The following is a 115,343-nucleotide window of genomic DNA, read 5'->3' on the forward strand; positions in this document are numbered from 1 at the left end:
GGCCATAGAGTACAAGCCCAGTTGTAATCCCTGCACCGGCGCTTAACCAATCAATATGCGTTATTAGCTGAGTAAACATAAAATAAACTTATAAAATTTAGAGACATGCCATCATAACGAATAAAACTTGTGGGGGGTAGAGGCTAATTTAAGACAGAAAAAAACCAGCTTAAAAGGAGCTGGCTCAATCATTACTAAAATTAGTAATTAAACGGGAAATCAACATGAAGCTTGTGATAACTGCAATTAATCAACAAGCAAAATAGTAGACGCCGTGTTTTAAATTTAGTTCAAACAATTTATAAAAAATGCAATTTAGGAGGCTAATGCGGGTATAAAAAAAGCCAGCTTAAAAGGAGCTGGCTCAATCATTACTAAAATTAGTAATTAAACGGGGTAAATCAACATGAAGCTTGTGTTAACTGCAATTAATCAACAAGCATAATAGTAGACGTCGCACATGAAATTAAGTTCACATAAAAATATAAATAATTTAAAAATTAAAATATGGGCATAAAAAAGCCAGCTTAAAAGAAGCTGGCTCAATCATTACTAAAATTAGTAACCAATCAGGGAAATCAACATGAAGCTTGTAATAACTGCAATTATTCAACAAGCACAATAGTAGACGCGTGTTTTTAAATTTAGTTCAAACAATTTATAAAAAAATACAATTTAAGGTCATATTTACAGGCATAAAAAAAGCCAGCTAAAAGGGCTGGCTTAATCATTACTAAAATTAGTAACCAAACAGGGAAATCAACATGAAGCTTGTAATAACTGCAATTATTAAACAAGCACTATAATAGACGCCGTTTAGTTAAATTAGTTCACATGCTAAGTGAAAAAATTAGCTTTTAATAAGTGATAACATTTGCTGCTCATCAAACGATGTGAAGCTCATTGATTTATCGGTAAATAATGCATCAACAAGCGCCTGCTTATCTTGCTGCATTTTAAATACCTTTTGCTCAATTGAATTACTCATAATTAATTTATATACAAATACTGGATTTGTTTGGCCAATACGATAAGCGCGATCGGTGGCCTGTTTTTCAACAGCAGGGTTCCACCATGGATCAAAGTGAATAACAGTATCGGCCTGGGTTAAGTTAAGCCCAGTACCGCCTGCTTTTAAACTGATTAAAAATACCGAGGTTTTGCCACTAGTAAACTCGTCAATTACTTTGTCGCGATGACGCGTTTGCCCAGTTAGCATACTAAAATTAATATGTATGTCGTTTAAACGCTCTGCAATTAAATCGAGCGCAGAGGTAAATTGGCTAAAAATAATTACTTTACGACCAAGTCTAAGCATTAACGGCAAATGCGTAGTTAGCCATTCTAATTTTGCTGAACCTGCTTGTGTTTCTGGCTCTATTAATTTTGGATGACAACAAATTTGCCTAAGCTTTAATAGCGCTTCTAAAAATGCGAGCTTACTTTTTTGTGCGCCTTGCTCAGCAAATAAGTCTATAAGCTTTTCTTCTAATGCGCGCGTAATACCTTGGTACATATCTTTTTGTTTGGGCTCAAACTCAAACTCTTTTAGCAGCTCTGTTTTTTGTGGGAGCTCTTGCGCTACCTGCGCTTTTGTACGGCGCAATATAAACGGCATAATAAGCGACTTTAGTTGCTCAGCGCGTTCTGAGTCGGCTTCGCGCTCAATAGGTGTTTGAAAGTGCTGTTTAAAGTGTGCCTGCGAGCCAAGTAATGAAGGCATGGCAAAGTCGAGTAACGATTTAAGCTCAAATAAATTATTTTCAATTGGCGTACCGCTTAAACACAACTTAAAGTCGGCATTTAAACGCTTAACTAAGCGCGAGACTTGTGCAGTATCGTTTTTAATATATTGCGCTTCATCTAAAATAATATTTTCAAAATAAAGTGGCGAGTAATAAGCAATATCACGTTTTAGTAATGGGTAAGTCGTTAAAATACATTGCGCTTGCGCTAAATGTTGTAAAGGCTCATTACGTTGCGAGCCAAAAATAGTGGTTACTTTAAGGCTTTTGGCAAATTTGGTTATTTCGTTTTGCCAATTACTTACCAAGCTAGTAGGGCACACTATAAGGGTCGGCCCCGCTTGCGGGCGATTAAAACTGCTGGCTAAAAAGGCAATAACTTGTAGCGTTTTACCAAGTCCCATGTCATCAGCAAGTATGCCGCCCAATTGGTGGCGTTTTAAAAAGCTAAGCCAATCAACACCTTGTTGCTGGTATTCACGTAGTGTTACTGAATCATTTAAACCGTGTAAGGGCACCACTGGCATTGCTTGCTCGGTGTTATTTAACTCATCAAGATAACGCTCAAGAGAGTCATCATGAAGGTCTATAGTGACTGCGGTATGCTTTACCAGCTCAGGCAAATAAGAAAGCGGGATATTAAATTCTTCGCGTGTTTTTACAAACTCAAAGCGTTGTTTAAATTCTGTTAGTAAATTAATCGCATCTTTACTAATAACACCAAATTGACGCCCAACAGGGTAGTAATAAAAGAGCTCACTTTGACGATTTAATGATTGATAAGTGGCATCATCAGTATTAAAAAGTGCACCGGCTTTGGCATCGCTTAATTGCACTTTACAGTGCATTTGGTGCCCTGCAGCACGGTTTACATCGAGTGTAACGTGTCCTTGAGGGTCGGCTACATTTACTTTGGTTTGAGTTACTTGCCAACCACGCTTTTTGAAGCCAGGAAATACTTCGTAAACAAGCCAATGTAAATGTATAAGTGATTGTTTATTAAATATAAACTCACTTTGTAAACCCCCTTTACAAAACTCAAAGCCTAAATTTACTAACTCATTTGTTACTGTGTTTTCAAATGCACTATTTATTAAACTCGATGGCGCTGTTCCCGCTGGATAATTTTTGTTTTTATATTTAAACAGTAGCGAGACTTTAAGGGCTTGCTCATCCATAGTGGCTTTTAAAACAGCATTACCAAGTTGCTTAACATTGACTTGTTCGTTATTCGGATGCGGTATAACACCGGCTCCAAAATTGTCTGCAAGTTGTTTATAAATACGATCAAAATTTGCATCATGTAGTGCAGGAATTGATTGTAAATGTGCTATTTCATCAGCACTAAGCTGCGTTCTGATCCGGCCAACTTTAAAGTGATCAAGATCTAAATAAGCAGGCGGCGTGGTTTTGATCAGTGCCCAATTTTTACTGTGTTCAAGCTCAGTAATTAATTGCGATAACTCGTTTTTTTGCTGCCATTTAAAGTTCAGCGACTGGCCTGTTTGGGCTTTAATAGCCACACGCGAACGCTGTAAAAACAATCGCTCAGTTGCAATTAATTGTTGTAAAGCGCTAAAGCCCCATTGTCCTTTTAGCTCTAAATTACCCACTGCATTTTGTGAGCGAATCCAACTAAATAGTCTGAAGTCACTTTCGAGCAAATCGTTAGGCGTTACAAAACTATTTAATTGTTGCTCCGTAAGATTACGGCCCAGCGTGTAATTATTATTTTTGTTGTAAGTAGCAATTTTTGGCGTTAAAAAAACTTTATTATTTTCAATGTCTAATACAAATAGAAGAACTTGCGAAGGATGTTTAGTATTTAAACTTTTAAGTGCTGACAGCTCACTAAACCAATCATTAATAAAGTAGTCTTCTCCGTATTCACCTGAGTGCTCTATTTTGAGTTTAAATAATACGGCAGCTAAGTGCCTACATTTGGTTTTAGCATTACAAGAGCAATGCGTATCTACAGAGTAACCAGTCGGTACTTTACTAATTTCAATACGTTGGTTAAATGCTGATCCGGTAGCGCTTTGTACAGTTGAGTCAATAACAGCAAAATCACTACTGAATTCTAGCCAACTAATTTGGCCGTTTTTATAATACTCTTTGCCTTTATCAAGCACGTTAGGCCTAAATAGCTTTTTTATAAAGCGCTCAGAAAGAGGAAACAAGGTTGCCTGCTCATTTTTTATTTCTTCAAAAATAGCCAGTAAATCATTTTTTGATAAGTTAGCAGACATGTCACTCTAAGTATTAAATTTTTAAAATAATTCTGCCAGTATATTCTTTAACTGCGCACAGCAAAAGCAATATTAACGTTATATAAACTGGTTGGAGCTGCTAGGTTAGTAAAAAATCGGTTTATACGTAGTTTGTAGTAATTTATCTGCCAAAATAAGAATAGGCAAACAGTAAGATCACAAGTTACAAACAACTTATTAACAACGCAGGGGCTTTACAGATCAGTTTTTTACTAACAAACTAAAATCCAGCATCAAATAGTCGCAAAAACTAAATTCAGTTGGTAAAAATGTGATCTTAAGAGCAGAAATGAGGGATTGATGGGTTATAAATAGCAAAAAAGATCAGGATTTTACTAAGTAAAAGGCCCGTTAGATCAGAATTTAACTAACCTAACAGGCTTTAAAGATCACTATTTTACTAAGTAGTAAGGTACTAATTAAACGCGCTTAAAAGCTTAGTAAGCTGTTCTAAGCGTTTGTCAGTTAACACTTTATTATCTATTTTAATAGATACGTCACCACTTTTTAAATTGCGCTGTACGTTTATAAAGTTGTTTTCAAACACAGCCTCACGTTTAGCAACCGCGCTAGGCTCGGTCGTTAAACGTTTAGTAATAGCCATTGCGCGTTTGTCGTCGCTTGTAATGGCCTTAATCTCATCATCGTTGTGCAATTCACTAACTAACGCGTTAAATGCCTGCTCATCTCGCTCCTTTGCACTAACAAGCTTTTTAGCTACTTCTCTACCTACATGGTTAGCCGTTGGGTAAAGTGAAATTACATCAGCCGGTATTTGCTCGTACGCTTTAATGGCATCTGCAATTGCGGTGTGCGATACACCTTCAATGGCAGCAATTTCACGATAAGAGCCTTTTTTACCTTGCTCAATAAGATCGTTTTTAGTTTGCTGGTAAGCTTGTCCGAGCTCCCATAGGCTCGGAGCTATGTACTGATCTGAAGATACAGCTAAAATTTTAGCGTCTTGCTCAGTAAAATCTGGAGAGCTTAATACTAAGTAGTCGGCATTACCCAAAATACAAGCTTTACGACGACGAGAACCTGCAAGTACTAAGTTAGTATTTCCCTGATCCCAAAGTAAAGCAGGGTGCTGATTTCGGCCATCTTCAGTAATAGCGGGTAAAATGTCAGAAACCGATTTTTCGTTTAAAAGTGCTTGAACACGGCGGTTTTTACCGTAAACCGTGGTGCTAGATTCTATATCTGCATGGGCTATAATTTTACACACTAAAGTAATTTCGCGTGTAGGGTCACTAGGCGCAGGCATTCTAATTACATCGCCAGCGTTTGCTTGCTCAAGTAATGCGTCGAGACTGCTATTGCCTACAGCAGTTGCAAATGGATCTAAGCGGGTGTCGTTTTTACGTTTTTTAGCCATTTTTATTTAACATCCTTACTTAGTGTTGTTAAGTGATGATTGGGTTGACTCCCAATTAGAACGAATAAGCATTTCTAATTCGTCTACAACATCTTTAATATTTTCTTGCGCGCGTAATAAAGACTCGCGACTTGCTAAACTATCCGATGCTTTTTGATCAAATATGGTATTAAAAGATGATGAACTAGCCGTAATTGCAGAGCTGTGGTTAATAGGGTAGCTCATTACTTGGCGGCCAAACGCACTGCGTACATCTTTAACAATATCGCGCTGTGAATGATTACCCTTAACGTAGTTGGTTACTAAAAACTGCATAAAGTCCCAACCTTCATGACCTAAAGCTGCAACAGTGTGGTAAATCTCGCCTAAACGCTTTAAGTATTTGTTGTTAGCATCAAAATCTACAGCTTCTGGATGAACAGGAATAAGCATTGCTGTAGAGGCCATTAAGGCGTTATAAAACATAAAGTTAAGAGTAGGAGCAGTATCAATTAAAATAATATCGAATTCATCTTTAACCGGCTCAATAACTTTCTCTAACAGTTTATGATAATGACGAGTTTGTTCGTAATTAGAGGTATCTTTTAAAAGCGTAGCGGTTTCATGCTCAAAGTAAAAGTCATCCATACCTGAGGGTAAAACACGGATATTTGGGATATGCGTAGTCACAAAAGCACTCGAGACAAACTCTGGCCATGTTTCGCCTTCATCTAAATCAATGCAATCACGCATTAAATCGCCTACCGTAACGGGGTCATGATCGTTTGATGGGAAAAAGCTTGAAGATGACCCTTGAGGATCTAAATCAATAATACCAATTCGGTAACGTTTAATATTAGTGGTAGCTAACGCTGCAGCAATATTAACCATACTCGTTGTTTTACCGCAGCCACCTTTGAGTGAATTAATAACAATAACTTGAAGCTTATCGTTAGCAGTACGGTGATCTGGCTGAATATCCATGATATCAGCCATAGCAAAAATATTAACTAAGGTGTACGCATAGTGGCCATTTGCACCACGCTTGATATTTAAATCATCAAAGTCACCATTATCATGACGACGTTTTAAGGTACGGTTATTACACCCTAGTAAATCAGCTGCTGCTTTTTGGGTATATGTTCTTAATTCTTTTTCTTCTGATTTAAGGTGAGCGCGATAATGTTGTATGCGTCCTTTTAGAGATTTTTCAGCAACTTCGGCTGTTGCTTTTAAAAGCCGGTAAGTACTTAGCGCATTATTATTGATAGACATACTTTCTTCCTCAAAGTTAGGCAGTTAGTATAATGTCCATTCAAATAGCTGTAAACAACTATTTATGACGACATGCATTTTAATAAGAAGACATCTAAAAATATTTTTACACCTTTAAGATTGCTTAGTATAAATAAAGAAGTTTAAAGGTGGTTAAATATATAAGGTAATAAAGGTTAAGGGTGTATAATAGTGGTGTAACTATATGATATTAATAAATAATGTAAAAAAAAGCAGATCACCTTTATACTTGGTTAAGATCAGATCTATATCTACATACAGATCAGCTTTTTACTAAGCCTGATTTAAATATTAAAGTTATACACAACTTACTCAAAAAGTTATGTACAAAATGACTGTGTGAGATCAAGTTTTTACTAAGTAAATTATAAAGTTATACACTTAATCTTGCGAAGAACGGCTCATCTAATTGGTATAGATCTGATCTGTAGTAAGTACAGATCAGATCTATGCTAACTCGAGTTGCTGTTATCCACAGCAGATATATGTTTTACGAATATTTGTCGTGTGAAAAGTTTAAAATTAGCGCTTTCAGTGGACAAAAATATAATTGAGTTAGTAAAACTTTAACTTGTGAAGCAAAGCTTAGTAAAATTGTGATCCAAATTTAAGGTTATCACTCGTAACTTAGTATAATAATGATCCAATACGTTTATTTAGTGATGGATCAATTTTATACTAACTTAAACATTTAACTTTTGTTGCTTAATGTGTTGTTATTAGCTGTCGCAATAAAAAATGGAAATCAGAACAATGAGCCGAAAGGTCAACATCTCGGTAGATAACTTGCCCGATACACTTAGGGGCCAAATACACGGGGTGGAAAGTGCTATAGATAATGAAAGCTTAGCACTATTTACAGATAACAAAGATGTGCGAATTTCTATCGAAAATGCCGCTCATGGGTTACGTGCTTATTCAAACACGTTTAACCACTATGATTTATGGGGGCGTTTTGTACGTTCTGGGCATAAAAAACTGCCATTAGAAGAAGCACCTAAAAAAACAATTGTTACGCGTAAAATATCCGAAAAAGTGGATGGTATTTTATATGACGGCGAAATAAAAATTACACCGGCTGTTGTAAGTACCCGTAAAGATGGTGAAGACGTAGAATATTTAGTATGGCCGTCAGATAGAGAAGAAAAAGTTGAACGTGCGTTAATTCGCTTGGCATCGAAAGGTAAAATTGTAAAAATCAATTTTAAGTCCGGTATTCAATATGCCGTGGTTTTTTCGATGAACGAATTAGCCCAAGAACTTAAAGCGGTTGGGCAATCAATGCCATATCCACAAATCAAAGAATCACTTGAAGCTCTTCAAGGTTCTAAGCTTTCATTTAAATACTCGGCTACTGATACTAAAAATACAGACATTGATGATTCTTTTTACGAGTCGAATATGAACTTTTTATCATCTCTTCATTTTAGTGGTAAAAAAGGCCAAGGCGGCAATGTTAAATGTGTTGCATGTTTAAATGCATTTGTTCATAACATGATTGACAACCTTGAATACAAAGGATATTACTTTAACAGTGCACAAGAACTAAAACGTGGTTTATCACGTTGGATGATGTTGCGTTTATACCACCTTTGGCGTTATGCCGCGCCTGGTAAAACGTATCACTTCAGATTGTTATCTATTATGGAAAAATACGGCTCAATTTATTCAACCGACGATATAACAGAAAACAAACTAAAAGCTTTACGCCGCGATATGACCACAACAATGAAAGACTTAATTGAAAAAGGGGCTATTTCGGAATACAGCATTACTAATGTAAAAGATGATAAAACCGGAAATATTATTGATTACACCTACGAAATGCATCCGTCTGATCAGTTTTGTGATGAGATACTCACGCTTAACAAGCAAAATAAGCGTATCGAGATTCAAGGCGGCAAACGAATTGTCGAAAACGCAGTTTTAATTGACGAAGATAAAATAGAAGAAATAGTCGAGAAATAACTTCAGTTAAAATAATAAGCTACTTACCAAAAAGGCCACACTATGTGGCCTTTTTAACATAATTATTTATCTACTTGTTCTAAGTAAAGTCTATCAACTAAAAAGTCATACTCTTTTTTTCTCGGATGAGATTCAGGTTTTTGATAATCTGGTAAGGTACCTAACTTAACGTCAGCCTGTGGATTAATTAAAATAAACGGCAATGCAGCACTTACATGATACCTATTTTCTGCGGTATACCTAACATTAACTTGGGGGCTTACTCGGGTAGGGCGGCGAATTCTTAACTTTTCTTTATCACCTAAACTCGCTACTCGCAATTGCTCTTGCGCAACAAGGGCTTGCCATTTTTGTTGGTCGATCATTCTTGGGTTTCTATAACCAGCAGATTTATCGAGCATTTCAAGCGCCATTTTTTTAGTTAGAGTTTTAGTTGCATGCTTATGCATCCACGTAAATCTCACTGAAAAAGGGGATTCACTTTGAAAATGAATTTTTCGATAGGCTGCAAGAGTGATTAAATTTGGCACCGCGTTATGAACGGCTTCAAATCGCGCATCATTATTATCGATGGCCAAAACACATTCTTTAAAAGCAGCCTTAGCTTTATTAACTTGTTTTATGCGGTTTGTTAATCCCATGACATCTGCATTTTTTAGAACCAAAAGACCAGGGTGGCGCTTTAATACTCTACTACTTAAACTTTCTTTTTTATAAATATCAGTAAACGAATTTAAAATTGCCCTATGAGCAATTTCACCGGTTAATTTTTTTACAAGAATTGACTCGGGAATAATATTTTCATCAACACTTGTTATATCTGGGAGCTGATAATATTCAGCCTTTGAATATTCACAGACACGTAATTCATCAATCAACAACGACGTTAACTCATTCATTAAATCAAACTGACTTCTTATTTGTACTTTAGAAACCATAATCACCTTAAGAACACATCTTACCTATCTATTTATTAAGTTTAACCTTTTCCTTTGGTAATTGATAGTTTATTTATAACGCTGTAGCTAAGTATGTATTTGTATTAATTAAAGTATGATGTGTTCTTCTGATGTTTCATTACGCTAATGAGATCCAAAATATAAGGAATTAGTGAACCCATGTTTGATCAATGTACTTGTTAATATTTAGCTAGATGAAGAAATTTGATTTAGCGCAGTTAATTGTCAGGGGGATATATGCTTATATATTATCAACCTTTGTGAAATGCTTTTAGCTTAAGGCCTGAAGTCAATTTTGATTGGGCAAGCAGTTACTGTATAGTAATTATGAGTGGTACTTTTAATAAAATACCAAGCTCCTGTTATGGGGAAGGCAGCTTTATGAAAATAAACTCTACTACAATTTAATATTAAAAATAGTCGATGTCTGTACAGATTATCTTTAGTAGCCTTAATTACAGTACTTACATTGTCTAGCAATCTGCTCCCAGCTGTTTAGCCGCATATAAAAAGTGGATTCATAGCTATTTACTTTTAACAGCCCGTCTCGCTATACCATATCTTAGGGTGAGTATCTATACGTCTGTTTGATTTAATTAAAAGGGCACTGTAAAGCTAAGATTACAATCAACTCGATTTAAGTATGATGTGTTCTTGCTAAAACTGTTAACTTTAAGGCTTTTAATTCAATTTGGTTTGAGATGGTTAAAAAAACACCTCCATATGTTTAACTTATTGTATTTAAATAAAAATAACCAAATTAAACAACGCTTAGGTCAAAGCCTTTACAGCTATAAAATCACAAAAAGCCTTATAAATACTTAACTCATAACAAATTAGTTGGTAAATACTGAATATAGTCCTTGAACTTAGGGCTATGCATACGTTAATTTCTTTATATCAGGTAAAGTAGGAATGAGGAAAGAACATGCAATCGTGGAACCCAAATAGCTGGAGAGAACTGCCAATACTGCAGCAGCCACAGTACCCAGATCAAGAAGAACTGAAAACAGTAGAAAGCCAGTTAAAGAGTGCTCCGCCACTTGTTTTTGCAGAAGAAACAAGAAGCCTCTTTAAACAATTAGAAGATGTATGTGAAGGTCGTGCATTTTTACTTCAAGGCGGTGACTGTGCCGAATCATTTAGCGACTTCAATGCGGCTAATATTCGCGATACATTTAAAACCCTTTTACAAATGGCTGTTGTTTTAACATACGGCGGTAAATGCCCAGTTGTTAAAATTGCACGTATGGCAGGCCAATACGCTAAACCACGCTCTGCTGATTTAGAAACTATTGACGGTGTATCTTTGCCATCTTACCGTGGTGATATTGTAAATAGCTTTGAATTTACAGAAGAAGCACGTATTCCCGATCCACAACGTTTAATGAAGGCATACCACAACAGTGCCGCTACATTAAACTTACTTCGTGCATTTGCACAGGGTGGCTTAGCAGACTTACACCAAGTGAATCGCTGGAACATGGGTTTTGTAGCCGCTAATCCGCAAAAAGAACGATTCCAACAGCTCGCTGACAAAATTCAAGACGCGCTTGAATTTATGGAAGTATGTGGCATCAATTCAACTATTGCGCCAAGCCTAAAAGAAACCGATTTGTACACGTCTCACGAAGCGTTACTACTAGGCTATGAAGAAGCGCTTACGCGTCGCGATCACCTATCAGGTGACTGGTACGACTGTTCTGCGCACTTTGTATGGATTGGTGAGCGTACACGCCAGTTAGACCATGCACACATTGAATTTTTCAAAGGTATTAAAAACCCAATTGGTGTTAAAGTTGGCCCAGGAATGGACCCAGACGATCTAATTCGTTTAATTGATGCAGTTAACCCAGATAACATTCCGGGTCGCTTAACGCTAATCACGCGTATGGGCGCAGACGTACTGCCAGAGAAACTACCAGCACTTGTAAGACGCGTTCAACAAGAAGGCCGTAAAGTAATTTGGAGCTCAGATCCAATGCACGGCAACACTGAAAAAGCGACATCTGGCTACAAAACACGTAGCTTTGATAACATCATGCGCGAAATTAGCCAATTCTTTGCAGTACACAAAGCTGAAGGCTCATACGCAGGTGGTATCCACTTAGAAATGACAGGGCAGCACGTAACAGAGTGTACAGGTGGTGCTTACGGTTTATCAGACGATGACCTAGCTCAACGTTACAAAACACAATGTGACCCACGTCTAAATGCAGACCAGGTATTAGAAGTTGGTTTCTTAGTAGCTGATTTATTAAAAGACGCTCGTAAGTAATAAGTAAAAAATTAAAGCCGCATATTGCGGCTTTTTTTAGCAAAATAGTAAATTAGTTTGTTAGTACTTACGTCGCTCAAGGTTGCTGTCTATTAATATTTTTGCAGATATTTCTTCTACAGAATGGTGAGTAGAATTAAAGTATGCAATTTTATGTCGCTTATAAAGCATTTCAACTTCACGCACTTCAATTCGGCATTGTCTTATTGATGCGTATTTAGAATTTGCCATACGACGATGCCTAATTGCAGCTAAACGCTCAGGGTCAATCGTTAATCCAAATAACTTATGTTTGTAAGGGAGCAAACATTTAGGTAATCCTTCGCTCTCTAAGTCGTCTTCAGTTATTGGGTAATTTGCAGCTTTAATTCCGTACTGTAACGCTAAGTACAAGCTAGTAGGTGTTTTACCGCTTCTGCTTACGCCTACTAAAATAATATCAGCCTCAGAAAAGTTTTTAATATTGCCGCCATCATCATTCATAAGAGCATAGTTAACCGCATCTATTCTAAAGTCATAGCTTTTTTCATGAATAGAGTGGGTACGATGCATTTTTGGCACTGGCGCAACATTAAGCTCTTTTTCTATTTTTTCACTGTAAGTAGACAAGAAATCATACGCGATTGCATCGGCCGATTTAATAATTTCACTTAAGTTATGATTTACAAAGGTAAAGAATACAAATGGCTTCTCACCTTCTTTTGCGGCAGTTGCGTTTATTAACGCTTTAATTTCATTTGCTTTTTCTTCTGTTTCTACAAAAGGAATAGTTTTGTGGTTAAATTCAACCGGAAACAACGACAGAGTCGCGTGACCAAACACCTCTGAGGTGATTGCAGTGCCGTCTGATATATAAAAAGCAGTTCTCATAGTTTACCTTTTTATTACGTTTAATCCCTAAAATGGCTTACTCACGGTTTACGTGAGGTCTAATGCCAGTGTAGAATGAAGGTGACCTTTATAAAAGGTTTTCTTTCTTAACTCTCACAGTTACAACTACAATTTGTTTTTTTGGAGAAAGACCCGTGCAAGAATACGTTCTCTGGTATCAAGAGCTTGGTATGCAAGATGTTCCACGTGTTGGCGGCAAAAATGCCTCACTCGGTGAAATGATTTCAAACCTCGCTAACGCAGGTGTACAGGTTCCGGGTGGTTTTGCCACTACAGCCGACGCTTTCAATGAGTTTTTAGAGCAATCTGGACTCAATGCAAAAATTCACGACATTTTAGATACACTCGATGTTGATGATGTAAATACACTCGCTAAAGTCGGTGCCGATATCCGCCAATGGATTATCGATACCCCATTCCAACCTAACCTAGACCAAGCCATCCGCGACGCATATAGCCAACTACATGGCGATACATCAGCCGATGTTTCATTTGCAGTACGCTCATCAGCTACCGCTGAAGATATGCCAGATGCATCATTCGCAGGCCAACAAGAAACATTCCTAAACGTACGTGGTATCGACTCAGTCATGGTCGCCATTAAACACGTATTTGCTTCTTTATTTAACGACCGCGCCATATCGTACCGTGTTCACCAAGGTTATGATCATCGTGGTGTAGCGCTTTCTGCTGGTATTCAACGCATGGTTCGTTCAGATAAATCAGCGTCAGGGGTTATGTTTAGTATTGATACAGAGTCTGGTTTTGAAGACGTTGTATTTGTAACTTCAAGCTACGGTTTAGGTGAAATGGTTGTACAGGGTGCAGTAAACCCTGATGAATTTTATGTTCATAAACCAACATTACAAAAAGGGTTGCCATCGGTAGTACGTCGTAACATTGGCTCTAAAGCCATTCAAATGATCTACTCTGCAGATGAGGCACACGGTAAACAAGTAGAAATTGTTGACGTAGAGCCAAGCCTTTCAAACAAATTTTCAATTACAGATGAAGAAGTGCAAGAACTTGCAAAACAAGCTGTAATTATCGAAAAGCACTACGGTCGTCCTATGGATATCGAATGGGCAAAAGACGGAAACGATGGCAAATTGTACATAGTACAAGCGCGCCCAGAAACCGTTCGCTCAAACGAAGATACCAATATTATGGAGCGTTTTCAGTTAAATGGCACAAGCAATGTCATTGTTGAAGGCCGTGCAATTGGTCATAAAATTGGTAGTGGTGTTGTTCGTGTTCTTGATTCAATTCAAGAAATGGATCAAGTACAAGAAGGCGATATTTTAGTTACCGACATGACCGACCCAGATTGGGAACCTATCATGAAGCGCGCCGCAGCCATTGTTACAAATCGTGGTGGGCGTACGTGTCACGCAGCAATTATTGCCCGTGAACTTGGTATTCCTGCGGTAGTTGGCTGTGGTAACGCAACCGATTTAATTAAAGCAGGGCAAGAAGTAACCGTATCATGTGCTGAAGGCGATACAGGTTATATATACGAAGGTATTTTAGATTTTGAAATACTTACGTCGCGCGTTGATAAAATGCCAGAGCTACCAATGAAAGTAATGATGAACGTGGGTAATCCAGACCGTGCGTTTGACTTTGCACGTTTACCCCATGCAGGTGTTGGCCTTGCACGTGTTGAATTTGTAATTAACCGCATGATTGGTGTTCACCCTAAAGCGCTATTAAATTTTGACGACCAGTCACCTGCACTGCAAGCTGAAATTACCGACATTATCGCCGGTTACGAATCGCCAGTTGAATTTTATATCTCTAAATTAGTAGAAGGTATTTCAACGCTAGGCTGTGCATTTGCTCCAGAGCGTGTCATTGTGCGTATGTCTGATTTTAAATCAAACGAATATGCCAACTTAGTAGGTGGTGAGCAATACGAGCCTGAAGAAGAAAACCCAATGATTGGTTTTCGTGGTGCTGCGCGTTATATCTCAGAAGACTTCCGTGATTGTTTTGCCCTTGAGTGTGAAGCAATTAAACGCGTAAGAAACACTATGGGTATGACAAACATTGAAATCATGATCCCATTCGTGCGTACCCTTGAAGAGGGTAAACGCGTTATCGAATTACTAGAAGAACATGGCCTTAAACGTGGTGAGAATGGTCTAAAAGTAATCATGATGTGTGAGCTTCCTTCAAATGCATTACTTGCCGATGAATTTTTAGAGATGTTCGATGGTTTTTCTATCGGCTCTAACGATTTAACTCAGCTAACACTTGGTCTTGACCGTGACTCAGGCCTAATCGCACATTTATTTGATGAGCGTAATCCTGCGATTAAAAAGCTACTTTCTATGGCAATTAAAACAGCTAAAGAAAAAGGTAAATACGTAGGAATTTGTGGTCAAGGTCCTTCAGATCATGAAGACTTTGCAGCATGGTTAGTAGAGCAGGGCATTGATTCTGTTTCACTAAATCCAGATACAGTACTAGAAACATGGTTATACCTAGCAGACAAACTTGCTAAATAATCATCAGTACCCGTAACAAATAAAAATGCCAGCAATTATGCTGGCATTTTTGTGTGTGGGCTAAATTACCGAGCTAATTTTTTATCTAAATAATTACACGATTTAGTTAATGCTTTTTGGCAAAGCTTTAAATAATGCCTGGCTTTTGGGTAATAAAAAGAAAAGCACAGTAACCCCCCCATAAAAAATATCAGGGAGGGGCCTGGCACCAGAGAGAAAAACAACCCAAGCAAAATAAACAACACACCTATGATCTGTAATAGACATTTTTTCATATAAACCTCAATACAATGGTTTAACTTGATTATAAACACAGCAGCTTAAATTACGATAAAAAGAGTGTTACAAACTGTAAAATCTTCAATTTCTATTAGCCATCACCATGATATAATTACACAAATGCCTTAAATTATCGCCGTCATGATAGCAACAATTACACAGCAAGATGCAGCGACCGAGCTTGTCGCAAACTACTTAAGTACACTTAATAATCAGGGGTTTAGTGGAGACACCGATGCAAGCTATGCAACACGTTTAACCGCCTCTACCGATAACAGTATTTATCAGCAAATTCCACAAGGTGTTATTTTTCCTAAAACCGAAAAAGACATTCAACTGGCATTGCAAACAGCATCTCGCGACCCATTTTTGTCGCTTACTTTTGGCCCACGTGGTGGTGGTACAGGTACTAATGGGCAATCACTCACACCAGGAATTGTGGTTGATTTGTCTCGCTACATGCGCGAAATCCTCGAAATTAACGTTGAAGAAGGTTGGGTTAGAGTACAAACAGGTGTAATTAAAGATCAATTAAACGACTTTTTAAGACCGTACGGCTTTTTCTTCTCACCTGACTTATCAACCAGTAATCGAGCAACTATTGGCGGGATGATCAGTACTGATGCATCGGGCCAGGGTTCATTAGTGTACGGTAAAACAAGCGACCATGTTTTAGGACTTACTACCTATTTAGTCGATGGTAGCCCAATGGTGACATCACCCATAGACATTGAAAAAGCTAAAGTAATAGCCGAGCAAGAATCATTAATCGGTAGCCTTTACAAAACAGTATTGGAAATATCTTTAAATGAGCGCCAAGCAATTTTAGAAAAATTTCCACGCTTAAATCGCTTTTTAACCGGCTACGACCTAGAACATGTGCTAAGTGATGACTTACAAACTTTTGATATGAGCAGGCTAATTACCGGATCAGAAGGCTCCCTGGGTATAGTGACTGAAGCTAAATTAAACCTAACGCCCATAGCTGAATTTAAAACACTAATAAATATTAAATACGACAGTTTTGATTCGGCACTTCGCCATTCTCCCTTTTTAGTTGATGCACGTGCAACATCGGTAGAAACAGTCGATAGCAAAGTATTAAACCTAGCTCGTGAAGATATTATTTGGCATTCAGTATCGGACTTAATAACCGATGTGCCAACTAAAGATATGCAAGGACTCAATATGGTTGAGTTTAATGCAGTATCACCTGAAGATATAAAAGACAAAGTAAACACACTTTGCACCTTACTCGATGAATGCGTAGCAAATCAAACCAATGGAGTTATTGGCTACCAATTAACAAGCAATAAAAGTGACATTTTAAAAATTTACGCCATGCGTAAAAAATCTGTTGGCTTACTCGGTAATGTTAAAGGCAGCCAAAAGCCATTGGCCTTTGCTGAAGATACCGCTGTACCGCCAGAAAACCTTGCCGACTATATTGTAGAATTTAGAGCATTACTCGATAGCCATAATTTACAATACGGTATGTTCGGCCATGTTGATGCGGGGGTTTTACATGTACGCCCGGCGCTAGATATGTGCGACTCAGAACAAGAAAAACTGCTTCGTAAAATTTCGGACGAAGTTGTAAAACTCACCGCTAAATATGGCGGTTTAATGTGGGGTGAGCATGGTAAAGGTTACCGCAGTGAATATGGCCCTGAATTTTTTGGTGAGCATTTATTTAAACAACTTCGTAAAATAAAAACCGCGTTCGACCCAAATAATAGAATAAACCCTGGCAAAATATGTACTCCCATAGAAAGTGAAGACTCACTAGTTAGTGTAGATGGGCAAAAGCGTTCGTACTTCGATAAGCAAATTTCTATCGATGTAAAAACAAGTTTTAACAATGCAATGACCTGTAATGGTAATGGTATTTGTTTTAACTACGACGAAAATTCTCCTATGTGTCCTTCATATAAAGTAACCGGCGATCGCAGACATTCGCCAAAAGGCCGCGCAACATTAATGCGCGAATGGTTACGACTTCAAGAGTCTAAAAATGTAGACTTGCTCGAAGTAGAAAAAGAACTTAACAAAGGCGAAGTCATTACCTGGTGGGAGCGCTTTGTTCATAGCCGTGACAAAAACAAAGGCGTTTACGATTTTTCTCACGAAGTAAAAGAGTCAATGGATGAATGTTTAGCGTGTAAAGCGTGTACAACATCTTGCCCAATTAAAGTCGATGTACCTACTTTTAGAGCACGCTTTTTAAATTATTATCACAGTTATTACGCGCGCCCACTTAAAGATTATTTAGTCGCTAACATTGAAAGTTCGGCGCCTGTAATGTCTAAATTTGCACGCGTAATAAACCCAATTGTTAAAACAAACTTAGTAAGTAGTTTAATTAAAAAAACAGTAGGGTATGTCGATACCCCCCAATTAAGTGTGCCTTCACTTGAAAAACGCGTAGCAAAAGCACATAAATTTGATTTTGAATTATTAAATTCACTTTCAAGCGAAGAACAAAATAACTATGTGCTAATAGTGCAAGACCCGTTTACCAGCTTTTACGAAGCCGAGTTAGTGCAAAGCTTTATAACACTAATCACTGCGCTGGGTAAAAAGCCGATGCTACTACCATTTAAGCCAAATGGTAAAGCTCAACACGTAAAAGGGTTTTTGCATGAGTTTAAAGTAACCGCAAAAAATGCCGCAGAATTTTTAAATAAACTCACAGATATAAATTCACCTTTGGTTGGTTTAGATGCATCGTTAGTTATGTGTTATCGCGATGAATACAATACCATTTTAGAAAATAATCGCGGTGAATTTCATGTGCAACTTGCCCATGAATGGTTACAAACTCAATCGTTTAAATCACTATCGGCTACACACAAAACCGATACTGAATTTACACTATTGAGTCACTGCACAGAAACAACAGCCATGCCAAAAGCAGCAAGTGTGTGGAAAACTATTTTTACCGATATTGGTTTAACCCTAAATACAACCAATACCGGATGTTGTGGTATGGCTGGTACTTATGGCCATGAAGTACAAAACCAAGAAAATTCCCGTGCACTGTACGAAATGAGTTGGAAACCAATAGTAGATAAAAATAAACCCGAGCAACTTTTATCAACGGGGTTTTCGTGCCGCAGCCAAGTAAAACGCTTTGAGCAATTTAAACCTAAACACCCTATAGAGTTACTTGCACAGGTACTTAGCTAATAAAAGTTAACAATAAAAAAGCGTAACTTAAAAATAAGTTACGCTTTTTTTTATTACCCTGATAAATTCAACAACTAGGTTCACACAATAAATAAAAATTAAAAGTACCGCTTTAAATTTAAATAGTTATAAATACTACTAAGGCTTTTTAGCAAAACTATTAGCGATTGGCTTTGTGCTTATACCATGGATAAACACGCTAAATAAAATAGTGGTCATTGCAATAGTGGCAATATCGTATTTATTTTCTATTTGCGTGTCTATTACCATTAAAGTAAAAACAATAGATGCTAAACCTCGCGGACCAAACCACGCAAAAGTAAAACGTTCTTTCCAATTAAGTGCTGTAAATTGTAACGATAACATAACTGGTATTATTCTAATTAATGTAGTGCTTAGTAGGGCATACACAATTATGTTTGTATTTAATTTTGGTATTACTAAATACGCACAAACAAATCCAAATAAACACCAAATCATTAATGAAGTAAAATCAGCAATGTGCTCAGAATCTTCTATTAGCTCAGCGCGAATATCGGTTTTAGAAAATTTATCAAATAACAAACCCGCTACAAATACAGCTATAAATCCGCTGCCATGAAAATATTGTGTAATAGAAAACACCGCCATCGCAAACCCTAGCAATAAAAATGGGCTGGTGTTTTTAGCGAAGTAATGTCGTTTCATTGCAAAATTTAGTGCCGGTATAAATACCGCAATAGAAAAACTAGCAATCAACAATGCTAAGCCAAGCTCTCTTGAAAACACACCTAAGGTATGTGAAGCAGTAATAGCTGAGTCAGGATTTTTCGCGAGTAAAATAAAAATTAAAAATACAGGTACACATAAACCATCGTTTAATCCGCTTTCTGTATTGATACCTTCCCTGATTTTTTCGGGCACTTGTGTACTTTGTAATAACCCTTTACTTAAAGCAGCATCGGTTGGCGTAAGTATAATTGCCAGCAGTGCCGATTGAATTAACGACAACTCTGCAAATAAAAATAAGCTAACACCAATTCCACATAATAAAGTTAAGGGTAGGGCAACGAATAATAATAGGCTAGGGTATTGAAAACTATGCCTTAATACACCTAACTTAGATTTAGCCGCATCAGAAAATAAAAATATACTTAGCGTTAGCTCTATCAGTGGTAATATATAATCTATTCCTGTTTTTAATTTTTCGCCTTCATTAGGAAGTAAATACGCCAAAAACATGCCGCCAATAACAAAAAACATAGGCCCTGTTATTTCTGTGCGCTCTAGTTGTCTAATTGAAATTGAATAAACTAAAAATAAAAAACCAATAAATGCTATTACTAAGTATTCCATTAAATTTTCCTTTTAACGCCAGATTTTGCTCGCTCTTTAATATTTGTTTGAATGTAAATTTGATCGGTTGTGGCAATTTTTGAATGGCCTAAATCTTCCGATAAATGTTTTAGCGGTCGCGTTTGCGCATCATGTGTTGCGCCCGTGTGACGAAGCCAATGGGCAGTGGCTGCTTCAAGTTGTTCTGCATCATCTTTAAACCCATCATCAAGTAAAGATTGCTGTGCTAAATCAAAACTTTGCTGTACTAAACGCCTAATTTGTCTAACGGTCATCCCACCTTGTCCACGAATTTTATGCACCAATGGTTCTGATTCATCAACGCGTGGTAGGGCGGGTAACCCTCTGTATAATCTATAACGCTTTAAATACTCAACAAAATCATCACTTAACGTAACATCTCGTAGCTTATTACCTTTGCCCATAATTCGTAAAAACCAAAAACCGTCATTATCTTGCCAAAAGTGTGACATAACCGGCGACCACTGCGGGCGCTCTGATAATTCTGATATACGTAAATATAGCCCTTTTAAGCACGCAAGCGTAAATAGGTTACGTTCAAGCTCTGGTTTTTTTTCACATAAATCGCGTGTTACGCCAAATACATATTCCCATTGTATATCACTTAAAGTGTCTGGGATCTGAATTTGAGATTGAACAACCAAATAGGGACTATTTTTTTTCACTACAGGAATAAAGTTCGCAAATGTTTTTTCTTCTAATATAGAAAACTTATAAAATACATTTAGCGCAGTAAACATAGCCGCTAATGTTTGCTGACTCGCAATTGACTCTTTTAATATAAAAGGGCGCCAATTTTGGTTTAATCGACGAATACCTTGTTCGTCTTTGTAACGCCATTGCACCGAAGTTGAAGCCCATTTTTTATCTGGCTCAGCCATAAAATCAACATACGCTTCAATGTCTTCGCGTTTTAAATCAAACACTGATTTTTGGGCAATTAGCCAAGACCACAAATAAAATCGTTCAAGCTCATTACGAAAACGATTAAAAGTCGCCTCAGATTTTCGGCCGTATACATATAAAAATTGGTATAAAAATTTTAGATCGTCCTTTGATTCAGTTACAGTCAAGCCAACTTGCTGTATAAAGGATGCAAGTTCTGGGTATTCTGAATTTAGAGTACCATCGTCAAGATGAGCAATTTGATATCTTAATTGTTTTAACGTATCAACTAAAGCAACAAGCATAATGTATAAATATTCAATAAAATAATAGACTTACAGCTTAACGTTAAAGTCCGATACTGTCTAGTATTGGACATAGTGAAAGTGGATTTATTTAAACATTGTTGTGGATTGGTATGAATCGTATTAAGGAAAGTTTTATGAAAAAATTTATCGTGTTAGGCCTACTTACAATAAGTGTATTACTAACAGGTTGTGCTACGACCGGTAGTGCTTCACCTAGCGAAAAACGCGCTTTAGTACAAAGCATGAAAAACAATACCCTCGACAAATTATACGCACAAAAGCCCGATGTTAAAAAACAAATCGCCAATTCTGCTGGTTACGCCGTATTTGATAACGCAAACGTCAATGTTGTTTTAGCTAGTTTTGGTGGCGGGTACGGTGTAGTAAAAAATAACTTAACGGGTAAATCTACCTACATGAATATGGGCGAAGCCGGTTTAGGGCTTGGTTTAGGTGTTAAAGACTTTAATGTGGTTATGGTTTTTCATAACCAAGCGGCAGTAAATAGATTTATTGAACACGGTTGGGCCTTTGGCGGAAACGCAGATGCAGCAGCAAAATACGAAGATAAGGGTGGAGCACTGGTTGCAGAAGCCATTGCCGACCAAGTTACCGTATATTCTTTAACCGAAAATGGCCTTGCACTACAAGCTGTACTAAAAGGCACTAAATTTTGGGTAGATTCTGAGCTAAATTAACACCTAATTACTCTCCTAAAAGCGGGCTGGTTTGTATAATCACGCTCGCTTTCTTATTTCTTGTTTAATTTAACATAACGTAATTTATGGGTTGTTCTGTATTGTGCTATAATCTAATCTGCTATGTAAGTTTTTCATATTTCAATTCAAATAGATTACTATCAAGTTCACAACTATACACATCCATAAACTTTTGTTTAAAGCTATCATAAAATCTCCCTCTATTTCCAGAGGCTAACTTAGTTCCCTCTATTATTGCTTCTTTCATTATCTTTACATTTGAATTTACTCCTAAGTAAATTTTAGATATTTTGCTTGGATCAATTTTAATTAAGAACATCACCTGGTAAGCTTCGTAATTTCTCCAAACTGAGTTCCATCTTTCAAGCTCATCTTCACAAAATCCTGCAAGATAAAATAGACCAGTTAGATCATTAATTTTTTCTTCTAAATCACCTTTATATCCCAGTGAACTCAGTTTATTTTTAATTATTTTTGAATTACCAAGTGTTATGACTTTATTGCAGTTTGTAAATGGTAGTGCAAATCTATATTCTTCTTCATGCTTCCAAGATTCATGTTTACTAAAGAAATAATGTTTCGAGAAATTATTAATCTCTTCATCTGATAAATTATTTATAGTTTTGCCATAGCTTCTCTCTCTATTATAAATGACGTTGTCACTCAGGTAAGCTTCAATATCATTAGTTTTATCTATATTAAAAATAGAGAATGGCTCTTCTTCATCAACTTCAAACTCGACTAGTATACCTTTACTGTTAGTTGCATAATTCCCCCACATTGGCATACTTTCTTTATTTTTGCTTAAAGATACATAGCCATATAAATCTAAGTATGGATTAATATCTCTATGTGACTTAAATTCTTTCCCATAAATTTTAATGGTCTTTTGACTTATATCTATTATTTTATCTATATCTATTTTTGTTGGTAAGACTTCAAATGGATCATTTTGGCTATTGTTCTGACTTAGTCTAAGTGCAGGCTCTTTTAAAAATGCTATAGCGGCATCAGTGGATAAATATTTGTATAGTTTCATAAAATTTCCTTTTTTGATGTCCTTAAGTAACAATCATCTAAATAAACCATAAACCCCATTATATTTATGAGAATAAATTATTTATTTTCTAATTTCTTATCGAACGCTTCTGCCAATTTTTCGGTTTCACTAAAAACAGTATTCCAATATTTAATGCGTGTGTCTGCATCAAGATCAGTAAAGTCGTTCCTGTCTGGAATTTTTCCGTAAGGTAAGCCGGCTATAAATTCTTTTGAAGGAGTAATCATCACAACGTTATCGTAATTTTGTGGTGCTACTTTACGTTTTAAATTTTTATCGAACCACCCTGCTTTTGGCTCACTATTAAAATGCGGGTATAAAATTAAGCCTGGGTTGTTAATTTTTAAATCAAAGTGGTAGTCAATTATTCCGCCATCGCGATACGTACCTTTTGGCGAACCGGCAATATTTTTTATGCCTTGCATTACCAGTGGTATTGAGCCCGATGCGAGTAAAGCATCTTTTAAATTTGTTTGGCTAAGTGCTATGTTTTGGGTTTTAAAATTATAACTGTCGGTTATTGATAAGTTACTGTTTGGCGCACCAAAAATAAAACGCTCGTACTGCGAGCCTAATAATTTTCGGTTTACACGGTTGAGCATGTAACTTTTTGATAAACCTAAAAGCTGAATTAATTTGTTTTCGCTGGCAATAAACCCATTCGACTTAGCCACGATAAAATGCGCTTTAAAAATAGGGTTATTTAAAATTTCGGTTACGCCGTGCTCCCCAAATACATCATCTAATAATGAGCGGGCTTTTAGTGTAATTTCAGCGGGTGTTGGTTTATTACTAGAATAGCGTGTTTGCGAATAGGACTTTGCTAAACGCTCAATGGCAGCAACGGGGTCGTTTTGTGCAAAACAGGCAGATCGAAATGCCCCAGCAGATGAACCAATTAAGTTAAGTGGTTGAGTGCGGTTTTTAAAAAATTCACCAAAAATATATTTGTCTAACCCGAATAACGTAAACCATTTTGGCCCGCCACTTGCCCCTAAAAAAGAGGTAAATAATTCCGGTTTAAAGCCCTGCTCGTTAATAATTTTTGCTGCTGTTTTCCCTGCATAAATGTCGATCATTAAATCAGTTTACCTTATTGTTTTTATATTTTTGTGTTATTTACAAAACCTAATTTTGAATAATTATGCAAAATTAAAAAGCGGTTTTATGTTGCCATAAAACCGCTTTTTATCGTTAAAATTGCTTAAAATACGGGAATCAATCCCAAATGCCGCTTTCGCATTTTCCCTGTACTTTTACATCTTTTACTTTAAATTCGGGCTCTATGCCTTTTTCTCTTTGTGTGTTGTAATCGCGATTAACAGCCACAATCGTTGGCGTGAGTAATATAATAGCGATTACGTTAACTACTGTCATTAACCCTAATGCTATATCGGCTAAATCCCAGACTTCTTTTAGAGACGCCGATGCGCCCCACAGCATCATTGATAAATAAAGTAATGTATAAATTGTGCGCCCTACTTTGTTATCGAGCTTAAATAAATGCAGGTTACTTTCGGCGTAAGCGTAGTTGGCCACCACCGAAGTAAAGGCAAATAAGGTAATGGCTGCCGCAACAAAATATACGCCGCCTTGTGCTAAGTGTGCGGTCATGGCGCTTTGCGTTAAACGTATGCCTTCCATTTCGCCGCTTATATCTACATCGGCAAGTAAAATCACAACGGCGGTACAGCTACAAAGTACAATGGTGTCAAAAAACACGCCAAGCATTTGTATATAGCCTTGTGTTACTGGGTGATTAGGAATAGGGCTTGCGCTTGCTGCTGCATGGGGCACACTACCCGCACCGGCTTCGTTAGAGTATAAACCGCGTTGTATACCATTTTTAATGGCTGCACCCATTGCACCTGCACCAGCTTCTTGCAAGCCAAAGGCTGATAAAAATACATCTTTAAGCATGGCTGGTACTTGCGGTAAATTTATAAGCGTTATAATTACGGCAGCTGCTACAAATAATATGCCCATTAATGGCACTACACGTTCAGCAAAACGGGCTATTGCTTTAAAGCCGCCAAGTATAATTGAGCCTGCTAATACGGTAATTACTAATCCTGAATAAAAGGTGGGTACTTGAAAAGCATAGTTAAGGGCGTCGGTTATGGTATTGGTTTGCATGGCACTAAAGGTAAAGCCGTAACCTAAAAATAAACACGCGGCAAACACAATAGCAAAGGCACGGCTGCCTAAACCTTGTTGAATATAATATGCGGGGCCGCCTCTAAACTCGCCACTACTATCGCGTACTTTATACACCTGCCCTAAAACACTTTCGGCAAAGCCGGTTGCCATGCCAAGTATGGCAATAACCCACATCCAAAATATGGCGCCGCTTCCGCCAAGTGAAATGGCAACGGCTACCCCAGCTAAATTACCTGTACCTACACGAGCACACAGGCCAGTACACAATGCCTGAAATGATGAGATATCGTCTTTTTTACACTTGCTACTGCCTTTTAAAAGGCTAAACATGTGTTTAAATTTTACTATTTGAATTGCTTTTAAACGCACCGAAAACCAAATACCTGCAAACAGTAGTATGTAGATCAGTATTTGGCCCTCTCCCCATAATAGGCCATTTACACTTTTTACTACGGTATCGAACATGGGCTAATCCTTTTGTATTTATTATGTTTTACTCAGCAAGTGGTTGAGTAAATGGCATTTAATTATGCATATTAGCCATAGATTTAGGCAGCTAAGCTGCCTTAGTATGTTGACTTAGTGGTAGGTTATTTACTTTGCAGATGAATGCCTGCAATCATGCATCTAACCGAACCTCCCGCCGACTCTATGGTTGGTATAGGTAACGGAACAAGTTTAGCTGTTTTTTGTATTGCTGCTTTTTGTTCGGTTGTAAGTGCATTAAACGCCGTTTGTGAGAGTGCTAAAATACGGCCACTTATACCTTGTAGCTCTATTGCGTTGCCGCAAAAGCTACTTATTTGCTCATTAGTTAAGTTTATTACTTCTAAATGGCTTTGTATAAAATGGCTAGTTATTTGTTTGTGCTGACTATTTGGCACCATATCTAAGCTGATCATGGCAAACTCTGTGGCTACACACATTAATACATTAGTATGATAAACCGCAGTACCTTGCTTATCATAGGCATTAAATACAACAGGTTTTAGCTTTAATTGCTCGCATACTGTATTAACCACGGTTTTAGTAGTGCGCTTAGATTCTACTGCATAAGCAAGCTTATGTGGGTGGTCAATAACAAGCGATCCGGTGCCTTCTAAGAATGCATTTTCTTTCGCTAAAAATGAATAATCAGTCACAGACAACACTTTATAGTGATTAGTCAAAAAATCAATAATATCTTTTCGATATTCTAATCTTCTGTTTTCTGCGTACATTGGGTACATAACTAGCTCGCCACTTTGATGGGTAGAAAACCAATTATTTGGAAACACAGAATCGGGTGTGTGTGTATGTTCGTCTTCAAAAAGATGAACCGTTACGCCCTCGTTTTGCAATAATTTAACCGCATTGGTTACTTCATCAAAGGCATGCTGACTCTGATTTTGTGAGTTGCAAGTACTTTGAAACGTGTTGTCTAACATAGTTTGTGGGTTAGATGTAAAGTGATGCGGTCGTACCATCACCACAGCGCTGGGTGCTTGCTTTATATAACTCATGCCACTTGCTCTTGCTTAGGAGTTTTTGCTGTTTGTGTACTATTAAGTACCGAAAATAAATTACGCGGATCGGCTTGTTGTGTAATTAAATCAAGCAGTTCAAACTCACCTGCAGCCACCAGCGCGTCTTTAATATAAACCAATGCGGTAAAGTCTTCGCTTGCAAAACCTACCCCATCAAAAATAGTAAGCTCGTTGTTACTTGTACGCCCAGGTACTTGTTTATTAATTACTTTATGAAACTCTGTTACGCCAAAGGTTTCGCTCATTTGCTGAATTTCGCCTTCTATTCTGGTTTGCGGCTCGTACTCTACAAACACAGTGGCACGCTCTAGTAACTGTGAATCAAGCTCTGTTTTACCAGGGCAATCGCCACCAATGGCATTTAAATGCACACCCTGTGGGATCATATCGCTGGTTAAAATAGTGGCATTTTTTTTATCGGCTGTGCAGGTTGTAATAATGTGCGCGCCTTGAACGGCTTCTTCTGCGCTATTGCATAGAGTGACATTTAAGCCGTAGCCACTTAAGTTGTTGTAGGCTTTTTGTGAGGCGTTTTTATCAATGTCGTATAAACGAATGTGAGTAATGCCTAACACAGCTTTAAAAGCCAGTGCCTGAAACTCAGACTGTGCACCATTACCAATTAATGTCAGCGTTGTTGAGTTTTCAGGCGCTAAATACTTTGCCACAAGCGCTGATGTAGCCGCTGTTCGCAGGGCCGTTAGTAGACACATTTCACTGATCATAACTGGGTAGCCGCTATCAACATCTGACAAAATACCAAATGCGGCCACTGTTTGAAGCGCTTTAAATGTGTTTTTTGGATGGCCATTTACATATTTGCAGCTAAACATTTTGCCATCGCTTACGGGCATAAGCTCTATTACACCATCTGGAGAGTGCGCTGCATAACGTGGCGATTTATCAAATTCGTGCCAGCGAGCAAAATCTTGCTCTAACCTTTTAGTAAGCTCTAGCAACACGTTTTCTATGCCCATTTTATTTATAAGTTTGGCCATTGCCTGTACGCTCACAAATGGAACACCTTGTTTAGGCTGTGCGATAAAATGACTCATAAATACCTCTTTAATGACTAAATAAATTATTTGAAATAAGTTTATAGGCCAGAGACGCCACTTAAAATGCCAAAATTTTATACAAATAATAGTATTTTTTAGCAAATTGCTATGCATTAAAGTACAAATTTAGTAATTTGTACTAAACACATAATCCAAGGCGTTTTATGACCCCTTATATTTACGACTCGTTAGATAACGCGTTAATAGCCGAATTAAGAAAAGATGGCCGCGCTTCTATTTCAGCCCTAGCCGATGTTTTAAAGGTGTCTCGCGGGACAGTCCAAAACCGTTTAGACCGACTCGTTTCATCGGGTGCTATATTGGGCTTTACGGTGCGTGTACACGAACACATAGAAACCGAAGCTGTAAGAGCCATTATGATGGTTGAAGTGGTGGGTAAATCGACCTCGCAGGTAATTAAAACCTTGCGTGGTATACCCGAACTTACTAAGTTACATACTACCAATGGCGCTTGGGACTTAGTGGCTGAAATACAAGCAGCAAATTTAGGTGAGTTTGATGGCGTACTCAGGCAAGTACGCGAAATAGAAGGCATTTTAAATAGCGAAACCAGTATATTATTGTCATCCACTTAGGTTTATTAACGCGATGTTTTACTAAACGTATTTTAGGCAATACTCGGTTTATGTATTAGCTAATGGAGTATAGATTGAATAAGCTTTCGATTCGGTATTATTCGCAAGATATAAAGTGCCACCAGCACAATTACCATCAACTCGTGTTACCTCTACACGGGGAAATTTTTATATCGTTAAATAATGACTTTAAAACAACCGTGAGTACGGGCAGTTGTATCGTTATAGAGAAAAACGTAGTGCATGCCTTTACGGCCGATGAAGCCGCGCGTTTTATTGTGGCAGATTTAGATGCCCTGCCTGATAACCTTATAAACCTTTTATGCCCTAAAATCTCTATAGATAGCCGTTTATTAAGTTACTTACAATTTATAGAGCAGCAACTGCTTGTTGTTAATGATGAAAAGCTGACTAGCTCAACCTTTGATTTATTTTATTTACTACTTTGTGAGCAAAGCAGCCACAGTAATATTGATAAGCGTATAGATAATGTCATAACCACGGTAAAGCAAAATTTAGCGTATCCCTACACGTTAAAAGAGCTGGCCAATATTGCCTGTTTAAGCGTTACGCAATTTAAAACTGTGTTTAAAAGAAACACCAACATGAGTGCGCTGCAATATATCACTATGTTACGAATGCAGCATGCGCGCGCCTTATTAACCCATTCAGACCTACCAATCGCTTTAGTAGGTGATCGCATTGGTTATAACGATGCCTCAGCGTTTAGCCGTCGGTTTAATTTATACTTTGGGCAGCCACCTAAGGCGTTTAAAAAGCAGTAAATTGCGCCTAAGCAAACAACAACACCGTCTTTTTAGCATATTTAACCTTCAGCCTATTGGTACACTCAGTAAATAGTATTTACGGAGGGTAATTAATGGCAACACACATAGGGTTTTTAGCAATATTTTCGTGGGGGCTTTTAGCATTACTCGGTAATTTAACTAAAGCACTGCCTGCTTTTGAGTTACTTTTTATATGCTTTTCAATCTCTTTTATTATTTTATTAGTTAAACGCGTCGCTACAAAACAACCATTATTAACCCCGCCTAAGCTTTCTAAAAAGCAAATTATAATAGGTGTTACTGGTTTGTTTGGTTTTCACTTTTGTTATTTTATGGCTTTAAAATACGGTCCTTTAATCGAGGTAAGCCTAATTGTGTACCTTTGGCCATTATTGCTAGGTGTATTTGTGGCTACTCCAGGGGCTAAATTTAAATCAATATTGGGCGGATTACTGGGTTTTTTAGGCACGCTTAGTTTAATTACCGATGGCAGTGGGTTATCTATCAATAGTGAGTATTACTTAGGGTATTTTTTTGCAGGATGCTGCGCAGTATTATGGTCGAGTTATTCTTATTTAATGTCGCAATTTAATAGCCATGTAGATGACATAGGCTGGCTTTCACTTATTGTGGCTGTGCTTGCCCTTTTTGCACATTTTTATTTTGAAACAACCGTAATAAATTTATCTATTTCACAATGGCTAGGCGCTATTTTATTGGGGTTAGGCCCTGTAGGCGGTGCATTTTATTTATGGGATTATGGTTTAAAATTTGGTAACCGAACGCTATTAGCTTCGTTCAGTTTTTTAACGCCGGTGCTCTCTACCTTTATTTTAATACTTGCCTCGCAGGCTCCCTTTAGTTGGTCAGTATTTATTGCTTTGGCGCTTATTTTATTAGGTGCAGCTATTAGCAATAAAAAACCTTCAATAAGTTTAAAAAAAGCATAGCTTTAATTTTGTTTAGGCACTTTACCAACGTTTAAACTTAAGTAGAGTTTAAGCGTTGGTACCCAATTACATGGCGTAGCTATGTGCGTAATCTACTATACGTGCATTTTGGCTTTTTAAATAAGCGCGGCCTGCTTTTACACCTAGCTTATGATCAAAGCGTAAATCATCGTTTGAGCTGCCTAATAATTTACTGTGCAGCTTTTCATCTGCAAAAATTTGTATAATTTCTACATCACTAGGCGGATTAGCAATAAACGTCAGCTCGTCTAGGTATGCTTGTTCGTGCTGAACCAAGTAATCGAGTGTTTTTGGGCAGTAACCTGATGCACATGCAAATGTTCTAAGCTTTTGAACCCATGCAGTTTGCGCTTGAAAATGCTCATCAACGGTTCTTATTACTACAATTTTTCGTGCACCACGGTTATAAGCTTCGCGTACAGGCAGTGGTGCCGCTAAGCCACCATCTACATAAAAATCTTCACTCGATTGCTCTTGAGTTAAATGTGCTTCGTTTGCGGCTTTTGTATCTAACCAAGGCGTTAGTTTAACCCCCTGTTTATACAAAAAAGGGAGTGCGCTCGATGCCTTTAGTAAATCTCGCCATTGCCTACCTTCACCTGTTGGCGATAGGTAATAAGCTTTTCTGTCACGAGTGTTTGTAGCGGTTATGAGCAACTCTCGCTCACCTAAACTGTTTTTAGCTGTTTTAAAGTCAAGAGCTCTGTTTACTTCGGTGGTTTTTTCAAAGTACCAATCTAAATCAACAATGTGTTTACCCATTAAACCACGGCCTAATTGAAAAAAACGCTTGTTACGCGAAAGCCCTCTAATTAAACGTTTTGCATAGCCTTTTTGGCGTGCTAAATAGCTAGTTAAATTTTGCGAGCCGGCGGAAGTGCCAATAAATAAATCAAATGGGTCGTAGTTTTGCTCTAACCACGCATCAAGTACACCGGCTGTGAATATTCCTCGTTGCCCGCCGCCTTCAGCTATCAGTGCAACTTTTGGCTGCGCTGTATGAGTAACTGAATTAGTCGTTGCGGTTGTTAGAGCGTTCACGGTGTACCTTCCTTTAATTTAATGATGTTTGGTTAATAACTACATTATAAAAAACTAAAGCAATGTCTTAAAATTGATTGTTTAAATCAGTTTGATTGATAAAACAGAACGATACATAATTTTAAACGGGCCTTGTCCTTGGCACTCATAGTATATTTAATTGTCGATATCGTTTGTTCAGACATCACTTAAAGCTAATAAGTTTGTATTCACTTTTAATGATGTCTATATACTAGCAAGGCCTGTGTGTACGCTTGCTTAACTAAACACCTCCTTTTTAAATTAGTGCTTTATTTCCATTAAAATTTCTAGGGCTCGGTGGCGTTTTTCGCTGTCGTATACGTCGTTTGTAAATATAAACTCATCCACTTCTAGCTCTTTGGCTATCATTTGTAATTTATGCTTTATACTCACATGCCCGCCAATAACGCTTAAGCTTAAAAAGTTTTCCACATGAGCGCGCTCTTGCTCACTCCATAAACCTTCCATACTCTCTACCGGTGGTTTTAACCACAGCTCTTTACCACGTATTAGTTCAAGTACCCGTTGCTTTGAGGTGGTAGATAGGTATTGCGCTTCTTCGTCAGTTTCTGCTGCCACCAGCGGTATAGCAAGCATTACATAGGGTTTATGGAGTACATTTGAGGCTTTAAATTCTCGTTTATATAGTGCGATTGCATCGTGTACAAAGCGCGGTGCAAAGTGCCCTGCAAATACATAAGGTAGCCCTTTTTTAGCGGCCAGTTGCGCGCTAAATAAACTCGAGCCTAATAACCAAAGCGGTACGTTTGTGTCCTCCCCCGGTATAGCACGTATAGGGTGAGTACCGTTATATGGGCCTAGTAATGTTTGCAGCTCTGTTACCTCCTCTGGGAAGTTTTCAGCGCGGCTCATATCATTATTCAGTGCACGGCTGGTTACCGGGTCACTACCTGGAGCGCGTCCAAGGCCTAAATCTATTCGTCCAGGGTATAAACTCTCTAATGTGCCAAATTGCTCAGCCACAACTAATGGCGAATGATTCGGCAGCATTATTCCGCCGGAGCCAACACGTATACGCTGAGTTTTACCTGCAATATGGCCTACTAATATTGAAGTAGCAGCACAAATTATACCGGGCATATTGTGATGCTCAGCCAGCCAAAAGCGATTAAACCCTAATTGGTCAGCGCGCTGAGCGTATTTAGTGGTTTTATTGAGCGTATGAGAAACACTGTCCCCTTTGATCATGGGGGCAAGCTCTAATAACGAAAAGGGAATGGAAGATAACAAAATAGCAGCTCCTTAAAATGCACGCTAACAATGGGCTTCATCATCAGCATAAAACACTTAAATGGGTCTGCTATTTATTCAATTCAAGTTAGCTAACAGATAAAAGAAAAAATAGCGTTTAACTGTTTTACTTTAAGGTATTCACGCAAGTTCAGGGCTTTGCTGGCGCTCTTTTTTATAACTCTCTGAGTTCAGGCCTTTTTTCCAATAACCAGAAGAAACTATATTACAGCGCGGTATATCACACTCCTGCGTAAGAAAAGTTTTGGTTTTACGTACCAATCCTGCCTCTAATGCCATAAATACGATAGGAGGCTCACTTGTGCTGGTTAAATTGTTAAGCGCGCTGAGCATATCGGCCTCGGGGGTATTTGTAATTAACCAAGTAACATCGCGCTGCGTGTGTAGATTAATTATGTCTTGCGCTGTAGGGGCATGCACAAAGGCGTCAATTTTTGCGCTGGCTGGTAACTGCTGCATGTAGCCCTTTATTGCATTAACTGAGGTTAAATCGCCTAACAATACATAATGCGGATGCTGGTAATTATCAAGCTTTTTAGGGCCAGGGCCCGCTATGCCTACGTTGTCACCAACTTTTGCAGTTACAGCCCATTGCGTAGCTGGGCCTTGGTGCATATTTATTACAAAGTCGAGCGTTATTGCACCGCTTGCCTCTTCAATGTCTCTTATTGTGTAAGAGCGCATACACGCGGTTTTTAAATTAAAATCAACTTTGCCATTTTGGGGGATAAGCACTTTTACATAACAACCAATATGCGCTTGTGTTAAATCCGAAAACTCATCAGAGCCTACAACAATGCGCTGTAAATGCGGTGTTATTTGTTCAGTACTTAGTACCGTAGCTTTGCGAACTTGTTTACCCATTTAAAATCACCTCGTTTAACAAAATAGTTAACTGCTTTTTAAAGCAAGCATTGCACAACGCCCAACTGGTTGATAAAATCAACCATAACAAACTAATTGATATTGTCAACCATTAGAGAGCTTATGAACACGCTTTTATCAAATACCCTATTTGAGCTGATGCAAAATTACCGCGTAACAATACGCGAGGCCATTAACGCAGGCGACCTTGGTATTAATGCTATGCACGTGCGTTGTATACACATTATTGCCAGTACATCTAACTGTACCGCTAACGACATTGTGACTAAAACACAGCGCGACAAAGCACAAATTGCCCGATTAATTAAAGATCTTATTGCCTTAAACCTTATTAATAAGCAAGCCAGTGAGCACGACAAACGATGCTTTATTTTGTCGCTCACTGAACAAGGCAACACACTGTTTGATAAGTTATTAGCCTCTGAGCAGCAAATAAATGAGCAAATGTGTAAAAACTTAAACCCGCAGCAAATCAAAGACTTTTTAGATACCGCGCAACAAATGATCAAAAACATGGCGTGATCTGTCTTTCATTTCTTGGCATAACTTACATAAAACGCATATACTGTACACTTATACAGTATATGCGTTTTAGGTTGTGTTATGTTTGTTATTCCCGTTTATATAGAAGCCGGTGTGTGTGGGTTTGAATCGCCCGCGGCGCAATACGCCGAGCTTGGTGTTTCGCTTGATGAGCTATTAATAAAGCACCCCGACGCCACCTTTATTGGTATTGCATCGGGTAACTCCATGCAAGAAGTGGGGATTTTTGAGGGCGACTTGCTTGTAGTAGACCGTGCTGAGCAAGCCGATAACGGCGATGTTATTGTTGCCAACTTAAATGGTTTATTTGTGTGTAAGTTACTTGATAAAACCAATGCGCGGTTACTTTCAGCATCGCCTTTACATAAGCCGGTACAACTAACCCCAGCTGATGAGTTTCAGTTAGAGGGCGTGGTTACACTATCAATTAGAATGCACCGCCCAAGCCCTGAGTTATTAAAATGTACGCCTTAGTCGATGCCGTTGCTTTTTATGCCAGTGCCGAAAAAGTGTTCGACCCTGCTATTCGCTCTAAACCTGTGGTGGTTTTAACTAATAACGATGGCTGCGTATGTGCGGTATGCCCTATTGCTCGGCACTTAAACATTCCTAAATTTGGCCCTTATTTTAAAGTTAAGCACCTGCTTGAGCAACACAAGGTGGTTGTACGTTCGAGTAACTATGAGCTGTACGCCGATTTAAGCGCCAAAATGATGAACATAATTGGCCGCTTTTGCGACACACAGTATATATACAGTATTGATGAGTCGTTTTTACACTTTAATGGCTACACACCCCTTATACAAAACTGGCATGAGTACGGGCATACAATAAGGCGTACCGTTTGGCGCGAAACTAAACTCCCTGTGGGTGTTGGTTTTGGCCCAACACCTACGCTTGCTAAAGCCGCTAACCATGCAGCTAAAAAGCTAAGCGGGTTTGATGGGGTGGCCGTTATAAATAACGAGCAAAGCCGCCAAGCAGTTTTACAAAGAATGAGCTGCGCCGATGTATGGGGCATAGGAAAGCGCCTAGCTAAAAAGCTTAACACAATGAACATACATACAGCATGGGATCTGGCACAGCAAAACCCTAAAACTATGCGCCGCGCGTTTAGTGTGGTGGTAGAGCGTACCGTAAGTGAGCTAAATGGTATAGCGTGTTTAACATGGGACGATGTACGCCAAGATAAGCGAGAAATATATTCTACTCGCAGCTTTGGTGAGCGGATCAGTGAGCCAACAGCTCTTAAAACTGCCCTTATTAACCACGTAACTACGGTTGCCAGTAAACTACGAGGGCAGCGCTCACTAGCAAAACAACTGTATATATTTGCCGCCACGGGCAAACATGAAGACCGCTATTGTAAAAAGTCGTTTATATATAAATTTGCCACCCCCACTAACGATACCTGCGTAATGGCCAATGCTGTATCAGAAGTATTTACTCATATTTACCAGCCAGGTGTACGGTTTTATAAATGTGGTGTAGGTGCTTTAGAGCTTACCTCGGTGCAGTACCAGCAAAACGATTTATTTAGCCAAAGTGCCGATAACCCTAAATTAATGCAGTGTCTTGATACAATAAACAACCGCTACGGAAAAGGCATACTCACTCTAGCCAGCAGCAAATTAAACCAAGGCTGGCATATGAACAGAGATTACTTATCGCCCCAATACACAACGCGCTGGCACGATATACCGCAAATTCAGTGCAAGTAAATTAATCAACTTGTCTTGTAAATGTACACTCTACTGCCGGGGTACTCTGCGTATATTTGAGCGTTGTAACACTGGTAAACTTAATGCTTTGTCTGATGGTTTTTTCGTTATTAGGGTCAATACAGCGGCTCATTTTTAAGCTGTTATCAACACCATCACTTTTGTACTTATAAGAGCTAGTTACAAAGCAAAAATTTGGCTTTTTAGTTGTACGGGTGCCGTTGTGTAGGCTTTCAAACGCAATATGCTCGCCTAATTTAAAACCCGCATCTGGGTAAACGGGGTTAATTAAACTCAACTGACTATCCACACATAAGGGGGAGTTAGCAGTTACCACCTGGTAATCGCCAAGCATTGTTTTTAATAACGGTATAAAACGGCTTTTATTACTCGGCGTAACAGTTTTAGCAAAAAGTACATTACTTAGAAATAAACAGCTCATACATAATAAAATTTTACGATAACTCATTAAAATTCCAACTCATTACTAATAAAAATAGCATAACACACTCAACTCTATACTTACTTAAAATACATTTGGTTCATAAAAGAAAAAGCCCCTTGAATACACCAAGGGGCTTTTATCACTATAAAAATATATTTATTAGTAAGTGTTACTTAAAGCTCTGCGCTCTTGTGTACACAACAGAAAATGCTAAAAGCAGCAACATGAAGGCTAATGAACCACCGCCACTACCCTTTTCACTACTTGTGCTAGCATTAGTGACGGTCACTGCTAAACTTTGCTCAGTCTCACCTTCACCATCAGATACAATAAGCTTGAAGCCCAGCTCTGTAGTTTGCGACACACTCGGCGCTGTAAACTTAAGTGTGCTGGAATCAACATCGTTAAGCGCCACTTCTACGCCCATTGTTTGAACCCACTTAAAAGAAAGCTCTGAGGATTCTTTATCAGTTGCAGACGCTGTCACTGAAACTTCCTGACCTTCTTTAACCGACACCGCAGATGTACTTAATTCTACACTTGGAAGCTGATTAACATGTAAAAAGCTAACGGTGTATACTTGCGTAAATTGCTCATAGCCATCTGATATCACTAACGTAATATCCGCATCAACTGTTTGCTCAAGCTCACCCACGGTAAGTACAGCTTTACCTTGAGTATCCTCAGCTGTAATGGATAACTGAGGGTGCTCAACACGCCATTCGTAAGATAACGTATCGCCATCAGGGTCAGTAGAGCCAGAAGCATCAAGCTCAATAGTAGCAAGTTCTTCTATTGTGGCTGGTATATCTACATTTAATACAGGCGCCTGATTTAGACTCTCTTGAGCTAGTTTTGCCACAACTTCAATAGCGCCGTTAACCTCTCCATCAAGGTCGAATGCGCTACCATCTTCGATTGCAAAGCTAAAGCAACGTGAACACACCTGCTCATATACATTACCTGATAATACAGTGGCTGACTGCCAACCAGCCGCGGTTAGTACTCTTACTTGCATGTCTGAGCTTAAAATTGCATTTACGTACTCAGGTAGTGCAATTTCTGCGGTACTTGATGAATTAGATAACGTAACACGAAGGTTAATTACATCACTTTTAGCTTGGAAGTGAGGTTCTATTATATCTAAATCTGAGAAATAAGTGCTGAGCGCTTGTTCAGAAATAGACATATCAGCAATATAACCCGCTGCTAGAGCCTCTTTGATGCTACCTACAGCTAAGTGATTAAACTCATCAATACTGTAAGCACTATCACCTGAAGCTAAGATAGCTGTATTAGTAGTAGAAGTGCTATCTAGGTAATCAGCAATACCATCTTTATCGCTATCACCTACTCCTTCCTCAATATCAGGTATACCGTCGCCATCAGTATCTAGTTCAGGGTCATCAAATATAACGCTATCAACAAGACGTAAACTAGTTTGCTTAGTTGCTAGTAGTTCATCATCTTGTTTTACACGTAAAGTTAAATCTATATTATTGGTTTGCTCAGAAAGATTTGCACTAAATGAAACATCCCACTGTGAATCACCTGTTTTATAAATGTAAGAATCAACACCTGCGGGGCCAATAAGCTCAAGGGATACATCACTACCTGTACTAGGTAAATTTACTAACTTAATGGTGGCATTAAAGTCAGGTATAGAACGCTGAATAGTTTTATTAACTGCTTTACCATTTTGATAAAAATCAGTAATAAACTGCGCCTGTGCCGCTTCACTTAAGTACACTAGCTGGCTGTTATCATTTTTGTCTATAAACGCATTACCATTAGATAGGACACTAATACTTGCTGCGCTGCCTACAAATTCTCGCTCTAACTCAAGCTTAATAGGTCCATACTGATTAGTAGTAAAATACTGGGTGCTATTATTAGCTTGTAAATGAAAGCTAGAGTAACCATATGGGTTAGCGCCGCTAATAAAAACATCTACAAGCACATTACCATTTTGATACACATACGTAGTAGGCTGAATACTAATTTCAGGGAAAATCATAGCCCTTACGTCGCCTGATACATGATTTCCAGCTTCATCAACAGCAGATACAGGAATAGATACATCGCCCGTTCTAAATACAAAGCTATCATCAATTTCCAGAAGCGTTATAGCTGAAACACTATCGTAAATAACACGATTATCTAAAAGTGCATTTTTTATAGCCGTGATCGTGCTGCCATAAACACTAAAAGTATACGGTTGGATAATCGGGGCAGTTGTATCAACAAGTGTGACTGTTTGAATAGCTGATGTTTCGTTACCAACATTATCTCGTGCAATCCATGTAATCTGGTGCTCGCCTAGGGGCAAGTAAGACCCTGAGCTTGCGTATACTTGAGGCTCTAAATGACCGTTATCTCTAGCCTCTGGAGTATATAGACGGGTAATATTAGTATTTTGAGAGGTCGCCTCTAGCGTAATAGGCTCAAGACTCGATATAAACTCAGGCGGACTATTTTCACCGCGGCTTGCATCATCTGGGTGGCTATCTTCACTGTCTTGAACACCATCACCATCTGAATCTGAGCTAAGCGGATTACCCGAAAGTTGATACTCTTGTAAATTAGTCAAACCATCATAGTCGTCGTCATAATTAGCGTCGTAGGGTTCTAAAGCATTTAGCCCATATTCAAATTCCCAAAAATCAGGAATACCGTCCAAATCATAGTCGCTGGTAATGTCAATTTCAGCACTCCAAGTTATATTATCAACGGATAACGGTTGCTGCTGAAGGTATGCGTCCTCATATTTAACTTTAATAATGTTATAACCATCATCTACCGGTAACAATAAACGAGACTGGCTACCACGATTTACATCTATAGGACTACCATTTAAGCTTATTTGCAACGCTGAAGAGTTATAAACCAAATAGTCTAAATTAATAAAACCGGCTTCAAATAACCCCGCAATGGCAAAACCACCCACCTTGCTAGTAGGCGTTAATGCTAAGCTAAGGCTTGCATCGTCCAAAGTTGACCAACTTGTATTAGCTTGCCAACCCCAAGAGTTAACAGCAAGTTCGGTAAACTTAGCCGGAAGAAGTCCATCTTCAAAGCTTTCATTTAATTGCGTGAAAGATTGCACTAATGATGAAGCATCATTAGCTAGACTCTGAGAGTAAAACTCCTGAATATTGGTATAGCCATCTTCATCGTAATCTAAATTAGCATCTGCAGCGTCTAAAGGTAAAAGGTCGTTACTTACCTCATACCCATCACTTAGCTCATCATTATCTGTATCACCTGAGGTTGGATTAGTTCCAAGGTTAAATTCTTCTAAGGCTGAAAGACCGTCAGTATCGTCATCAGATAGAGCATCACTTGCGTCGAGACGATTTAACCCATGAACTAACTCCCAGTAATCTGGCAATTGATCATTATCAGTATCTGTTAAATCAGTTTCTGAAAATAAAGCAAAATTATCAAGCCATACAGCATCTGCTCCATTTGAAACGGAGCTATCTTTAAAGTATTTAAATTCAATGTTATGCAGCCCTTCATTTAAATTAAGCAAAACAGACGTTGCCTCTAAGGTACTGGAATTATTTTGGTCACTACGCCCAAAAACTTCTTGCCCATCAACAATAATACTTAAGAAGTCACAGCAAAATTCAGACTCAATTTTGTAATCGAATGCCAGTACACTCTCTTCAAATAAACCTATTATGGTAAAGCTACTATATTGTGAGTCACTAATAACGCCTGAGCGAATGCTTTGTAGACCGTCGGTTGCAAAATCATTTGTTATAAACCAAGGTGCACTAGAGCCTTCAGCTTCAACCATCCAAGTAGGTAGCGAAGAACCTTCAAATGACGTAGTAATATTTAAAGCAACAGGGAAAGAAGTATCTGACTGTGGGTCAGTATTTGCTAAATACTCAGTTAAATTTGAAAACCCATCATTATCTGCATCTTCTGCTGAATCTGACGAACTGGTTAGATCTAAACTATTATTGTACTCCCAACCATCAGGAATAGTATCGCCATCTGTATCAGGGTTATTTGGTAAACCCGCATTTAGAAATTCTAATAGATTAGATAAGCCGTCCGCATCAGCATCTAATGATGCATCTTCACTGTTATTTATATCAAGACCATGCAGTAATTCCCAAGAATCAGACATACCGTCATTATCTGCATCAGGAAAGTTAGGCCCTATGTATAAATTATCTATATATACAGCATCTTCAGGAGTAGAAACGGATACATCTTTAGAATAGGTAAATTTAACAGTATTTAGTCCAGCAGGAACTTGGAAAGACGCGTCCTTCCACTCGCTTATTCCTGACTCATCTAAAACAATTGAACCATTTATGTGAACACTAAAGTAGTCATAACCACCTTCTGTGTCTAATGCATAGCTAAAGTTTACATAGCGTTGCTCACCACTTAAAAAGCTAAACTCAACACTGGTAGATTGGTTGTCTGTAATGTCGTTATTAGTCATCACAAAGCCAGAGCGGCCATCAAACTCAGTTGTTAACCAAGGTGTCTGCACATTCGACGAAATAAACAAACTGGGTACTTGAGCATCATCAAAATTGAAGGTTGTTTCTGGAAAAAAAGTTGGCTCAGAGCTCGCATCTGAAGGATCGCTGTTGCCAAAAAACTCAATTACATTACTCCATGTGTCTGAGTCTAAATCAAGCTGGGCATCATCTGCATTTAGCGGGTTAAGTGAAAACGAAACTTCCCAGCCATCAGGCATGCGGTCAAAGTCAGAGTCTGCATTGTTAGGTTTAGTAAGGTATACATTAACTTCATCATAATCTGATAGATTATCTGAGTCGGTATCCATTGCATTTGGGAAAGTATTGGCTAAGTATTCTTCTAGGTTTGTTAAACCATCTTGGTCTAAATCAAGTCCAGCGTCATCAGCAGTACTTGGATCTAACCCGTAAAATAACTCCCAGTTATCATCCATTAAGTCTGCATCGGCATCTATAAACTGAATATTATCGCAAGTAACACCTACTTCATTAAATGCTGCAATAACATCGTTAGCTTCATATCTTAAGTCAATGGCAGAGTTTATAGCGCCACAGGCACCATCAATAAAATCACTAGAATTAACCCAATAATTTTGATTTGCAAAAAGCATTATTTCGAACGCTTTTTTAGGGTCCCACCCCTGAGTATTCGAAAGAAGAAAAAAAGCACGATTAAACACACCACTGCTAAAGTGAACATCCATACCTGAGTAGTAATCACTTGCGTGATCAATCGAAACGCCATCTAGAGATGGCGTTTCAAAATAACGTAGTGCCGGGCTTGTTTTTGAAATATCAGCACCAGATAACCAATCAGTCTCTGAGCGCAAAAAATACTCTGCTGTTTCACCTGCCATATCAGAGAAAGATTCGTTTATCCCCCCCGATTGTTCTGCATAAATTAAATTAGAGTTTTGACTAGTAAAACCATGGCTTACCTCATGAGAGACGATATCAAGTGAAACTAACGGGTAAAACCTATCAGCGCCATCGCCAAAGGTCATAGCCTGACCATTCCAAGTTGCATTTTCCCAGTTGTTACCACTGTGAACACGCATTAACAATTGAAAAGTAAGCGGTGCTGTGTTGTACCATTGTTGATACATATCAAATACTGCAGTACCGAAGGCGTGAGCATCATTTAATGGGGAATAAGCGCCATTAACTTCTTTGTAAGTATTCCTATCACAGGCAAACGAGTATGCTTCACTTGGCTCAAAGCCAGACTCCATGGTGACAGTTTTAACTTTATCATTTTCTAAGAAACACAGCTCACCACGTTGCGTAATATCCAGTGCTTCAACATCAGTGCCGTATTCATATTGCCCTGTTTTTTCATTTCCTCCAGGGCCTGTACCGTGGGCATTTTTAATATTATCCCACTGTTTAAATACACTGTAACCAGATTCGCTTACTAAAGCTATAGGCTTTTTTTCAATGCCATTTTCAAACACGTTTAATTCAATTAAGCGAACAAAATGTGCGACTCCGTTATCAATATAAATATACCGTTGGTTGTTCGTTATTTGATAAGCCGTCGATTCATCAAGCTTGGCTTTTATTAAAATAGATTTAACCGCAGTAGTTTCATCAAATTGACTATTAGCCGTTTTATTTAAAGATACAGCATCAATGTTTTTCGCAAAAAAACCACTTATGTGGTGATTGCTAGGCTGCACTCGTATTTGCTGCCCCCAAATTGGCACGCCTGCAAAAAACTGCTGCATCTTTTTAGCTGATGACCGAGTTTGTTTTAAATTGAAGGCTTGAGGAGTATCTAACTCAATAAAATAAGCGTGGTTAGAAGAGCTATTAGTTAAACCTACGCTTTGATTTAAAAGTAAGTTAACTTCTGATAAAGATGATTTGTTTACTCGTTGCGAAACCGCCGCGTGTGCACTTAGCGAATTTAAAAAGCAAAACGCTATCAATCCTGATGAGAGTGTTTTATACATAACATTCCTATGTCGTATATTGTTATTATTCAGTGTTTGTTCATTTTAAAACACACTAATGTAACATAACAATTAACATAGAGTCATTTAAAAAATGTATAAATAGGTACGATTGTGAACAACTGTGAAAGGAAAATTCAAGATGATGACACTAAATGTAACCATCTTGAATGTTAGTAGCGTTGAGTATTACTGCCAGTATTTTGCAAATAATTGCGGATAGCTTTGTTTTAAAAACTTGGGTTTGTCTTTAAAGCGCTTACCTGTAGGTTGCTCCCCTGAGGGTACAAAAGGTAATTCGTCATCGTTACGCTCTTCATAGAGTAAACCCGCAATTAAATCATACTCATCAATATAAGGGTAAGGTTGCTCATTTAAATAATACACTGGGGTGCACTGTGCAAGTGAGTCGGCGTTATCTAAAGCATTGTTAAATACTGTTTTTCCGCGGGAGATGAGCCAACACCTAAATTCGCTAAAGCCGTATTCATCGTTACAACCGGCCATAACAAATGCAGCGCCAAATAAATCCCAGGTAAAACATTTGCGCATGTGAATACCAAAAAACTTATCAAAAGCAATAAGCTGCTCATCAGTTAGCTCGCTCAATTTAGCTTTTAAGTTTTCGCTTACACTTTGTGGGTCGAGCCCAAGGTCGGGAGTAGTTACTAAGTCCCAAAATTCCTGCTCAGTTAACGCTGTCATTCTAAAATCTCTTTCACTCGACCAACTTGACCATCTTCTAGGCGTACTTTAATACCATGCGGGTGATTAGGTGATCTAGTCAATAAACGCTCGACTACACCTTGTGTTAATGTGCCGCTGCGTTGATCTTCTTTTAATACAATATTTACGGTTGTACCTGGTGTGATTTGCGAACGCGATGGAACAGCCATGCCTTACATCCTAAAAATAATTTTGGTAATTATACCGCCCATAGCTTGGCAAACCAATGTTAATCAACTAAAAACGCTATTTGCTTAGCCGCTACTGGTAAGCTAATTTTGCTAAGTTCAGCGTTAATAATATCGACTAGCTGAGAAAAATGCGCCTCGGCATCGTGATAGGCTATATCATCTTCAAAATAGCAGCTTATTTTTAGTGACTTAGCTTCATTTTTTAAATCAATGGTGTGAGTTAAATAGGCAAAACCATAATGAGTCGCTTTTATTTGCTCACAGGCGTGAGTGAGAGCTTGACGTATTTGTTTGTCGCGCAATTTTTGTGTTTTAGTCATAGATTATTGTGTTTGTTCGTTTTGCTGTTTTTTATATTCTTCGAAATTTTTATCTTGTTGTTCAAGGCACTCATAATACTCTTTATCAGCTTTATAATTACATTCATCAAGACGTGCCGATTGTATTTCGTGAAAGCGGGCATCAGAGCTACACCCTGCAAGTACCGATAATCCCACAAGCAGCAATGCACTTTTAGTTATTTGACTGATTATCATTAAATTTCCTTACATTTTTAGTGATAAAAATGGGTTAAATCACAACAATATTATTGTATATTAGCGCCATAAAACCTTACTTTGCATAGGATTCATAATTATGATGTCGCAGTTACAAAAGTTGTTTCAGCGTATAGACAAAAGCAAGATATTTCAATCATTTGTTATTGCTGTTATTGTTGTTTCTGCTCTTACGGTAGGTGCTCACACTTACTCACTTCACCCGACTGTAGAATTTGCCCTTAATTGGATGGATGTTGGGATCACTGCCTTCTTTTTAATTGAGTTAATTATTCGCTTTATTGCAAGTAAAGGTATAAAAGACTTCTTTTCAAAGGGCTGGAATATATTCGATACCATTATTGTACTTGGTAGCCTCTACCCTGCTGCAGGTTCAACCATGTTACTTGCCCGACTGCTGCGTATATTTAGGGTACTGCGTTTAGTGTCTATGATCCCTGAGCTGCGTTTATTAGTTAATTCCTTGCTAAAAGCCATTCCGCAAATGGGCTATATAGCGCTGCTAATGTTTGTTATTTTTTATATTTACGCAGCCATGGGCAGTATGATGTTTGCCGATATTAACCCAGTGCTTTGGCAAGATGTATCCATTTCAATGCTTACGCTATTTAGAATAGCCACCTTTGAAGATTGGACCGACATTATGTACGAAACTATGGCGGTGTACGAGCTGAGCTGGATTTACTACCTCACGTTTATCTTTTTAACTGCGTTTGTGTTTTTAAACATGATGGTAGGTGCTATTTTAGAAGTAATGAGCGAAGAACATCGCAGTGCCCGTGAGCTAAAAGCAGATAACAACTCACTGCCTGCAACGCAGGGACAAGTGCTAGAGCTACAAGCGCAAATAGCTGAGCTAAAAACCTTATTAAGTAAAACATCAGAAAATAAAAATACACCTAGCTAAAAGCTCAAAAAGCCCTTTGTACTGAGTTAATACAAAGGGCTGTATGGAATACCAATTTGCAATAATACTTGCTCATTTTGCGGGGTTAAACGTGTCGCAACCTGAGTTAAAACTCACTCAATTAGAACAACTAATAACGAATTTTTTTACCTGCTACCTAAACGTTTTCCCTCTTAAAATAAAGAGCTTAATTAAGTGAATTTGTGTTACTCGTCTTGTTGCTCTTGTGTGCTTTCAAATGAAATCACATTGTCAACCTTCATTTTAAATGCTTCAAAAAACGCGTTTTTTAATACCGAGATCACGGCTTCAAAAGTAGATACATCAGCGTTGTCTAGCTGTCCATCTATGGGCACCCGAGCAGCCACCAGCTCTGACTCGTCGTTTTCTAATAGCGCACCGAGTAAATCAATACTGCCTTCAAAAATAACGGTAAATAGGCCGTCATCATCTTTTTCTATATCTTCACGCCACGAAAAAACACTTAAGTCATGAACACCGGCTTTTACATATCCATTTAAGTTATTATTGTTAGCGGCCAACTCCATTGCGCCATCTATGCCGCCGGCTTCAATATCAAATGGGGTATACACTTTAAAAACAGTTTCAAGGTTTTTAACCGCAAAACGCTGCACTTCAACATTAAAATCAAAGTTAGCCTTATCGGTAAAGGGGTCTAATTTACCATTTAAAGACAACTTAGCTTCACCCATTAGTTGCCCCTCTACTTTTAAACTCGTAACTAAGGTTTTAGAGAGGTTTTGTGCATTGGTAATGTTGTTAATATTAGCGTTTATATTTGATATATAGGTAGGCTGCTCTCCTTCGCTGGTGGCATTAACTAGAGTTACTTTACCTTTCTCTATACGAAGCATATCGATTGAAAACGGTACCAGATCATTGGCAAGGCCTATCCACGTTGTTTCGTCTTTAACTTGTTGGTTTTGTTCAGCAGTAGCAGGGTCCTTATCGTAAATAACAATTTCTGGGCGGGTAAAAGCCATGTTGGTGACAAAATTACCGTTCAATAAAGCAGACCACGCGAGCGAAAAATCGAGCGTATCTATAGAGAGTAGCGGCTTAGGAACCTGCGTGGCATCTACCGCGTAAATTTCTACATCGTCAACAGCGTAAGCGCCTCTGTATAAATATAAATCTACATCACCAACATGCCCTGTTATGCCTTGGGTTTGCTCAAGTTGCTGATTTACATAATATTGCACGGCATAAGGGGCTATTGCTCTGAGTAAGATTAGCAGCAAGGCAGTAACCAGCAAGGCATAAAACCATTTTGCGCGTGAATTTTTAAAAGTTGAAGCCATTATCTTTCCTTATGTGAAGGCTCATACCAATCGCTATAAAGACTCAATCAATTTGCTGAGCGATAGATGTTGCTACAAGCGTTAACATTTTAATTAGAAAAAATTAAATAACGCGTTTTTGCATCGCCGAGAACATGTGCTCACTCTCAAAGAGATAAGTTGATTAAAGCAATTGGTATAAATAACTCGGTTTAAGTAAAAAATACCTGCAAAAGTGAATTAAATACTCACAAAAAGCTGAAACCGAACGAATAAAGGTATATCACAATACTGTGAGCAAAAGGCATACCACGAGGCACAATACATAAGTATTAGCTAAATTCACTCAATACATAAACATTTACAAAAGCGACGGCTAAAAACACCTAACCCACTCGAATAAACTTATAAGCTCAACTACAGTAAAAGATAACTTACACAAGAACATAGACTCTATGAGCCCAATATTTTTTATTTTAATTACTCTTTTGCTAACCAGCATTATTTGGTCTGTTATATTTTTAATGGCGTGGTTTACACTAGGTAAAAAGTCGTATGCTTTATTTTGGGCTGGCGCGTTTATACTTTCTGCATGCCAATGGGGGACTATTTTATTGCGGTCTCACTTCGACTCAGACACCCTCTATTGGATGACAGGGGTCAGTTTATCTATGGGGTCTGTAATTTTGGGAACTTGGGGACACGCTATTCGAGCTCGAAGTCCTATTAATTTAAGGTATTTATTAGCATTAGCTGTAATTACCTTGGCCTCAGTTTATTATTATAAAGCCGTAGATGTTCATATAGGCTTATCCATGTCGTTGTATATTTATTACGATATTTTACTGCTACTGATCAATGCCGTCATCATCATAAAACATAAAGCTAAATCGCTACCTGCCGAAATTGGAGCTGCCATTACTTACACTGTGTGTGGAGTGTGTTTATTTATTGCTGCGACGATTGCACTTATGCAAGGCAGCCAAGTAAACCAAGCTTATTTAGATTTATACACACTCATTAATTTTATCACAGTCCCGACTGCGCATGTCGGTATGGCGGTGTTTATTATTTTTATAATGGCTTCAGACTTAGCCCAAGAAATGCAAAAACTGGCCATGACTGATGTACTCACACAGTGTATTAACAGACGTGGCTTTTACGACATTGGCCAACAAAAAATTGAATCTCAACTTGGCTGTAAACAGCATGTATCCCTTATATATTGGGATATAGACTCATTTAAAAATATAAATGATGACTATGGACACGCCGCAGGAGACGAAGTGCTAGTCCAAGCAACTCAGCGTATAAAAATGTGTTTACAAAAAGACGATATTTTTGCTCGACTAGGCGGAGAAGAATTTGTCATTCTCATAGCTAGAGACTCAGAACTAAAAGCAAAGCAGTTTGCTGATAAACTGCGAGAAACTCTTGCGAGTAAGCCTATTGAATACGAAAAGCAATGCATAAATGTTACGGCAAGCTTTGGGGTGATCAGCATTAAGTCTGTTAACACGCCAATTGATAAAGCAATAGATTTAGCCGACAAAGCTTTGTACATAGCAAAGCACGAGGGGAAAAATAAAGTAGCGTATGCAATGCCACTTAACTAAAAAGAGTTAGCAATATGCTAACCCTTTTTTAAAACATACCAGCTTATAATGCAGCAGTTATTCACCATCTACAATAATGCGCAGCATACGACGAAGTGGCTCTGCCGCACCCCATAACAGCTGATCGCCCACAGTAAATGCGCTGATGTATTTAGGGCCCATAGCAAGTTTACGAATACGCCCAACAGGAATACTTAATGTTCCCGTAACTTTAACTGGTGTTAAGTCGGTAGCACTAATTTCGCGCTCATTAGGAATCACTTTAACCCACTCGTTATGCGACGCTAAAATTTCTTCAATTTTTTCTACGCTAATATCTTCACGTAATTTAATGGTCATCGCTTGGCTATGACAACGCATTGCACCAATACGTACACATAAACCATCAATGGGCACTGGCTGTTTAGAGGAGCCTAAAATTTTGTTCGCTTCAACTTGAGCTTTCCACTCTTCTTTAGATTGGCCACTTGGCATTGGCACGTCAATCCAAGGAATTAAACTACCGGCTAGCGGCACGCCAAATTGGTCTTGTGGTAAATCGCTTGAAGCCATTTTGTCGCTCACTATTTTATCAATTTCTAAAATAGCTGAACTTGGGTTATCTAGTTGCTCGGCAACGCTTGAATGAATAGCGCCCATTTGTGCAATAAGTTCTTTCATATTACGAGCGCCGGCACCAGAGGCCGCTTGGTAAGTCATTGGGCTTACCCACTCAATTAGGTCTTGCTCAAACAAACCACCTAAAGCAAGTAGCATTAACGATACGGTACAGTTACCACCCACAAAAGTTTTTACGCCTTGCGCTAAACCTTGTTCAATGACATCTTTATTTACAGGGTCAAGTACAATAATGCTGTCATCAACCATACGAAGTGCAGAAGCTGCATCAATCCAGTAACCATCCCAACCCGATTCGCGTAATTTAGGGTAAACCGCTTTGGTATAATCACCACCTTGACAGGTAACAATAATATCCATTTTAGCAAGTTCATTTACATCACTTGCATCTAATAACGGTTTTGCGTCGCCCGCAATATCTGGGCCGAGTTGCCCAGCTTGTGAGGTGGTGAAAAAGGTGGTGTCGATATGAGCAAAATCACTTTGCTGTTGCATACGTTCTAATAACACAGAGCCAACCATGCCACGCCAACCGACTAATCCTACTTTTTTCATTGTTTTTTCCACTGTTTGATTCATAAAAGATGCCTTAATACATTAAAAATTAAAATTCATTGCGTGAGAATTAATTTTTATTAAAACCAATCATATTAAGTTATTAATCATTTATAGCGGTAAATTAATAGCGAGATAACAAGGCATAAATTTTTATATGTAGCTGTTATACATCAAAAATTTATAACGCCGTTCACGTTTTATTTAGCACACTAGAATAACTAGATATTTAAGTTGATTAGTATAGAGCTAACCTACCACCCCAAGCGCCCTAAAACTAGTGAATAAAGCGAAACTTAAATATTTTTCATAGTCATAAAAAAGCCCTGTATTAAATACAGGGCTAATCGGTAGTTAGGTTTTATTATACCCCCTTCCTTGGGAAGAAAATTAAAACTCGTAGCTGTAACTTAAATCAAACGTTACACCTTGCTCTTTTGAGCGCACTATAATGTCTGATTGTGTTACCTCTTGATCTTCATCGAGTAAGTTTTTAACTTTAAACTTAATCTTAGAATTAAAATCAGGGTAATAAGTATAAACTAAATCCAGTGAGTGAAATGGTTGCTCATACGCATCATCTCTATTAGCAACACCGGCTGCTAAAATTCGCTCACCAAATACGTTATAAACTAATGAACTGCTGTGCATGCCATCTAATGAATCGTAGTTTAATTGTAAATTAACTACATATTCAGAGTGGCCCGTCATACGTTTTTTAGGATTAGTTAATGTACCCGCAAGTGCTGGGTCAATAGACGCTTCAGAATCACTCAATGTGATATTACCGCTAGTAAATAGGCCTTCACTTACAAAGGTTAAGTCTTGTAGCCATTCAGCTTCAATACCATAAACTTTTGCTGTTTCACCATTTATAAACGATGCTGAGTAATCTTCATCACCAATGTTTAAAACTGTTTCTATTGGCGCTGTAATATCTTTATAAAACGCCGCTACGCTAAATGAATTACCAGCTTGTCCGTAATATTCATAACGTAAGTCGTAGTTTTTAATTGGGCTACTTTTTATACCTGTGCGACCAAACGTTCTAATGTCGGTCAATGGGTCGTAATATGTAACTGGCACTACTTCACGAAAATCAGGGCGTACTACTGTTTCGCCGTAACCTAAGCGCACCTGGTAATCATCGCCCCCTATATAGGTAACAGATAGTGCCGGATACCAATCATCGGAAATAACAGAGCCTGCTTGAATTTTGTCTGGATCGTAAAAGGTATTTAAATCTTCTTCATCAAAAATAAGGCTCGATGTACCGATAGAAGATTGTTTAAATTCTTCATAACGAATACCACCGCTTATTCTTATCCATTGATCATAAAACACATCAAACGACGCATAACCTGCATCCACCTTTTGCGCAGCAACGTAATCATCAGCATCTGGGGCTGTTGGCTCATTAAAATCAACTAACACAGCGTTATTATCAATAAAATCGTCAGTTAAAAAGCCACTATTATTAAGCGCATCATTGCTACCATCATTTATTGAAATACCTGAGCCACCACTATTGTTTATAGCAAAGCTTGAGGTATTAAATATCCGGGCTCTGTCAGAAAAATCGTAACCAACTTTAAACTCAACTTCCATAGACTCAAAGCTAAGCGGCAACGTTAAGTTACCACCGTACGATTTAACACGCTCTTCCATATTGGTGTATGACATAATTACACGGTTATCATCCCCTGTAATAGTCGAGCCGGCATAGCTGCCATCACTATTATAAGTGTCACGAAACTCAAAATCGGCACTGGTAGGTATATCAGTCGTTGCTTTAGCTTCGGTGTACTGCCAATCGGCACCAATACCAAAATAATCTAAAAAGGTATGTTGGCCCATAACTTGAGTAATGTTCAATTGGCGTTCTTCGTAATTAAACTCATGATTACGGTTTGCAATCCCATCACCCGCAATACTAAACGTAGAACTACCCGCAGGGCTTTGCGAAATAGCAATTTCAGACTCATCTTCATTATCAATAATGTAAAGCTGTTGAGCAGAAATACTGTGCGTACCTAAACGGTATGACAAGCTTAATGAACCGTTATAACTTTCGGTTTCCGTTGTCACTTGCGAATTTTTGACTGTGTTGTAACACGAGTTACTCACATCTTCACTGGTCGCTAACGAGGTTGTACAATCTACATTGCCTTCTTCGTTTTCCAAATCTTGGGTGATAACTGAGCTAAAACGTTCTTCAAAATCCCATTCGTTTTTGTAAGCACCTGCCAGTAAAAACCCAACCTTGCCACCAAAATAGCTCTCTTCAAAGCTATCACCATAATGGGCTTTAATATTATAACGCGGGTCTAACGACTCTTCTTTTAACTCATAATCGCGAGGAAGCGACTTTAAAAGTGCGTTATTAACAGCGGTTGCTTGTTCTGCACGTGTTAAATCGCCATCTTCAAAGCCTTCACGACTAACAATATTGCCAATACTAAAATCACCACGGTATGTTGAAATAGCCTGTGATAACTCACTTGGAATGCCACTTTCGTTACGATTGTAGGTAAAGCCATCACTTGATGCCGTATCGTAACCTGCACCTACTTCAATGCCTGCGGTAAATTCACTCGGGGCGGTTTTAGTTCTAATATCTATATTACCGCCACCAAACGCTGCTGGCATGTCTGGAGAGTAAGCTTTTTGAACAGCCATACTTTCAATAATACTGGCAGGGAAAATATCCAGCGGAATAACGTTACGGGTTAAATCTGGGCTTGGTATGTAAGCGCCATTTAAACGCGCACTAGAGTAACGCTCACCAAGGCCCCTAACGTAAATAAACTTACCATCAACAAGTGTTAGGCCTGTTACTCGACGAAGCGCAGATGCTGCATCACTGTCGCCCGTGCGTGATAATTGTTCAGAGCCTAAAATATCGGCAACAAAGGCTTGATTTTTACGTTCTTCTACAACTGCCGCAGCGCTCCCTTGTAAACGCGTACCTACAGCAACAACTTCTTCTATTTCTTGTTCGTTTGTTAACTGTTCATCGGCTTGTGCAGCAATTAAGCTAGTCGAATGAGCGACTAAACCTAAACTAATTGCCCAGGTAATATGATTGAGTCTATGCTTTTTAGACATGAGATAATCCTAATCAGGTTATACAAAAGAGGCGCCTGACGCTTAAATAACAAGCCACAAGGCGCCTTTAATCAGAGGTTATAATGGGGTGCTATTTAGTCAGCATTTGCTGCTGTAACAGCCGCTTCAACCCATTTATACCAGCTAGAGTCTGTATCCTGATCCGATACCGCACCAATGTAGTTTACGCTTTCAAAAAATGAATCGCTTGTGCTTAAGTCTGTTGCTGTAACCGTTACTTCGCTCGCCGCGGTGTTCGTTGCAAAACCGTTATCTGCAAGTACTGCAACATCATCAGTTAAGATTTGGTTAGCACCATCATTTTCAAACCACGCTGTTTTTGTTTGACCTTCTAATGGGCCGCTTGCAAACGTATCTGTATCAGTAAAGTTTGCAGAACACGCCATTACAGAGCTTGTGAATGAGATTTTATCTGCTTGTGCTTCACCATCGCCCGAGAACTCAATACATTGCGTGTTAGTTGCGTTTTGCTTAACGATAACTGTGTTGTAAATGCTTGAATTAAATTGGTCATCAAACTTGTAAGCTTGTGAAGGGTCGTCATCACGTACCGAGTTACCATCTGTAGTTACAACCGTTACATTGGCCACCGTTGGGTTAGATGGAGACACTTGATCGGTAGAAGAACCTTTAACACCATCAGACTCAAAGCCATTGTTACCCATGTTAACTACAGTGCCGTCATTTAAAGTTACAGTACCGTGTTGAACAAATAAGTACTGAGCTTTACCTTGCCAACCTGCGTCAAAGTCAAACGAATCATCTTGTGTATCTGTTACCGCTACGTGTTTAAGCGTTGTAGCACCGCCAAAAATTTCAATACCGTCATCAAAACCTTGGTGAATGTGTAGGTAATCAAACTCAGAACCAGAGCCAACTGCATTGAGTGTTAGTGAATTCAAATCATCGCCTTCACCACCAACGCGAGGGCCTGAACCTGCGTACCAAATTTTAGCCCATTTAATATTACCGCTAGAGTCTGCATTATCGTTACCACCAAAGTAACTTGTAATACCTTCAGAGGCTACGTTACACGTACCACCGTCACGCTCTGCATCAGTACATTGGTCAGTAATGCCGTTACCATTAATGATGATACCGCCCCAATCTGCGTAGCGTGCGCCTTCGCCTGCTGTATCAAAACGGTCAAACGCGTTTGCAGAAGTAAATACAACCGGCTTTTCTTCAGTGCCTACTGCTTGAATTTTTGCACCACGTGCAATGCGTACAATTGCTTCACCTGAGCCAAATGCTAAAACGGCACCTGGTTCAACAGTCATTGTTGGACCATTTGCTGGTACTTCAAAGCCATCTACAGTGCTGCCGTCTTCGCCAATTTGTAATGCATCTTCAAAAACGTGAACACCGCCATCAGGTAGCTCAGCGAAAGTAATGTTGCTTGTGATAGAAATTGTTTTACTTGCAAACGAGTCGTTGTATAAACAATCAATGCCACTTACTACGCCTGTTACCGTACCTGCATCTGATTCGTAGCTTGCACAAACAGTTTCTTCTTCAGTTGTTGAACCAGTTGTATTGTTTGAATTATTAACACTGTTATCTGTTGTTGAGCTGTTATCGTTTACAGTAGGTGTAATTTCGATATCGCCACCACAGCCAGCTAGTGTCATTGCAGTTGCTACTAGGCTGACCTTAAATAAATCAGATAATTTCATTGTTCACTCCGTTAAAGTATTTAATTATTTTGTTAGTGCATTAAGTAAAAACTTAAGTCACTTTAAGGCACGATACTCATGCATTAAGGTGACCTGAGTTATCGGATGCAAATAAGATACTGTAGGGATATGACAAAGCAGTTACACTTTAGTAACCATAAGATGACAATAGTAATTAATTAAAATTCAAAAACTTAAATATTTTAGCAACGAAAAAAACCGCCCTAAGGCGGTTTTGGTGTTGCGATTATGAAATAGTTTTGCACGCGTTACTTTTTAATGAGTAAAGCGCTTTAAAATTTACAATAAAGCTGTTTTGAGAGTTTCTGCATGCACTTTTTCACGCTTTACATATTTGATCCACTGTTGTGCCAAACGCTGAGATTTTTTATGTTTTTCAGCCTGTTCAAACGCTAAAATTGACGCATCAAAATTTTGCATGTTGTACTGCGCCATACCTAACGCAACGTAAGCATTTGATTCAAAATCAAGACCGCCTTTATCAAGCGCTTTACGCGCAGCATCAGCGGCTTCTTCGTATTGCTCGGTGTTAACGTAAACTTCAGCTAGGCGTTGATCGTACTTACCATGCTCTGATAGGTCAGCCGCTTTTGCAAAGTAGCTAATCGATTTTTCATCTTCTTTAGCTTGAATCATGGCCTCTGCAATAAAGGCATAGTTTTTCGCTGATTTTTCTACAAGGCCTTTTTCTATCGCATCACTCATTGTTTTAGCTGCTTTATATGCCAGGCCGTTATAAAGGTAAGTTTGCGATAACTGCCTCAAGTCAGACTTGGTTTTTAAAAAGCCTTGTTGATACGCCGCTTCTATTACGGCGAGTTGCTCTTTTTCTTTGCCGGTTTCTCCGTACATACCAGCTAGCTGAACCCAATACTCTGGTTTATTGTATAGCTTCACCATACGTTCAAGCACAGCGACTACTTTGTCAGTTTGATTAAGTGAGTAATACATAGCACGTTGTAATACAAGCCAGTTTTCTTTAGGGGTTTTACCTTCGCTGTCACTAAGCGCAATCACTTGATTGATGTACTCAAGCCCCTTTGAGTATTCTTTTAACTGGTAGTAAGTTTGCGCTCTAAGTAGGTAATACCCTTCAGTAATCGGTTTGGTATTTATTTCATCCCACTTATCTAAAAACGCAATTACCTTTTTATACTCACCATTCGCCATTGCAAGCTGCGCTAAGCTAAACGTGGTGCTTAAACGTAATGATTCAGGAATAGCCTCCTCGGCTACCACTTTTTCAAACGAGGCAATCGCTTTTGGTAAATCATTTTCGTTGTAATAAATAAAGCCATAAAAGTTATGCATCATCGCAATTTCGTACGAGTTCATACTAGACGCTCGCTCTTGAATGCTATCAAGTGCTTCAAGGCCGCCTTTTACATCGCCATCATCAGCGAGCTTTTGCGCACGAGCGAGCTGGCTATATACCTTTTCGCGCAGTGCGGGGACACGTTTTGTTTTTTGCTCAGCATGGGCAATGGCTACGTTTAGCCCAGGCATAAGGCTGAGTGTACTTGGCACCACAATACTTGTACTCACGGCAGCAGTACAAAATAACGTTATTTTTAAAAATTTAGCTGTAGGTAGTAATTTCATAATCGCCTCGCTATTTCATCCAATTAAGATATGTTAACCATTAATTTGGAAAGATATTTTGTTTTGAACACCGGCTACTTCAACGGCTTCACCATTTACTACACGCGGTTTATATTTAAATTTAAGTGCGGCATCCATCGCTGCTCTATCAAACAGTGACTCAGGAACCGCTTTTACTACTTGAGGGTCGCGCACTGTGCCTTGCTTAGTTACTGTAAATTCCACAATGACATAGCCTTCAATACCACGCGATAACGCACGACGCGGATACACAGGGGCTACTTTTACAATGGGTAGGTATTCACCATCACTTGTTTCAAGCGCTAATCCACCTGCTAAATCAACATCGCTGCTTACATCGGCACCAAAATCAAAATTATTGCTGGCCGCGTTTGCATCATTATTTTGCATTTGCGGTGACTCCATAGGCGGTGGTGGCTCTTTTGGAGTGGGTGGCTTTTGTGGTTTACGTTCTTTCTTTTGTACGGTTTCTTCTTTTTTCAAACGTACAAAGTCTAAAACGTTTCCTTTTACTGGCTCCGACATGGCACCTTCACCACCGGTGATCAGTGCCTGCATGCCCAAAAACAGCATAAAGGTCACTACACCCGCCACTATTAATGCTACTAAATATCGCAACATGACTAACCCTTAAGACGCATCTTGTGCAGCAATTGACACATCAAATGCACCCGCAGCACGCGACGCATCCATTACTTTTATTAACATATCAGTGGTGGCTTTTTTATCAGCCTGAATGACCACGCTCCCTTGTGGGTTTTCAGCTTTTAATCGCTCAATATTCGCTTGCACTGCACGTACATCGATTTGACGTTTATTAATCCAAATTTCGCCCTTATCAGAAATAGCCACTAAAATATTGGCGCGTTCTTTTTTAACCGCTGTTGCGGCTTCTGGGCGGTTTACATCAATACCGGCTTCTTTTACAAATGAAGCGGTAACAATAAAGAAAATAAGCATGATAAATACAACGTCTAGCATTGGGGTCATGTTAATTTCTTCTGCGTCATCTTCTTGAAATAGATTTCCTAATGGGGCTCTCATCATTATTCTCCTAGGATGAGCGACTCTATAAGCCGCTTATCAAAATATTACTTAATGGTCTAAAACCATGCTGTCTTGTAGTAGTTCAACTTCGCGCTTGGCTTTGCGCTGTAAAAACGTAGAGGCAAATACACCCGAAAGTGCACCCACCATACCTGCCATGGTTGGAATAGTGGCTTTAGAAACACCTGATGCCATAGAGCGCGCACTGCCCGTACCGGTAATAGCCATTACATCAAATACTTCAATCATGCCGGTTACTGTGCCTAGCAGGCCAAGTAGCGGACACAATGCAACCATTACATTTATCAGCGCTAAGTTGGTGTCTAAACGCATTGAGGCACGAGAGATCATTGCCTGGCGAATTTGTTCAGCATTCCAGCTATTGCGCTCAGCACGGTTTTTCCACTGCGCTTTTAGCTTTTGCTTGTAACGACTAAAACCTTTGAAAAAATATATAAATCGCTCGAGTATCAATAACCACATCGCGAAGATTAACACCCCGATGACCAAGAGGACTTGGCCACCAGTGTCGAGAAAATCACGGATAGCATTGATTGAGTCAATCAATAGCACCATGGTTTATGCTCCCTTCTCGCTTCGCTGTGCAATAATACCTGCGCTTTGCTCTTGAATAGTAAGCAAAATGTTTTTAGCGCGGGTATTAAGTAGGGTATATAAAAATACCGTAGGAATTGCGACAACTAAGCCTAGCACCGTTGTTACCAATGCTTGCGAAATACCACCAGCCATTAGTTTAGGGTCGCCTGTACCAAATAATGTGATTGCTTGGAAAGTGTTGATCATACCGGTAACGGTACCGAGTAAACCTAGCAGCGGTGCCACTACTGAAATAATTTTAATAAGCGTTAAATTACGCGTTACTTTTGGCATTTCACGTAAAATTGCCTCGCTTAATTTAAGCTCTAATGTGTCGTGGGCCACATCAGGAAACTGATCTTTTACTTTCATTACGCGGCCAAGTGGGTTGTCATCGCGTGCTACATCATCTTTAAGCTGACGACGTACTTTACCGCCAATAACCAGTAATGAGAAAAAACGCTCAAGTGAGATAAGTAAAGCAATGACACCTACACCCAAAATAACATAACCGACTGTGCCACCTTGATGTACACGCTCTTGCGTATCGGGTGCTTGCACTAATAAGCCTAAAATTGAGCCACCCGTTGGGTCAAGCGCAAACTGTACGACACCGCTTTTAGCATTTTGTAATTCCTGTGCAGTTGCAGTAAAACGTGCTACAGGCTGGCGATTTAACTCGCTTAAGGTATTTGTTACTGGGTTAAATTCTAGGTATTTACCGTTAGAGATTAAGTTAAAAGCACCTACACGCACCACTTCTTGTTGTGCTTTTTCACCACCTTGTACAATTACATCGGTAGTAAAGCGACTAACTTTGCCTTGCTCTGTCATTTCGCGTTGTAGCTCAAACCATACTTTTTCAATATCTTCGATAGAGGCAAGCTTTGAAGTAGAACCCATTTTTTGAGCAAGCTCATCCATAAAAGTACTACGACCCGAAATTTCAGCTGATACCACAGAAGTTGCAAACTTATTGCTAGAATCCCCTGCAACTTGCTGAAGCACGCCAAATAGCTCTTTTAAAGAACCCATTCGTTTAGACAGTGTATCTGTTAGGTTAGCAAGTTTAATTTCGTTTTCTTCAAACTGTGTTTCTAAGCGCTCAGACTCGCCAAGCATTTGATTACGCTTTGCTTGTATATTGTTAAGCATTTGCACTTGTTCGTTTTGGCGCGCCATAAATTCTTGTTCGCGTTGCCTGTTTTGCGCGCTTTGAGCCGATTTGCCTTCTTCAAGTGTTTTTAATAGTGAGTCTAAATTCATAGGCTCAGCTGCCACACTTGCGCCTGCAAAGCTTAGGCTTGCAGCAAAAAGGGCCATTTTTGTCATTTGAGTAAACAGTTTCATCTTCAACCTCTTATTCTGCTGCGTGTACTGGCAGAGTTAACATATCTGGGGCAAGCTGCTTACGCGCGATGCGTAAACCTTTATTAATTTGACTAATTGTGGAATCTGGTAAAGTAGAAAACGACTTAGTGTCGTTATCCCAACTACCAGCTTGCTTACCATCACGTGTTAAATAAATAAGCTCTAAGCGGCCAATGCGTAAAAAGTCTACTTCACGCTCTTTACCATCTACCGTTAGCAGTGAGGTGTAGGCTTCAATAGTGCGTCCATAATCAACTTCTACTTGGTATGCTTCTAATACGCGGCGGAATTTTTCGCTTGAGTTAATATCTGCACGTTCCATCATGGTGTTTAAAGAGCGAATACGCTCAGTGCGCTCTTCTTGCAAAAATGGCACATCAAGGGCTACAAATTGCTCAAGCCCTTCAATCATGCGCAGCATTAGTGGGGTGATCTGGCGTTCAATAATAGAGACTTGATCCATTGATAGATTAAGTGACTCCATTTCTTCAATTTGATTATTTAACTGTTTAGTTAATTGCGCGTTATAAACAGTTAAGCCATCGATTTCTTTATTGAGGACTTTAAACTGTTGAAGACGTCCTTGCATTGAATCAGCAATCTTGTCTATTTTTGTTTGTGATTGCGCAGCTGATTTATTTATTTCACTGCTTTTATCGATAACCTTTTCTAAATCATTGGCATGCACTGCAGCACTTGCTGCTACAATACCTGCTAAGATCAATGGTTTAACGCCTTTCATCGCATACACCTTTACTCGTTAATTAGCGGATTTGCTAGTTTGTTTTTTTAGCCTAAACTGACTTCTTTTAGGCTAAAGATTTTCAATGAGTGAAATTGTATAGAGGAATAATGACAGGCATGTTGCGCAAAAAAGTCTGTTTTATTACAGCTGTAACAAAACAGACTCACTGTGAGTATTGAGGCGATATATACTGGGTAAAACAGTAAATAGATGTAACGTGTTAGCCCATTAGGCCAATAAACGATTAATCGTGTTTAGGGTTTGCTGATGGTCGGTGTAATTTATTTTAATTGCAATGGCTTTATTATCAGTTATTAATACTAACGAAGGAAAGCCTTGTATTGGCAAACTTGCATTAAATGCTAACTCCGCATGTAATTTCTGATTCAAAGCCTCTGAGTAAAGCTCTTCAAAAAACTGTTGTTTATCTAAGCCGATTTTTTCAGCTAAGGTAATGAGGGTACTTTCATCAGATGGGTTTTGAGCATGCAGATAATAAGCATGTTGAATTGCCTCTATCATTTGTGGCTCTTTATTATGCGCTCTGGCAATAATTGCTGCTCTGCAGGCTGGATAAGTCGAGCGCCTTGGCTGACAAACCTGCCAAAAATCAAAATTAAACTGTGTTCCCAACATCGCACTAATTTTATGCCACGTGCTTTGGAGCATGGCGCGCATATTTTCTGGCATCGGCTCTTGGCTATCTGGCGCAAGCCCCCCTACTCTGTATTCTATTGTCAGCTGCGAAGACAGCGCAGCTTTTAGCTTTAACCACGTTGGTTTATAGCCCCAACACCAACTGCACATAGGGTCATGTACATAAATAAGTTTAGTTTTACTCATAGGGCTCCTGCGTGTGTTTTGATACAACTCGATTTCGGCCTCGCTCTTTGGCAAGGTATAAGTATTCATCTGCCTGTTTAAGTGCTGCGCTAAAATGTTCCACGTTATCCACCTGTGCCACACCTATACTACAGGTAATAAATACCCGCTCATTATCATCTGTTAAGATAGCTTGCTTTGCGACACACTGTTTAAAACTATCGGCTATTTTTGTAGCTGCTGAGGCCGTTTCCTTAGGTAAGATAACCACAAATTCTTCACCGCCATAGCGTGCTTTGACTGCAGAGCTTGGAAATTGTGAGTCGAGTAATTTTGTAAACTCAATCAATACAATGTCACCAAAATCGTGGCCATAGGTGTCATTTAGTCGTTTAAAGAAATCCAAATCAAGTAATAAAATAGAAAACGGCAGGTATTTTTCAGGCGTTTTAGCGGCTAATTTTAAAAAGTGAGCAGAGATAAAACGCCTGTTCGCGCCACCCGTAAGCTGATCAGTATAGGCATCTTGCGTTTGTGCAAGCGTTATATCGGCAATGGCCAAGTGGCTTTTAAACCGAAAGTATTCGCCAATAAACGAAAAAATAAATACAAGCGTAAACGACGCTAAAAAACGAGACTTTTCAACGCTACCATAAGCAACTTGCCCAAAATCAGGTCCGTACAAAATAACGCTGCAACACAATAATAAACCTAAGCCAAGCCTACAGCCATGCTTTACGCCTAATGCTGCAAAGCACACCACTGGGTAAAACATAAGCCAATAAAGCGCTGTATTTTCTTTCCCTCCCGTGTAAGTCAATGCCACACACATGATAAATACAATACACATACTTATTAATGCAACCATTTCAAGTTTGGCCGTTTTTATAAAATAAAAAGCGCCACTAATAAGGGTAATGTTTACCGCTATTAACGAAACAGTGAGTATGGGCGAATACACCTTGTAGTTAAACACCACCAACATGGAGATAACAATAATAGCAATGGCTATCATGGTAAATAACGAAAACGCTTGGCGCTGTTTATCCGAGCTATACACCTTATCGATGTTGATAAGGCTTAACCAACTTTGTCCTGACACTGATTTTTTTGCCATATTTTAAACTCTAAACTTTTGAACCACGTGTGCTAAATTGCAACTTAAGTTTAGTACATTCAGTATAAGTGTTTTTTTAAATTTTTTGTGCGGTAGCGACGGCAAAAGCTTAATACTTAAAAACGCTTTTTAGCACTGATTTTTGCCCACTATAACTAATCATACTTTGTTTCACTGATCCGATAATGGTTTTGTACTGGTGAATAGTTGCCAAACTTAACAATACAATTTTTTGCATTTACACGGCGCACTGCTAACCACTTGTATGTAATTTTTGAAGCAATGCCTATTTAATTGGCCGAAGCCGATTTCGAGGAGTTATTTATTGATAAGGCCAAAGAAACAAAACGGTGCGAGTTAAAGTTGGGTGAGTACAGCATGAACGCCTTTTTTAATTATTTGTTATAGCGTGTATTTTTAACAAATATTTAAAGGTGTGTCGCTAATAACAAGTTAGATAAGCTCTATTTGAACTTAAAATAAGAATAAAGAACCAGCTATTTGATAATACATACTGAATATACGACATTATTTACGGTCAAAACTAAATTTATTGGAACGTTCCTGCAAATTTGTTATAAAAAAGCGACTGAATACGTATTCAGTCGCTCTTACATACAAGCGTATTTACCATTTTTTAGCTAAACGAACCACGTTCAAGCCATACCAAGCAATAAATACGTAACACACTAGCGGAACAAAAAAGCTTTGCTGTATATTAACAACATCAGCAATGTACCCTTGTAATAAAGGCACCAATGCCCCGCCGACAATTGCCAAACACAACCAGCCAGACCCCTTACTAGTCAATGATCCTAAGCGCTCTATAGCAACAGAAAAAATAGTTGGGAACATAATTGAGTTAAATAAACCAATTGCAAGAACCGCGTACAGCGCAACATTACCTTGTGTAAATATAGTCACAAGTAATAAGGCAATTACCATACAGGCATTAAAAGCCAACGCTTTTGAAGGCGCTATCTTTTGCAGTAAAGCTGAGCCAATAAAGCGACCAACCATAGCTCCGCCCCAGTAGTAGCTGATTAGTGCGGCAGCAGCGTGTTCTTCAAGCCCTGCTATATGCGCTTCACCAAAAAAGTTAACTAAAAAACTACCAATAGCAACTTCACCACCTACATAGCAAAAAATAGCCAGTACACCCATTGTTAAATGGGGTGCTTGTGTTAATGAACGAGTTTCATTAATTGGGTTATTTTCTTCTTTATGCCCTTCTATGTCAGGCAATTTAATAAAGGCGAACACAATCGCAATAATCAGTAAGGCCGCTGCTAACATTAAATAAGGGACTTTTACAGATTCAGCGCTTGCAGCACTGGCCGCTAGTGTTCCCGCTGTACCAAAAAAGAGTATTCCCCCAACATACGGGCCTACTGTTGTACCTAAAGCATTAAGCGCTTGCGCTAAATTTAGCCTTGATGACGCGGTTTTTTCAGGCCCTAAAGCAGCTACGTACGGGTTAGCAGAGACCTGCAAAACAGTTACACCGGCAGCAAGTACAAATAATGCACCTAAAAACAACCAGTATTCATGCACCACTACTGCAGGGTAAAACAGCATACAGCCAATTGAGGCAACCACTAGGCCGGTTAGTATGCCTTTTTTATAACCTAATTGTTTAACCAATATTCCGGCCGGAATAGAGACAATAAAATAGGCGCCAAAAAAGCAAAACTGTACCAGCATTGCTTCAAAGTAAGTTAGGTCAAAAACGCCTTTAAGACGAGGAATTAGTACGTCGTTTAAAACAGTAATAAAACCCCATAAAAAAAACAGTGTGGTCATTGCAGTCAGCGGTAACAGGTAATTTTTATTTTGTTGCTCTTTGACCGCAAATGATTGATTGGTATTTATTTCACTCACGTCATTTTCACTCCATTAACAAGTTGAAAATGATTTTACACGTTTAAGGCATATTAAAAGCACAAAATAATTGGAACGTTACAATAAACCACATTCATTCATTAAGGTTTTTTTGAGCCTTTGTGTTTCGCCACTATTTTTAAACTTGTACAAAGCCGTATTAATATCTTCTAGAATAGATAACCAATTAGGCGTTTTTTTGCTAATAGCAAAGTAGAGGGGGTTAAACTGAATTGGGTGACTTTCTGGTTCAATAGCACTGAGTAAAGCCTGTTTCTCGTTATCGGGTAAAGAGGCATATTTAACCGAGTAAATCAGTACAGCGGGATCGCCTATAATTAAATCCACACGCTCAGCCGCCAGTAATTTTACAAGCTGTAAATCATCAACGGCGTTAATAATAATAAATTCGTTATTATCCATCATGGCATCAAACTCAGGCGTATTTTGATAGCCTCTAACTACCCCAATACGCGAGCCCTTTAATGACTTTAAATTGCCATTAAACCTATCGGGCTCGCCTCTGCGTTTTAAAAAGCCTATATTGCCGCCTTCAAACGAATTAGAAAGGCCAAGTAATTTTCGACGAGTTTGGTGTGGTACGTAATCAGAAGGTGCGGTATCTTCGATAAAGTATTCTGGCATTAATATATCTGCTTTACCTAGTTCAACGGCACGAACAGCTCTTGCCCACGGTACAAATTCAATGTAAACGCTATAGCCAGCACTGTTAAATATAGATACGGTAAATTGATACACCCACCCTTTATTACACAGTTTGTTACCTATGTAAGGCGGCCAATCTTCAGTAACAACGTGAATAGTTTTAGTGCTGTTAGGTACGCTAAATAAATAACCTGATTTATAGCGCTCACCTGTTACAGTGTAGGATGTATCGTCCTGCATGTAAGTCACAGGGACCTGAGCAAAGCAAAAAGGTGAAAGTAAAAACAAAACTAACAATATGCGCATAGTTACACTTTATTTGGAATATTTCCCTAAAGTGTAGAACTAAGTACGCAAAGTAAAAGAAATTTTATTAAGATAGTTTTGCTCGAAGCTTAGGTTTTATCCCACTTCATTTTATTATTGGTATCGCGCGAATTAATAATGGTTGAATCACTGCTCTCTACACCACCGAGCTTTGCTAAACGGTCGTACAATACGACATTACAAGTAGCAGCAAGGTTCATACAGCCAATAGTTGGCACGTACACGACTTCATCACACCATTTTAAAACATCTTTTGGTATAGAGCCGTCTTCAGGGCCGAATAAATAAAATGCATTTTCTGGGTGCTTAAAATCAGGCAAAGGTGTCGCGCCTTCAATGAGTTCAATAACCACAACAGTTGCACCTTCTGGTTTTACGCTTTGTAGATTATCAGTGGCATTTAAGGGGATCCGCTCAACAACGTTTTTAGTATCGGTATGAAATTTTTTAGCGTTTAAATAACGGCTACCGGTAAAGAAAACTTGCTTTGCATCGTAGCAACCCGCAGCACGTAAAACACCGCCTACATTTGTAGGGCTTTTAGGGTTTATTAGACCTATGCTAGCTTTTAAGTTGCTCATTAATCGCAATCCTTAGTGGGCCACTCAGCTATGTATAAATCAAAGTCATCAAGCTTTACGTCACAGTCTTTTACTGTTTTATCTTTAACGGATATACCTAACTCATGCATTTGTGATTTTTCGCCATTGTTTAAAAGCGGGTGCCACGATGCTAAACCACGGCCTTCGTGTAATCGGCGATAGCTGCAGCTTTGCGGCATAAAAAAGATATCTTTAAGGTTGGCTTTGGTAAGCTTTACACATGAAGGAACAAGCGTCTGGCGGTTTTCGTATTCGCTACAACCACAAGTGTTGTTATCAAGATATTGGCAAACAATGTTAGTGAAAATAAGCTCTTCACCTTCGCGTAATTGATCCGTAGCGGTAAACTCGTCTTCATCCTCACTGTCAATAAAGGTGTTTAAACAACATTTTCCGCAACCATCACAAATCGCTTCCCATTCGTTTTGGTTCATATCGGCTAAACTTTTTTTAAGCCAAAACTGTGTATTTGCTAATTCTTGATCAAACATAATTTACTCGCGCCCCTAAAGAGCGCGCATTCTAACGTATTGCAGCTATACGCGCAAAGCCCGTGCTTTTATCAACACGGGCGTTCGTGTATTGTTTTATTTCTGCGTAGCAACCCAACGTTTAATTTTTTCTTCTAAAATTGGCATTGGTAGTGCGCCGTCAATCAGTATTTGAGTGTGGAAGGCTTTAATATCAAACTTATCGCCTAGCGCCTTTTTAACGTAATCACGCAGCTGCTTAATTTTAAACTCACCTAACTTGTACGAAAGAGCTTGGCCAGGCCATGCTATATAACGCTCAACCTCTGCAATTACATCGCTTTTAGCCATAGATGAATTAGCTAGCATGTAATCAATCCCCTGCTGACGAGTCCAACCTTTTGCATGAAAGCCAGTATCAAGCACCAAACGCATCGCTCTAAGTTGCTCATCCGCTAAACGCCCATACCACATATAAGGGTCGGTAAATAAGCCAAGTTCTTTACCTAAGCTTTCTGCATACAATGCCCAACCCTCAGCAAATACGGTGTAGCCACCAAACTTTCTAAAGTCGGGTAAGCCTTCTATTTCTTGCTGTAGGGCAATTTGAAAGTGATGACCCGGTGCAGCTTCATGTATAGAGAGTGTTTCAAGCAAAAACTTTGGCTGTGCTTTTAAATTAAACGTGTTTATATAAAAAATACCGGGGCGTGAACCATCGGGTGCTGGGGCCGCATAAGATGCGCCCGCAGCAGATTGCGCTCGATATGGTTCAACCGCTTTAACAACATAGGGGGCTTTAGGGGCAATATCGAATAATAAAGGAACACGTGCATCTATTTTTTGCTTAACATCTTCATACGCAGTTATTAATGCCCTTGGCGTGTCGTAATAAAACTCATCTGAATCACGTAAGTGCTGAAAAAACTCAGCCAATGACCCATTAAATCCAACATCCTGTTTTACTTTTTTCATTTCATCTAAAATGCGTGACACTTCACTTAACCCAATGGCGTGTATTTCATCCGCAGATAAACTCAATGTGGTATTTTTTTTAATTTGGTATTCATACCATGCTTTACCATTTGGTAAATCACTATAGCCAACCGTTGTACGACTATTAGGAATGTATTCATTAACTAAAAAATCACTCATACTTTTATAAGCAGGTACTAATTGCGTCATAATAAGTGAGCGGTACTGCGCTGTGATCGTCTCTTTTTGATCTGAGGTAAATGATTCAGGGAAGTTTTTAATCGGTCCCCAAAATAAAGAGTCTTCAGCACGTTTAACAACATGCGCTGCAAATTGCGGCTGTAGTTTTTTAGCTAAAGGTTTTGGTAAAGAAATACCTTGCTTTAAACCTTCCCCCATTGAGCGTTGAACACTTGCAAGCCAAGCTACAAAACCTTCGCTGCGCTTTATAAAATGACTATAATCTTCGGCTGTATTAAACGGTTGTGCGCTTTGCCCTGAGCCAAAACCCGCAAAGGTATTATGCGCGCCTGCCATTTGGTTTATTGGTAGCATGTAAGATGGAAATTGCATGCCTTCCAAATTAAGCGCCAAATCTCGCGCTAGTATTTCGTAACTTAAAAGTGCCTGCCCTGTTAATTGCGATTTATCAATAAGGGCAAGGCGCTGCTGGTACTTTTTATAAAAAGCGGTTTTTTTAGCTCGATTTTTAGATGAAATCTCTGGGGTAAACTTATCGTTGAATTCACTGCGACCACTGTAGGTTGCATTAATAGGTTTAAAGCTCAGTAACTCGTTATAATATTGGGCTACAAGCACATCTAATTGCTGCTCATAAGAAAGCTCTGAAACAATAGCTGCGGGTGCGTTTGACGTGTTTAGCTGTGCACTACTACCTGTGTTATTACTGGTTTGTGTGTTCATACAGCCGCTTAATGCAAACATAACGCCACTAGCAACTAAGGCAAGTTTAATTGATTTCATGATAATCCTTTTTAGTATCGTCAGCCGATTATGCGCATTTAACCTGCGTTAATAAAGTAATTACGATAAATGGGGATTAACCTATTATATTTACACTTTTATATTAGGTTGTTACATTTTAATTAATGAACCGCCACCAGAAGAAAAACACAATGAAAAAAAAGCTACTCAGCGCCTCCATTGCACTTATGTGTTTAGGAAGTTTTAACGCGCAAGCCCTTACTTATGTAACTGCTAAAGCATTAATAGATGTAAAAACAGGTGAGGTTATTCACTCCCCCCTGCTCACAATAGATAATGGGGTGATAACCGAGGTTACACTAAACAAAAAACCAAAAATAACCAAAGATGATCAGCATATTGATTTACCCGAGCTTACTTTAATGCCGGGACTTATGGATATGCATGTTCATTTAACTAGTGACCCAACAGTATCGCGAAGTGAGCGTTTAAGTCAGTCGGTACCGCGCATGGCCATTAAAGCCGCGCACTTTGCTAAAAAAACATTGCTTGCTGGTTTTACTACCCTCAGAAATGTAGGAGCCGAGGGCTATAGCGTGATTGCAGTGCGTGATGGTATTAACGCCGGAGATATTGTAGGCCCGCGTATTTGGGCAGCTGGCCCTTCGCTTGGGATCACAGGCGGACATTGCGATAATAACCGTTTACCACCAGAGCTAAAATACACTTCAACAGGGGTAGCCGATGGCCCATGGGCTGCACGTGTAAAAGTACGAGAAAACATAAAGTATGGCGCTAATGCCATTAAGTTTTGCGCCACGGGGGGCGTTTTTTCTAAAGGTACAAAAGTGGGTGTACAGCAGTATTCATTTGAAGAAATGAAAGCAATTGTAGATGAAGCCCACATGCGTGATTTACCTGTAGCCGCTCACGCACATGGCACAAGTGGTATTAAAACAGCTATAAAAGCCGGCGTAGATAGTATTGAACATGCCAGCTTTTTAGATGATGAAGCCATCACACTTGCTAAAAAACATGGCACGTGGTTATCAATGGACATTTATAATACAGAATACACACTGAGCTTTGGTGAGCAAAATGGGGTAGATGAAGAAAACCTCAATAAAGAACGTCAAGTGTCTAAAAAGCAGCGCGACAGCTTTAACCGCGCAGTAAAAGCCGGTGTAAATATGGTATTTGGTACCGATGCTGCTATTTACCCTCATGGCGATAACGCCAAACAATTTAGCCGTATGGTTAAATTTGGCATGAGCGAACTAAAAGCAATACAAGCTGCCACCATTAACAGTGCAAAGCTATTAAAAATGGATAATAAACTGGGTCAGCTAAAATCAGGGTTTGCAGCCGACATTATTGCAGTAAAAGGTAATCCACTTAAAAATATCTCTGTGCTTGAGCGCATTCCTTTTGTTATGAAAGCAGGCGTTGTTTATAAAAAATAGTCACTAATTAATGTATTATTTTACAAAAGCATGAAAGCTTACACTTTCATGCTTTTTATTTATAGCATTAATTTAACCTTAAATTTACTTTTTAGAGCAATAACTCACCTACCGCGCAATTAATTTCACTTTTTTAGAATTTTTTATTCACTTAACGAATAATAACTATTACTATTCGCACACTTTATGGAATGCGAATAATTATCAATATGAAAAAGTTCAAATACTCTCTTGTTACACTTGCGTGTTTAAACGCATCATTAGCGGTTGCTGCAACAACGGCTGAAAAAGACATTGAGCGCATCAGCGTTTACGAAAAGCAAAACCAAGTTGTAATGAGCTCAGGCCTTGCAACTAAATCAGACATGTCGTTAATGGAAACACCGGCTCCGGTTGTTATTATTGACCGTGAACTTATAGAGTCACAAGGTGTAGATAGCCTACAAGAGCTTGTACGTAATGTAAGTGGTTTAACTCAAGCCGGTAATAACTACGGTATAGGCGACAATTTAGTCATTCGTGGTCTTGATGCTAATTACACTTACGATGGTATGTATGGCGGTGCAGGCTTAGGTAATACATTTAACCCAACTCGTTCACTCACTAATGTTGAGTCGGTTGAAGTACTTAAAGGCCCTGCTACCGGTTTATATGGTATAGGCAGTGCTGGTGGTGTTATAAATCTGATAGAAAAAAAGCCTGAGTTTGAAGAAAAACATAAAATATTTGCCGAACTTGGCCAATGGGATAGTTATTCACTTGCCTTTGATAGCACCAATGCGATTACCGATGACCTAGCGTATCGCGTAATGGCTAAAACGGCCTCAAGCGATGGCTTTCGTGATTTAAAAGAAGACCGCGACGAAATTTATACCTCGCTTAAATACATACTAAGTGACAATCAAGATATCATGCTCTCTGCAGCCTATATTAAAGACTCAATTGCAGTAGATTCTATTGGCCACCCTATTCGAATTTATAACGCAGAAACCGCCAATGGTTTAACTGCAGGTGAAGTAACTGGCGCAGATTTAGTAAATGACCCATCTGGTAATGGTGTTCAATTAACTGCGGCTCAACAAACACAATTGGCAGATTCGCTTTCATCAACCGATGGCCTTACCCCGTACGATTTTGGTACTAACGGTATTATCTCTCCTATGGCGGACGATAATGAAGGTGAAGAGCTTCGCTTTAAGCTAACCCATAATTACTTTATTACAGATGATTTATTTTTAAATCAGCAGTTACAGTACCGTAACTACACATCAAGCTTTGCTCGTCAAACTGGTGCGTTTAATTATGTGTATTCAACACGCGATGGCATTATAAATAACGACCCGCGTGCCCCGTTAGTTGAAGACGGTGTACTTTATCCATTTGCAGCGCGACGCCAAGAATACCGTCAAGTAGAAGCTGATGAAAAGTCATGGCAGTATTTCTTAGATTTACGCTATGACTTTATGTTAGGCGACGTAGATAACGAATTACTGGTTAATGCAAACTACGAAGACAGAGACATTCGCTTTAAACAGTATTCTATTTACGATGCAGACAAAGTTATTTACGACAGCGAAGGAAATGTACTGTATCAGGGCACGCTGCCATATATTTATGATATGCGCTCGCCAAATTGGCCAACAGGCAGTTTTGATGACTACGACCCACTAAAAACCAGTGACTACAATAAAAAAGTACAAGCGTGGGGCTTAGGTATTCAGCACGTAGGCTACATTACTGAGCAGCTTACAACCCGAGTTGGTGTTGCTTATAATCGCATTAAGCAAACATATGAGCACTATGGTGTAGATGAGCGTTATAGCTCAAGCCGCGCTGAACCAACGCCTGAAGCAAACACATCAGACAGTGGCTTAACTTATAACTTAGGCGCAACGTATCAACCTACTGAAAACTTTTCCGTGTTTATTAACCACGCTAAAGGCCGTACTGCCTACAGTGTATTAGGCTCAGTAGCAGGTACAGAGGCAGACCGTGAAGACTCTGAGTCTATCAGTAACGATTTAGGCTTTAGATTTAAAGCATTTGATGATCAGCTTTTAGCATCACTGGTGGTATTTGAAAGCGCGCGTACAAACCTTGAATACACAAACCCACTGTATGAAGCCGGTGTGTCTGGGCCTGATGTAGTAGAGAGCTACTACGATGGTGAAGAGCAAACCAAAGGCGTTGAACTCGATTTAAATGCGCACTTAAACGAGCAATGGAAAGTAAATGTAAACGGCGTATACCAAGATGCCCGCGATAAATCTAATCCAAATAGCAGCAGTTACGATACACGCCAAAAAGGCGTACCGTATGTAACGGCAAGTACGTGGGTTACCTACTATGCCGATATGTTTAACCTACCTGAAGCTGTTAACATAAGTGGCGGTATTACTTTTGTAGATAACAGAAGCACAAACTCTAGCTCGTTTAGTATTCCTGATGGCTATGTACCAAGCTACACGGTGTACGACGCAGCAGTTTCGTACACCACTAATAAGTGGCACATGCAGCTTAATTTAAACAATTTGTTTAATAAAAAGTACTACTCAAAAGCCATGTTTTTAGGTGGTATGCCAGGCGAAGAGCGTAATGCAAAACTAAGTTTTAGCTACACACTTTAACCCTGCCTAAGCAAGTAATTTACTCCTACTAAAAGTAGGAGTAAATTAAACTTAATCTTGATTTAATACTCTACAAAAGATACCAGGCTAAACGTTGCTATAATTTATAAGCGTGCTAGCATTACTTTCTGAATTTACTGAAACTTAAAAAGCTATGAGTCTATCTGAAAAAAACTTAGCCTTTGTTATGCACTGTGGTGAAATGGGCAGCCGTTGGGGTTTCAATCGCACGATTGGCCAAATGTGCGGTTTACTGATCATCACCAAAGAGCCCATGACCGCAAATGAGATTGCCGATGCGCTAAGTATCTCTCGTGGCAATGTAAGCATGGGAATTAAAGAGCTCCAGTCATGGCAATTAATTAAAGTGCATCATATCCCTGGTGATCGTAAAGAATATTACGCCCCAGCGGGTGAAATTTGGGATATGGCTAATCGCGTATTTGAAGAGCGTAAAAAGCGTGAAATAGACCCTACCCTAAGTTTGCTGCGTGATAACCTTTTAGACGAAGCAAACAACGAAGAAGAGCGCTATGCGCAAAAGCAAATGGGCGAAATCCACAACCTACTCGAAACGGTTACTAAGTGGTCTTCAGAGTTACAACGCCTAAGCCCAGAGCAGCTTAATAAGCTAATGAAGCTTGGTTCAGGAATTGGCAAGGTTATCGATTTAAAAGATAAAATATTTAAAAAAGAACATGATTAAACAAATAAAAAAAGCCGCATAGCGGCTTTTTTTTATTACACAACAGCGTATAAATTATATTTTTGGATAACCAATTCTATCTGATAGATAGCCCACGCTGGTGGCAAAGTAATATGAGCGGTTCCAGTGCATAAACACTTTGTAGTTATCGTACGCTAAGTACATACGCCCATTAATGTCATCGGGCATTACCAGTGCAGCGCGTACATCAACATTAGGTAAGTCAGAGCCGTCAGCTTTGCGTACACCCAGAGCCTGCCAGTCTGCAAGCGAGCGCTCTGAGTCGTTCCAATATTCCAACCATTGCTTACGTGTTTTAGTGCCACGTTTTAGCACGTATTTACTGTCAAAATTTTCAGGTAATTTTACCTGGCGACCCCAAGTTAGTGAGTCATCCCAACCTTCTTGTTTTAAATAATTGGCAATCGATGCAAATGCATCCTCTTTGGTGGTCCAAATATCTTTGCGGCCGTCGTTATTGTAATCAACGGCGTAGGCGTTAAATGAGGTAGGCATAAACTGAGTTTGCCCCATTGCTCCAGCCCAAGAGCCTTTAAATTTATCAAGCGTAATATGGCCTGACTTTAAAATATCTAATGCTGCCCAAAGCTGGCGCTTATAAAGTGCTTCACGACGACCATCAAAGGCAAGCGTCACTAGCGATGAAATAACATTATGGCCACCTTGTATTGTGCCAAAGTTACTTTCAAGGCCCCATAATGCCACTATAAAGCGTGCTTGTACGCCAAACTCTTTTGCAACTTGTTCAAGTACATCTTTATTTTCTGCGTAGAGTTTACGTGCACGATCAATTTTCCATTGCGGTACACGTTTTGGTAAGTAGGTTTCGAGGGTTTCTTTAACCTCTGGCTGGTTTTTATCAGCCGATACAACTTTTTCTTTGTATGAGGCAGTCGCAAATGCATCATCTATTAACTTGCTATCGTACCCTTTAGCAATGGCCTCTTGCTTTAAGTCACTTAAATAAGTTTGAAATTCGGCCTGCGTTTTAGCAACTACAGAGCCACTTAAACACACTGAGCATAAAATTACGGCTAACTTTTTAATCACTATCAACTCCGTTTTCTTTTCGTAATTGGCTAAGTAAATTTTCTTCCGGCGGTGGAATTTGCAAATAGTAACCCTTGTCTGGGTCAGCTAACGCTGCTTTTACTGTTTCAAGGTCGGCACCGCCTAAATGATCACGCTTTGCTAAATTGATAATCATTACATAAATAGGTTGACCAAACATAGCCAGTAAAGGTTCAGGCACTTTACTAAAATCATCTCTTTTTTCAACAAATAAGAAGGTATCCGCTTTTTTCTTACTTTTATATACCGCAGTGAGCATAATGGCCCTATTTAATCTTGCTTAACATTGCCGCACACTATAACATGAGAGTAATAATAAGTTAGAAAAATTAGATTAGAAATTTCATTAAAGGCCTTATTCAGCCTACGTTTATCTAAAATTAATTTCTAATCAGACAAATCAATTGAGCGTGTATGTCGGAACAAATTTTTGAGCTAAAAGGGAACCTTTTCACGTTATCAGTATTGCATCTTTATAGCACTGATATCGCCCTTCTAGCAGAACAGTTGTATGTAAAAATAGCCCAAGCTCCTCGTTTTTTTGAAGGAGCGCCTATTGTTGTTAATTTAGAAGAAATTAAAAACAGCTCACTTGATTTTGTACATTTAAAATCTCTCATTGAGCGTATGAGCTTTAATGCTGTAGGTGTTTGTAATGGCTCAGATGAGCAACACACGCAAGCTAAAGCCGCTGGCCTTTCTGTACTAAATTACTCGCAAGATGCTAAAAGTGCACCCGTTAAACAAGAGGCGCCTAATACCTCTATTGTTGAAAAAAACGTGTACCTACCTGCGCAAGTAATTAATGGCACGGTACGCTCAGGGCAGCAAGTTTATGCAAAAGACAGAGACTTAATTGTACTTGGTGCAGTTAGCCATGGTGCAGAAGTAATAGCCGATGGTAATGTGCATATTTATGGCACCTTACGCGGGCGTGCTATTGCAGGTGCAAAAGGGATTAAAGACGCCTGCATTTATTGCCAAAAGCTCGAAGCCGAATTGGTTTCAATTGATGGCAATTACTGGATCAGCGACTCATTACAAGGTGAGCACTGGGGCAATGCAGTACAAATACAACAAAAAAACGAATCATTAGAAATTTCAGCTTTGGTTAAAGGATAAATCTCATGGCAAAAGTAATTGTCGTTACCTCTGGTAAAGGCGGTGTTGGTAAAACAACATCAAGTGCTGCAATAGGCACCGGTTTAGCTTTAAAAGGCTATAAAACAGTTATTATCGATTTTGATATTGGCTTACGTAATCTAGATTTAATTATGGGGTGTGAGCGCCGCGTAGTATACGATTTTGTAAACGTAATAAACGGCGAAGCCAACCTAAATCAAGCGCTTATTAAAGATAAACGCGTTGAAAAATTATTTTTACTACCCGCATCACAAACACGTGATAAAGACGCCCTTACCCGTGAAGGCGTAGAGCGCGTTTTAAACGAACTAAAAGAAGACTTTGACTACATTGTGTGTGATTCACCTGCAGGTATTGAAGCCGGCGCAATGATGGCGATGTACTTTGCTGATGAAGCAATTGTAACAACAAACCCTGAAGTATCTTCGGTTCGAGATTCAGACAGAATTTTAGGTATTTTACACAGCAAATCAAAACGTGCTGAAGAAGGCCTAGAAAATATTAAAGAACACTTATTATTAACACGCTACAACCCTGAGCGAGTTGAAAAAGGTGAAATGTTATCGGTAGAAGATGTTAAAGATATTCTGTCGATTCCATTACTTGGTGTTATTCCTGAGTCGCAAGCGGTATTAAGTGCGTCTAACTCGGGGCAACCGGTGATACTTGATGGTGATTCAGATGCAGGGCAAGCTTACGCTGATGCAATTAATCGCTTATTAGGTGAAACAGTCGATTTTCGCTTCTTAGACGTTGAGAAGAAAGGCTTATTTAAACGGATTTTTGGAGGTTAATGTGTCTTTACTTGACTACTTCCGCTCAGAAAAGAAAAATAGCGCGTCATTAGCAAAAGAGCGATTGCAGATCATTGTCGCGCACGAGCGTTCGCAACGCGGAACACCGGATTACTTACCACAATTAAAACAAGATATTTTAGATGTGATCCGTAAGTACGTAAATGTAAACACTGATGCAGTGCAGGTACAGTTTGATCAAAACGAAGATGATTTGGCGGTACTTGAGCTCAACGTGACATTACCTGACGAAGAAAAAAAGTAGCACAACTAAAAGCGGCATTTTAAATGCCGCTTTTTGCTTTGCACACTCACTACACGTATGTGGTGCATTGTGTTGTGTTTTAAATTTAAAAGTTTACACGTAAACCAAGTAAAAACTCATGGCTTGCTGCACTGTCAATTTTAAAGCCATCAGTAAATGCATCTTGTCCCGTTTGCACATCACCAAATTCAATGTATTGATACTCAGTGTATAACGACATAGTTTTAGTTATTTGATAGTTAACCCCTGCACCAATATTCCATGTAAATTCGGTTGAATCGTCATCAGCATACGCATCGTAATAGCCATCAACATTTCCATCGAACACGTCAAAGGCGCTAATGCCTGCACCACCTAATTTTGCAGAATAGCTGTTATCGGCAACCCCTAACCCCGCTTTAATATAAGGCGTAAACGCGGTGCTGTTATCAAAATCGTAAAAGCCTTCAATTGTATAAGTGGTGGCTTTTAAATCCCCCTTTAATACATACTGCTCACCTTCACGTGCACCTACGCCAACTTTTGTATCGCTATAGTCAGTATCATGATAGCTAATACGCGCCTCTACTCTAAATTGAGGATTGAACTGATAACCTAAACCAATACTGCCTACAATGCCCTCACCGGCATCAAATTCAGATGGAAAATCACTATCTACGGCAATATTGTTACCAATGGCTTGAGAGTCATTTGCTTGCGAACTATAGCCTACATGTGCAGTTCCATAAAACCCCTCTGCACTAGCTAAAGTAGGTGTGATACACGCTAAAGCAATTGCGGCAACTATAGTTTTTTGTAATGTGTTCATTGTTATTCCTGATTTTTTTAACAACCAAATTATTGGGCTGTAAGGCTAATGTTGAATTCGCAGCTAATATAACTTTTCGATTCACAAGCGAATAGATACAATAACGGCACAATACAATTCCGACTTTCAGAACAATGATTAACTATTTACGACACATGGCTATTTTTGCCAAAGTGGTTTCTGGCGGTTCATTTCGTATTGCAGCTAAGGAGCTTGGCATAGCACCTTCACGTGTTAGCCATAGTGTTTCTGACTTAGAACAGTTTTTAGGCGTCACTTTATTACATAGAACAACCCGTAAATTGTCGCTTACCCCTGAAGGTGAAAAATTTTACGCCCACGTAGAAAACATAACAAAACACGCAGAGGCAGGTTTGAACGAAATTAACTCTGTGGGTGATGAGCCTATAGGGTCTTTAAAAATATCGCTGCCCGCCTTTTTAGCAAGCTACGAAATTTCGGCCGCGATAGCAGAATTTGTGCAAACATACCCAAAAGTGAACTTGTCTCTTAATTACACAGACCAAGTAATAAATATAATGGATGAAGGGCTCGATTTAAGTATTCGAGTTGGCTGGCTAGAAGACAGCTCACTCATGGCGCGTAAAATTGGAGAGAGTAAACGCTTTTTAGTTGCTTCAAGTAAGTACGCTAATAAGCATCAACCCCCTACGCACCCAAACGATTTAAAACAGTGGGATTGGGTTCATTTTAGTATGCGCGGCAGCACTGTAGATTTTACCTCTCCAAATGGCGAAGTGGTGTGTATTTGTGAAAAGTCGCGAGTAAATGTAAATAGTGCGCTTGCAATAAGTCACTTTGTATCTGAAAACTTGGGTCTTGGCATATTGCCCGAAAACCTAGTAAAAAAACAATTAGCACGAGAAGAGCTCATTCACATTTTACCTAACTGGCAACTTAAGCCGCTTGGTTACTATGCGGTATGGCCAAATAATGCACGCAGAGAAAACCTAACACTATTATTAGTACGCTTTTTAGCTAAGCGCGGTTTAGTAACCGCAGAGGATTAAGCAAGTACCCCTTAAGTGAATATGTTATTATGGGCATATTATTTTGCTTTATGCTTGCTATTACTTTGCTATGTTAAATCACGCTTCTTGTTTTACTTTATTTGATTGCTCTGTAGATTCTATACCGCTTCCAGATAAATTTACGTTTCCGTTTTACTACCAACCTCATCCGCTATCTGTTTTAGCCGCAACACAATTACAGCAGCAACTTGATACACATTTACCGTATAACGAAAATGACAGCAACAAAATAGCAGCGAATGATGGCAAAATGTTTGGTGTACTAGTTGTACAAAACCAGCAACAACAACTTGGCTTTTTAGCGGCGTATTCTGGCCAACTTGAAAATTTAAATACCGATATAAAATGCGTGCCTAATGTATCTAAAATGGCATTGGAAGAGGTGAGTTATTTAAAAGAAAGTAAAATTATTAACGAAATAAATGCGCAAATACATGCCCTAGAAAATGCAAGTACATTGAATAAATTAGTAGCGTCATTAAGTGCTGATAAATACGCGTTTGATCAACAGTTACAGGCTCAACAAAGCGTAATGCAAGCCAATAGAAAAGCACGTAAAAAGGCGCGCAGTGAACTTGCAATTAATAACAATCTAGCAATAACGCCTGAGCAACAAGCAAGCTTGCATGAACTGGCAAAACAAAGCATAGAAGATAAAAAACACTATCAAAGCATAAAAGATCACTGGCATGATAAAATAACTCTGCAGCAGCAGGCGCTTAATGCCCTACAGGACGAAATAAAACAGTTAAAAAAACGCCGTAAGATTTTATCTAAAAACTTACAAAAACACGTGTTTGCACAGTACCAATTTTTAAATGCAGAGCATGAAGTTAAAGATCTCAACGCCATATTTGCAGCATTGCCTGAGCATACACCGCCATCAGGTGCGGGAGATTGCGCTGCACCCAAGCTATTACAATACGCTTATCTTAATAATTTAAAGCCAGTGGCTATGGCTGAGTTTTGGTGGGGAAGCGCACCTAAGTCGGCAATACGTCAACATAAAAACTATTATCCTTCTTGCTACAGTAAGTGCCAACCTATTTTATCGCACATGTTAAAAGGCCTCAGCATAGAAGATAACCCGCTACTCGTTAACCCTGCTGAAGGTAAAACGCTGCCGATAGTCTATCAAGACGATGATATTGTTATTGTAAACAAACCCAGCGAGTTTTTATCTGTACCAGGTGTCAATATTGAAGATTCTGTGTATTTACGTATTCAAACACAATTTCCACACGCTACAGGCCCGTTAATTGTGCACAGACTAGATATGTCTACATCAGGTTTATTAGTGGTAGCGCTCAATAAACGAGCCCACAAAGCACTACAAAAGCAATTTATTGCCCGCACTATTGATAAACGTTACATTGCGCTGGTTGATGGTATTGTGCCTAAGGACAGTGGCAAGATAGAGCTGCCATTGCGACTTGATTTTGACGATAAGCCACGCCAGCTTGTTTGTTATAAAAACGGCAAACCCGCACTTACTACATGGCAGGTGCTTGAACGTAAAAAAAATGTTACACGCTTACAGCTCTACCCTAAAACGGGCCGCACTCACCAGTTAAGGGTACACTGCGCTCACCACTTAGGGCTGAATATGCCTATTATTGGTGACACACATTACGGTAAAAAAGCCAACAGGTTACACTTACATGCCGAGTATTTGGCGCTAGATCACCCCATTACCCATAAGCGGTTAACGTTCAGCGTAGCGCCCGATTTTTAATACCAATTCGCATAATTAAGTGATCTATTTTGAGGATGGAAAAACGTGTTGATAGCAAGGCAAAAAAATCGCTATTTAGTTGCTCTAAATGAGAATTTTTTAACGCAGATAGCGACACGTTTAGCCCCTAAAAATGATTAAATATTATTGCGAATTGGTATAACATAGCCTGTTAGCTTAGAAAGTGGGTTTAATTATCCCACTCTTTAAGTGCGTCTTTAACAAAATTGTAGCGCCAAGAATTAAGTAAATCAGGTTTAATATGATTTAGCTTTTGCTCATCAGTGAGTTTCCAATTCCAGCTAATAAGCTGATTAATTTGTTTTTTAGAGGCCATTACATCCTCTGGTATACCCTGCTCTTTTGCCACTTTCGTGATTTTTTGCTTAATATCTTTAGCTACTTTTTTATAAGCCGGAAAATCAATTAAACGTTTAAGCACAGGCGGATGCTCATCAACCGCAAGTGCTTTGGCTTTTTCAATACACTTTAGTATTTCGACCCCAGAGCGGTTTACTTCCATCGACTCAACACCCGGAATTTGTCTTAGCGTATTTAAGCTTGAAGGCCCACGTTTAGCAATTTCCGTCATGTTGTGCTCTTTAAGCACAAAATTAAGCGCTAAATTTTTACGAATAGCTTTATTACGACGCCATACAGCTAATTCTTTTAATACCGCGAGCTCGTGCGGTTTTAGTTGCCATGCGTTTTTGATATCTTTGTAAAGCAGCTCATCTGGGGTTTGAAAGGCGCGTTTATTTGCAATTAACTCGCTCTCATTTATGACAATATCAAATAACTCAGCTTTATTTATACGCTCAATTATTAGTTCAAAACAAGGCAGTAAATGAAACGTATCAGCGGCTGCATAATCGAGCTGCTTTTTAGTTAATGGGCGCTGTAGCCAATTAGTTCGCGATTCACTTTTGTCTATTTCTATGCCTAATAGCTCTTTTACCATTAGTGCAAAGCCCATACAGTTGCCTTCGCCTAAAAGCTGAAGAGCAAATTGTGTATCAAACAATGGAGCAGGTACAAAGCCTGCATATTTTTGAAATACTTCAATATCTTCTGAGGGGGAATGCAACACTTTCAGTACTGATGGATCTTGTAATATTTGCCAAAATTCAAATAACGAGAGTTCGGCAAGTGGATCTATAAGGGCGAGATGCTCACCATCATATACTTGAATAAGTGCAACTTCAGGGTACAAAGTACGGCGGCGCATAAACTCTGTGTCTATGGCTAAAATAGGCTTGTTTTTTATTTGCTCAACAAAGGTGTTGAGTTGATTTTGTGTTTCGATCAATTGGTATTGCACTTAATCTCCTACAATAAAAAAGCCGGCTAATGCCGGCTTTTTTATAGTTTACTAATCTTTTAGGGCTCTTCTGAGAATTTTACCTACATTTGTTTTAGGTAACTCATCCTTAAACTCAACGAGTTTAGGCACCTTATAATTAGTTAAATTATCACGACAGTGATTTATTATATCTTTTTCAGTTAAAGAAGGGTCTTTTTTAACAACAAAAACTTTAACTTGTTCACCACTTACATCGTGCGGAATACCAATAGCCGCGACTTCTAATACGCCGTCGTGCATGGCAACCACTTCTTCGATCTCATTTGGGAACACATTAAAGCCCGATACAATGATCATGTCTTTTTTGCGGTCAACAATATAGAAGAAGCCTTCATCGTCGTATGTGGCAATATCACCGGTAGCAAACCAGCCATCTTGCAAACATTCTGCGGTTGCATCTGGGCGGTTATAGTAACCTAGCATAACTTGTGGGCCTTTAACCCATAGCTCACCGGGTTCACCTTTTGCCGCTTCTTCTCCGTTTTCAAGCATTAGCTTAATTTCGGTATTAGGAGCAGGTAAACCAATAGAGCCATTATAAGCTTCTAAATCATACGGGCTTACAGTTACAAGCGGTGCACACTCAGTTAAACCGTAACCTTCCATTAATTTAGAATTAGTCACTTTTTGCCATTTTTCGGCTACAGGACGTTGTACCGCCATACCGCCACCTAAAGACATTTTTAAATGACTAAAATCAAGCTCTGCAAACCCTGGCGTATTAAGTAATCCGTTAAACAGGGTATTTACACCGGTAATAGCAGTAAATTTATGCTGATTAAGCTCTTTAACAAATGCTGGCATGTCACGTGGGTTTGTAATTAATACATTCAAACCACCGTATTTCATAAACGTTAAGCAGTTAGCCGTTAACGCAAATATATGATAAAGCGGTAATGCAGTAACAACAACTTCAGTACCACGGTCTAATACTTTATCTAAACAGCCCGATACTTGCTCAAGGTTACCAACCATGTTGCCATGACTTAACATCGCCCCTTTAGATACGCCGGTTGTACCACCTGTGTATTGTAAAAAGGCCAGATCAGATAAGCTCATTTCTGGACGCGTATACTTTGCGGGGTCACCTGCCAACACATCTGAAAACTTGATTGTATTTGGCAGGTTGTAGCTGGGTACCATTTTTTTTATGTATTTAACCACAAAATTAACGATATGCTTTTTAATACCACCCACCATGTCGCCCACTTGGGTAACAACAATGTGTTTTACATCCGTTTTTGCAAGTGCTTTTTCAAGCGTGTCTGCAAAGTTAGCCAATATAAAAATAGCTGACGCGTCAGAGTCTTTTAATTGATGCTCAAGCTCTCGTACTGTGTAAAGTGGGTTTACGTTAACCACCACACACCCTGCACGTAAAATACCTAAAATAGCGATAGGCGTTTGTAACAAGTTAGGCATCATTACGGCAACTTTGTCGCCTTTTTTAAGACCTAAATCATTTTGAATATACGAGGCAACACGTTGTGTCGCTGTATCTATTTCATCATACGATAATGTTTTACCCATATTCGTAAATGCAGGTAAATCTTTGTAATCGGTAAAACTTTTTTCGAACACTTCGAGTAACGAGTTGTAATGCTCAGGATCGATTGTTTCAGGCATACCTTCTGGGTAGCGCTTAAGCCAGATTTTTTCCACTCTTAGCCCCTGTTTATAATTATATTTTTATTAACCTTAATCTAAGTAAGGCACTTTAACAATTGAGCAAATACTCTAATGCAGGAATAATCCCACATTTGGCGCTAATTTACAATTAACATGCACCATTTTGCAGCATAAAGGCTTGAATATGCTCAAAACATAACCCACTGCTTTGCATATGGCAATGATGCCCGCCATCTACATTAATTACCTTCAAGTTGTTGTAATAGCTAATATACTTGGCCAAATTTTGTTTTACAAACGAATAACCTTGGTTACCTAAAATTAATTGGCTTGGTGCAATTAATTGTTTTATTGCACCAATACATTGCGCTTCATCAAACCTAAAACCTGAGTGATTTTTAAGCTTAGGGTCTGTTGTTAACTCATACCCTAGTTCACTTTGCTTAATATTACGACTCATCAATAAGGTGATCAGTTCGTTATTTAAATCTGTTGTACTTGCTCGCGCTTCGATAATTGCGGATTCGGATTTATAAACGCGCTTTTTTTTATTGTAGGCGCGCTCTCTGTTAAGTATCGCCCCCTTTAATTGCTCACATGCTTCATCACTGGGGGTTGTAACACAGCCAACCCCTTCAATAAAGGTAACTGAATGCACATACTCACTAAAACAACTAGCAAATAAACCAGCCACAATTGCGCCCATTGAATGGCCGACTAAATGTACCTTTTTTGCCCCTAAGCTCTTTATAAGTTGGTACACATCGTCAATATAATCAACAAAATAATAATGAGCGTCCTGTGCACGCCAATCAGATAGCCCATGCCCAGCAAAGTCAACACAATACCAAGTATGCTGCGGATTAACCTGATCCAACATAGGTGTAAAACTATTACTGTTATCTAGCCACCCATGCAAGGCTATAACCAGCTCATCGCCAGTGCCTTTTTGTAAGCCACGCAATGTTATATTTCTTGTTTTTATTTCAAATGGCTGCAACAGACACCTCTTTTTAACGTGCGACATTATTTATAACATACTAGTTGTCAGACCTCTAATACCAAAATTTTTTATATTTTTTATATTTATAAAGACCTCTTGATTTGTAAGGTTAACTTTAGAACTTTAATTATATATTTAATTTCAACAACTTAACTTATTTTAAGTTTCATTAATTTAATAAATAATTACAAACAGAGCTTAAATACTCTTCAGGTAAGTAATGTATACCACTATATTCATTACACTATAATTAACATAAGCTAAAAAAATGGCTGTATTGTTTTAGTGACAATTAGCCAAACCTGTTTATATACTTTGCTTTTTATTCTTACTTCATTTCATTATTATACGAGGGCGTATTGAACTTTGTGGATTGAAACTTGTTCAATCTACGGGCGGTTAAATCCTGGTACGAGGTTTGTAACCTTGTGGGCGGAGTAAAAACCTAGCAAAAACTTAATCGCCTTAGAAAGAATTTTTGGGCAGCGCATGTTTGGTATTTATGCTGCAAATTCAACACGCCGTAACCATATACAATTGTGGTGCTATTTAAACAGCACATTCATAGGGATAAAAATGAAAAACCAACTTAGCTTATTAGCGCTTTTATGTGCATCTACCAGTGTTTATGCAAGCGATGCACCTAAAAATGTAATTTATATGATTGGTGATGGGATGGGTCCTGCCTATACAACCGCTTATCGTTATTTTAAAGATGATCCAACCACCAAGCAGATTGAAACAACCGTATTTGATACTATTTTAACAGGCATGGCGCGTACTTACCCTGACGATCACACTTATGTTACCGACAGTGCTGCAGGTGCAACCGCACTGAGTAGCGGCCATAAAAGTTATAATGGTGCTATTGCAGTCGATACTGACAAAAAGCCTGTTAAAACCATGTTAGAAATAGCAAAAGAACGCGGTATGACAACGGCATTAGTGGCTACCTCGCAAATTAACCATGCCACCCCAGCTAGTTTTGCTACACATAACGAATCACGTCGAAATTACGATGCGATTGCTAATGAGTACATAGATAACAAAATTGCCGGTAAACTCCCTGTTGATTTAATGCTAGGGGGCGGTACGCAGTATTTTATTAGAGAAGACCGTAACCTCGTTGATGAATTTAAAGCAGCTGGTTATCAATATAGCGATGATATAAAAAACCTTGGTCAGATCACACAAGTACCGGCACTTGGCTTATACGCCCCAATGGGCCTGCCATTTGCGCTTGATGCTAATTCAAACCACTTAACGCAACTAACAGCTAAAGCATTTGATTTACTCGACGGCCAAAATAAAGACGGCTTTTTTGTAATGATTGAAGGCAGCCAAATTGATTGGTGTGGACATGCTAACGATGTAGCCTGTGCCATGGCCGAAATGGATGACTTTGCACAGTCGATTGAAAAAGCAAAAGCCTATATTGATAAAAACCCTGATACTTTATTAGTGGTTACTGCAGATCATTCAACTGGTGGGTTAACCCTCGGTGCGCACGGACAATATAAGTGGGATACAGAAGTTATTAAAGGTGTTAAAGCAACAGCCGTTGAGCTAACAAAGCAATTACTCGCTGCTGATGACTTAGAGCCTATTTGGCGCGCCAACACAGGTATTGAATATACACCGGCTAATAAAGTAAAACTTGAACAAGCGAAGAAAATGGGCGAAACAGCGCTTAATTTAGCCATTAAAAGTATTATTAGTGACGCCAGCTTTACTGGTTGGACAACAGGCGGACACACCGCTGTAGATGTACAAGTATTTGCCTACGGTAAAGGCAGTGAACACTTTAACGGTGCTCAAAATAATACAGATATTGCCGATAAACTAATTGGCTTTATTAAACAGTAGCCATAAGCTTACGAAAAAAGCCCGAACATGTGTTCGGGCTTTTTATTTTTTACTGTTACTGGGGCTAAGCGTATATATCGACGCCTATTAAATCTTGTACTTCGGCTCGACGCTCTAAATTTGCAAATTCTGTATATGTTGAAATTGCTTTACTCACCGTTGCGCTTGGTTGGTCATAAATAGTTTGGCTGTACTTTGCTTTACTAGTGCTTTGACTAAAGTATTGATTAGCAAGCTCTACACCCGCTTTACTAGTTTTTACATAATCTGTGTTTGTTTTTTGACTGGCGCTATCATCCGCTAAACCTTGCGGTTTAGAGGGTATAATTTTTGTAGAGCTGACCTTTGCAGGAATATCCCCAGTAAAAAAACCAGCGCCAATTGGCAAAGTCATAAATAACTTCCAATAATAAACATATTAAAAATTATGATTTAAAAACACCCAATTTGCAACTCTTGTGCTTATTCGCGACCCGGTAGTTTTTTCCATGTTACTGTATCGCGCACATATTTAGGTTGCGCATCGCTTGCTTTAACAACCTCGCCCTTCAAAAAGGCCGTGCCTACATGGCTAAGCATATAGCGAGCATCTGGCAAAGTAATGGCTGTATTTATGGTTATATTGCTAACGTTTTTAAGTGCATCAGGGTAGCTTTTAAATCCCGTGCCAACGGCAATCGCGTGTAACTCTTCACTGTTTATGTGCTCTTCGCTTAATAACTCTGGTTTTATAACACACTCTTCATTTACCAACTCCATGCGTGCGTTATTTACCTGGTATTGGGCAAAATAAATTTCTCCCATGCGCGCATCTATAGCTGAATACACTACTGGCGCCTGCGTTTGTTCGTACGCTTGCTGGGCCATAATTGCCAAGGTTGATACACCCACTAATGGTAAATTGGCTGAATAAGCTAACCCTTGTGCAATAGCAACACTAATGCGTACACCGGTAAAGCTACCTGGCCCTTGGCCAAAGCCTATAACGTCCAAGTCTTTTAATTTACACTGTGCTTTATTAAGAAGCTCATCAACTAAAGGGAGTATTTTTTGACTATGTTGCTGTGGACATTCTTCAAAATGATGAAATGTTTGGCCCTCAAAGTGTAAAACTAAAGATAACGCTTCGGTTGAGGCATCTAGGGCAAGAATATTACTTTTAATCATTTTAGTACTCTAGTTAATGTGTTTTAAAAATGTGTTTGCATCTTCTAAGCTTCGCGTGCGACGCATCGGCGGTAAGCTTTTTAAAAATACTTGGCCATATTGGCGCGTTACTAATCGGTTGTCGCAAATAACCAGCACGCCTTTATCTTTGTTATCTCGAATTAAACGCCCTACGCCCTGCTTGAGCGCAATAACAGCTTGCGGTAGCTGTATATGAGCAAACGGGTCTTTGCCTTGCATTTGACAATCTTGCATTTTGGCTTGCAGTAATGGGTCATCCGGTGCTGCGAAAGGTAACTTGTCAATAATAACACAGCTTAACGTGCTACCACGTACATCAACCCCTTCCCAGAACGAGGCAGTACCTAACAATACCGCATTACCATGGCGCGTAAATTTTTCCAGTATTATACGCTTAGACATTTGCCCTTGCATATAAACTGGGTAGTCCATTTGTGTGGTTAACCCCTCAGCCACCAAATGCATCATTCGGTAACTTGTAAACAGCACAAAGCAACGCCCTTTAGCCGATTTAATCAGCTCTAGGGTTAATTTTATAATTGCGTGAGGCATGTTCTCTGCGTGCGATTCAGGCAAATATCGTGGTAAGCATAAAAGCGCCTGATTAGGGTAATCAAAGGGGCTATCAACCATCATACTTTGCGCAGGAGTAATACCTAAGCTTGCATTAAAGTGATCGAGCTTATTATCAACCGATAACGTGGCTGAGGTAAATACAAACCCTGCGCCGGTGTCTTTCATCATTTGAGCAAATTTAGCAGAGACATTAAGTGGCGTAATATTAACCGTTAAATAGCGCCGCGTGGTTTCGTACCAATAGCTAAAGCCCGTTTGTGCGGTATCAAAAACACGCTCTAACTGACCTTTAAACGCTAAAGTGCGCTCAAACGGATGCTCTATTTTATCACTTCGCTCTAGGCACAGTTTTAATACCTGATAAACAAAGTCTAAATCGCTAATTACCCGATGCAGCGCTGCGCAAATTAATTTATCACTGAGCTTTTCGCGCCAATCTCCTCGGCTTCCATCTACACCAAACTGTAAACGTAAATCAGCCACACTGGTTTCAAGCTTATTAAGGCTTTTGCCAAGCTGCAGCATATCGGGAATTTCTGCACGGTAAATAGCGCGTAAATCGTTAATTAAATCCACCAACTTTTTAGTGCTAATACTTTCACCAAAGTAGTCACTAGCAATTTCGCTAAGCTGATGTGCTTCGTCAAAAATATAAGCGTCGGCGGTGGGCATAAGTTCGGCAAAACCGGAGTCTTTTACTGCCATATCAGCAAAAAATAAATGATGGTTTATAACCACTACATCCGCTTCGGCTGCATTTAAACGCGCTTTGCGTATATAACATGATTGAAAGTCTGGACACTCTTTGCCTAAACAATTATCGGCTGTCGAATTAACATAGGGCAGTACCTTGGCGTCTTCTTCAATACCAATACAATCAGCTAAATCACCCGAGTGTGTTTCACTGGCAAATTTTGCAACCATAGCAAGTTGATGCATTACATCAGGATCGTCTGTTGGTACATGGGCTACATGTTGGTTTAGCCTATAAGTGCACAGATAATTAGCGCGCCCTTTTAACAGTGCGGTTTTTTTAGATGCATTAAGTGCTTTTACTAGCTGAGGTAAATCGCGGTGGTATAACTGCTCTTGCAAGGCCTTAGAGCCTGTAGAGATAATTGTTTTACCCTTAGATTTAAGGGCAGGCGCTAAATAGGCAAACGTTTTACCTGTACCAGTCCCCGCTTCAACCACTAACTGCGTGCTATTTTTTAATGCATCGTTAACGGCAACGGCCATATCAATTTGAGGTTGGCGTGGCGTGTATCCATCTAAAGATAACGCTAACGGCCCGGTTGCACTAAACAGCTGTTTGATAATACCAGTCACTTTACAAAAAATAATAGCGAGATTTTACGTAAGCCTGGCTATAAGGGCAAGCCAATTGAAATTAGAATTTTGCAAAGGGGCTCACACCCCTTTACACGTTATTGTGCATTTATAGATAACGTGACATTGCTGGCATTGCTATACCCTTTTAAATCGATATACCAATTACCTGTTTGTGGCGCAGAAAACGAACAGGTTTCGCTATTGCCATTTTTATATGGCCTGCACAAGTACTCAGAATCACTAGAGGGAGTGCCAAAGTTTACATATAAATCAGCATCGCCATTGCCACCAGACATTGTTATATCTAATGATGCGTACTGCGTATTTAAACTTTGACTAAAGCGCTGCCAGCTCCCAGCAGAAACACTAATGTTTGTAATGCTCCGATTGATAGGCTCAATACTCCCCCCTTCATTGTAACTTCCGGTTAGGGATACATTTTCTATCGCATTCCATGCGTGTACCATCACATAGTAAACTCCTTCACTAGAGGGGTTAATATCGCAACGTTCATTACTACTTGAGGTAGTGCTTTTACAATCATAATCGTTCAGTGTAGGTGCTTGGTTGTAGCGTACATATAAGTCTGCATCGCCTGTGCCCCCAGTCGTAATAAAATTTAAATTGCTCGCACTTTGTGGCACAGCTAATGTGTAAATAAACTGCTCTTTTGCAACCCCAGTGATCCCACTGAGTGTTTGCCCATTGGTTAATTGGTTATTAGGAGGGGGTGCAGTATCGCCGGCATTTTTTGCCATTTCGGCAACATAACTTACTGCCAACTTAGCGAATTTACTGGCATGTTGAGCATCAAACTGGTTATCGTTATGGGTGTGAATAAGTGGGTTTATATCGCCCATTTTTGATTCAAAAGGCATAGAGGCTGCAAACCCTTGCTGATACCATGACGCATGATCAGAACAACCATAACCACACTGATCAAATCCATAATTTAATTGCGGTAAGTAGGTATCTAAAAGCGCTGCTAAAAACTGATTTTGTGCATTGTTAGTGTAATCAGTCATCATGACTATATCTTCAAGGCTGCCATTATTGCCTGTCATATCAAACTGCACCATGCCCACTACATTTTTACCCTGCGATTGGTAGCTGCTTGCAATGTCACTTGAACCTCTAAGGCCGACTTCTTCCGCTGCAAACGCCATAATTTGAATCGTACGCTGTGGTATGTAATTAGTTTGTACAATCGCGCGCAGCGCCTCTGATAGCACAGCAATGCCTGAGGCGTTATCATCAGCACCGGGTGAACGTCCATTGCTTGGGTTTGACTGATTTATCGAATCAAGGTGGCCGCCAATAATAACGATTTCATCTGCTTTTTCATTGCCTTCAATTGTCACTATAACCGACGATTGTGCCCAATTATGCGGGTAAGTTGCAATGCTAATATCACTGCGACTTTGCGCTATTTGTTGCCAATATGTTTTTAACCAATTTGCAGCATCTATCCCTGTTTGTGAGGTGTAATAACGATTATTAAAACTGGTTAAAGAGTTAACAGTGCTATCGAGGTTAACGGTGCTAATTGATGACATTAAATTTTGTACTGTTTGTTCGTTATCAATAGAATAACTAAATGCTAATGTATTTTGTATAGTATGCGCCGCGGCTAATTGTGTTGCGTAACTGCTCGCCTCTTGCCATGAATCATGTGCCACAAACCCACCGCACCGATTATAATTGTGGTGCATAAATTCGCTTAGATTATTTACCTGATCAGCAGGTATATTCACCAAGTCTATATTTTCAAGCGCACTTGTTGAGTGCTGTGCAAAGGGCAATCTTTGTACTAATCCATGCTGGGTATACTCATAATGTGCCGCTGCAGTTGAATCTATGCTTACCCACACTTTGTTTGTTTCACTTTGTGCTACAACGCCCATTGTAGTAAATAAGCTCAGCGCACTTAGTAGTTTAAAAGGTTTCATTGGTATTCCTTATAATTGGCAATACTGGTATCCATAAAATTAAAAAAGGGGCACTAGGCCCCTGGTATCAATGTTTAATTAGCAGACACACTCAGTGTTACTCCGCTTGCATTACTGTACCCTCTTAAATCTAGGTACCATGTACCTGATTGTGGGTTATCAAACGAACACGTTTCACTGTTGCCATTTTTATAAGGTCTACACAAATAAGTTGACGTACTCGACGCCGAACCATAATTTACATAAAGATCGGCATCGCCACTTCCACCAGAAATAGTAACGGTTAAATTACTATAGCCCGCTCCTAAGTCTTGAGTAAATCGAGCCCAGCTATTAGTTGAAACACTAATATTAGACTCGGTTCTGTTAATCGGTGTGACGCCTCCTGTTGAATTGTTAAAACTCCCAGTAAGCGATACATCAGCTATAGCATTCCATGCTTCTACCATTACATAATAGGTGCCTGCTTGAACGTTCGAAATACTGCAGTTTTCGGTGCTTGAAGAGGTGGTACTTTTACAGTCATACGTATTCAGTGTGGGTTTACTTCCAAACATTACATATAAATCTGCATCGCCCGAGCCACCAGCGGTATTAAACTCAAGATCTGTTGCCCCCGCTGGTACATCGAGTGTAAAAAACATCTGCGCTTTTGCAGAGCCGCTGATCCCCGTACGTGCCACTTTATTTGTTAACGCCTCATCCGTAGGCACAGGCGTGCTCGAGCAATCGCTCCCTGCACTTAGGTTTGAACTAACTCCCACTGCCGCCAATGCAGCTTGTACATCGCTTGGGTTGTAATTTAAGTCACACGCAGCGTCCATAACGCCGTTACCAGCTAAATCCCAATTTGTACTCGCACTCCAATAAAGCTGATTCGCACGTGCCATGACTACAAATGCTTTTTTAGTATCCCAGCCGGATGTAGTAGCAAGGTTATAAAATGCTTTGTTAAATACACCCGAGCTATAGTGCACATCCATGCCAGAGGTATAACTACCTTGATTATCTATAGAGCGTCCATCCTGTGATGGGTTATTCATATAGCGAAGCGCGCCATTGCCTTTAAAAATATCTTGCCCGACTAACCAATCGTTAGTGCCTTTCATGTAATACTCAGCCGCTTCACCAGCCATATCAGAAAAAGCTTCATTTAAGCCACCCGACTTACCGCTGTAAATTAAGCCAGAATTCTGTTCAGTAAAGCCATGGCTTACCTCATGCGCCGATACATCAAGGCTTACGAGTGGGTAAAACGTGCTTTGCCCGTCGCCAAAGGTCATTGCGCTGCCATCCCAAAATGCATTTTCATAATTACTTGAATAATGTACGCGCATTTTTAACTGAAAACTTAGCGGTGGCGACCCCACCCAGTCGTTATACATATTAAAAATAACGTTACCAAAATAATGAGCATCGTTAAGCGGCGAATAAGCCCCATTTATCTCTTTTACTGTATTCTCTGGGCAGGTAAATGAATGGGCAGCAGAGCCACTTGTACCGCCATTGAGATTTATAGTTCTTACATTGGCATTATCCATAACACAGGTGTTACCAGATTGAGACACATCTAGGTTGCTAAAGTCAGTACCGTAAATGTATTTACCTGTTTTGAGATTCCCCCCTGGTCCCGTAGCATCAGCATGTTGTAAGTTATCGTAGCTGAGCAAAACCTCACCGGTATTAGCATCGATTATTTGATAAGGACGTGATGGCGATTTGCCGTAGGTTACATACGATACTTCATACACCAAATGCGCCTTACTTTGTTGATCAACCCAAATCGCTAATCTTGATTTCTCATTGTGTTTTTTTAAGCCTTTAGTTTTTGCAGCTATGCCTACATTTTGGCTTTGAAGCATGGCTTGTTTTACAGATAATTTAGCACTTACATCGTTTATATCGCCTTCAATATCGTACACCGCAGCGCCATGGGCTTTTTTAAGCATGCCATTTTTAAATGTAAGGCTTAAAGTGTCACCAATTACTGGTAAACCTTGATATGTTTGCTGATAACGGCGAGTTACTTCACCGTTATTACTTATAAACTCTTTTAATACAACTAACTCGTTCCTTACACTTAACCCAATCAAGTCTTTAGGGCTAGTAGATAAAATGGATGCCGAATTTGATTGCATCATGTTATTTAAAGCCGTTTGTTGATTTAGGTATTTCTTGTTCGCAGCTACTGCATCTGTTGCTTGAACCAAGGTTAAAGCAGCAAAAGTTGCTAATGTGATTTTTGATAAATTCACGTTTACGCTCCGTCAAAATATTTAGTTTGTAGTGGATTTGTATTAACCGGAACTACTTGTACCCGATTAAGGATCAAGCCTATGTTACAAATTTGAGTTATGAAAATTAAACATTTAATTTACAAGTAAAGTATTAGGAAACGTAAGAACAACAGAAATTACAACAGGTTAAAAAACACACAAAATCAGTAAAACCTTAAACAGATACAATTTGTATACATATATTTACACTAAATTACACTATTACACCCGCAAAATAGCCGCGTTTACTTTATTCAATTAACGGCAGTAATCAGCCACTACGTTGCCTAGGCAACTTTGTATTAATCTCTTCATTACAAGCAATAACACCAGTAAATTTGCATTAACTATATGTCTCCTAAAGACATAAAAAAAGTGCTAAAAGCCCCATAAATACTGTGACACAGCCTAGTCACAGGAGTAATATACGGCTCGTTTAATTCGCTCTTTTTTGTTCTCTAAAATAAATTTAAGGTTAGCCAATGAATGCTTGGTATCTCATTTGTTTTCTCTCTGCTATCGCAATTTTTATTGCTTATGCAAACCAGTATGTTCTTAAAATGCAAACAACGATTGCTATAACAACGGGCTCGGTTGTTATATCGTTGTTATTAATTATTTCAGTTAAGTTATTAGGCGATACAACTGCATTAGAAATGACGCAAATTGTAGCCAGTATTAATTTTAATGAATTGCTTTTAAAAGGCATGCTTGGATTTTTGTTATTTGCAGGTGCTTTAGAAATTAACCTGTTGGCACTGCGTAAACAACGATGGGAAATAACCGCTTTAGTTTTGTTCTCTACCGTAGTCTCTACTTTTTTAATTGGCTATTTAAGTTTTTATATTTTTGCCGCTCTTGGCTGGCCCGTCCCTTTTATTTATTGTTTACTTTTTGGTGCCTTAATAAGCCCAACCGATCCAATTGCTGTACTGGCAATTATTAAACAATTACGCGCCCCTGAAGGTATTTCGGTACAAGTAGAAGGCGAGTCTTTATTTAACGATGGTATTGGTTTGGTAATTTTTACTACGCTGTTTTCTGTTGCATTTTTTGGCACCGATGCCAACCCAGCCGACATTGCAGAGCTGTTTTTTGTTGATGCCATAGGTGGGATCGTGTTTGGCTTAGCAATGGCCCTTGTGGGTCACTATTTAATTATTAACTGTAAAGATGTAAATATACGCCTATTAATAACCTTAACCATTCCAACTGCGGGTTTTGCCGCTGCCAATGTATGGGAAATATCAGGCGCGCTTGCCATGGTAACCAGTGGTATTATTTTAGGTAATATTACTCGCGCAAAAGCAACCGAGCGCACAGGGCCTGAAAACACGCGCTATATTAAAGACTTTTGGCACGCCACCGACAGCTTTTTAAACGCTTTGTTATTTTTGATTATTGGTATGCTGATTGTCACTATGCCAGTAACAATGGGTGAAATTGGCTTAGGCCTCGTTATGATCCCTGCTATTTTATTAGCACGTTTTATTAGTGTTGGTGCACCATTTGTAATATTTAAGCGCTTTAAAAACTACGACAAACACAGCGTTAAAATTTTAACTTGGGGTGGTTTACGTGGCGGTTTAGCATTAGCTATGGCTGCAGCTATTCCTCGTGATCAAGTATTTATATCAGGCAGTGATCTGCATGATTTAATCGTTATTGTGACCTATGTTGTGGTTATATTTTCTATTATTGTGCAAGGTTTAACTATCTCTCCTCTCATTCAAAGTAGTATTAAATCTGCCGATCAAAATCACTAAGTTTTCTTTATTAAACCCGCAGTCTATTCACTGCGGGTTAGTTATTTATGGGGGATTATTTTTAGCACGGTTTTATTTATTTTAAGCGTAATAAAAATAGTTTTAATTTTAAATGTTTTTTATAGGGCTAATTATGTCCAGTAAGTATATAAGTGTTTTTTCGTTATTTTATGGCATTACACGTCGCCACGTTTTTCTCTTTCCTTTGTTCTTACTCACTTTTTTATGTTTTTCTGCTTTTGCCTCAACGCCTTCTGAGCAAGCTAAAATTAAACAAATATCACAACTTGCAGAATACGTAGGGGTTGATTACGTTGGCGCGGTGCAAAAAGGCGAGGTACTCAGTAAAGACGAATTTCAAGAAATGTCTGAGTTTGCAAATTTAATAAGCACGCTAGCCACACAGTTAAGCAGTGCTAATAATCAATACAGTCATATAAAAATACAAGCTGGCGCCTTACATAACGCCATTATAAATAAACAAAGCTTACAGAGTGTTCGTGCTGCCAGCTCAAAGCTTAGGGAGTCTTTGCTTGAATTTATGCCACAGCTTTCTTTGCCTACATCTTTATTACCCCTAAAACAAACAAAAGCACTTTTTGCAGAAAACTGCTCTATGTGCCATGGCATAAATGGACAAGGTGATGGCTTACTTGCTAAAGGGTTAACACCAAAGCCCACCAACTTTACGGATAAAGAGCGAGCCACAAATCGCACAATTATGGGATTATATGAAGCTGTATCCAATGGCATAGACGATACGCCAATGGTTGCTTTTAGCCAATTTAATGAGCAACAACGTTGGTCACTCGCCTTTTATGTAGGCAGTTTAGCTTTTCAAGATATAACTAAGCCGCAACACAATAACCAGACAATCAGCGCTTCAGACATCATTAATCTTAACCCTGCGCAGCTTTCACAAAATAAATCCCCTGCCCAAGTTCAATTTATTAAGTGGCTGCGCGGTAATCCAGAACACTTATTTAAAAACAAAGCTGAGCCACTTAGCGTTGCACGCTCGCAACTTATTGCAGCGCAAAATGCACATGCTAATGGTGAATATGCAAAAGCCAGCGAACTGGCTATCAGTGCCTATTTAGATGGCTTTGAGCTGATAGAAAATAACTTAAATGCATACGATGAAAGCTTGCGTAAAAGCATTGAAGTACAATTGATGAACTTACGTAACACATTCAAAAATGAAAAAAACACCGAGCTTGTCAGTGAGCAAGTTAACGCTTTACTTGCACAATTAACAAAAGCAAACAACCTACTTAATGACACCACACTCAGTGATGGCGCCTTGCTATCAGCCAGTTTAGTTATTTTGCTACGCGAAGGCCTAGAGGCACTATTAGTTGTTATAGCGCTAATGACCGTACTTATAAAAACCAAACGCCAAGATGCGCTTAAATACGTTCATATTGGCTGGGTAATGGCCCTCATAGCAGGTGGCTTAACATGGGCGGCAGCGCAAACATTAATACAAATAAGTGGTGCTAGCCGCGAAGTAATGGAAGGGATAGGCGCCCTATTTGCAGCTATTATTTTGCTATATGTTGGGGTATGGATGCACAGTAAAACCAGTGCTCAGCAGTGGCAGGCATATATTCAGCAAAATATTAATACGCGTTTAGAGTCTGGCACACTGTGGGGGCTCGCGGGCCTCTCGTTTATAGCGGTATATCGTGAAGTGTTCGAGACGGTATTATTTTATCAGTCGTTATTAACGCAAAGCTCGCAAGCACAGTATTCATCGGTTGCGATGGGCTTTGCATTGGGTGTGGTTTTATTAGCGCTTATTGCATGGGTGTTAGTTAAATATTCGATTAAGTTACCTATTGCTAAGTTTTTTGCGTATACAACTTATTTATTATTTGCACTTGCCTTTGTATTAATGGGTAAAGCTGTCATTGCATTACAAGAGGCTGATTTAGTCGCAATTAGTTCAATGCCGATAAACTTTGATATTGCACTACTGGGTTTAAAATCTACGTGGCAAGGCTTTATAGCGCAACTTACCGTAGCTGTTATATTTAGCTTTTACATTATTAAAGCTAAAAAACGCTAGCAAGCACATCCTTAATAGTAAAAAGTTGTACGTGGCTTTTTACTATTAAGGGTTTAGCTCATGCCCACGTATCTAAATGTTCATTCCCTTCATCATCTACGGTAATCGCTTTTTCATTAGCTGCACTTGCACTTTTTTTGCCCTGCGCCTGCGCTAATCTTTTTTTGTTGAGCGTCTGCTTTTTTTCATTTTCAAGCTTAATTTTTTGCGCTTGTGGCATATTTTGCACACCTGCAATATGAAATGTACTTTTTGGTTCAAGCTCTAACCGTGAAATTTTCCCTAAAAAAGGGATCATTATATCCATACTCCCCTCCTTAACTTGTTTATTAAAAATTAGATAAATTGACCAATAAAGCCCAACTTGCCTACAATTTAAACATTAAAACAACTAAAAATACTGTTTAGCTCTCAATATTATCGGCAGTTATAAGATATGCTTTAATTTGGTAAAAAAAAAACTTGCCTAAGCTAGGCGGTTTATGTTTTTATGAATGCGAAATTTATTGAAACAGATTAAAGCTTAACGCTCACTAAATAGCGGTAAGCAAAATAGGATACAAAAATGCGCTTAAACCTGACAACAGTACATCATCACCACCATTCACCGGAATAACCTGTCAGGTCTTTCGCTGAGAGGTTATTCCTAAAAGGAACCTCTGGCGATTCAAAACACATTGATTCATTTTCGCCCTGAGGTTCCCCTCGGGGTTTTTAGTTTTTAAATTAAAGGAAAATGAATAATGAGTAACACAAATCGTCTACGTATCGCCATCCAAAAAGGCGGTCGCCTGTCTAAAGATTGTCAAGATTTACTAAAGCAACTAGGTGTTAAATTAAACCTACGTGAGCAACGCTTAATTGCACACTCAACCAATATGCCAATTGACGTACTTCGTGTGCGCGATGACGATATTCCGGGCTTAGTAATGGACGGTGTTTGTGATTTAGGTATTGTTGGCGAAAACGTACTAGTAGAAGTACAAGCCGAACGTGAACGCCAAGGTGTACCAAGCGAAGTTAGCAAACTAGCAAAACTAGACTTTGGTTACTGCCGCCTTGCACTTGCATGGCCACAAGAGCTTGGCCCACGTGATAAAAGCTGGTTTGAAGGCAAACGTATTGCTACAACCTACCCAGAAATTTTAACGCAGTGGTTAAAGCGCGAAGGCATTAATGCAAGCACTGTAATGCTTACAGGTTCAGTAGAAGTAGCCCCACGTGCCGGTCTTTCAGATGCAATTTGTGATTTAGTTTCTACCGGTGCAACGCTTGAAGCGAACGGCTTAATTCAAGGTGATACAATTTTAGAATCAAACGCGTGTTTAATTCAAAATAAAGACCTGCAAGATGAAGACAAACTAGCGCTAATCAATAAGCTTATGCCGCGCCTTCGTGGTGTTAAACAAGCTAAAGAAAGCAAATACATTATGCTACACGCGCCAAAAACTAAACTTGATGAAATTTGCGAAATTTTACCAGGCTCTGGCCAACCTACTCTACTTGCACTTGCTGGTAACGAAGAGTACGTAGCGCTTCACATGGTAAGCAGCGAAACATTATTTTGGGAAACAATGGAGCAGCTTAAAGCCTTAGGCGCTAACTCTATTTTAGTAATGCCAATTGAAAAAATGATGGAGTAAGTACCATGCTTCGTTGGAATGAGGAATCTTCACAAGTACAAGCAGCGGCGCTAATGCGCCCTGCGGTTTCTGCCAGCGCCAAGGTTGAAGCTATATGCCAAACAATTATGAGCGATGTGAAAGAGCAAGGTGATAAAGCCTTACTTGATATGGCTAAAAAGTTTGATAATAGAGCTAACCCTCGTTTACGTGTACCGCTTGATGAAATAAACGCATCAGAGCAAGCACTAAGCGCAGAGCTTAAATACGCAATTGACACCGCTTATGCAAACGTTAAACGTTTTCACGAAGCGCAATTGCCTAAAGATATTAAGTTATCAACCCAACCTGGCGTTGAATGTGAACTGAAATATCAGGCCATCGAAGCTGTGGGTATTTATGTACCTGGTGGCAGTGCTCCACTGCCATCATCGGTTATTATGCAAGGTGTACTTGCACAATTAAGTGGTGCTAAAACAGTCGTACTTGCAACCCCTGTGCAAGGTGATGAAAGCATTAACCCTGCGATATTATATGCAGCTAAGTTATGTGGCATTACAACTTTAATTGAAAGTGGTGGCGCAGGTGCAATTGCCGCAATGGCCTACGGAACTGAATCAGTGCCTAAAGTGAACAAAATTTTTGGCCCAGGTAATAGCTTCGTAACGATGGCAAAACAGCTTGTTGCGCAAACAATTCCTGGTATGGCAATCGATATGCCAGCAGGCCCCTCTGAAGTATTAGTGATTGCAGATGAGCGTGCAAACCCAGAATTTATAGCGGCAGATTTACTCTCGCAAGCTGAGCACGGCGCAGACTCGCAAGTTATTTTATTATGTAACAGCGAAAGTATCATTGAGCAAACGCAGCAGGCACTTACACGCCAACTTGCTAAGTTAAGCCGCAAAGATACAGCCGAGCAAGCTCTGGCTAATTCATCACTTATTTTAGTGGACTCTGTTGAGCAAGCATTTGACGTATCAGCGCAATATGGCCCTGAGCACTTAATTTTGCAATTAGCAGATTCAACACCTTACTTAGATAAAGTAAAAAATGCAGGCTCGGTATTTGTTGGCGACTACACGCCAGAATCAGCGGGCGATTACGCATCGGGTACTAACCACGTGTTACCTACCTACGGTTACAGTGCAACCTATTCAAGCTTAAACTTGCTTGATTTTTTCCGCACTTACACAGTACAAACTATAAGTAAAAGTGGCCTAACACAGCTGTCAAAAGCTATTTTGCCACTAGCAGATGCAGAAGGCCTTGATGCACACGCAAATGCGGTTTCAATTCGTTTAGAGGCAATTAAAAATGAGCAATAAGAGCGCACAAGCGACTAGCTTATTACCACAAAATATTGCAGCCCTTGCTGCCTATAGCTCTGCTAAAAGTGAAAAGCTAACAGGGTCAACTTGGTTAAATGCCAATGAAAGCCCGTACGCTAAAAATATTGAACTGAGTATTGAGGATTTAAATCGCTACCCAGATCCACAACCGCAATTGGTTATTGACCGCTATGCTGCGTATGCAGAGCTTGAAAGCGAAAACGTATTAATGACGCGCGGCGCCGATGAAGGCATTGAGCTTTTAGTACGTACCTACTGCGAACCTGCAAAAGATAGCATTGCGTTATTTTTGCCAACCTACGGTATGTACAAAGTAACCGCTGATACGCACAACGTTGCAATCAATGGCTTAACCCAAGCGTTATTACTTGATGGCAGTGTTGATGAAATAGTTGAGGCAGTGGACAGCTCAAAATTGGTGTTTATTTGTAATCCAAATAACCCAACCGGTAGCATAACCCCCCTTGAAAAAGTAAAAGCAATTGCAACAGCGCTTGCCGGTAAAGCCTTAGTTATTGTTGATGAAGCCTATATTGAGTTTTGCCCTGAGCAAAGTGCTACAGCGCTGATTAACGAATATAGTAATGTAGTGGTACTACGCACCTTATCTAAAGCGTTTGCGCTTGCAGGGCTAAGAACCGGTTTTACACTTGCACAAGAAAGTGTACTTGCACCTATTCGTAAAGTGATTGCGCCGTATCCGGTATCGGGTGTGGTAGCAAGTATTGCAGCACAAGCCATAGCGCCTGATGCAATTACATCAATGCGCCGCCAAGTGACTATTTTAAATAGTTTAAAAGCTAAACTTGTACAGTGGTTAAACGCATCCCCTGCTGCATTAAAAATTCTCACTGGTGAAGGTAACTTTGTTACCTTAAAATTAGCCGACAAAAACTACTTTAAAGTAGCACTTGAACAAGGTTTAGTGATGCGCGCGTTTACCCTATACGGTGAAGACGATTGGCTACGTATCTCCATTGGTAATGAGCAAGAACTTGAGCAAGTAAAAACTTGGTTAGATGGCCTTGATAAGCCAGCAACCTCACCTCTTTTATCAGGACAAGAAGTATCATGAGTAACCCCTATTTATTTATTGACCGTGACGGCACCATAATTGAAGAGCCAATCACCGACAAACAGGTAGACAGCCTAGAAAAATTAGCGTTTTTACCTGGTGTTATCCCGGCTTTATTACAATTACAAGCCGCAGGGTACCGCTTAGTAATGGTATCTAATCAAGATGGCTTAGGCACAGACAGCTTCCCGACTGCTGACTTTGATATAGCTCAAGATAAAATGATGGACATACTGCAAAGCCAAGGCATTAGCTTTGACGAGGTATTGATTTGTCCACACTTTGACGAGCAAAACTGTGCTTGCCGTAAACCTAAAACAGGTTTATTAACTGAGCTTATGCGCTCAGGCAAAGTTGATTTAGCTCGTTCATATGTAATTGGCGATCGCCAGACCGATATTGGCCTTGCTCAAAACTTATGTTGTGAAGGCATTTTGTATGATGGTAGCTGGCCTGCCATTGTTACAAAGCTTACAACTGCCAATCGCGAAGGCCGTGTTACGCGTAACACCAAAGAAACCCAAATTGATGTGGCCATAAACCTAGATCAAACTAAAAACGGTAGCATTGAAACAGGCCTTGGCTTTTTTGATCATATGCTTGATCAAATTCGCACCCACGCCAACATTGGTTTAAACATTAAAGCGAAAGGCGATTTACACATAGATGAGCACCACCTTGTTGAAGACATAGGTATTGCCCTAGGTGTCGCGCTTAAACAAGCGCTTGGCACTAAATCGCAAATAGCGCGCTATGGTTTTGCACTGCCAATGGATGAGTGTAAAGCTGAAGCACAAATTGATTTATCGGGCCGCGCTTCATTTGTATTAAACGCTAACTTTAGCCGTGAAAAAGCCGGCGATTTAGACGTACAAATGGTTGAGCACTTTTTCAAAAGCTTAAGCGATAATGCCGCTATTAGCCTTATTTTATCGGTGAGCGACGGTAACTGTCATCACCAAGTAGAAGGCTTATTTAAAGCGTTTTCACGTGCCCTTCGTATGGCAGTAGCACAAGACACGACCCAACAAACAGCCAGCTCTAAGGGATGTTTATGATTGCCATAATTAATACCGGGTGTGCCAATATAAATTCAGTTCGTTTTGCCTTTGAACGCTTAGGTCAAACGCCAACAGTCATTACCTCACCAGAGCAATTAGCTGGTTTTGAGCGTGCAATATTACCAGGCGTTGGACATGCATCTGTTGCCATGAAACGCCTTGTAGATAACGGCTGGCAACAAGCTATAAACGAATACCATCGCCCACTTATGGGAATTTGCTTAGGTATGCAGTTACTGTGCGAAAGCACCGAAGAAGGTAACGTACAATGCTTAGGTAAAATACCAGGCCAAGTAAAAGCCCTTGATGTTGGCAATTTAACATCGCCGCATATGGGTTGGAATAACTTAAGCGTAAATAAAGAGCATGCACTCACCAAAGGCTTAACAAAAGACGAGCAAGTGTACTTTGTACATAGCTTTGCGCACACCGTAAACGATGCAACACTTGTAAGCGGCCAGTACGGCCAAACCTTTTCAGCCATAGTTGCAAAAGACAACTACGCTGGCATGCAGTTTCATCCAGAGCGCAGTGCAAAAGTAGGCACACGTTTATTACAAAATTTTGTTGATTGGCAGTTATAAACGGCCCATTAACCAACAATAAAGAGATTATTTGTGATTATTCCAGCATTAGACGTATTACAAAATCAAATTGTTCGTTTATACCAAGGTAAGTACGACACCGCTCAGTTTTACCCTTTTGAGCTTGGCGCACGTTTAAAAGAATACGCCGACAGCGGCGCAGGTAAATTGCACCTTGTAGATTTAGAAGGCGCACGCGATCCAAGTAAAAAACAGTGGCAACATATCCAAGCTGCAACTAAAGCGCTTAACGTACCGTATCAAGTGGGCGGCGGCATTCGCTCAGAGCAAGATGTAAGCGATTGGCTAAAAGCCGGTGCTAACCAAGTTGTTATTGGTTCTATGGCGGTAGAAAAACGCGAGCAAGTAAAAGCCTGGATTGAACAATTTGGCGCCGAGCACTTTGTTATTGCCCTTGATGTAAATAAAACAGCCACGGGCTGGGCACCTGCTACGCACGGTTGGTTAAGTGAATCTGAGTTTGGTTTACTTGAGCTTGTAGATTTTTATGTAAGCTTGGGCGTTATTGACTTTTTATGTACGGACATCAGTAAAGATGGCACCATGACGGGCCCATCGTTTGAGCTTTACGAAGATTTAACTCGCCATAACAGCAGCATTAAAGTACAAGCTTCGGGTGGCGTGAGCTCACTTGATGACATTAAAAAGCTTAAAGAGCTGGGCGTAGGTGGTGTTATTTTAGGTAAATCACTACTTGATGACGCATTTAGTGTTGAGGAGGCGTTGGCATGTTATCAAAACGCATAATCCCGTGTTTAGATGTAAAAGACGGCCAAGTAGTAAAAGGCGTTAAATTTAAAGGCCACGAAATAGTGGGCGATATTTTAACAATGGCAAAAGCCTACAGCGATGCCGGCGCCGATGAACTGGTTTTTTACGAAATCAGCGCAAGCGTTGAAAAACGCCTACTTGATGTAAATTGGGTAGAGAGCATTGCCCGCCACATCGATATTCCATTTTGTGTGGCTGGCGGTATTAAATCAGTAGCCGATGCAGCACGTGTATTAGAGCGTGGCGCTGATAAAATAAGTATTAACAGCCCTGCTATTGCCCGCCCTGAGCTTATAAAAGAGCTGCATGATGAATTTGGTAAGCAATGTGTTGTTGTAGGTATTGATAGCTTTTACGATGAAGTGACCGGCGAATACTTAGTGTATCAATTAACCGGCGATCCTAATGCATCAAGCCGTACACGTTACAAAACCGAGGAATGGGTTAAACGCGTACAAGACTTAGGCGCAGGCGAAATTGTTTTAAACTGTATGAACCAAGATGGCGTACGTAACGGTTACGACAATGAGCAGCTGAGTAAAATGCGCGCATTATGTAATATTCCTTTAATCGCATCAGGCGGTGCAGGCAGTATGCAAGACTTTGTTGATGTATTTAAACAAAGCGAAGTCGATGGCGCATTAGCAGCAAGCGTTTTTCACAAAAATGTGATTAACATTGGCGAATTAAAACAATTTTTAACTGATAACCAAGTGGCAGCAAGACTATGCAAGTAACACAACAAAACCAAACTCAAGTAGATTTTGCTAAAAGCGAAATGATCCCTGCGATTGTTCAAGATGCTCGCTCTGGTGTTATTTTAATGCAAGGCTTTATGAACAGCGAAGCACTAAAGGTGACGCTTGAAAGTAACAAGGTAACCTTTTACTCGCGTTCAAAGTCACGTTTATGGACCAAAGGTGAGTCATCAGAAAACTACTTAAACGTAGTATCGGTGCATACCGATTGTGACTACGACTCAATTTTAGTACTGGCTAATCCAGAAGGCCCAACATGTCACTTAGGCACACAAAGCTGCTTTGGTGATGATGCAAAACCTAGCCTAAGCTTTTTAGCGCAATTAGAAGATGTCATTGTTGAGCGTAAAAACGACGACCCATCAAAAAGCTACACCGCTTCATTGTTTGCTAAAGACTTAAGCCGTAGCTGTCAAAAAGTAGGTGAAGAAGGCGTAGAAGTAGCGCTTGCTGCAATGAAACACGATAACGATGAGCTTACTAACGAATCGGCTGATTTAATTTACCACCTTACCGTATTACTACAACGCCAAGGCTTAGCCCTAGAAGACGTTGTAAAATGCCTGCAAGGTCGCCATAAATAATACAGCTGCTTTATTTTAGCGCATTTACAGGCCCATATTTTATGGGCCTTTTTACGTTATGGTATTTATTTTTTTACATAGGTTGCGTATGGTGCAGCTTATCGAATTCTTTTAGCGTTGCTTATGAATAAATCAATTATCACAGCCTTATCCTTATTGGTACTAACAGGCTGTGTAAGCCAAAAAGCCCCTGCGCCTACAATAGTAAAAACGCAAAACGCATGTAGCCCACTAAACACATTACTTAATGCGCACACTAACGGCTTTAATGCAGTAAAAGCAAATAAAGTGGGAAATGATTTTATAAACCAGTGGCATGCTAATACTCATTTTATAGGCAATACCTGCACCATTACTCAACATAATAAGCAGTTTAGTTATCAATGCACGAGTGAAAACAAACAAGCCCATGCCACAAATCTACATATACAAACAGTGGATAAAATACGTCAATGTGTAGCGTCACAAGGCTGGTACGAAAATACGAAAGAGTCAGCAACCTCAATGAGTAGTAACTTTGTTTTGGATGAAGCTCACCCAGTTATCACCTTATTTACCTCTCAAAGCAGAACGCGCTATATTACCCGTTTTGAAATTGCTCCACCGCTAGGAAATTAAATGCAAAAACCCACACACTCAAACACTAAGTTAAAAACAGACTGTTTAGGCATATGTGAGCGCCGCAGCGGTTATTGCACTGGCTGCGGGCGAACTAATGAAGAAATATTTGATTGGATCATCCTCAGCCAAGAAGAAAAAAACGCCATTTTAGCGCAGCCGCGAGCTGACTTAAAAAAGCCATAAATTTGCCACTTGCGTGTAACAGCCCCCCTTTAGTATTGCTAAAAACGGTAGGGGGTGAACATCATGGCAGCATTATTTGTAATAAACTTAGCGCGCTCCGCGCAGCGACTCGCAAATACTCAAACGCAACTGGCACGTGTTAACTTGTCATTTGAACGGATTGATGCCGTAGATGGCGCACAATTAAGTACACAACAAAAGTTCCTACATTACAGCCCGCAATTGAACAAACAGCAGTATCACTATCCGCTAAGCAATGGTCAAATTGGCTGCTATTTAAGCCACCGTAAAGCATGGCAAAAAATAGTTGATGAAAAACTAGATTACGCGATTGTGCTCGAGGATGACTTTTATATTGATGACAGCATTCATAACGCGATAAAAAATATTGAGCAGCTACAGCAGCCCTGGCAGCTTATTAAACTCGCCGCTTATGAAAACCGCACTCGCCCTATTGCCTATCAGCAAAACCTAAATAACCACCAGCAATTAGTCATACATAAAAAGCTAATGACTGGCTGTTGTGCTACGGCAATAAGCTATGAAGGGGCTAAGCAATTACTTAAAGCCACAGCTCAATTTGGCCGCCCTGTAGATTGCGACTTACAGCATATTTGGGAAACCCACGTAAATGGTTTTTCGCTTATGCCATACCCTGTTTCGCAAAATACAGACATACAGAGCGATATTGCAAGCTGCGCTACTAAAACAAAGGTTAAAAAAGCTTTTTTTAAACGTAAGTTTCAACAATTACACAGCGGCGTTTTAAATAAACTTTATACAAATGCATTTATAAAACAAACCAAGCAAATTAAACCTAATAAAAAAGGCGCTACAAAAGCACCTTCTTTACTCACGCAAGGTTCTTAATTTTATAACTATGCTTTATCGAGCGCTTGGCTTACATCGGCAATAATATCGGCAATGTTTTCAATACCGACTGATAGGCGAATTAAATCGCGGCTCACACCTGCGCTTGCAAGCTCTTCATCATTTAATTGGCGGTGTGTAGTTGACGCAGGATGACAAGCTAGCGATTTAGCATCGCCAATATTAACTAAACGCAAGATCATATTGAGCGCATCAATAAAGCGCGTGCCTGCTTCAAGGCCGCCCGCGATACCAAAGCTTAAAATGCCTGAGGCTTTACCACTGGTGATTTTTTGGCTCATTGCATTATATGGGCTCGATGTTAAACCAGCGTAGTTAACCCAAAGTACTTTAGGATGATTTTCTAAATATTCAGCCAATTGCTGCGCGTTTTCGCAGTGGCGATCCATTCGTAAGCCTAAGGTTTCTAGGCCAATTAAAATGTCAGATGCATTTTTGGGCGCAAGTGCTGCACCGGTATTTCTAAGTGGCACGACTCTACAACGACCAATAAAGGCTGCTTCTGCAAAGGCATCGGTATAGACCACATTGTGATACGACGGATCGGGCTCATTCATCATTGCAAAGCGTGTGGCATTGGCTTTCCAATCAAATTTACCTGAATCAACAATCATACCGCCAATAGCTGTACCGTGTCCGTTTATATACTTTGTCAGTGAATGAACCACTATATCGGCACCTAACTCAAATGGGCGGCATAAATACGGTGTAGCCACAGTATTATCAACAATAAGTGGCACCCCTTTACTATGAGCAATGTTAGCTAAACGCTCAATATCGACAATATTACCTGCGGGGTTACCAATGGACTCACAAAATACTGCGCGGGTATTATCATCAATCGCGTCTTCAAAGGCGCTAAAATCATCAGCTTTAATCATGCGTGCTTCAATACCTTGGCGCGGTAACGTATGGGAAAATAAGTTATATGTACCGCCATATACTTGGCTGGTGCTCACAATATTAGTGCCTACTTCACACAAGCATTGAATAGCATAGGTAATAGCTGCCATGCCCGAGGCTACCGCTAGCGCGCCAATGCCCCCTTCCATTGCAGCTATACGCTGTTCAAGCACGGCATTGGTTGGGTTCATTATGCGGGTATAAATATTGCCTGGTACTTTTAAGTCGAATAAATCAGCGCCGTGTTGCGTGTTATCAAACGTGTAAGATGAGGTATTATAAATAGGCACTGCTGCTGATTTTGTGGTTTCTTCAGACTCGTAACCATGGTGCAGTGCTAATGACTCTAGTTTCATAATTATTTCCTTCAATATTGTGATGATTAAACCTAGCATTATTAGCTTATAAAATGCACATGAATTAAATTAATGAATTATGAGTGTCAGGGGTATTAAAGTTTGCGGGATGAGTTTTACTCAATCTAGAGGGTGTTTTATTTCACTGCATAGGTTTTGTTTTATCAAAATACCAAAGCAGAAGCAGTAAAGCCTATCATATTAATGTGTAGCGTTATTTGGCTAAAGGGTTTAAATACTAAATGCGGTGGGCGGCTCAATTTACGCTATTTACAACTAACTGATTTTTAGGTTAACACTTATAATAAATGTACTTATAACGCTTTAAAATCGAGTAACTGTAACGCTGGCAGCGGTTTACTAAAGTAGTAACCTTGAATCAAATCGCAATTTAGTTCGGCTAGTAATTTTTGTTGTGCTGATGTTTCTACGCCTTCAGCTACCACACTTAAGCCTAAGCTATGCGACATTGCAATTGTGGCTTTAACTAAGCTGTAGTCTTCTTGGTTTTCGGTAATACCACAAATAAAGCTGCGATCTATTTTTAATACTTCAAACGGATATTGCCTTAAATAGCTAAGCGATGAGTAGCCTGTGCCAAAGTCATCCATAGATAGTTTAATACCGAGCTTATTAAGTGCATGCAACGATTCTGTAATATTGGTTTGTACGCTCATTAACACGCCTTCGGTTATTTCAAGCTCGACATTTTTAGCACTTACTCCAGTTTTTTCTAACGTGCTTGCTATAAAACTTAGCAGCTCTGAATCTCTAAATTGGCTTGGTGATAAATTAATTGCCATGCTGTAGTTTTGTTGAGAGCTTGCCTGCCACTGCGTTAAAAATGCTAATGCCTGCTCAATAACAAACTTTCCAATAGGAATAATTAAACCTGTTTGCTCTGCTAACGGAATAAACTCATCGGGCATAACCTTACCAAGCACACTATTGTTCCAGCGCAATAGCGCCTCAGCCCCAATTATTTTAAGTGTTTTAGCATCGCATTTAGGTTGGAAATACAATTCAAATTCGTTTTTTTCAAGAGCAACATGCATCTGCGCTTCTATTGCTAACCGCCTCTTTATAGCGGTATTCATTTCGCTGGTAAAGCAGGCGTAGGTGTTTCTGCCAAGCGCTTTTGCTTGGTACATTGCTGTGTCTGCATGGCGTAATAAATCAGAGGCTGTTACCCCATTATCAGGGTACAAAGCCACGCCAATACTTAACGTTAATAACAATTCGCGGCCATCTATTTCAAAAGGAGTTCTAAAGCTTTTAAGTAAGCGTGTAACAATCGCATCTAGCTGTTTTTTACTGTGTAGCTCTGGTTGTAAAATAATGAATTCATCGCCCCCCAACCTGCCTACGGTCGCGTTTTCATTAACTATTTGGCTCAATTTATTAGCGGCGCTGATAAGTAATGAATCGCCAATTTCATGCCCGAGTGTGTCGTTTACTTTTTTAAAGTCATCTAAGTCGATAAAAATAACAGCGGCTAAAGTGTTTTTTTCGCTCGCAGTGTTAATTAGCTGAGTAAGTCGTTTTAAAGAATTAAAACGATTAGGGAGTAGCGTTAAGCTATCGTAATAGGCTTGTTTACGTATAAGTTTGTTTGACTCATGCTGCTCTGTTATGTCGCGAATTATCAGCATGACTTGGTCTGAATGATGTAAATAACTCACTCGCGCTTCGAAATACAACACGCCTTTGGGTACTAAAAGTTCGTATTCAAAGCATACATTACCTTTGTGAATTAACAGCTCTTGAATATTGTCTTTAAACATTTTGGCTACAGTATAGGGCAATACGCTAAACATCGATTTATTTAAAAATTGCTCAGGCTGTAAATGTAAGTTGCTCAAATCATTTGCATGGTAATCAACTATGGTGCCATCCGGTTTGAGTAAAAAGTACAAATCAGGAATGGCTTCAAATACTTTTTCGAGCATCTGCTGTTTATCCATAGCTTGCGCTTGTGCTTGTTTTACATCGCTCAAATCTATGTCTATGCAGTACATCTGTTTTACCCCATGCTGATTTGTAAACATAACATGGCTTGAAAACACAGTAACATTGCTGCCATTTTGATGCTGTAATGTAAGCTCAGCCGCGGGTATTTCGATATCGTTTATGAGCCACTCACGATGAGCATCTATAACCGCATCTTGCATTGGGGGCGGAATAATTAATTCTTCTAGTTTTTTTCCGGTTGCGTACTCTTTTGTATAGCCATAAAGCAGCTCACTGCCTTTATTCCAATAAATAACGCGGCGCTGCTCATCGTATCCTTGCACAGAAATACTGTGTATCGCATCAAATAACTGATGCAGCGGATCGTTAAGCACAAATTGATGTGAGAGGATTTGAGTGGTTTTTAATGACTTCATTTATACGCAACCTAGAGTCGTTATTAACACAATAATAGGACGTACTCTTAAAATTAGCACTTTTAGGTTGGTTTTTAAGTGATATACCTTTGCATAAGATATAAAAAAAGGAGCAAAAGCTCCTTTAATAAAACACTATTATGTTAATCAGCTTGCACATTAATGGGGTGCTCTACCCCCATCCATGCTTTAAATAAGGCGCGTTGAGATAAAGTTGCATTTTTATCAGCAACCACCTTTTTAGGTTTATCATAATCTTGCGATAAAACGAGGGTTGTCGATTGAAGTGCATCGCGACGAATAAAATCGATAGTGACTTTTTCACCCGCTTTAAATACTTCTAAGCTCGATTTTAAATCTTTTCCAACATGCTGCTTGTTAACCGCCACAATTTTATCGTCTGTTGTGAGGCCCGCTTGCCATGCTGCTCCGCCTCTGCGAACGTGGGTAAGTGTTAATAACTCGCCGCTATTTTTTGCAGTGGCATCAATGCTTGCTAATGGCTTAGCGCTCTCAGGACGAGTAAGCTTTAAGCCAACTTTACCTAATAAAGCATCAAAATCTATATTAGCTGGGGTACTCACGTTATCGTGCCACCACGTTGTATAGTCTTCACCTGTTAGCTCTTTTAATATTGCCAGTACATCTTGCTCAGTAAACCCTTGTGGTAACGTGTGCTTGTTGTATAAAGCGTTGTGTACTTGGCGGTAGTTAACTTTTGCCTGGGTTGTTTCTAATAAATGTATATCTAGCAACATAGAAAGCAATGAGCCTTCTAAATATATATTGGTGCTGTAATTACGCGCGTGGTCGCCACCTTGGTTTATCCATTTATCAAAGCTTGTTTCGCTGGCACTTTGTACTTCTCGACCTGGTGTTTGTAAGTGGCGATTAATCGTTTTACTCATCACTTTAAAAAACTCATCGGTGGTTTCTATGCCTGAGCGCACTAATAGATGATCTTCAAAGTAGCTAGTAGAGCCTTCCGAAATCCATAATAAATTTGAGTAGTTCATGTTGGTGTAATCATAAGGCGCCAGCCCTTTAGGGCGGTAAGCTTTTACATTCCAGGTATGAATAAATTCATGCGCGGCGGTACTTATAAAGCCTAAGTAGTCTTCGCGGCTACCAAAACGATTCCGTGGGCGCTGTATAATGGTTGAGTTTAAATGCTCAGTTGCCCCGCCAGCACCCGATGTAGCATGCACCATAAATACATAACGCTCATACGGGTAGCTATTCCAAATAACATTACCTGTGGTCACTAATTTTTTTAAATCAGTAAGCATTAGTTGCTCATCGTAGTTGCCTTCGCCCCATATAACTAACTCGTATTGGCGGCCATCTACTTCAAATTTATGAAGTTTGTTAATTCCTGTCTCTATTGGTGAGTCTACCAGTACATCGTAATCTGCGGCTTTAAAACTGTGTTTATTACTCGCATTTTCCATGCCTGATACAGAGCGCCACGCTTTAGGCACCTTTAAATCTACGGTAACTGGTTCTTGGCGAAATGATTCACTAAACATAAAAAAGCCAGATGCATCAATAAAGGCATGGCTATCGTCTATGTGGCGTGCACGTTTACCTAACTCGTTTGCATATACTTGGTAATCAATATTCACGTGTGTTGGCTCAGCTAAATGCACTCGCCATGTGCTGTGATTAATTTTTTCCCATTTTAATGCATTGCCATTGTCGTCTGTGGCCGCAAAGTAACGTACCCCATTGGCTAAATTTAATATTTCGTAGCGACCAGTACGCCATGCAGGCAATTTAACATCGATATGCGATTGCGCCGACTTTGGAAACTCTACACTTACATTACCTAAATGATGTTGTGGCTGTGTAATACTTAAAGAATAATTTACATCGGCTAACGCAGGGGCTGCACAACAGGCCGCTAACATTGACAGGACAAAACGCTTTTTCATAATGACTCAAGGTTACTTATTATTTGAAATAAGCCTAACAAGGCATAAATTAAAAGTGAATTAAAAACGACAAACAACCTAATAGCTCAGTTTACATGCAGGGTCTAAGTAAAAATGCTAAGTTTTTAATTAGATAACTACACTTAATATGATTTTGTTGTAAACTGAAGGTAATGTAATTAATACGATGGCGGTATGCTTAGGTGTCTGAAAACTCTAACGCTGTAGATAAAAAGTTAAAGCAAGCAATTGAAGCAAGGATAGCCATTGAAAATGCGCGTAAGCTCCAAGTTGATACTTTATCAAATCTAACTGCAAAATTGTCTTTAAGCTGTAAAGGGCTTGATATTGAGCTTGATAATAAGCTCGCCAAATTTAGAAGTTCGCTAAATAAAGGTGTCGGGTTTGAAATATTATTCCCTTTAATAGATGACATTTTATTGTTACTGCAAAACCAAGAGGCGTTACAAACAGCCCATCAGCGAGAGCTGTTTTCGAGCGTACAAACAGCCGGTAAGCTTTTACAAAAAACCAAAGGCTTACCAGATGATACCCGCCGCACCTTAAGACATTTACTCGACCACGAAATTAATAATGTACAGTCTACGCACGACTACATTCCGATATTAAATCAGCTTATAAACTTTTATCACCATGCTTTGCATAGCAAGCTTTCAACCACGGATGAAACAAGCACTAATGCTTCTCCTCGTATGGCTAAAAAGCTGTTAGAGCTTGCAAATGAGCTGGTATTAGAGGATGAATCGACTGAACAAATTAAACAAATAAAAAATACAATTACCGAAAACGATAATGTAGAAGCCCTGTTGCAAGCTGCTTTAAATATAATAAGCGTCGTGGTCAAAAATATCAGTAAAGAGCGCCAATCGGCACAAAGCTTTTTAGTCTCGCTTAACCAAACATTAGAAGAGTTGCACTCATCAATTGTATCTACCAGCCAGCACTCTAAGTCAATGGGGGAAGAGTTCGATACACTAAATAAACGTATTGAAGGAAAAATAAAACATTTAAACGAGCAAACCCAATCTGCTACGTCTATTTCCTCTTTAAAAGAATTAGTTGATAACGAGCTAAAATCTCTCAGCCAAGACTTTATAGCTAAAGAGCAGCTAGAAAGAAAAGACCGCGAAACGCTGATTGCCAGTTTTGATGAAATTAACCAGAGAATTGGCAGCTTAGAAGGCAAACTAACCAAATATAAAAAACGCCTAAACGAGCAACGCTTTAAAAGTTTACTAGACAGCCTTACAAAACTTCCTAATAGAGCGGCTTTTGATGAACGTTACAATCACGAGCTTCACTTATTTAATGTCCAAGCCTCGGATGTTACCCTAGTGGTTATTGATGTGGATCACTTTAAGTCAATTAATGATAGATTTGGTCATACTGCAGGCGATATAACCTTACAAGTTATTGCAAAAGCGCTGCAAAGATCAGTAAGGCAGTCTGATTTTATAGCCCGCTACGGCGGAGAAGAATTTGTCCTACTTATGCCTGGGCTTTCGTTGTTAAACGCAGCGCAGCCGCTTGAAAAACTAAGAAAAGTGATTAAGAATATTCCTTTTAAATTTAGAGAAAAAGAAATAGAAATCACCATTTCGTTAGGCGCTACACAATTTAAAAAAGGCGATACACCGCTCAAAGCATTCGACAGAGCAGATGACGCCCTTTATGAAGCAAAGAAAACGGGTCGGGATCGCCTTTGTATGAGTAAATAATGTCATAATTCTCAATTAGTTTGAGTGCTAAAGTAGATGACATGCAGTTTTTACATTTTAAGCAGCAAGGAGAATGCCGATGTTAATACAGTTAAACCCGACTGGGGTTTTAGATTTACTGTCACAATTGGAAGTTGATTTATTAGAGCAATCTTCAGCCAGTGAACGTTATCGACTTTTTAGAAACTGTGCCTTAGCCGTCCTTAACGTAGGCAGCCACACAGACGCAAGTAATGAAATTTACGATAAATACCAAGACTTTGATATTCGTTTAGTCAGTCGCGAGCGCGGCATTAAAATTGAGTTAGAAAACCCTCCCGAAACCGCCTTTGTTGATGGCGAAATAATTACCGGTATTCACGAGCATATTTTTTCGGTGATCCGCGATATTTTATTTATTTGCCAAAAATACGAAAAAGATCTTAAAGAACAAAAAGCCATTACCCACATGGTATTTGATATGCTTAGAAACGCCGGCGCGCTGCGCGTTAACAGCGAACCAAACATGATTGTGTGTTGGGGTGGACATTCAATTAACGAAATAGAATATAAATACACAAAACAAGTAGGTTACGAGCTTGGCTTACGTGGTTTAAATATATGTACTGGCTGCGGCCCAGGGGCAATGAAAGGCCCGATGAAAGGTGCCACTATTGGCCATGCTAAACAACGTATTAGTGAAAACCGTTATCTTGGTTTGACCGAGCCTAGTATAATTGCCGCAGAGCCACCAAACCCTATTGTAAATGAGCTGGTAATTTTACCCGACATTGAAAAGCGCCTTGAAGCATTTATTAGAACGGCGCATGCAATTATTATATTTCCTGGTGGTGCAGGTACTGCAGAAGAATTACTTTATTTATTAGGTATTTTGCTGCACCCAGATAACGAAAAACAGTGTTTGCCTGTTATTTTAACCGGCCCTAAAGAAAGCGAAGCGTACTTTAGCGAGTTATGTAAGTTTGTAGAGCTGACATTAGGCAAAGAAGCCCTTGATAAGTTTGAAGTAATCATTGATGATCCTGCGCTAGTAGGGCAAAAATTAAAATCAGCTATGGCAAATGTACGTAATTATCGTAAAAGCCAAGGCGATGCCTACTACTTTAACTGGACACTTAAAATCGATAACGATTTTCAGCAACCTTTTGCACCTACGCACGAAAACATGGCAAGTTTAGATTTGCACCTAGAACAGCCCAAGCAGCAGTTAGCGGCTAATCTACGTAGAGCGTTTTCGGGGATTGTTGCTGGCAATGTCAAAGATGAAGGCCTACGCGCTATAAAAGCACATGGACCCTATGTGTTAAGTGGTGAGCCTGATTTAATGAAAGATATGGATAAACTATTACAAGCATTTGTAGACCAAGGTCGTATGAAGTTACCCGGTAGTAAGTATATCCCTTGTTATGAAATAAAAGCATGAGTTTGACTATTTGAAACCCCATTTACTTTTAATTGATGCGCTTAATTTAATTAGGCGCATTTACGCAGTTGACGCAAACCAAACACACCACAGTGAAGAGCAGATGCTAAAGGCCAGTTGCGCGCGCGTAGCACATGCTTGCAAAAAGCTTTTACAGTCAACAGATGCCACTCACGCTATAGCTGTTTTTGATGGCGACAAAAGCTGGCGCTACCACTTTTATAAACAATATAAACACTCTAGGGCCCCCATGCCCGACACGCTTAAAAATGCGCTGCACTACTTTAAAGAAGCTATAGAGCAAACGGGCATCGTTGTATTTGAACCGCTCAACGATGAAGCCGACGATATCATAGCCACCTTAGCCGACAAAGCTGCAAAAAATAAGATAAACAGTACCATTGTTTCTACCGATAAGGGTTTTTTACCTTTTTTGAACGACTATATTTGTGTGTACGATTATTTTAAAAAGACCTACCTAGATTGCGACAGCATTGAGCAGCGTTTTGGTATTGAACAAAGTAAACTTATTGATTTTTGGGCCTTAGCGGGCGATAAAACTAACGATGTACCCGGCGTTAAAGGCATAGGGACTAAATCGGCTCAGCTTATTGTAAATACCTACGAAAGCATAGATAGCGCCATAGAAGATGATGCCCTATCAAGCAGTATTCAAAAAAAGCTAGTTGAGCAAAAAGACATGTATGTTATTTCTAAACAATTAGTAACTTTGCGAACAGATATACAGCTAGGTTTTAGTTTAAAGCAGTTAAGGTTGCATTAGTCGCATGTTGATAGCACTGTTTAAGCGCACAACATATACTCACTTTATTGTTGCGAGTGTGAGTTAAAAATGATTAAAAAGTTTATAAGATACTTAATATTAGGGTTAGGCTTGTATGCACTCATTGCGACTTTAGTGATCACCTTTTATAAAGATGACCCGCAAGCAATGATTTGGCAAGACCGTGAGGCTTTTAACGAGCGCTACATAAGAAAGCTGTCTATTGATGAGGCGGTTACCTTAAACAGTGTACTCGATTATTTAGGAAGCCCCGATTTAACCTATGCCAAACGTAACAAAGACCAAGTATGGCAGATTGTTTTTTACCGTACACAGCACCAAACTTCAGATGGCATAACCACGATGGATGAATGCACCGGCTTATTATTTAAAAATGGTGAGTTATTTTTATGGGGCCCCAGCGCCTATACAACTTATCAGGAAAAGATCAGGTGATGGCCAATGGATGAGCCTATTTCAAAACAGTTAGTGCGGTTACTGCATAACACACATCAAATACTAACAATTTATAGTGACAAAAC

Annotated in this window: 95 protein-coding genes (2 of these 95 cut by a window edge); 40 read left to right on the forward strand and 55 right to left on the reverse strand. The window is 39.4% G+C overall.

Annotated features, from left to right (window positions below):
- From rmuC to AN389_RS00605, 4 genes are all read right to left on the reverse strand, one after another.
- Positions 1 to 79, reverse strand: partial view of a DNA recombination protein RmuC gene (gene rmuC / locus AN389_RS00590; protein WP_055017057.1) — the beginning only. The gene continues 1,388 nt to the left of window position 1, outside the view; only the first 79 of its 1,467 coding nucleotides appear in the window; it begins with the start codon at positions 77 to 79; its stop codon lies beyond the left edge, outside the window.
- A gap of 771 nt (positions 80 to 850) precedes the next feature.
- Entirely contained in the window at positions 851 to 3,994 is a 3,144-nt protein-coding gene (locus AN389_RS00595) for a DEAD/DEAH box helicase (RefSeq protein ID WP_055019005.1), read from the reverse strand.
- 436 nt (positions 3,995 to 4,430) lie between these two features.
- Positions 4,431 to 5,393 carry a hypothetical protein gene (locus AN389_RS00600; protein ID WP_055019006.1) on the reverse strand — a complete coding sequence of 321 codons (963 nt, stop codon included), beginning with the start codon at positions 5,391 to 5,393 and terminating at the stop codon, positions 4,431 to 4,433.
- A gap of 15 nt (positions 5,394 to 5,408) precedes the next feature.
- Positions 5,409 to 6,647 carry an AAA family ATPase gene (locus AN389_RS00605; RefSeq protein ID WP_004586301.1) on the reverse strand — a complete coding sequence of 413 codons (1,239 nt, stop codon included), beginning with the start codon at positions 6,645 to 6,647 and terminating at the stop codon, positions 5,409 to 5,411.
- A 774-nt stretch (positions 6,648 to 7,421) separates the two neighbouring features.
- Between AN389_RS00605 and AN389_RS00610 the strand changes: the two genes are divergently transcribed.
- A complete protein-coding gene (locus tag AN389_RS00610) occupies positions 7,422 to 8,636 on the forward strand; it encodes a hypothetical protein (protein WP_055013583.1) in 1,215 nt (404 codons plus the stop codon).
- A gap of 62 nt (positions 8,637 to 8,698) precedes the next feature.
- Here AN389_RS00610 and AN389_RS00615 read toward each other — a convergent pair whose 3' ends face one another.
- Positions 8,699 to 9,574: a DNA replication terminus site-binding protein gene (locus tag AN389_RS00615; RefSeq protein ID WP_055019007.1), complete on the reverse strand. Its 876-nt coding sequence runs from the start codon at positions 9,572 to 9,574 to the stop codon at positions 8,699 to 8,701.
- 949 nt (positions 9,575 to 10,523) lie between these two features.
- Between AN389_RS00615 and AN389_RS00620 the strand changes: the two genes are divergently transcribed.
- The gene (locus AN389_RS00620; protein WP_055017060.1) at positions 10,524 to 11,873 is read left to right on the forward strand and encodes a class II 3-deoxy-7-phosphoheptulonate synthase; all 1,350 of its coding nucleotides are present in this window, start codon (positions 10,524 to 10,526) and stop codon (positions 11,871 to 11,873) included.
- Between the two features lie 60 nt (positions 11,874 to 11,933).
- Here AN389_RS00620 and AN389_RS00625 read toward each other — a convergent pair whose 3' ends face one another.
- The gene (locus tag AN389_RS00625) at positions 11,934 to 12,743 is read right to left on the reverse strand and encodes a pyruvate, water dikinase regulatory protein (protein WP_004586305.1); all 810 of its coding nucleotides are present in this window, start codon (positions 12,741 to 12,743) and stop codon (positions 11,934 to 11,936) included.
- A gap of 155 nt (positions 12,744 to 12,898) precedes the next feature.
- Here AN389_RS00625 and ppsA point away from each other — a divergent pair, with 155 nt between their 5' ends.
- Positions 12,899 to 15,274, forward strand: a complete 2,376-nt coding sequence (gene ppsA, locus AN389_RS00630; RefSeq protein ID WP_055013586.1) for a phosphoenolpyruvate synthase — start codon at positions 12,899 to 12,901, stop codon at positions 15,272 to 15,274.
- A 65-nt stretch (positions 15,275 to 15,339) separates the two neighbouring features.
- On the opposite strand, the gene AN389_RS20090 is transcribed toward ppsA, so the two are convergent.
- Positions 15,340 to 15,549, reverse strand: coding sequence for a PGPGW domain-containing protein (locus AN389_RS20090; RefSeq protein WP_082430522.1), 210 nt, complete (start codon positions 15,547 to 15,549; stop codon positions 15,340 to 15,342).
- A 145-nt stretch (positions 15,550 to 15,694) separates the two neighbouring features.
- On the opposite strand from AN389_RS20090, the gene AN389_RS00635 reads away from it, so the two are divergent.
- On the forward strand, positions 15,695 to 18,742 hold the full coding sequence (locus AN389_RS00635; RefSeq protein WP_055019008.1) for an FAD-binding and (Fe-S)-binding domain-containing protein: 3,048 nt from the start codon (positions 15,695 to 15,697) through the stop codon (positions 18,740 to 18,742).
- 138 nt (positions 18,743 to 18,880) lie between these two features.
- On the opposite strand, the gene AN389_RS00640 is transcribed toward AN389_RS00635, so the two are convergent.
- Entirely contained in the window at positions 18,881 to 20,077 is a 1,197-nt protein-coding gene (locus AN389_RS00640) for a sodium:proton antiporter (protein ID WP_055019009.1), read from the reverse strand.
- Positions 20,077 to 21,288: a tyrosine-type recombinase/integrase gene (locus tag AN389_RS00645; protein ID WP_055017063.1), complete on the reverse strand. Its 1,212-nt coding sequence runs from the start codon at positions 21,286 to 21,288 to the stop codon at positions 20,077 to 20,079. The genes AN389_RS00640 and AN389_RS00645 overlap by 1 nt, the downstream gene beginning before the upstream one ends.
- A gap of 137 nt (positions 21,289 to 21,425) precedes the next feature.
- Between AN389_RS00645 and AN389_RS00650 the strand changes: the two genes are divergently transcribed.
- On the forward strand, positions 21,426 to 21,989 hold the full coding sequence (locus tag AN389_RS00650; RefSeq protein WP_055019010.1) for a YSC84-related protein: 564 nt from the start codon (positions 21,426 to 21,428) through the stop codon (positions 21,987 to 21,989).
- A gap of 121 nt (positions 21,990 to 22,110) precedes the next feature.
- Here AN389_RS00650 and AN389_RS00655 read toward each other — a convergent pair whose 3' ends face one another.
- From AN389_RS00655 to AN389_RS00675, 5 genes are all read right to left on the reverse strand, one after another.
- The gene (locus AN389_RS00655; protein WP_055019011.1) at positions 22,111 to 23,049 is read right to left on the reverse strand and encodes a DUF2971 domain-containing protein; all 939 of its coding nucleotides are present in this window, start codon (positions 23,047 to 23,049) and stop codon (positions 22,111 to 22,113) included.
- Between the two features lie 77 nt (positions 23,050 to 23,126).
- Positions 23,127 to 24,149, reverse strand: a complete 1,023-nt coding sequence (locus tag AN389_RS00660) for a patatin-like phospholipase family protein (protein WP_055019012.1) — start codon at positions 24,147 to 24,149, stop codon at positions 23,127 to 23,129.
- A gap of 139 nt (positions 24,150 to 24,288) precedes the next feature.
- A complete protein-coding gene (locus tag AN389_RS00665) occupies positions 24,289 to 25,695 on the reverse strand; it encodes a sodium:alanine symporter family protein (RefSeq protein WP_055019013.1) in 1,407 nt (468 codons plus the stop codon).
- 125 nt (positions 25,696 to 25,820) lie between these two features.
- Complete coding sequence (ctlX, locus tag AN389_RS00670; protein WP_055019014.1) at positions 25,821 to 26,732, reverse strand: citrulline utilization hydrolase CtlX; 912 nt, start codon at positions 26,730 to 26,732, stop codon at positions 25,821 to 25,823.
- Complete coding sequence (locus AN389_RS00675; protein ID WP_055013848.1) at positions 26,729 to 27,811, reverse strand: ornithine cyclodeaminase; 1,083 nt, start codon at positions 27,809 to 27,811, stop codon at positions 26,729 to 26,731. The genes ctlX and AN389_RS00675 overlap by 4 nt, the downstream gene beginning before the upstream one ends.
- 167 nt (positions 27,812 to 27,978) lie before the next feature.
- Between AN389_RS00675 and AN389_RS00680 the strand changes: the two genes are divergently transcribed.
- The 3 genes from AN389_RS00680 (at position 27,979) to AN389_RS00690 (ending at position 30,148) form a co-directional block, all read left to right on the forward strand.
- Positions 27,979 to 28,410, forward strand: a complete 432-nt coding sequence (locus AN389_RS00680; RefSeq protein WP_054201566.1) for an Lrp/AsnC family transcriptional regulator — start codon at positions 27,979 to 27,981, stop codon at positions 28,408 to 28,410.
- Between the two features lie 74 nt (positions 28,411 to 28,484).
- The gene (locus AN389_RS00685; RefSeq protein WP_055017067.1) at positions 28,485 to 29,195 is read left to right on the forward strand and encodes an AraC family transcriptional regulator; all 711 of its coding nucleotides are present in this window, start codon (positions 28,485 to 28,487) and stop codon (positions 29,193 to 29,195) included.
- Between the two features lie 95 nt (positions 29,196 to 29,290).
- Complete coding sequence (locus AN389_RS00690; RefSeq protein WP_055017068.1) at positions 29,291 to 30,148, forward strand: DMT family transporter; 858 nt, start codon at positions 29,291 to 29,293, stop codon at positions 30,146 to 30,148.
- 66 nt (positions 30,149 to 30,214) lie between these two features.
- Here the strand turns inward: AN389_RS00690 and AN389_RS00695 are convergent, their stop codons facing one another.
- From AN389_RS00695 to AN389_RS00705, 3 genes are all read right to left on the reverse strand, one after another.
- Positions 30,215 to 31,210, reverse strand: a complete 996-nt coding sequence (locus tag AN389_RS00695; RefSeq protein WP_055013597.1) for a patatin family protein — start codon at positions 31,208 to 31,210, stop codon at positions 30,215 to 30,217.
- Positions 31,211 to 31,492: 282 nt separating this feature from the next.
- Positions 31,493 to 32,482, reverse strand: coding sequence for an LLM class flavin-dependent oxidoreductase (locus tag AN389_RS00700; RefSeq protein ID WP_082422648.1), 990 nt, complete (start codon positions 32,480 to 32,482; stop codon positions 31,493 to 31,495).
- A 141-nt stretch (positions 32,483 to 32,623) separates the two neighbouring features.
- Positions 32,624 to 33,367, reverse strand: coding sequence for a siderophore-interacting protein (locus AN389_RS00705; protein WP_055017070.1), 744 nt, complete (start codon positions 33,365 to 33,367; stop codon positions 32,624 to 32,626).
- A 123-nt stretch (positions 33,368 to 33,490) separates the two neighbouring features.
- Between AN389_RS00705 and AN389_RS00710 the strand changes: the two genes are divergently transcribed.
- The 3 genes from AN389_RS00710 to AN389_RS00720 all read left to right on the forward strand — a co-directional run bounded on the left by AN389_RS00710 (position 33,491) and on the right by AN389_RS00720 (position 35,652).
- On the forward strand, positions 33,491 to 33,910 hold the full coding sequence (locus AN389_RS00710; protein ID WP_055013600.1) for a MarR family winged helix-turn-helix transcriptional regulator: 420 nt from the start codon (positions 33,491 to 33,493) through the stop codon (positions 33,908 to 33,910).
- Positions 33,911 to 33,991: 81 nt separating this feature from the next.
- Positions 33,992 to 34,405: a LexA family transcriptional regulator gene (locus AN389_RS00715; RefSeq protein ID WP_055017071.1), complete on the forward strand. Its 414-nt coding sequence runs from the start codon at positions 33,992 to 33,994 to the stop codon at positions 34,403 to 34,405.
- Positions 34,393 to 35,652, forward strand: a complete 1,260-nt coding sequence (locus AN389_RS00720) for a Y-family DNA polymerase (RefSeq protein WP_055017072.1) — start codon at positions 34,393 to 34,395, stop codon at positions 35,650 to 35,652. Before AN389_RS00715 ends, AN389_RS00720 begins: the two co-directional genes overlap by 13 nt.
- Before the next feature lies 1 nt (position 35,653).
- Here the strand turns inward: AN389_RS00720 and AN389_RS00725 are convergent, their stop codons facing one another.
- The 6 genes from AN389_RS00725 to AN389_RS00750 form a co-directional block, all read right to left on the reverse strand.
- Positions 35,654 to 36,094 carry a hypothetical protein gene (locus AN389_RS00725; protein WP_408003042.1) on the reverse strand — a complete coding sequence of 147 codons (441 nt, stop codon included), beginning with the start codon at positions 36,092 to 36,094 and terminating at the stop codon, positions 35,654 to 35,656.
- A gap of 172 nt (positions 36,095 to 36,266) precedes the next feature.
- Positions 36,267 to 42,563, reverse strand: a complete 6,297-nt coding sequence (locus tag AN389_RS00730; protein ID WP_055019015.1) for a M4 family metallopeptidase — start codon at positions 42,561 to 42,563, stop codon at positions 36,267 to 36,269.
- 189 nt (positions 42,564 to 42,752) lie between these two features.
- Positions 42,753 to 43,268: a DUF4240 domain-containing protein gene (locus AN389_RS00735; RefSeq protein ID WP_055013604.1), complete on the reverse strand. Its 516-nt coding sequence runs from the start codon at positions 43,266 to 43,268 to the stop codon at positions 42,753 to 42,755.
- Complete coding sequence (locus AN389_RS00740) at positions 43,265 to 43,459, reverse strand: YwbE family protein (RefSeq protein ID WP_055013605.1); 195 nt, start codon at positions 43,457 to 43,459, stop codon at positions 43,265 to 43,267. Before AN389_RS00740 ends, AN389_RS00735 begins: the two co-directional genes overlap by 4 nt.
- A gap of 59 nt (positions 43,460 to 43,518) precedes the next feature.
- The gene (locus AN389_RS00745; RefSeq protein WP_055019016.1) at positions 43,519 to 43,800 is read right to left on the reverse strand and encodes a hypothetical protein; all 282 of its coding nucleotides are present in this window, start codon (positions 43,798 to 43,800) and stop codon (positions 43,519 to 43,521) included.
- Positions 43,801 to 43,803: 3 nt separating this feature from the next.
- Positions 43,804 to 44,016, reverse strand: coding sequence for a hypothetical protein (locus AN389_RS00750; RefSeq protein ID WP_055013607.1), 213 nt, complete (start codon positions 44,014 to 44,016; stop codon positions 43,804 to 43,806).
- 100 nt (positions 44,017 to 44,116) lie between these two features.
- Between AN389_RS00750 and AN389_RS00755 the strand changes: the two genes are divergently transcribed.
- Entirely contained in the window at positions 44,117 to 44,944 is an 828-nt protein-coding gene (locus AN389_RS00755) for an ion transporter (RefSeq protein WP_055013608.1), read from the forward strand.
- Positions 44,945 to 45,150: 206 nt separating this feature from the next.
- On the opposite strand, the gene AN389_RS00760 is transcribed toward AN389_RS00755, so the two are convergent.
- Entirely contained in the window at positions 45,151 to 46,266 is a 1,116-nt protein-coding gene (locus AN389_RS00760) for a DUF748 domain-containing protein (RefSeq protein WP_055019017.1), read from the reverse strand.
- A 434-nt stretch (positions 46,267 to 46,700) separates the two neighbouring features.
- Between AN389_RS00760 and AN389_RS00765 the strand changes: the two genes are divergently transcribed.
- Positions 46,701 to 47,861 (forward strand): GGDEF domain-containing protein, encoded by a 1,161-nt coding sequence (locus tag AN389_RS00765; protein WP_055013610.1) that lies wholly within the window; start codon positions 46,701 to 46,703, stop codon positions 47,859 to 47,861.
- Positions 47,862 to 47,918: 57 nt separating this feature from the next.
- Here AN389_RS00765 and asd read toward each other — a convergent pair whose 3' ends face one another.
- The 16 genes from asd to AN389_RS00845 all read right to left on the reverse strand — a co-directional run bounded on the left by asd (position 47,919) and on the right by AN389_RS00845 (position 67,087).
- Positions 47,919 to 49,058, reverse strand: a complete 1,140-nt coding sequence (gene asd / locus AN389_RS00770; RefSeq protein WP_055019018.1) for an aspartate-semialdehyde dehydrogenase — start codon at positions 49,056 to 49,058, stop codon at positions 47,919 to 47,921.
- 366 nt (positions 49,059 to 49,424) lie between these two features.
- A complete protein-coding gene (locus AN389_RS00775; RefSeq protein ID WP_055017079.1) occupies positions 49,425 to 52,142 on the reverse strand; it encodes a TonB-dependent receptor plug domain-containing protein in 2,718 nt (905 codons plus the stop codon).
- Between the two features lie 95 nt (positions 52,143 to 52,237).
- Complete coding sequence (locus AN389_RS00780) at positions 52,238 to 53,839, reverse strand: hypothetical protein (protein ID WP_055013613.1); 1,602 nt, start codon at positions 53,837 to 53,839, stop codon at positions 52,238 to 52,240.
- Positions 53,840 to 54,139: 300 nt separating this feature from the next.
- Entirely contained in the window at positions 54,140 to 55,462 is a 1,323-nt protein-coding gene (locus tag AN389_RS00785; RefSeq protein WP_055019019.1) for a lipopolysaccharide assembly protein LapB, read from the reverse strand.
- Between the two features lie 33 nt (positions 55,463 to 55,495).
- Complete coding sequence (locus AN389_RS00790; protein ID WP_171042071.1) at positions 55,496 to 56,101, reverse strand: energy transducer TonB; 606 nt, start codon at positions 56,099 to 56,101, stop codon at positions 55,496 to 55,498.
- A 12-nt stretch (positions 56,102 to 56,113) separates the two neighbouring features.
- Positions 56,114 to 56,527 (reverse strand): biopolymer transporter ExbD, encoded by a 414-nt coding sequence (locus tag AN389_RS00795; protein ID WP_055013616.1) that lies wholly within the window; start codon positions 56,525 to 56,527, stop codon positions 56,114 to 56,116.
- Positions 56,528 to 56,578: 51 nt separating this feature from the next.
- On the reverse strand, positions 56,579 to 57,106 hold the full coding sequence (locus AN389_RS00800) for a MotA/TolQ/ExbB proton channel family protein (RefSeq protein WP_055013617.1): 528 nt from the start codon (positions 57,104 to 57,106) through the stop codon (positions 56,579 to 56,581).
- Between the two features lie 3 nt (positions 57,107 to 57,109).
- Positions 57,110 to 58,477, reverse strand: coding sequence for a MotA/TolQ/ExbB proton channel family protein (locus tag AN389_RS00805; protein WP_055019020.1), 1,368 nt, complete (start codon positions 58,475 to 58,477; stop codon positions 57,110 to 57,112).
- A 10-nt stretch (positions 58,478 to 58,487) separates the two neighbouring features.
- Positions 58,488 to 59,240 (reverse strand): DUF3450 domain-containing protein, encoded by a 753-nt coding sequence (locus tag AN389_RS00810; RefSeq protein WP_055019021.1) that lies wholly within the window; start codon positions 59,238 to 59,240, stop codon positions 58,488 to 58,490.
- 231 nt (positions 59,241 to 59,471) lie between these two features.
- Entirely contained in the window at positions 59,472 to 60,086 is a 615-nt protein-coding gene (locus tag AN389_RS00815) for a DsbA family protein (RefSeq protein ID WP_055019022.1), read from the reverse strand.
- The gene (locus tag AN389_RS00820) at positions 60,079 to 61,182 is read right to left on the reverse strand and encodes a GGDEF domain-containing protein (protein ID WP_055017085.1); all 1,104 of its coding nucleotides are present in this window, start codon (positions 61,180 to 61,182) and stop codon (positions 60,079 to 60,081) included. The genes AN389_RS00815 and AN389_RS00820 overlap by 8 nt, the downstream gene beginning before the upstream one ends.
- A 627-nt stretch (positions 61,183 to 61,809) precedes the next feature.
- Positions 61,810 to 63,063 (reverse strand): L-fucose:H+ symporter permease, encoded by a 1,254-nt coding sequence (gene fucP / locus AN389_RS00825; RefSeq protein WP_055019023.1) that lies wholly within the window; start codon positions 63,061 to 63,063, stop codon positions 61,810 to 61,812.
- A 78-nt stretch (positions 63,064 to 63,141) separates the two neighbouring features.
- The gene (locus AN389_RS00830; RefSeq protein ID WP_055013623.1) at positions 63,142 to 64,035 is read right to left on the reverse strand and encodes an ABC transporter substrate-binding protein; all 894 of its coding nucleotides are present in this window, start codon (positions 64,033 to 64,035) and stop codon (positions 63,142 to 63,144) included.
- 89 nt (positions 64,036 to 64,124) lie between these two features.
- Positions 64,125 to 64,637, reverse strand: a complete 513-nt coding sequence (locus AN389_RS00835) for an RNA methyltransferase (protein WP_055013624.1) — start codon at positions 64,635 to 64,637, stop codon at positions 64,125 to 64,127.
- Positions 64,637 to 65,149 carry a YcgN family cysteine cluster protein gene (locus AN389_RS00840; RefSeq protein WP_055013625.1) on the reverse strand — a complete coding sequence of 171 codons (513 nt, stop codon included), beginning with the start codon at positions 65,147 to 65,149 and terminating at the stop codon, positions 64,637 to 64,639. The genes AN389_RS00835 and AN389_RS00840 overlap by 1 nt, the downstream gene beginning before the upstream one ends.
- Before the next feature lie 96 nt (positions 65,150 to 65,245).
- A complete protein-coding gene (locus AN389_RS00845) occupies positions 65,246 to 67,087 on the reverse strand; it encodes a DUF885 family protein (RefSeq protein ID WP_055017087.1) in 1,842 nt (613 codons plus the stop codon).
- Between the two features lie 152 nt (positions 67,088 to 67,239).
- Between AN389_RS00845 and AN389_RS00850 the strand changes: the two genes are divergently transcribed.
- The 3 genes from AN389_RS00850 to AN389_RS00860 all read left to right on the forward strand — a co-directional run bounded on the left by AN389_RS00850 (position 67,240) and on the right by AN389_RS00860 (position 71,844).
- Positions 67,240 to 68,511 (forward strand): amidohydrolase family protein, encoded by a 1,272-nt coding sequence (locus tag AN389_RS00850; RefSeq protein ID WP_055019024.1) that lies wholly within the window; start codon positions 67,240 to 67,242, stop codon positions 68,509 to 68,511.
- Between the two features lie 209 nt (positions 68,512 to 68,720).
- Positions 68,721 to 71,138, forward strand: coding sequence for a TonB-dependent siderophore receptor (locus AN389_RS00855; RefSeq protein WP_055019025.1), 2,418 nt, complete (start codon positions 68,721 to 68,723; stop codon positions 71,136 to 71,138).
- Positions 71,139 to 71,292: 154 nt separating this feature from the next.
- A complete protein-coding gene (locus AN389_RS00860) occupies positions 71,293 to 71,844 on the forward strand; it encodes a GbsR/MarR family transcriptional regulator (protein ID WP_004586357.1) in 552 nt (183 codons plus the stop codon).
- Positions 71,845 to 71,898: 54 nt separating this feature from the next.
- Here the strand turns inward: AN389_RS00860 and AN389_RS00865 are convergent, their stop codons facing one another.
- Both AN389_RS00865 and AN389_RS00870 read right to left on the reverse strand, forming a co-directional pair.
- Positions 71,899 to 72,915 carry a lytic transglycosylase domain-containing protein gene (locus AN389_RS00865; protein WP_024031714.1) on the reverse strand — a complete coding sequence of 339 codons (1,017 nt, stop codon included), beginning with the start codon at positions 72,913 to 72,915 and terminating at the stop codon, positions 71,899 to 71,901.
- Positions 72,908 to 73,195 (reverse strand): YcgL domain-containing protein, encoded by a 288-nt coding sequence (locus AN389_RS00870; protein ID WP_004586359.1) that lies wholly within the window; start codon positions 73,193 to 73,195, stop codon positions 72,908 to 72,910. The genes AN389_RS00865 and AN389_RS00870 overlap by 8 nt, the downstream gene beginning before the upstream one ends.
- A gap of 155 nt (positions 73,196 to 73,350) precedes the next feature.
- Here AN389_RS00870 and minC point away from each other — a divergent pair, with 155 nt between their 5' ends.
- Genes minC through minE form a run of 3 tightly spaced genes read left to right on the forward strand, consistent with a single transcriptional unit; the run spans position 73,351 to position 75,138 of the window.
- Positions 73,351 to 74,058, forward strand: a complete 708-nt coding sequence (gene minC / locus AN389_RS00875) for a septum site-determining protein MinC (protein WP_004586360.1) — start codon at positions 73,351 to 73,353, stop codon at positions 74,056 to 74,058.
- A 5-nt stretch (positions 74,059 to 74,063) separates the two neighbouring features.
- A complete protein-coding gene (minD, locus tag AN389_RS00880; RefSeq protein WP_024031716.1) occupies positions 74,064 to 74,873 on the forward strand; it encodes a septum site-determining protein MinD in 810 nt (269 codons plus the stop codon).
- 1 nt (position 74,874) lies between these two features.
- Positions 74,875 to 75,138 carry a cell division topological specificity factor MinE gene (gene minE, locus AN389_RS00885; RefSeq protein WP_004586362.1) on the forward strand — a complete coding sequence of 88 codons (264 nt, stop codon included), beginning with the start codon at positions 74,875 to 74,877 and terminating at the stop codon, positions 75,136 to 75,138.
- 85 nt (positions 75,139 to 75,223) lie between these two features.
- Here minE and AN389_RS00890 read toward each other — a convergent pair whose 3' ends face one another.
- Positions 75,224 to 75,946 carry an outer membrane protein gene (locus AN389_RS00890; protein ID WP_055019026.1) on the reverse strand — a complete coding sequence of 241 codons (723 nt, stop codon included), beginning with the start codon at positions 75,944 to 75,946 and terminating at the stop codon, positions 75,224 to 75,226.
- A 134-nt stretch (positions 75,947 to 76,080) separates the two neighbouring features.
- On the opposite strand from AN389_RS00890, the gene AN389_RS00895 reads away from it, so the two are divergent.
- Both AN389_RS00895 and AN389_RS00900 read left to right on the forward strand, forming a co-directional pair.
- Complete coding sequence (locus tag AN389_RS00895; RefSeq protein ID WP_055019027.1) at positions 76,081 to 76,977, forward strand: LysR family transcriptional regulator; 897 nt, start codon at positions 76,081 to 76,083, stop codon at positions 76,975 to 76,977.
- Between the two features lie 70 nt (positions 76,978 to 77,047).
- The gene (locus AN389_RS00900) at positions 77,048 to 78,733 is read left to right on the forward strand and encodes an RluA family pseudouridine synthase (protein WP_055019164.1); all 1,686 of its coding nucleotides are present in this window, start codon (positions 77,048 to 77,050) and stop codon (positions 78,731 to 78,733) included.
- Positions 78,734 to 78,923: 190 nt separating this feature from the next.
- Here the strand turns inward: AN389_RS00900 and rnd are convergent, their stop codons facing one another.
- From rnd to AN389_RS00915, 3 genes are all read right to left on the reverse strand, one after another.
- Entirely contained in the window at positions 78,924 to 80,054 is a 1,131-nt protein-coding gene (gene rnd, locus AN389_RS00905) for a ribonuclease D (RefSeq protein ID WP_055019028.1), read from the reverse strand.
- 51 nt (positions 80,055 to 80,105) lie between these two features.
- On the reverse strand, positions 80,106 to 81,758 hold the full coding sequence (fadD, locus tag AN389_RS00910; protein ID WP_024031721.1) for a long-chain-fatty-acid--CoA ligase FadD: 1,653 nt from the start codon (positions 81,756 to 81,758) through the stop codon (positions 80,106 to 80,108).
- Positions 81,759 to 81,873: 115 nt separating this feature from the next.
- On the reverse strand, positions 81,874 to 82,725 hold the full coding sequence (locus AN389_RS00915; RefSeq protein WP_055019029.1) for an alpha/beta hydrolase: 852 nt from the start codon (positions 82,723 to 82,725) through the stop codon (positions 81,874 to 81,876).
- A 579-nt stretch (positions 82,726 to 83,304) separates the two neighbouring features.
- Here AN389_RS00915 and AN389_RS00920 point away from each other — a divergent pair.
- Entirely contained in the window at positions 83,305 to 84,594 is a 1,290-nt protein-coding gene (locus AN389_RS00920) for an alkaline phosphatase (protein ID WP_054981946.1), read from the forward strand.
- 64 nt (positions 84,595 to 84,658) lie between these two features.
- Here the strand turns inward: AN389_RS00920 and AN389_RS00925 are convergent, their stop codons facing one another.
- The 5 genes from AN389_RS00925 to AN389_RS00945 form a co-directional block, all read right to left on the reverse strand.
- The gene (locus tag AN389_RS00925; RefSeq protein ID WP_055019030.1) at positions 84,659 to 84,988 is read right to left on the reverse strand and encodes a hypothetical protein; all 330 of its coding nucleotides are present in this window, start codon (positions 84,986 to 84,988) and stop codon (positions 84,659 to 84,661) included.
- A 68-nt stretch (positions 84,989 to 85,056) separates the two neighbouring features.
- On the reverse strand, positions 85,057 to 85,761 hold the full coding sequence (tsaB, locus tag AN389_RS00930) for a tRNA (adenosine(37)-N6)-threonylcarbamoyltransferase complex dimerization subunit type 1 TsaB (protein WP_055019031.1): 705 nt from the start codon (positions 85,759 to 85,761) through the stop codon (positions 85,057 to 85,059).
- A gap of 9 nt (positions 85,762 to 85,770) precedes the next feature.
- Positions 85,771 to 87,687: an ATP-dependent DNA helicase gene (locus AN389_RS00935; protein WP_029772969.1), complete on the reverse strand. Its 1,917-nt coding sequence runs from the start codon at positions 87,685 to 87,687 to the stop codon at positions 85,771 to 85,773.
- Positions 87,688 to 87,785: 98 nt separating this feature from the next.
- Complete coding sequence (locus AN389_RS00940) at positions 87,786 to 89,639, reverse strand: M20/M25/M40 family metallo-hydrolase (protein WP_200911294.1); 1,854 nt, start codon at positions 89,637 to 89,639, stop codon at positions 87,786 to 87,788.
- A 74-nt stretch (positions 89,640 to 89,713) separates the two neighbouring features.
- A complete protein-coding gene (locus AN389_RS00945) occupies positions 89,714 to 91,894 on the reverse strand; it encodes a M4 family metallopeptidase (protein WP_055019032.1) in 2,181 nt (726 codons plus the stop codon).
- Between the two features lie 503 nt (positions 91,895 to 92,397).
- Between AN389_RS00945 and AN389_RS00950 the strand changes: the two genes are divergently transcribed.
- Together AN389_RS00950 and AN389_RS00955 are read left to right on the forward strand one after the other, a co-directional pair.
- Positions 92,398 to 93,681, forward strand: coding sequence for a sodium:proton antiporter (locus AN389_RS00950; protein ID WP_055019033.1), 1,284 nt, complete (start codon positions 92,398 to 92,400; stop codon positions 93,679 to 93,681).
- 133 nt (positions 93,682 to 93,814) lie between these two features.
- Complete coding sequence (locus AN389_RS00955) at positions 93,815 to 95,752, forward strand: cytochrome c/FTR1 family iron permease (RefSeq protein WP_055019034.1); 1,938 nt, start codon at positions 93,815 to 93,817, stop codon at positions 95,750 to 95,752.
- A 58-nt stretch (positions 95,753 to 95,810) separates the two neighbouring features.
- Here the strand turns inward: AN389_RS00955 and AN389_RS00960 are convergent, their stop codons facing one another.
- Complete coding sequence (locus AN389_RS00960; protein WP_055019035.1) at positions 95,811 to 96,059, reverse strand: hypothetical protein; 249 nt, start codon at positions 96,057 to 96,059, stop codon at positions 95,811 to 95,813.
- A 436-nt stretch (positions 96,060 to 96,495) separates the two neighbouring features.
- Between AN389_RS00960 and hisG the strand changes: the two genes are divergently transcribed.
- From hisG to AN389_RS01015, 11 genes are all read left to right on the forward strand, one after another.
- Positions 96,496 to 97,395 carry an ATP phosphoribosyltransferase gene (gene hisG, locus AN389_RS00965; protein ID WP_004586378.1) on the forward strand — a complete coding sequence of 300 codons (900 nt, stop codon included), beginning with the start codon at positions 96,496 to 96,498 and terminating at the stop codon, positions 97,393 to 97,395.
- Positions 97,396 to 97,400: 5 nt separating this feature from the next.
- Positions 97,401 to 98,702 carry a histidinol dehydrogenase gene (gene hisD / locus AN389_RS00970; RefSeq protein WP_055019036.1) on the forward strand — a complete coding sequence of 434 codons (1,302 nt, stop codon included), beginning with the start codon at positions 97,401 to 97,403 and terminating at the stop codon, positions 98,700 to 98,702.
- Positions 98,692 to 99,801, forward strand: coding sequence for a histidinol-phosphate transaminase (gene hisC, locus AN389_RS00975; protein WP_055019037.1), 1,110 nt, complete (start codon positions 98,692 to 98,694; stop codon positions 99,799 to 99,801). The genes hisD and hisC overlap by 11 nt, the downstream gene beginning before the upstream one ends.
- Positions 99,798 to 100,859: a bifunctional histidinol-phosphatase/imidazoleglycerol-phosphate dehydratase HisB gene (hisB, locus tag AN389_RS00980; protein WP_055019038.1), complete on the forward strand. Its 1,062-nt coding sequence runs from the start codon at positions 99,798 to 99,800 to the stop codon at positions 100,857 to 100,859. The genes hisC and hisB overlap by 4 nt, the downstream gene beginning before the upstream one ends.
- Positions 100,856 to 101,446 carry an imidazole glycerol phosphate synthase subunit HisH gene (gene hisH, locus AN389_RS00985; protein ID WP_055019039.1) on the forward strand — a complete coding sequence of 197 codons (591 nt, stop codon included), beginning with the start codon at positions 100,856 to 100,858 and terminating at the stop codon, positions 101,444 to 101,446. Before hisB ends, hisH begins: the two co-directional genes overlap by 4 nt.
- 33 nt (positions 101,447 to 101,479) lie before the next feature.
- Entirely contained in the window at positions 101,480 to 102,214 is a 735-nt protein-coding gene (locus AN389_RS00990; protein ID WP_055019040.1) for a 1-(5-phosphoribosyl)-5-[(5-phosphoribosylamino)methylideneamino] imidazole-4-carboxamide isomerase, read from the forward strand.
- Positions 102,196 to 102,975 carry an imidazole glycerol phosphate synthase subunit HisF gene (gene hisF / locus AN389_RS00995; RefSeq protein ID WP_006793443.1) on the forward strand — a complete coding sequence of 260 codons (780 nt, stop codon included), beginning with the start codon at positions 102,196 to 102,198 and terminating at the stop codon, positions 102,973 to 102,975. The genes AN389_RS00990 and hisF overlap by 19 nt, the downstream gene beginning before the upstream one ends.
- A complete protein-coding gene (hisIE, locus tag AN389_RS01000; protein ID WP_054981937.1) occupies positions 102,966 to 103,580 on the forward strand; it encodes a bifunctional phosphoribosyl-AMP cyclohydrolase/phosphoribosyl-ATP diphosphatase HisIE in 615 nt (204 codons plus the stop codon). The genes hisF and hisIE overlap by 10 nt, the downstream gene beginning before the upstream one ends.
- A gap of 123 nt (positions 103,581 to 103,703) precedes the next feature.
- A complete protein-coding gene (locus AN389_RS01005) occupies positions 103,704 to 104,198 on the forward strand; it encodes a lipoprotein (RefSeq protein ID WP_055019041.1) in 495 nt (164 codons plus the stop codon).
- A complete protein-coding gene (locus AN389_RS01010) occupies positions 104,199 to 104,384 on the forward strand; it encodes a DUF1289 domain-containing protein (protein WP_024031736.1) in 186 nt (61 codons plus the stop codon).
- Positions 104,385 to 104,447: 63 nt separating this feature from the next.
- On the forward strand, positions 104,448 to 105,254 hold the full coding sequence (locus tag AN389_RS01015) for a glycosyltransferase family 25 protein (protein ID WP_055019042.1): 807 nt from the start codon (positions 104,448 to 104,450) through the stop codon (positions 105,252 to 105,254).
- Between the two features lie 8 nt (positions 105,255 to 105,262).
- Here AN389_RS01015 and AN389_RS01020 read toward each other — a convergent pair whose 3' ends face one another.
- The 3 genes from AN389_RS01020 to AN389_RS01030 form a co-directional block, all read right to left on the reverse strand.
- Positions 105,263 to 106,534: an O-acetylhomoserine aminocarboxypropyltransferase/cysteine synthase family protein gene (locus AN389_RS01020; RefSeq protein ID WP_055019043.1), complete on the reverse strand. Its 1,272-nt coding sequence runs from the start codon at positions 106,532 to 106,534 to the stop codon at positions 105,263 to 105,265.
- Between the two features lie 314 nt (positions 106,535 to 106,848).
- Positions 106,849 to 108,921, reverse strand: a complete 2,073-nt coding sequence (locus AN389_RS01025) for a bifunctional diguanylate cyclase/phosphodiesterase (RefSeq protein WP_055019044.1) — start codon at positions 108,919 to 108,921, stop codon at positions 106,849 to 106,851.
- Between the two features lie 143 nt (positions 108,922 to 109,064).
- Positions 109,065 to 110,855 (reverse strand): M61 family metallopeptidase, encoded by a 1,791-nt coding sequence (locus AN389_RS01030; RefSeq protein ID WP_055019045.1) that lies wholly within the window; start codon positions 110,853 to 110,855, stop codon positions 109,065 to 109,067.
- A gap of 203 nt (positions 110,856 to 111,058) precedes the next feature.
- On the opposite strand from AN389_RS01030, the gene AN389_RS01035 reads away from it, so the two are divergent.
- The 5 genes from AN389_RS01035 to AN389_RS01055 all read left to right on the forward strand — a co-directional run.
- Entirely contained in the window at positions 111,059 to 112,594 is a 1,536-nt protein-coding gene (locus tag AN389_RS01035; protein WP_055019046.1) for a GGDEF domain-containing protein, read from the forward strand.
- Positions 112,595 to 112,673: 79 nt separating this feature from the next.
- Entirely contained in the window at positions 112,674 to 114,017 is a 1,344-nt protein-coding gene (gene ppnN / locus AN389_RS01040) for a nucleotide 5'-monophosphate nucleosidase PpnN (protein ID WP_004586396.1), read from the forward strand.
- Positions 114,018 to 114,027: 10 nt separating this feature from the next.
- Complete coding sequence (gene xni / locus AN389_RS01045; protein WP_055019047.1) at positions 114,028 to 114,801, forward strand: flap endonuclease Xni; 774 nt, start codon at positions 114,028 to 114,030, stop codon at positions 114,799 to 114,801.
- A 69-nt stretch (positions 114,802 to 114,870) separates the two neighbouring features.
- Positions 114,871 to 115,257 carry a DUF3192 domain-containing protein gene (locus AN389_RS01050; protein ID WP_004586398.1) on the forward strand — a complete coding sequence of 129 codons (387 nt, stop codon included), beginning with the start codon at positions 114,871 to 114,873 and terminating at the stop codon, positions 115,255 to 115,257.
- A 6-nt stretch (positions 115,258 to 115,263) separates the two neighbouring features.
- Positions 115,264 to 115,343, forward strand: partial view of a hypothetical protein gene (locus AN389_RS01055; protein ID WP_055019048.1) — the 5' portion only. 1,609 nt of this gene lie beyond the right edge of the window; the window shows 80 of its 1,689 coding nt (coding positions 1-80); its start codon is at positions 115,264 to 115,266; the stop codon falls past the right edge of the window.

The organism is Pseudoalteromonas sp. P1-7a, assembly GCF_001401855.1.
Taxonomy (GTDB): Bacteria; Pseudomonadota; Gammaproteobacteria; order Enterobacterales; family Alteromonadaceae; genus Pseudoalteromonas.

Coding starts and splice junctions, on each gene's coding strand:
- AN389_RS01010 (WP_024031736.1), top strand. CDS start 104,199: ATGCAAAAACCCACACACTCAAACACTAAGTTAAAAACAGACTGTTTA.
- AN389_RS00755 (WP_055013608.1), top strand. CDS start 44,117: ATGATGTCGCAGTTACAAAAGTTGTTTCAGCGTATAGACAAAAGCAAG.
- AN389_RS00765 (WP_055013610.1), top strand. CDS start 46,701: ATGAGCCCAATATTTTTTATTTTAATTACTCTTTTGCTAACCAGCATT.
- AN389_RS00775 (WP_055017079.1), bottom strand. CDS start 52,142: ATGTCTAAAAAGCATAGACTCAATCATATTACCTGGGCAATTAGTTTA.
- AN389_RS00730 (WP_055019015.1), bottom strand. CDS start 42,563: ATGTATAAAACACTCTCATCAGGATTGATAGCGTTTTGCTTTTTAAAT.
- AN389_RS00850 (WP_055019024.1), top strand. CDS start 67,240: ATGAAAAAAAAGCTACTCAGCGCCTCCATTGCACTTATGTGTTTAGGA.
- AN389_RS00810 (WP_055019021.1), bottom strand. CDS start 59,240: ATGAAAGGCGTTAAACCATTGATCTTAGCAGGTATTGTAGCAGCAAGT.
- AN389_RS00830 (WP_055013623.1), bottom strand. CDS start 64,035: ATGCGCATATTGTTAGTTTTGTTTTTACTTTCACCTTTTTGCTTTGCT.
- AN389_RS00955 (WP_055019034.1), top strand. CDS start 93,815: ATGTCCAGTAAGTATATAAGTGTTTTTTCGTTATTTTATGGCATTACA.
- AN389_RS01015 (WP_055019042.1), top strand. CDS start 104,448: ATGGCAGCATTATTTGTAATAAACTTAGCGCGCTCCGCGCAGCGACTC.
- AN389_RS00620 (WP_055017060.1), top strand. CDS start 10,524: ATGCAATCGTGGAACCCAAATAGCTGGAGAGAACTGCCAATACTGCAG.
- AN389_RS00660 (WP_055019012.1), bottom strand. CDS start 24,149: ATGATCGACATTTATGCAGGGAAAACAGCAGCAAAAATTATTAACGAG.
- AN389_RS00805 (WP_055019020.1), bottom strand. CDS start 58,477: ATGAAACTGTTTACTCAAATGACAAAAATGGCCCTTTTTGCTGCAAGC.
- AN389_RS00745 (WP_055019016.1), bottom strand. CDS start 43,800: ATGACTAAAACACAAAAATTGCGCGACAAACAAATACGTCAAGCTCTC.
- minC (WP_004586360.1), top strand. CDS start 73,351: ATGTCGGAACAAATTTTTGAGCTAAAAGGGAACCTTTTCACGTTATCA.
- hisH (WP_055019039.1), top strand. CDS start 100,856: ATGATTGCCATAATTAATACCGGGTGTGCCAATATAAATTCAGTTCGT.
- AN389_RS00665 (WP_055019013.1), bottom strand. CDS start 25,695: ATGTTCGATACCGTAGTAAAAAGTGTAAATGGCCTATTATGGGGAGAG.
- AN389_RS20090 (WP_082430522.1), bottom strand. CDS start 15,549: ATGAAAAAATGTCTATTACAGATCATAGGTGTGTTGTTTATTTTGCTT.
- AN389_RS00890 (WP_055019026.1), bottom strand. CDS start 75,946: ATGAACACATTACAAAAAACTATAGTTGCCGCAATTGCTTTAGCGTGT.
- AN389_RS00705 (WP_055017070.1), bottom strand. CDS start 33,367: ATGGGTAAACAAGTTCGCAAAGCTACGGTACTAAGTACTGAACAAATA.
- AN389_RS00690 (WP_055017068.1), top strand. CDS start 29,291: ATGGCAACACACATAGGGTTTTTAGCAATATTTTCGTGGGGGCTTTTA.
- hisD (WP_055019036.1), top strand. CDS start 97,401: ATGCTTCGTTGGAATGAGGAATCTTCACAAGTACAAGCAGCGGCGCTA.
- AN389_RS01050 (WP_004586398.1), top strand. CDS start 114,871: ATGATTAAAAAGTTTATAAGATACTTAATATTAGGGTTAGGCTTGTAT.
- AN389_RS00855 (WP_055019025.1), top strand. CDS start 68,721: ATGAAAAAGTTCAAATACTCTCTTGTTACACTTGCGTGTTTAAACGCA.
- AN389_RS00960 (WP_055019035.1), bottom strand. CDS start 96,059: ATGGATATAATGATCCCTTTTTTAGGGAAAATTTCACGGTTAGAGCTT.
- AN389_RS00820 (WP_055017085.1), bottom strand. CDS start 61,182: ATGGCAAAAAAATCAGTGTCAGGACAAAGTTGGTTAAGCCTTATCAAC.
- AN389_RS00625 (WP_004586305.1), bottom strand. CDS start 12,743: ATGAGAACTGCTTTTTATATATCAGACGGCACTGCAATCACCTCAGAG.
- AN389_RS00785 (WP_055019019.1), bottom strand. CDS start 55,462: ATGAAATTACTACCTACAGCTAAATTTTTAAAAATAACGTTATTTTGT.
- minD (WP_024031716.1), top strand. CDS start 74,064: ATGGCAAAAGTAATTGTCGTTACCTCTGGTAAAGGCGGTGTTGGTAAA.
- AN389_RS00920 (WP_054981946.1), top strand. CDS start 83,305: ATGAAAAACCAACTTAGCTTATTAGCGCTTTTATGTGCATCTACCAGT.
- AN389_RS00845 (WP_055017087.1), bottom strand. CDS start 67,087: ATGAAATCAATTAAACTTGCCTTAGTTGCTAGTGGCGTTATGTTTGCA.
- AN389_RS00615 (WP_055019007.1), bottom strand. CDS start 9,574: ATGGTTTCTAAAGTACAAATAAGAAGTCAGTTTGATTTAATGAATGAG.
- hisG (WP_004586378.1), top strand. CDS start 96,496: ATGAGTAACACAAATCGTCTACGTATCGCCATCCAAAAAGGCGGTCGC.
- AN389_RS00720 (WP_055017072.1), top strand. CDS start 34,393: ATGTACGCCTTAGTCGATGCCGTTGCTTTTTATGCCAGTGCCGAAAAA.
- AN389_RS00800 (WP_055013617.1), bottom strand. CDS start 57,106: ATGGTGCTATTGATTGACTCAATCAATGCTATCCGTGATTTTCTCGAC.
- hisB (WP_055019038.1), top strand. CDS start 99,798: ATGAGTAACCCCTATTTATTTATTGACCGTGACGGCACCATAATTGAA.
- AN389_RS00645 (WP_055017063.1), bottom strand. CDS start 21,288: ATGCTTGTTGCTTTAGTTGATACGTTAAAACAATTAAGATATCAAATT.
- AN389_RS00635 (WP_055019008.1), top strand. CDS start 15,695: ATGATAGCAACAATTACACAGCAAGATGCAGCGACCGAGCTTGTCGCA.
- ppnN (WP_004586396.1), top strand. CDS start 112,674: ATGTTAATACAGTTAAACCCGACTGGGGTTTTAGATTTACTGTCACAA.
- AN389_RS00895 (WP_055019027.1), top strand. CDS start 76,081: ATGATTAACTATTTACGACACATGGCTATTTTTGCCAAAGTGGTTTCT.
- AN389_RS00870 (WP_004586359.1), bottom strand. CDS start 73,195: ATGCTCACTGCGGTATATAAAAGTAAGAAAAAAGCGGATACCTTCTTA.
- AN389_RS00815 (WP_055019022.1), bottom strand. CDS start 60,086: ATGAGTAAAACTAAACTTATTTATGTACATGACCCTATGTGCAGTTGG.
- AN389_RS00840 (WP_055013625.1), bottom strand. CDS start 65,149: ATGTTTGATCAAGAATTAGCAAATACACAGTTTTGGCTTAAAAAAAGT.
- AN389_RS00860 (WP_004586357.1), top strand. CDS start 71,293: ATGAGTCTATCTGAAAAAAACTTAGCCTTTGTTATGCACTGTGGTGAA.
- AN389_RS00740 (WP_055013605.1), bottom strand. CDS start 43,459: ATGGCTGTTCCATCGCGTTCGCAAATCACACCAGGTACAACCGTAAAT.
- AN389_RS00795 (WP_055013616.1), bottom strand. CDS start 56,527: ATGAGAGCCCCATTAGGAAATCTATTTCAAGAAGATGACGCAGAAGAA.
- AN389_RS00735 (WP_055013604.1), bottom strand. CDS start 43,268: ATGACAGCGTTAACTGAGCAGGAATTTTGGGACTTAGTAACTACTCCC.
- AN389_RS00640 (WP_055019009.1), bottom strand. CDS start 20,077: ATGGAATACTTAGTAATAGCATTTATTGGTTTTTTATTTTTAGTTTAT.
- hisF (WP_006793443.1), top strand. CDS start 102,196: ATGTTATCAAAACGCATAATCCCGTGTTTAGATGTAAAAGACGGCCAA.
- asd (WP_055019018.1), bottom strand. CDS start 49,058: ATGAATCAAACAGTGGAAAAAACAATGAAAAAAGTAGGATTAGTCGGT.
- AN389_RS00760 (WP_055019017.1), bottom strand. CDS start 46,266: ATGGCTTCAACTTTTAAAAATTCACGCGCAAAATGGTTTTATGCCTTG.
- hisIE (WP_054981937.1), top strand. CDS start 102,966: ATGCAAGTAACACAACAAAACCAAACTCAAGTAGATTTTGCTAAAAGC.
- AN389_RS00610 (WP_055013583.1), top strand. CDS start 7,422: ATGAGCCGAAAGGTCAACATCTCGGTAGATAACTTGCCCGATACACTT.
- AN389_RS00780 (WP_055013613.1), bottom strand. CDS start 53,839: ATGAAATTATCTGATTTATTTAAGGTCAGCCTAGTAGCAACTGCAATG.
- AN389_RS00680 (WP_054201566.1), top strand. CDS start 27,979: ATGACCCCTTATATTTACGACTCGTTAGATAACGCGTTAATAGCCGAA.
- AN389_RS00595 (WP_055019005.1), bottom strand. CDS start 3,994: ATGTCTGCTAACTTATCAAAAAATGATTTACTGGCTATTTTTGAAGAA.
- AN389_RS00655 (WP_055019011.1), bottom strand. CDS start 23,049: ATGAAACTATACAAATATTTATCCACTGATGCCGCTATAGCATTTTTA.
- AN389_RS01025 (WP_055019044.1), bottom strand. CDS start 108,921: ATGAAGTCATTAAAAACCACTCAAATCCTCTCACATCAATTTGTGCTT.
- AN389_RS00925 (WP_055019030.1), bottom strand. CDS start 84,988: ATGACTTTGCCAATTGGCGCTGGTTTTTTTACTGGGGATATTCCTGCA.
- hisC (WP_055019037.1), top strand. CDS start 98,692: ATGAGCAATAAGAGCGCACAAGCGACTAGCTTATTACCACAAAATATT.
- AN389_RS01020 (WP_055019043.1), bottom strand. CDS start 106,534: ATGAAACTAGAGTCATTAGCACTGCACCATGGTTACGAGTCTGAAGAA.
- AN389_RS00710 (WP_055013600.1), top strand. CDS start 33,491: ATGAACACGCTTTTATCAAATACCCTATTTGAGCTGATGCAAAATTAC.
- AN389_RS00650 (WP_055019010.1), top strand. CDS start 21,426: ATGAAAAAATTTATCGTGTTAGGCCTACTTACAATAAGTGTATTACTA.
- AN389_RS00715 (WP_055017071.1), top strand. CDS start 33,992: ATGTTTGTTATTCCCGTTTATATAGAAGCCGGTGTGTGTGGGTTTGAA.
- AN389_RS00600 (WP_055019006.1), bottom strand. CDS start 5,393: ATGGCTAAAAAACGTAAAAACGACACCCGCTTAGATCCATTTGCAACT.
- AN389_RS00900 (WP_055019164.1), top strand. CDS start 77,048: ATGTTAAATCACGCTTCTTGTTTTACTTTATTTGATTGCTCTGTAGAT.
- AN389_RS00750 (WP_055013607.1), bottom strand. CDS start 44,016: ATGATAATCAGTCAAATAACTAAAAGTGCATTGCTGCTTGTGGGATTA.
- AN389_RS01030 (WP_055019045.1), bottom strand. CDS start 110,855: ATGAAAAAGCGTTTTGTCCTGTCAATGTTAGCGGCCTGTTGTGCAGCC.
- AN389_RS00835 (WP_055013624.1), bottom strand. CDS start 64,637: ATGAGCAACTTAAAAGCTAGCATAGGTCTAATAAACCCTAAAAGCCCT.
- AN389_RS00940 (WP_200911294.1), bottom strand. CDS start 89,639: ATGAAACCTTTTAAACTACTAAGTGCGCTGAGCTTATTTACTACAATG.
- AN389_RS01005 (WP_055019041.1), top strand. CDS start 103,704: ATGAATAAATCAATTATCACAGCCTTATCCTTATTGGTACTAACAGGC.
- AN389_RS00675 (WP_055013848.1), bottom strand. CDS start 27,811: ATGAGTCATTTTATCGCACAGCCTAAACAAGGTGTTCCATTTGTGAGC.
- tsaB (WP_055019031.1), bottom strand. CDS start 85,761: ATGATTAAAAGTAATATTCTTGCCCTAGATGCCTCAACCGAAGCGTTA.
- AN389_RS00725 (WP_408003042.1), bottom strand. CDS start 36,094: ATGAGCTGTTTATTTCTAAGTAATGTACTTTTTGCTAAAACTGTTACG.
- AN389_RS00950 (WP_055019033.1), top strand. CDS start 92,398: ATGAATGCTTGGTATCTCATTTGTTTTCTCTCTGCTATCGCAATTTTT.
- AN389_RS00605 (WP_004586301.1), bottom strand. CDS start 6,647: ATGTCTATCAATAATAATGCGCTAAGTACTTACCGGCTTTTAAAAGCA.
- ctlX (WP_055019014.1), bottom strand. CDS start 26,732: ATGAGTTATATAAAGCAAGCACCCAGCGCTGTGGTGATGGTACGACCG.